The organism is Streptomyces macrosporus (assembly GCF_039533145.1).
Taxonomy (GTDB): Bacteria; Actinomycetota; Actinomycetes; order Streptomycetales; family Streptomycetaceae; genus Streptomyces; species Streptomyces macrosporus.
Genome location: NZ_BAAASZ010000018.1, coordinates 1 through 105,846, shown reverse-complemented (window position 1 = coordinate 105,846; position 105,846 = coordinate 1). Strand labels below are relative to the sequence as shown.

General features: G+C 70.0%; 81 protein-coding genes and 24 pseudogenes. 43 read left to right on the top strand and 62 right to left on the bottom strand.

Annotated features, from left to right (window positions below):
* Positions 1-433: 433 nt before the first annotated feature.
* Both ABD335_RS11965 and ABD335_RS11960 read right to left on the bottom strand, forming a co-directional pair.
* Positions 434-571: pseudogene (locus ABD335_RS11965) on the bottom strand (IS5 family transposase); the annotation flags it as partial.
* Positions 572-614: 43 nt separating this feature from the next.
* Positions 615-1,518: pseudogene (locus ABD335_RS11960) on the bottom strand (phosphotransferase).
* Between the two features lie 1,056 nt (positions 1,519-2,574).
* Between ABD335_RS11960 and ABD335_RS11955 the strand changes: the two are divergent.
* Both ABD335_RS11955 and ABD335_RS11950 read left to right on the top strand, forming a co-directional pair.
* Positions 2,575-2,991 carry a GNAT family N-acetyltransferase gene (locus tag ABD335_RS11955; protein WP_344322229.1) on the top strand — a complete coding sequence of 139 codons (417 nt, stop codon included), beginning with the start codon at positions 2,575-2,577 and terminating at the stop codon, positions 2,989-2,991.
* 94 nt (positions 2,992-3,085) lie between these two features.
* Positions 3,086-3,253: pseudogene (locus ABD335_RS11950) on the top strand (IS630 family transposase); the annotation flags it as partial.
* Positions 3,254-3,374: 121 nt separating this feature from the next.
* Here the strand turns inward: ABD335_RS11950 and ABD335_RS11945 are convergent.
* The 5 genes and pseudogenes from ABD335_RS11945 to ABD335_RS11925 all read right to left on the bottom strand — a co-directional run bounded on the left by ABD335_RS11945 (position 3,375) and on the right by ABD335_RS11925 (position 8,860).
* Positions 3,375-4,284: pseudogene (locus ABD335_RS11945) on the bottom strand (IS5 family transposase).
* Between the two features lie 376 nt (positions 4,285-4,660).
* Positions 4,661-4,993, bottom strand: coding sequence for a hypothetical protein (locus tag ABD335_RS11940; protein ID WP_344322228.1), 333 nt, complete (start codon positions 4,991-4,993; stop codon positions 4,661-4,663).
* Between the two features lie 191 nt (positions 4,994-5,184).
* A complete protein-coding gene (locus ABD335_RS11935) occupies positions 5,185-6,207 on the bottom strand; it encodes a PLL family lectin (RefSeq protein ID WP_344322226.1) in 1,023 nt (340 codons plus the stop codon).
* 230 nt (positions 6,208-6,437) lie between these two features.
* Positions 6,438-6,779, bottom strand: coding sequence for a peptidase inhibitor family I36 protein (locus ABD335_RS11930; RefSeq protein WP_344322225.1), 342 nt, complete (start codon positions 6,777-6,779; stop codon positions 6,438-6,440).
* Positions 6,780-7,216: 437 nt separating this feature from the next.
* On the bottom strand, positions 7,217-8,860 hold the full coding sequence (locus ABD335_RS11925) for a hypothetical protein (RefSeq protein ID WP_344322223.1): 1,644 nt from the start codon (positions 8,858-8,860) through the stop codon (positions 7,217-7,219).
* Positions 8,861-9,108: 248 nt separating this feature from the next.
* On the opposite strand from ABD335_RS11925, the gene ABD335_RS11920 reads away from it, so the two are divergent.
* Positions 9,109-9,699 carry a TetR/AcrR family transcriptional regulator gene (locus ABD335_RS11920; protein ID WP_344322222.1) on the top strand — a complete coding sequence of 197 codons (591 nt, stop codon included), beginning with the start codon at positions 9,109-9,111 and terminating at the stop codon, positions 9,697-9,699.
* A gap of 707 nt (positions 9,700-10,406) precedes the next feature.
* Here the strand turns inward: ABD335_RS11920 and ABD335_RS11915 are convergent.
* Genes ABD335_RS11915 through ABD335_RS11905 form a run of 3 tightly spaced genes read right to left on the bottom strand, consistent with a single transcriptional unit; the run spans position 10,407 to position 12,090 of the window.
* Positions 10,407-11,021: a methyltransferase family protein gene (locus ABD335_RS11915; protein ID WP_344322221.1), complete on the bottom strand. Its 615-nt coding sequence runs from the start codon at positions 11,019-11,021 to the stop codon at positions 10,407-10,409.
* The gene (locus ABD335_RS11910; protein ID WP_344322220.1) at positions 11,018-11,755 is read right to left on the bottom strand and encodes a cation diffusion facilitator family transporter; all 738 of its coding nucleotides are present in this window, start codon (positions 11,753-11,755) and stop codon (positions 11,018-11,020) included. The genes ABD335_RS11915 and ABD335_RS11910 overlap by 4 nt, the downstream gene beginning before the upstream one ends.
* Positions 11,752-12,090 carry an ArsR/SmtB family transcription factor gene (locus ABD335_RS11905; protein WP_344322219.1) on the bottom strand — a complete coding sequence of 113 codons (339 nt, stop codon included), beginning with the start codon at positions 12,088-12,090 and terminating at the stop codon, positions 11,752-11,754. Before ABD335_RS11905 ends, ABD335_RS11910 begins: the two co-directional genes overlap by 4 nt.
* A 93-nt stretch (positions 12,091-12,183) precedes the next feature.
* Between ABD335_RS11905 and ABD335_RS11900 the strand changes: the two genes are divergently transcribed.
* From ABD335_RS11900 to ABD335_RS11875, 8 genes and pseudogenes are all read left to right on the top strand, one after another.
* The gene (locus tag ABD335_RS11900; protein WP_344322218.1) at positions 12,184-12,309 is read left to right on the top strand and encodes a hypothetical protein; all 126 of its coding nucleotides are present in this window, start codon (positions 12,184-12,186) and stop codon (positions 12,307-12,309) included.
* The gene (locus ABD335_RS11895) at positions 12,309-12,515 is read left to right on the top strand and encodes a DUF3703 domain-containing protein (RefSeq protein WP_344322217.1); all 207 of its coding nucleotides are present in this window, start codon (positions 12,309-12,311) and stop codon (positions 12,513-12,515) included. The genes ABD335_RS11900 and ABD335_RS11895 overlap by 1 nt, the downstream gene beginning before the upstream one ends.
* Positions 12,516-12,657: 142 nt before the next feature.
* Positions 12,658-12,834 (top strand): annotated as a pseudogene (locus ABD335_RS11890) (IS5 family transposase); the annotation flags it as partial.
* 286 nt (positions 12,835-13,120) lie between these two features.
* Positions 13,121-13,438 carry a DUF6192 family protein gene (locus ABD335_RS30765; protein WP_425583607.1) on the top strand — a complete coding sequence of 106 codons (318 nt, stop codon included), beginning with the start codon at positions 13,121-13,123 and terminating at the stop codon, positions 13,436-13,438.
* 113 nt (positions 13,439-13,551) lie between these two features.
* Positions 13,552-16,182, top strand: coding sequence for a class III lanthionine synthetase LanKC (gene lanKC / locus ABD335_RS11885; RefSeq protein ID WP_344322216.1), 2,631 nt, complete (start codon positions 13,552-13,554; stop codon positions 16,180-16,182).
* Positions 16,179-16,313, top strand: a complete 135-nt coding sequence (locus ABD335_RS30760) for a SapB/AmfS family lanthipeptide (RefSeq protein ID WP_425583606.1) — start codon at positions 16,179-16,181, stop codon at positions 16,311-16,313. Before lanKC ends, ABD335_RS30760 begins: the two co-directional genes overlap by 4 nt.
* 119 nt (positions 16,314-16,432) lie before the next feature.
* Complete coding sequence (locus ABD335_RS11880; protein WP_425583611.1) at positions 16,433-18,148, top strand: ABC transporter ATP-binding protein; 1,716 nt, start codon at positions 16,433-16,435, stop codon at positions 18,146-18,148.
* Positions 18,138-20,168: an ATP-binding cassette domain-containing protein gene (locus ABD335_RS11875; protein WP_344322214.1), complete on the top strand. Its 2,031-nt coding sequence runs from the start codon at positions 18,138-18,140 to the stop codon at positions 20,166-20,168. The genes ABD335_RS11880 and ABD335_RS11875 overlap by 11 nt, the downstream gene beginning before the upstream one ends.
* Here the strand turns inward: ABD335_RS11875 and ABD335_RS11870 are convergent.
* The 3 genes and pseudogenes from ABD335_RS11870 to ABD335_RS30755 form a co-directional block, all read right to left on the bottom strand.
* Positions 20,094-20,510: pseudogene (locus tag ABD335_RS11870) on the bottom strand (response regulator transcription factor); the annotation flags it as partial. The gene ABD335_RS11875 and the pseudogene ABD335_RS11870 sit on opposite strands and share 75 nt — an antisense overlap.
* Positions 20,511-20,757: 247 nt before the next feature.
* Positions 20,758-21,150 carry a hypothetical protein gene (locus ABD335_RS11865; protein WP_344322213.1) on the bottom strand — a complete coding sequence of 131 codons (393 nt, stop codon included), beginning with the start codon at positions 21,148-21,150 and terminating at the stop codon, positions 20,758-20,760.
* A 17-nt stretch (positions 21,151-21,167) separates the two neighbouring features.
* Positions 21,168-21,683 carry a transposase gene (locus tag ABD335_RS30755; RefSeq protein WP_425583610.1) on the bottom strand — a complete coding sequence of 172 codons (516 nt, stop codon included), beginning with the start codon at positions 21,681-21,683 and terminating at the stop codon, positions 21,168-21,170.
* Positions 21,684-21,756: 73 nt separating this feature from the next.
* Here ABD335_RS30755 and ABD335_RS11860 point away from each other — a divergent pair, with 73 nt between their 5' ends.
* Both ABD335_RS11860 and ABD335_RS11855 read left to right on the top strand, forming a co-directional pair.
* On the top strand, positions 21,757-22,176 hold the full coding sequence (locus ABD335_RS11860; protein ID WP_344322212.1) for a DUF6193 family natural product biosynthesis protein: 420 nt from the start codon (positions 21,757-21,759) through the stop codon (positions 22,174-22,176).
* Positions 22,177-22,256: 80 nt separating this feature from the next.
* Positions 22,257-22,451: a hypothetical protein gene (locus ABD335_RS11855; protein WP_344322211.1), complete on the top strand. Its 195-nt coding sequence runs from the start codon at positions 22,257-22,259 to the stop codon at positions 22,449-22,451.
* A 196-nt stretch (positions 22,452-22,647) separates the two neighbouring features.
* Here ABD335_RS11855 and ABD335_RS11850 read toward each other — a convergent pair whose 3' ends face one another.
* Together ABD335_RS11850 and ABD335_RS11845 are read right to left on the bottom strand one after the other, a co-directional pair.
* The gene (locus ABD335_RS11850; RefSeq protein WP_344322210.1) at positions 22,648-24,039 is read right to left on the bottom strand and encodes an amidohydrolase family protein; all 1,392 of its coding nucleotides are present in this window, start codon (positions 24,037-24,039) and stop codon (positions 22,648-22,650) included.
* A gap of 135 nt (positions 24,040-24,174) precedes the next feature.
* Complete coding sequence (locus ABD335_RS11845) at positions 24,175-25,026, bottom strand: Atu4866 domain-containing protein (protein WP_344322209.1); 852 nt, start codon at positions 25,024-25,026, stop codon at positions 24,175-24,177.
* 468 nt (positions 25,027-25,494) lie between these two features.
* Here ABD335_RS11845 and ABD335_RS11840 point away from each other — a divergent pair, with 468 nt between their 5' ends.
* Positions 25,495-25,794 carry an Atu4866 domain-containing protein gene (locus ABD335_RS11840; protein ID WP_344322208.1) on the top strand — a complete coding sequence of 100 codons (300 nt, stop codon included), beginning with the start codon at positions 25,495-25,497 and terminating at the stop codon, positions 25,792-25,794.
* 657 nt (positions 25,795-26,451) lie between these two features.
* Here ABD335_RS11840 and ABD335_RS11835 read toward each other — a convergent pair.
* Positions 26,452-27,340 (bottom strand): annotated as a pseudogene (locus ABD335_RS11835) (helix-turn-helix transcriptional regulator).
* A gap of 61 nt (positions 27,341-27,401) precedes the next feature.
* Here ABD335_RS11835 and ABD335_RS11830 point away from each other — a divergent pair.
* On the top strand, positions 27,402-27,734 hold the full coding sequence (locus ABD335_RS11830) for a glyoxalase superfamily protein (RefSeq protein ID WP_344322206.1): 333 nt from the start codon (positions 27,402-27,404) through the stop codon (positions 27,732-27,734).
* A 36-nt stretch (positions 27,735-27,770) separates the two neighbouring features.
* Positions 27,771-28,905, top strand: a pseudogene (locus ABD335_RS11825) (IS630 family transposase).
* 99 nt (positions 28,906-29,004) lie between these two features.
* On the opposite strand, the gene ABD335_RS11820 reads toward ABD335_RS11825, so the two are convergent.
* The 3 genes and pseudogenes from ABD335_RS11820 to ABD335_RS11810 all read right to left on the bottom strand — a co-directional run.
* Positions 29,005-32,349 (bottom strand): tetratricopeptide repeat protein, encoded by a 3,345-nt coding sequence (locus tag ABD335_RS11820; RefSeq protein ID WP_344322235.1) that lies wholly within the window; start codon positions 32,347-32,349, stop codon positions 29,005-29,007.
* Entirely contained in the window at positions 32,349-32,813 is a 465-nt protein-coding gene (locus ABD335_RS11815; RefSeq protein ID WP_344322205.1) for a hypothetical protein, read from the bottom strand. The genes ABD335_RS11820 and ABD335_RS11815 overlap by 1 nt, the downstream gene beginning before the upstream one ends.
* 747 nt (positions 32,814-33,560) lie before the next feature.
* Positions 33,561-33,764: pseudogene (locus tag ABD335_RS11810) on the bottom strand (transposase); the annotation flags it as partial.
* A gap of 12 nt (positions 33,765-33,776) precedes the next feature.
* Between ABD335_RS11810 and ABD335_RS11805 the strand changes: the two are divergent.
* Positions 33,777-34,154, top strand: a pseudogene (locus ABD335_RS11805) (GNAT family N-acetyltransferase); the annotation flags it as partial.
* Between the two features lie 396 nt (positions 34,155-34,550).
* Here ABD335_RS11805 and ABD335_RS11800 read toward each other — a convergent pair.
* Positions 34,551-35,225, bottom strand: a complete 675-nt coding sequence (locus ABD335_RS11800; protein WP_486387924.1) for a lytic polysaccharide monooxygenase auxiliary activity family 9 protein — start codon at positions 35,223-35,225, stop codon at positions 34,551-34,553.
* Between the two features lie 1,266 nt (positions 35,226-36,491).
* On the opposite strand from ABD335_RS11800, the gene ABD335_RS11795 reads away from it, so the two are divergent.
* On the top strand, positions 36,492-37,262 hold the full coding sequence (locus tag ABD335_RS11795; RefSeq protein WP_344322203.1) for a calcium-binding protein: 771 nt from the start codon (positions 36,492-36,494) through the stop codon (positions 37,260-37,262).
* A 9-nt stretch (positions 37,263-37,271) separates the two neighbouring features.
* On the opposite strand, the pseudogene ABD335_RS11790 reads toward ABD335_RS11795, so the two are convergent.
* Positions 37,272-38,070 (bottom strand): annotated as a pseudogene (locus ABD335_RS11790) (IS5 family transposase).
* A 454-nt stretch (positions 38,071-38,524) separates the two neighbouring features.
* On the opposite strand from ABD335_RS11790, the gene ABD335_RS11785 reads away from it, so the two are divergent.
* Positions 38,525-39,745, top strand: coding sequence for a lipase family protein (locus ABD335_RS11785; RefSeq protein WP_344322202.1), 1,221 nt, complete (start codon positions 38,525-38,527; stop codon positions 39,743-39,745).
* A 90-nt stretch (positions 39,746-39,835) separates the two neighbouring features.
* On the opposite strand, the pseudogene ABD335_RS31020 reads toward ABD335_RS11785, so the two are convergent.
* The 5 genes and pseudogenes from ABD335_RS31020 to ABD335_RS11765 all read right to left on the bottom strand — a co-directional run.
* Positions 39,836-39,958, bottom strand: a pseudogene (locus ABD335_RS31020) (site-specific integrase); the annotation flags it as partial.
* A 16-nt stretch (positions 39,959-39,974) separates the two neighbouring features.
* Positions 39,975-40,804, bottom strand: a pseudogene (locus ABD335_RS11780) (IS5 family transposase).
* Between the two features lie 73 nt (positions 40,805-40,877).
* The gene (locus ABD335_RS11775) at positions 40,878-41,051 is read right to left on the bottom strand and encodes a hypothetical protein (RefSeq protein WP_344322201.1); all 174 of its coding nucleotides are present in this window, start codon (positions 41,049-41,051) and stop codon (positions 40,878-40,880) included.
* Between the two features lie 109 nt (positions 41,052-41,160).
* Positions 41,161-41,637 carry a DUF6924 domain-containing protein gene (locus tag ABD335_RS11770; RefSeq protein WP_344322199.1) on the bottom strand — a complete coding sequence of 159 codons (477 nt, stop codon included), beginning with the start codon at positions 41,635-41,637 and terminating at the stop codon, positions 41,161-41,163.
* Between the two features lie 749 nt (positions 41,638-42,386).
* Positions 42,387-42,755 carry a hypothetical protein gene (locus ABD335_RS11765; RefSeq protein WP_344322198.1) on the bottom strand — a complete coding sequence of 123 codons (369 nt, stop codon included), beginning with the start codon at positions 42,753-42,755 and terminating at the stop codon, positions 42,387-42,389.
* A gap of 267 nt (positions 42,756-43,022) precedes the next feature.
* Between ABD335_RS11765 and ABD335_RS11760 the strand changes: the two genes are divergently transcribed.
* Entirely contained in the window at positions 43,023-44,366 is a 1,344-nt protein-coding gene (locus ABD335_RS11760; protein WP_344322197.1) for a COG1361 family protein, read from the top strand.
* Positions 44,367-44,447: 81 nt separating this feature from the next.
* A pseudogene (locus ABD335_RS11755) lies at positions 44,448-44,600 on the top strand (IS6 family transposase); the annotation flags it as partial.
* 67 nt (positions 44,601-44,667) lie between these two features.
* Here the strand turns inward: ABD335_RS11755 and ABD335_RS11750 are convergent.
* The 10 genes and pseudogenes from ABD335_RS11750 to ABD335_RS11700 all read right to left on the bottom strand — a co-directional run bounded on the left by ABD335_RS11750 (position 44,668) and on the right by ABD335_RS11700 (position 50,305).
* Entirely contained in the window at positions 44,668-44,949 is a 282-nt protein-coding gene (locus ABD335_RS11750; protein ID WP_344322162.1) for an integrase core domain-containing protein, read from the bottom strand.
* Between the two features lie 227 nt (positions 44,950-45,176).
* The gene (locus ABD335_RS11740; RefSeq protein WP_344322196.1) at positions 45,177-45,656 is read right to left on the bottom strand and encodes a hypothetical protein; all 480 of its coding nucleotides are present in this window, start codon (positions 45,654-45,656) and stop codon (positions 45,177-45,179) included.
* Positions 45,644-45,811, bottom strand: coding sequence for a hypothetical protein (locus ABD335_RS11735; protein ID WP_344322195.1), 168 nt, complete (start codon positions 45,809-45,811; stop codon positions 45,644-45,646). Before ABD335_RS11735 ends, ABD335_RS11740 begins: the two co-directional genes overlap by 13 nt.
* Positions 45,812-46,011: 200 nt before the next feature.
* Positions 46,012-46,335, bottom strand: a complete 324-nt coding sequence (locus ABD335_RS11730; RefSeq protein WP_344322194.1) for a transposase — start codon at positions 46,333-46,335, stop codon at positions 46,012-46,014.
* A complete protein-coding gene (locus ABD335_RS11725) occupies positions 46,260-46,643 on the bottom strand; it encodes a helix-turn-helix domain-containing protein (RefSeq protein ID WP_344322234.1) in 384 nt (127 codons plus the stop codon). The genes ABD335_RS11730 and ABD335_RS11725 overlap by 76 nt, the downstream gene beginning before the upstream one ends.
* Positions 46,620-46,967, bottom strand: a pseudogene (locus ABD335_RS11720) (leucine zipper domain-containing protein); the annotation flags it as partial. The pseudogene ABD335_RS11720 and the gene ABD335_RS11725, both read right to left, overlap by 24 nt.
* Before the next feature lie 279 nt (positions 46,968-47,246).
* Positions 47,247-47,624: a nuclear transport factor 2 family protein gene (locus ABD335_RS11715; RefSeq protein WP_344322193.1), complete on the bottom strand. Its 378-nt coding sequence runs from the start codon at positions 47,622-47,624 to the stop codon at positions 47,247-47,249.
* Positions 47,625-47,679: 55 nt separating this feature from the next.
* Positions 47,680-48,570 carry a DUF1684 domain-containing protein gene (locus tag ABD335_RS11710; RefSeq protein WP_344322192.1) on the bottom strand — a complete coding sequence of 297 codons (891 nt, stop codon included), beginning with the start codon at positions 48,568-48,570 and terminating at the stop codon, positions 47,680-47,682.
* Between the two features lie 96 nt (positions 48,571-48,666).
* Positions 48,667-49,560, bottom strand: a complete 894-nt coding sequence (locus ABD335_RS11705) for a class I SAM-dependent methyltransferase (RefSeq protein ID WP_344322191.1) — start codon at positions 49,558-49,560, stop codon at positions 48,667-48,669.
* 121 nt (positions 49,561-49,681) lie between these two features.
* The gene (locus tag ABD335_RS11700) at positions 49,682-50,305 is read right to left on the bottom strand and encodes a helix-turn-helix domain-containing protein (protein ID WP_344322190.1); all 624 of its coding nucleotides are present in this window, start codon (positions 50,303-50,305) and stop codon (positions 49,682-49,684) included.
* Positions 50,306-50,397: 92 nt separating this feature from the next.
* Between ABD335_RS11700 and ABD335_RS11695 the strand changes: the two genes are divergently transcribed.
* The 4 genes and pseudogenes from ABD335_RS11695 to ABD335_RS11680 all read left to right on the top strand — a co-directional run.
* Positions 50,398-51,402 carry an NAD(P)/FAD-dependent oxidoreductase gene (locus ABD335_RS11695; protein ID WP_344322189.1) on the top strand — a complete coding sequence of 335 codons (1,005 nt, stop codon included), beginning with the start codon at positions 50,398-50,400 and terminating at the stop codon, positions 51,400-51,402.
* A gap of 134 nt (positions 51,403-51,536) precedes the next feature.
* Positions 51,537-53,150: an MFS transporter gene (locus ABD335_RS11690; protein ID WP_344322188.1), complete on the top strand. Its 1,614-nt coding sequence runs from the start codon at positions 51,537-51,539 to the stop codon at positions 53,148-53,150.
* 148 nt (positions 53,151-53,298) lie between these two features.
* A complete protein-coding gene (locus ABD335_RS11685) occupies positions 53,299-53,667 on the top strand; it encodes a thioredoxin family protein (RefSeq protein WP_344322187.1) in 369 nt (122 codons plus the stop codon).
* Positions 53,668-53,779: 112 nt separating this feature from the next.
* Positions 53,780-54,272: pseudogene (locus ABD335_RS11680) on the top strand (transposase); the annotation flags it as partial.
* Between the two features lie 90 nt (positions 54,273-54,362).
* Here ABD335_RS11680 and ABD335_RS11675 read toward each other — a convergent pair.
* Positions 54,363-54,935, bottom strand: coding sequence for a dihydrofolate reductase family protein (locus ABD335_RS11675; protein ID WP_344322186.1), 573 nt, complete (start codon positions 54,933-54,935; stop codon positions 54,363-54,365).
* A 332-nt stretch (positions 54,936-55,267) separates the two neighbouring features.
* Between ABD335_RS11675 and ABD335_RS11670 the strand changes: the two genes are divergently transcribed.
* From ABD335_RS11670 to ABD335_RS11660, 3 genes are all read left to right on the top strand, one after another.
* Positions 55,268-56,158: a hypothetical protein gene (locus ABD335_RS11670; RefSeq protein ID WP_344322185.1), complete on the top strand. Its 891-nt coding sequence runs from the start codon at positions 55,268-55,270 to the stop codon at positions 56,156-56,158.
* Between the two features lie 539 nt (positions 56,159-56,697).
* Positions 56,698-57,297 carry an Imm49 family immunity protein gene (locus ABD335_RS11665; RefSeq protein WP_344322184.1) on the top strand — a complete coding sequence of 200 codons (600 nt, stop codon included), beginning with the start codon at positions 56,698-56,700 and terminating at the stop codon, positions 57,295-57,297.
* A 177-nt stretch (positions 57,298-57,474) separates the two neighbouring features.
* Positions 57,475-57,951, top strand: a complete 477-nt coding sequence (locus ABD335_RS11660; RefSeq protein ID WP_344322183.1) for a DUF7919 family protein — start codon at positions 57,475-57,477, stop codon at positions 57,949-57,951.
* Positions 57,952-57,964: 13 nt separating this feature from the next.
* Here ABD335_RS11660 and ABD335_RS11655 read toward each other — a convergent pair.
* Positions 57,965-58,779: pseudogene (locus ABD335_RS11655) on the bottom strand (IS5 family transposase); the annotation flags it as partial.
* 829 nt (positions 58,780-59,608) lie between these two features.
* Positions 59,609-60,154, bottom strand: coding sequence for a CGNR zinc finger domain-containing protein (locus ABD335_RS11645; RefSeq protein WP_344322182.1), 546 nt, complete (start codon positions 60,152-60,154; stop codon positions 59,609-59,611).
* Positions 60,155-60,319: 165 nt separating this feature from the next.
* Here ABD335_RS11645 and ABD335_RS11640 point away from each other — a divergent pair, with 165 nt between their 5' ends.
* Positions 60,320-61,606 carry an MFS transporter gene (locus ABD335_RS11640; protein WP_344322180.1) on the top strand — a complete coding sequence of 429 codons (1,287 nt, stop codon included), beginning with the start codon at positions 60,320-60,322 and terminating at the stop codon, positions 61,604-61,606.
* 44 nt (positions 61,607-61,650) lie between these two features.
* Here the strand turns inward: ABD335_RS11640 and ABD335_RS11635 are convergent.
* Both ABD335_RS11635 and ABD335_RS11630 read right to left on the bottom strand, forming a co-directional pair.
* Positions 61,651-62,037 (bottom strand): annotated as a pseudogene (locus tag ABD335_RS11635) (transposase); the annotation flags it as partial.
* Between the two features lie 225 nt (positions 62,038-62,262).
* Positions 62,263-62,443 (bottom strand): annotated as a pseudogene (locus ABD335_RS11630) (IS982 family transposase); the annotation flags it as partial.
* On the opposite strand from ABD335_RS11630, the gene ABD335_RS11625 reads away from it, so the two are divergent.
* Positions 62,358-63,563: a phosphotransferase gene (locus ABD335_RS11625; protein ID WP_344322179.1), complete on the top strand. Its 1,206-nt coding sequence runs from the start codon at positions 62,358-62,360 to the stop codon at positions 63,561-63,563. The pseudogene ABD335_RS11630 and the gene ABD335_RS11625 sit on opposite strands and share 86 nt — an antisense overlap.
* 759 nt (positions 63,564-64,322) lie before the next feature.
* Positions 64,323-65,009, top strand: a pseudogene (locus ABD335_RS11620) (DUF4291 domain-containing protein).
* On the opposite strand, the gene ABD335_RS11615 reads toward ABD335_RS11620, so the two are convergent.
* Positions 64,942-65,904 carry a hypothetical protein gene (locus ABD335_RS11615; protein WP_344322178.1) on the bottom strand — a complete coding sequence of 321 codons (963 nt, stop codon included), beginning with the start codon at positions 65,902-65,904 and terminating at the stop codon, positions 64,942-64,944. The pseudogene ABD335_RS11620 and the gene ABD335_RS11615 sit on opposite strands and share 68 nt — an antisense overlap.
* 1 nt (position 65,905) lies before the next feature.
* Positions 65,906-66,286, bottom strand: coding sequence for a hypothetical protein (locus tag ABD335_RS11610; protein ID WP_344322177.1), 381 nt, complete (start codon positions 66,284-66,286; stop codon positions 65,906-65,908).
* 177 nt (positions 66,287-66,463) lie between these two features.
* Between ABD335_RS11610 and ABD335_RS11605 the strand changes: the two genes are divergently transcribed.
* Positions 66,464-70,114, top strand: a complete 3,651-nt coding sequence (locus tag ABD335_RS11605) for a CHAT domain-containing protein (protein ID WP_344322176.1) — start codon at positions 66,464-66,466, stop codon at positions 70,112-70,114.
* Positions 70,115-70,512: 398 nt separating this feature from the next.
* Here the strand turns inward: ABD335_RS11605 and ABD335_RS11595 are convergent, their stop codons facing one another.
* Complete coding sequence (locus ABD335_RS11595; protein ID WP_344322175.1) at positions 70,513-73,254, bottom strand: hypothetical protein; 2,742 nt, start codon at positions 73,252-73,254, stop codon at positions 70,513-70,515.
* A 762-nt stretch (positions 73,255-74,016) separates the two neighbouring features.
* Between ABD335_RS11595 and ABD335_RS11590 the strand changes: the two genes are divergently transcribed.
* A complete protein-coding gene (locus ABD335_RS11590; RefSeq protein WP_344322174.1) occupies positions 74,017-74,781 on the top strand; it encodes an ArgP/LysG family DNA-binding transcriptional regulator in 765 nt (254 codons plus the stop codon).
* A 50-nt stretch (positions 74,782-74,831) separates the two neighbouring features.
* Here ABD335_RS11590 and ABD335_RS11585 read toward each other — a convergent pair whose 3' ends face one another.
* The gene (locus ABD335_RS11585) at positions 74,832-75,398 is read right to left on the bottom strand and encodes a TetR/AcrR family transcriptional regulator (protein ID WP_344322172.1); all 567 of its coding nucleotides are present in this window, start codon (positions 75,396-75,398) and stop codon (positions 74,832-74,834) included.
* An 87-nt stretch (positions 75,399-75,485) separates the two neighbouring features.
* On the opposite strand from ABD335_RS11585, the gene ABD335_RS11580 reads away from it, so the two are divergent.
* From ABD335_RS11580 to ABD335_RS11560, 4 genes are all read left to right on the top strand, one after another.
* Positions 75,486-75,947, top strand: coding sequence for a nuclear transport factor 2 family protein (locus ABD335_RS11580; RefSeq protein ID WP_344322171.1), 462 nt, complete (start codon positions 75,486-75,488; stop codon positions 75,945-75,947).
* Positions 75,948-76,489: 542 nt separating this feature from the next.
* Positions 76,490-76,933: a hypothetical protein gene (locus ABD335_RS11570; RefSeq protein ID WP_344322170.1), complete on the top strand. Its 444-nt coding sequence runs from the start codon at positions 76,490-76,492 to the stop codon at positions 76,931-76,933.
* Complete coding sequence (locus ABD335_RS11565) at positions 76,933-77,511, top strand: helix-turn-helix domain-containing protein (protein WP_344322169.1); 579 nt, start codon at positions 76,933-76,935, stop codon at positions 77,509-77,511. Before ABD335_RS11570 ends, ABD335_RS11565 begins: the two co-directional genes overlap by 1 nt.
* A gap of 15 nt (positions 77,512-77,526) precedes the next feature.
* The gene (locus ABD335_RS11560) at positions 77,527-78,585 is read left to right on the top strand and encodes a threonine aldolase family protein (protein ID WP_344322167.1); all 1,059 of its coding nucleotides are present in this window, start codon (positions 77,527-77,529) and stop codon (positions 78,583-78,585) included.
* A 300-nt stretch (positions 78,586-78,885) separates the two neighbouring features.
* On the opposite strand, the pseudogene ABD335_RS11555 reads toward ABD335_RS11560, so the two are convergent.
* Together ABD335_RS11555 and ABD335_RS11550 are read right to left on the bottom strand one after the other, a co-directional pair.
* Positions 78,886-79,389, bottom strand: a pseudogene (locus ABD335_RS11555) (IS3 family transposase); the annotation flags it as partial.
* Positions 79,390-79,452: 63 nt separating this feature from the next.
* Positions 79,453-80,028 (bottom strand): DUF3291 domain-containing protein, encoded by a 576-nt coding sequence (locus ABD335_RS11550; RefSeq protein WP_344322166.1) that lies wholly within the window; start codon positions 80,026-80,028, stop codon positions 79,453-79,455.
* Between the two features lie 993 nt (positions 80,029-81,021).
* Between ABD335_RS11550 and ABD335_RS11545 the strand changes: the two genes are divergently transcribed.
* Positions 81,022-81,738 carry a nucleotidyltransferase domain-containing protein gene (locus ABD335_RS11545; protein ID WP_344322165.1) on the top strand — a complete coding sequence of 239 codons (717 nt, stop codon included), beginning with the start codon at positions 81,022-81,024 and terminating at the stop codon, positions 81,736-81,738.
* On the opposite strand, the gene ABD335_RS11540 is transcribed toward ABD335_RS11545, so the two are convergent.
* The 8 genes from ABD335_RS11540 to ABD335_RS11505 all read right to left on the bottom strand — a co-directional run bounded on the left by ABD335_RS11540 (position 81,726) and on the right by ABD335_RS11505 (position 88,460).
* Positions 81,726-82,172, bottom strand: coding sequence for a DUF6417 family protein (locus ABD335_RS11540; protein WP_344322164.1), 447 nt, complete (start codon positions 82,170-82,172; stop codon positions 81,726-81,728). The two genes, ABD335_RS11545 and ABD335_RS11540, sit on opposite strands and share 13 nt — an antisense overlap.
* Before the next feature lie 28 nt (positions 82,173-82,200).
* On the bottom strand, positions 82,201-82,506 hold the full coding sequence (locus ABD335_RS11535) for a hypothetical protein (protein ID WP_344322163.1): 306 nt from the start codon (positions 82,504-82,506) through the stop codon (positions 82,201-82,203).
* A gap of 51 nt (positions 82,507-82,557) precedes the next feature.
* Positions 82,558-82,839 carry an integrase core domain-containing protein gene (locus ABD335_RS11530; RefSeq protein WP_344322162.1) on the bottom strand — a complete coding sequence of 94 codons (282 nt, stop codon included), beginning with the start codon at positions 82,837-82,839 and terminating at the stop codon, positions 82,558-82,560.
* Entirely contained in the window at positions 82,836-83,324 is a 489-nt protein-coding gene (locus ABD335_RS11525) for an RHS repeat domain-containing protein (RefSeq protein WP_425583605.1), read from the bottom strand. The genes ABD335_RS11530 and ABD335_RS11525 overlap by 4 nt, the downstream gene beginning before the upstream one ends.
* A gap of 529 nt (positions 83,325-83,853) precedes the next feature.
* Entirely contained in the window at positions 83,854-85,209 is a 1,356-nt protein-coding gene (locus ABD335_RS11520) for a GH1 family beta-glucosidase (RefSeq protein ID WP_344322161.1), read from the bottom strand.
* Between the two features lie 59 nt (positions 85,210-85,268).
* The gene (locus ABD335_RS11515; protein ID WP_344322232.1) at positions 85,269-86,108 is read right to left on the bottom strand and encodes a carbohydrate ABC transporter permease; all 840 of its coding nucleotides are present in this window, start codon (positions 86,106-86,108) and stop codon (positions 85,269-85,271) included.
* Positions 86,109-86,136: 28 nt separating this feature from the next.
* Positions 86,137-87,129, bottom strand: a complete 993-nt coding sequence (locus tag ABD335_RS11510) for a carbohydrate ABC transporter permease (protein ID WP_344322160.1) — start codon at positions 87,127-87,129, stop codon at positions 86,137-86,139.
* Between the two features lie 14 nt (positions 87,130-87,143).
* The gene (locus tag ABD335_RS11505; RefSeq protein ID WP_344322159.1) at positions 87,144-88,460 is read right to left on the bottom strand and encodes an extracellular solute-binding protein; all 1,317 of its coding nucleotides are present in this window, start codon (positions 88,458-88,460) and stop codon (positions 87,144-87,146) included.
* A 200-nt stretch (positions 88,461-88,660) separates the two neighbouring features.
* On the opposite strand from ABD335_RS11505, the gene ABD335_RS11500 reads away from it, so the two are divergent.
* Positions 88,661-89,977: an ROK family protein gene (locus ABD335_RS11500; protein ID WP_425583609.1), complete on the top strand. Its 1,317-nt coding sequence runs from the start codon at positions 88,661-88,663 to the stop codon at positions 89,975-89,977.
* Here ABD335_RS11500 and ABD335_RS11495 read toward each other — a convergent pair.
* From ABD335_RS11495 to ABD335_RS11485, 3 genes and pseudogenes are all read right to left on the bottom strand, one after another.
* Positions 89,943-90,652 (bottom strand): annotated as a pseudogene (locus ABD335_RS11495) (glycoside hydrolase family 3 N-terminal domain-containing protein); the annotation flags it as partial. The gene ABD335_RS11500 and the pseudogene ABD335_RS11495 overlap by 35 nt on opposite strands.
* A 113-nt stretch (positions 90,653-90,765) precedes the next feature.
* Positions 90,766-91,845 carry a DUF1996 domain-containing protein gene (locus tag ABD335_RS11490; RefSeq protein ID WP_425583608.1) on the bottom strand — a complete coding sequence of 360 codons (1,080 nt, stop codon included), beginning with the start codon at positions 91,843-91,845 and terminating at the stop codon, positions 90,766-90,768.
* 272 nt (positions 91,846-92,117) lie between these two features.
* Positions 92,118-94,313 (bottom strand): discoidin domain-containing protein, encoded by a 2,196-nt coding sequence (locus ABD335_RS11485; protein ID WP_344322156.1) that lies wholly within the window; start codon positions 94,311-94,313, stop codon positions 92,118-92,120.
* A gap of 163 nt (positions 94,314-94,476) precedes the next feature.
* On the opposite strand from ABD335_RS11485, the gene ABD335_RS11480 reads away from it, so the two are divergent.
* Entirely contained in the window at positions 94,477-94,716 is a 240-nt protein-coding gene (locus ABD335_RS11480) for a hypothetical protein (RefSeq protein ID WP_344322155.1), read from the top strand.
* A gap of 92 nt (positions 94,717-94,808) precedes the next feature.
* Here ABD335_RS11480 and ABD335_RS11475 read toward each other — a convergent pair whose 3' ends face one another.
* Both ABD335_RS11475 and ABD335_RS11470 read right to left on the bottom strand, forming a co-directional pair.
* A complete protein-coding gene (locus ABD335_RS11475) occupies positions 94,809-96,560 on the bottom strand; it encodes a ThuA domain-containing protein (RefSeq protein ID WP_344322153.1) in 1,752 nt (583 codons plus the stop codon).
* A gap of 17 nt (positions 96,561-96,577) precedes the next feature.
* A complete protein-coding gene (locus tag ABD335_RS11470; RefSeq protein ID WP_344322152.1) occupies positions 96,578-99,427 on the bottom strand; it encodes a PQQ-dependent sugar dehydrogenase in 2,850 nt (949 codons plus the stop codon).
* 1,159 nt (positions 99,428-100,586) lie between these two features.
* Between ABD335_RS11470 and ABD335_RS11465 the strand changes: the two genes are divergently transcribed.
* Together ABD335_RS11465 and ABD335_RS11460 are read left to right on the top strand one after the other, a co-directional pair.
* Complete coding sequence (locus ABD335_RS11465) at positions 100,587-102,320, top strand: discoidin domain-containing protein (protein WP_425583604.1); 1,734 nt, start codon at positions 100,587-100,589, stop codon at positions 102,318-102,320.
* Positions 102,321-102,334: 14 nt separating this feature from the next.
* A pseudogene (locus ABD335_RS11460) lies at positions 102,335-102,953 on the top strand (IS5 family transposase); the annotation flags it as partial.
* Positions 102,954-103,323: 370 nt separating this feature from the next.
* Here ABD335_RS11460 and ABD335_RS11450 read toward each other — a convergent pair.
* A complete protein-coding gene (locus ABD335_RS11450; RefSeq protein WP_344322151.1) occupies positions 103,324-103,803 on the bottom strand; it encodes a carboxymuconolactone decarboxylase family protein in 480 nt (159 codons plus the stop codon).
* 193 nt (positions 103,804-103,996) lie between these two features.
* Here ABD335_RS11450 and ABD335_RS11445 point away from each other — a divergent pair, with 193 nt between their 5' ends.
* A complete protein-coding gene (locus ABD335_RS11445; RefSeq protein ID WP_344322230.1) occupies positions 103,997-104,914 on the top strand; it encodes an RNA polymerase sigma-70 factor in 918 nt (305 codons plus the stop codon).
* 15 nt (positions 104,915-104,929) lie between these two features.
* Here the strand turns inward: ABD335_RS11445 and ABD335_RS11440 are convergent.
* Positions 104,930-105,704, bottom strand: a pseudogene (locus tag ABD335_RS11440) (IS5 family transposase); the annotation flags it as partial.
* Positions 105,705-105,846: the final 142 nt, after the last annotated feature.

The following is a 105,846-nucleotide window of genomic DNA, read 5'->3' as shown; positions in this document are numbered from 1 at the left end:
ACCAGTCGCTCCACGATCGTCACGCCCGCAGACTACCGACCACCCCAAATGAGATGGCCTGTAAGAAGACCAGCCCCACGATCCCGGCGACCACCGTAAGGGCAGTGCCGGCGATTTCAAGCTTCCTGTGCTGCCTGGACCAGAAGCCTCGCTCATGCTGCTGCTCCTCATCCCGGTCCGCCGCCGGATCAGCCCCACCCGCCGATGGCGTAGAACGCTGGTCGCCACCGTCGACGGTCTGGGCACGTGACTGCGACGGCACAGGGCCGGCATTTGTCGCTTCTCCTGAGGGCGGGCACCGCTCCCCGTCACGTAAACCGTCCGTCTCGTCAGAGCTCATGGCTGTCACCTCCCCGTCCTCACCGTCGTCTACCCCCACGGAGACGACGGCCAAGTGAGCGTTTGATTCTCGGTCGTCCATTTGGTTTGTGGTTCAGGTGCCGCGCCGGTTCGGGGCGGCTTCGCCGGTGAGGCGGCGGCTCATGAGGTCGATCACCGCGAGGTGGATCATGGCTTCGGAGCGGTGCGGGAGGGTCTCGTCGTCGCGGGCCAGACGGCGGTGGTGCGTCAGCCGGCGGGGCCTGTGGGAGAACCTCGTGAGCGACGCTCGGTATCTACATCGGACCGCCTCTCACGAGGCGATCAAGCGCTGCCCGGCCTGCGGGACCCCATGTCGGCTCGCCACCGGGAAGGCCCCGATCCCCGTTCTGGCCCACGAGCATGAGGAACAGACTTTTTCAGAGCAGCCGGCCCGCGAGCGCGTCGGATCGTCGCCTCGTCCGCATGCGCATACACGTCGAAGAACCGTGAGGCGGCGCCCGCGGGAAGAACCACCCATGCGGCCGCGAGGTCCCAGGCTGGGTCACCGGCGAGCATGTCACCAAAGTCGATCACACCCGAGAACGTCCCGTCCGAGACGACGACGTTTGCGGGATGAAGGTCACCGTGCACCCAAACCGGCGGGCCCTCCCACTCGGGCGCCGCAACGGCGTCATCCCAGACGGCCCGGACCTCGTCGGCAATGTCGCCAGGTGCAACGGCTTGAAAGAAATGGTCGAAGCCCTCGGTGCGCTTCTTGGGGTGAGCGCCGCGGTCCGAACTGATCGACGCCTCGGCGGGCGCCTCCATATGCAGCGCCCTGAGGAAGCCCGCCGGCGTGTCAGCCGCGTGGTCGTCGCGGCTGATGGAGGTGGAGTCCAGTGGCTCGCCGGGGACCCACATCACGGCGGTCCAGGGTTTCGGGAAGCGCGCGGACGGTTCACCGGTCCGCACAGGGCTCGGGGCCGGGAGCGGCAAGCGCGGGGGCAGGACAGGGAGCCACCGGCACTCCTTGCGCTGGAGATCCGGAGCACGTTCTGTAGGTGGCATGCGCACGGCCGACTCGTCCTCAAGACGCCACTGCTGGTTGTCCCATCCGCCCGCTACTTCGCGGATGGCCGGCCCTGCAAGGTCCGGATACTGCTCCCTCAGCAGGTCACAGATCAAGTCTGCGGTGATCTCGATCTCGGCTTCGGTCATGCGAAGTCACAGTACCGGGGCAGGAGGAGCCGCCGAGGGCATCCGCTTCAACCCCGTCGCCGGACGGCGAGTTCGCGCTGGGCAACATGCCGGGCGACCGCATCGACACCGGGACGGGCGTACCGCTCCAGGGAGCGGACGGAGGCGTGCCGGGACCGTGCAAGCAGCGTCGGGGGAGGTGCCGTCCTCGGCGTCGTGGGTGGGAGCGCTGTGGCGGAGCCGGTGGAGTGTCCAGCCGTCCAGATTCTCGATGTCCTCGGGCGAGGCGAGCGGGTTGGCCGGCAACCGGGTGTTCTCCTCGAAGATCTCCTCCGCCCGCCGGCAGGAGAGCCGGGCCCGGCCGGTCTCCGGGCAGACGTCCAGCGCCGGCGTGCCGGCCGGAGCCCTGCGACCAGTAATTGATCATTTCAGAACAAGCTTGGTGAAGGGCTTGGTTGTGGGCTGAGCCGACGGCAGACTTCTGCGGGCGTCGAATGATCTTGTGCCTGGTGGCCTGTGGGACCGCGTGGCCCCATTGCTCCCTCCTCGCCCGCCATGGCGTCGCCGGTATCCGGGTCGGCTGCCGGTGGACGACCGGACCGCCCTGCGCAGGATCGTCTACGCGCTGTGCAAGGGATCGTCTACGCGCTGTGCAAGGGCGTGAGCCGGGCCGACGCGCCCACGGAGCGGATCGGCCGCAGCGAGGTGACAGTCCGGCGGCGGCCGCGGGAGGGGACCGAGGCCGGAGTCCGGCCACCTCCGCACGAGATCCTGCCGGCCGAACCGCGCAAGGCGGGACTGCCGGACATGGACGACGCGGCGCTCGACGGCTCACACGTGCGGGCCCTGCCGCCCCGTCTCGGCCGACCGGCACCGGAGGCGGGGCAGGCGAGAGCCGTGTCTAGTCCCACATCAGGCGACGTTCGCCCTGTCGACGCCTTGGAAGAGGGCGGGGATCGGCGGTGTGACGGTTTCCGGATTCGTGGAACCGAGCACGAAGCCCGGTTCTCGGGTCGGAAAGCTCAGACGCGGAAGAAAATCGGTGTCGGCCGTGCCGGGACCTGACAGGATCCCCGCATGGAGATCCGTCGCATCACTCGGGTCGAGGCTGTCCAGGACGCCGGGCATCTCTTCGACATGTCCCCTCTGCCGGAGGAGATCGGGAAGTTTTTGGCGGACGAGCGCCACCACCTCCTGATCGCCTATGTCGATGGCGTCCCGGCAGGGATGGTCACCGGCGTGGAGATGACACACCCGGACAAGGGCACCGAGATGTTCCTGTACGAACTGGGCGTGGACGAGTCGTTCCGCGGACACGGTATTGGCCGGGCCCTGGCGTCGGCGCTTGCCGACCTGGCGCGCGAACGGAACTGCTACGGCATGTGGGTGATCACGGACGAGGACAACGCGGCGGCACGGGCGACTTACCACCGTGCCGGAGGCGTCCCGGAAGAGAAGCACGTGGTGTTCGTCTGGACCTTCGACCAGGGATAGATCCACAGAGTGGAGCGGCCTGCTGCGCAAGACGGTTGCGATGCGCGCTTCCCCGGTCCCGCACCGAGCCCGTAGTCCCGCCAGGCTGTTGCGGGTGGCAGAACGAGTACGCGTCCGCGAGATCGAGGACGATGAGGGAAGACGGCGGCTGCGGATCATCCGCCGGGGCAGTGGGTCGGTGGCGACCTGGCGACGGGCCCAGCTGGTGCTGCTGTCCACGCAGGGCATGCCCGCGACGAAGATCGCCGAGGTGGCTATGTCCATGAGAGCGGACAGCAGATGTTCACCACTTCGGGAGGCACTGCGGTCTGGCACTGCTCGATTGCGGCAGCACGGTCACTGGACAGGTCGCAGGATGGGCGTCGGCGCCTTCTGTCGGCCGGCTAGGTCCTGTCCGACAAATGATCTTGACGGGGTTCGCGGAGCCGGAAGATGAGTGACGCGAGGTGGAGTCCGGCCCGATAGCGGGCGGCCGGTTTGTCGAAGCGGGTCGTGACCGCCCGGAACTGCTCGAGCCGGCTGAAGCAGCGTTCGACGATGTTGCGGGCCTTGTGGAACTCACGGTCGAAGGCCGGTGGTCTGCCGCCGGCCGGTCCGCGCCGCACTCGGTTGGCCCTCTGACCGGCCCGTTCCGGGATCACCGCCCGGATGCCACGCCGCCGCAGGAACCGGCGGATCGCCCGCGACGAGTACGCCTTGTCCGCGATGATCGTGTCGGGCCTGCTGCGCGGCCACCCGACGCCGGTTCGGGGCACCCGCAGCGCATCCAGGACCGCGTCGAAGGCGGTGGAGTCGTTGAGGATCCCCGGAGGGACGACGACGGCCGGGGGCAGGCCCCGGCCGTCGCACGCGAGATGGACCTTGGTGATCGATCCGCCGTGGGACCGGCCGAGCGCCTGGCCGGCCGCCGTGCGTGCCGGATCTTCCGGTTCGTCCCCCATCGCCGCCCCCTTTTGCGGGCGCCGGCGGCGTGCTGGTGAGCCCGGTTGGTGGTGGAGTCGACCGACACCGTCCACTCCACCGCTCCGACAAAGTCGTCCCGGACCTGCACGTGCTCCAACAGTCGGGCCCAGGTGCCGTCCGCTCCCACCGAGCGAGGCGCTCGTAGACGGTCTGCCGCGGCCCGTAGCGCTCGGGCAGGTCACGCCACGGTGCACCCGTCCGCAGCCGCCACAACACTCCGTCGATCACCTGCCGGTGATCCCGTCACGGACGACCCCGCCCGTCAACGCCCGGCAGCAGGGGCGCTATTCGGTCCCATGCCGCGTCCGTCAGCTCACCACGACCTGTCACAAGATCAATGATCAGAGTGCTCGGGCTCGGACTCCCGGCCGGGGTCCGCCACAAACCGGCTCAGCCGGTAGGTGGTCGGCAGCGCCAGGCGCCCGCACAGCGTGTCGATCCGGATCATCGACCCGTCGACTCCTGCCTCCCGAAGGCGGCGCAACCTCGTACGCATCTCCGCCTGATCCCGAGTCTCAACGATCACTTCCCACTGCCCCGCGCCCGGCGCAGTGCGAGCAGCAAGCCGCTGCCTCTCGGCCTCTTGTCGCCGCCTTCTTTTCCCCTGTCCTGGCACCAGCCCAGAATCGCTGGCCGGCGTCAGGACGGCAAGGCAATTGGACCGATCATGCACATCCCCGCTCGGTGATCATTTGTCAGACAGGACCTAGTGGTAGGAGGGGGGCTGGACGAAGACCACCTGCTGCCGGCCGGACCTGGTCTGCGGCGCCGCCTCCGGCCCGCCGGGAGGCGTGTGGGCGACGAAGGAGATGACAGGGGTGATACGGGCGTACTGGTCGCCGACGACGACGTAGTAGTCGCCGGGGGCTCCCGGCACCGGCACGACGGCGTCGGCCTGGACCTCACGCTTGCCCTGCAGCAGATCATCGGTGTGCGGGCCGTGAGGGTCCTGGCGCCAGCCGGTCCCTTCTCCCTCCCCCAGCATGACCAGTCCCGCCTCGTCCTGCCCGGACACGGGTTCCTTGTTCTCAGCGGCCATGGGCCTGTCCTTTCCTCGTCGGATGACCTGCGTGGTGGTGCCGGCCCTGCGCACCTTGTTTGCGGTTCGACCGTCGTGTGTCTTATGGCCCGGAGCCTTGTTCCCCGCACGGGGCGGTGGGCCCGTGCGGCGCAGGGACCGGGACCGGCGGCCCGCTCCCGCGGCCCGCCGGTTGGAAGATGGGCGGACGGTTACGCCCACACCTGGGCGGTGTCCCACAGGTGCTGGGCGCTGCCCGATCCCCGGAAGAAGGCGTGCAGCAGGTTCTCGTGGTCGGCGATGGGCGTGGCGACGCCCACTCCGCCGCCCAGGGACTGGAAGTTGGTGTAGCTGTCGGCGTTCTCCGCGGTCTGCACCGCGACCCACAGGGCGCCGTCGGTGCCGACGACGAAGACGTTGAGGCGGCCGTCCTGGGCGAGGGCGGCGGTGGGCCGGTGGGTGATGCCGCCATTCAGGGTGGCGGAGGCGGCGAAGGACTGGTAGTCGCTGTTCTGGCCGACCCGCCAGGCGGCGCCGTTGGAGCCGCGGTAGAAGATCTGCACCCGGCCGGCGGCGTCGGTGGCCACGGTCGGGTAGTCGGTCACGCCGGTGGTGCGCTGCTGGAAGGAGGCCCAGTCGGCGGAGTTCTCCGACTTCTGCTGGATGGTCCACAGCCCGTCGTCGCTGCCCCGGACGGCGACCACCAGGCGGCCCGAGCCGTCCAGAGCCGCCGCGGGCTTCTCCTTCAGCCCTCCGCCCAGGGAGGCCGGGGCGGTGTACTCCTCGTAGAACACTCCCTGGTTGCGGGTGTACCACAGGGCGTTGTCGCTGCCGCGGAAGAAGACGTGGATGCGGCCGTCGGCCCCCAGGGCGGCCACCGGGTCGCTGCCGATGTTCCGCGCCAGCTCCACCGGGGCGCCGAAAGCGCCGTTGACGCCGTTCTGGGTGATCACCTGCAGCAAGTCGTCCGGGGTGCGGTAGAAGACCCGGATCTTGCCGTCCCTGCCCAGGACGGGGGCCGGCATCCCGTCGGTGAGCGCTCCGTCGTGCTTGGCCCAGGCCCCCCAGGTGAAACCGCGGTTCTGCCACCTGCTCCACAGCGCGCCGTCGGTGCCCTTGACGAACACCTGCATCCGACGGTCGGCGTTGAGGACGGGTGCCGGTTCGGCGGCCAGCCCCCCGTCCAGCTTGACGTTGGTCTTCCAGTTCGTGCCCGGCGTGGTCGAGACAGCCATCAACTTCCCCCTCGCAAAAGGATGTTCGGGCAAATGCCCTCAGGTCACAACGAGCCTCGCCCACCCTCAGCAGGAAATAACCCAATCCAACCAATCGGGTGACATAAATCTTCTTATCGTGCCGGTATGCGCCGGAGGCATGGCCGGGGTGATGGAACCGCGGCTGTGGCTTTATTCAACTCCAGGGACAGCGGATGAGGTGTTCCAGCTCTGCCTTGCGGACGGCCAGGTCAGGAGCTCGTCGTCGAGTCCTCGAAGTAGAACCAGTCGTCTCCGTTGTCCGGACCGAAGTAGTTCGTGTAGGTGCTCTCCGAGTACTGCTGCCCCGGCTCGGTGATGACGAGCGAGGACGCCTGGTCGTGAAGGGCGCCTTCCAGCTTCGCGGTGTCCGCTTCCAGAGTGACCCGCCGGCCGTCGAAGTCCACGTGCTCGTAGAGCGTCACCTTCCACCCCGCAGGCACGCGAACGGAAGAGATGCAGTCGTTCATGGACGGGTCCAACTTGTGGCGCCCCGCACCAAGCGTGGCGCTCTTCCCCTTGAAGTCGACATCGGAGTACACGGTCACAGACATCAGGAATCCATTCACTCAGAGTTACCCTTAAGCGACCGATGCTAACTCGACAAAAGCATCAATTGACTCCCAAACTCGGCGACATCACCCATCTGGCGACCCCAGGCGCCTTCCAAACCCACCGACGAGTGACTTCACTACTGCTCGGCAAAGTCACGCGGCTGTGACGGTGCTGGACGCCCCCTCGTGACAGGCACCCTCAGCGGTGTCGCGCCGTACGGCGCGTCCACAGACCGAGGTGACGCCGTACCAGGCGGCCACTGGACTTGATTGAGTGATGTCGGGTCATCGGCCTGACAGTCGAGGGTCTGGTACGGAAGGTCTGTGCGGGTGAGGTACGCGCAGGGCGGTGGGTTGACCGACGCCGGGAGGGCCGCGCGGGAGCGCATTCGGCTTCAGAAGCGTCTTTCCGAGAGTGACGGGTTTATTTCCGCTGGTCAGGTGCAGGGGTGGCGTTTCGGCGGGAGGGACGGGGCGGCGTGTTGTCTCTTCGGTGGAGGTGCCCGGATGCCGTCGGTGATGGGGTTGCTGGAGGAGCGTGAACGCGCCGCTCGGCATCGGGTGGAGATCCTCCAGGCCGAGCTGCGGGAGGCCGAGGCGCTGTGGGAGCGGTTCGTGATCGCCCGTGAGACGGTGGGCGAGGTTCTGGTGGAGCCCCGCGGAGGCGAGGACGTGAGGCAGTCGGCGGTGCCCCGTTCCCGCTTCGCGCGGTCGATGAGTTTCTGCACCTCGACCTTGGCCAGGGCGCGGGCGTCGATCCAGGTGTTGGCGCGGAGTGGGTAGGTGAGGCGGACCCTGCAGCCACACGCCTGGGCCTGGGCCTCGGCCTGGGCCTTGATGCGGGCCGCGACCGAGGAGTAGAGCGGTCCGGCTCCCGGGTTGGAGCACTCCAGGGTGCCCGAGACGCGGTTGCCCCGGACCGGGAAGGTGCGCTGTGGGCTGGTGCACTGGCCGGCGGGCTTGCCCTCGATGGAGAAGGTCGCGCTCAGCACGGCGATGACCTCGCCCTGGGTGACGCGTTCCTTCCAGGCGATGGAGCTGACCTCGCCGGTGAACCTCTGGGCGGCGGTGCAGCCCGAGGAGCCGCAGTCCATCTCGCCCGCGCCGTCCAGGGTGAAGGTGATGCCTCTGTCGGTCGCGTCCTTGAGCTGTTCCGCGTACTCCACCAGGGTGTCGAACATCTTGTCGACGGCGGCGTCGGTGACGATCGGGGTTAGGTCCATTCCCTCGCCGTCGCCGGACGCCAGCGGCCCGGTGGTCACCCTGCGGGGAGCTGCCGGCACCTCCCCGTTCTCAAGCCGGTCCCTCACGTCGGAGAGGTCTTCGAGGACGTCGTAGGCCTCCAGCCTCAGCACCCGGTGCGGCTTGGCCTTCGTCACCAGCAGGCGACCGGCCGAGGTGTCGATGCCGAGCGCGGGCGTTCCGTTCACGCTCGGCGGCTGCTGCCCAGAGGTGCTCGACGCCTTCGACTCGTTCGCCGGCTGCGGGTTCTTCTCCAGGTCGTCCAGGGCCTTGACCAGCACGGCCGCCAGCTTCGACGGGGCGACGGTGCGGGCCAGTGCCTCGTCCATGAGCGTGGAGCCGTCGTCCAGCCCCACGATCCACTGGCTGGGTGGCGCCTTCTCGCCCGCCGCCACCTCCTTCCTGGGGGCGGGGTCGACCTGCCACCGCATGAACGTCCTGCCGCCGATGCGCAGCACGTCCTGGCCGCTGTCGTTCCGCCCGGAGGAGGTGGTGCCGAACTGGCTGCCGCCGGCGGTGACGGTGATCTCGTTCTCGGTGACACCGAAGGCCGAGGTGTCCTGATAGCGCAGGCCCTGTGCGCCGGCGAGGTCGTCGACGGCCTGGCGAAACGGCCGCAGATCCTGCTTACCCGTCGCGCCGGCCTGGTCGGGTCCCCGGTTGCCGGTCACCGCGAGTACCCCGGCGACCAGCGCCAGGACCAGCAGCCCGAAACCACCCAGCACCAGGATGCGTTGACGTCCGGTCAGGCTCCGGAGCCGGTCCAGCGTCGGCCGACGTACCGGCGTGGCCTGTGGTTCCTCTGGTAACCGGTTTCCGTCGGCGGTCTGTTCGGTCATGCCGTCCCCCTCGTCCGATCGGTGTTCTCCGGTCGCGCCGCTGCCCGGCCGTGCTCTGGTCCGGCGTGGGCGATCACCGTGGCCTGTGGCTGCGCTCGCCCTGCGCGGGCATGGAGTCCAGTCTGGAGCGCGGAGCGTAACTCTAGAAGAAATTCCAGAAAAAATTCCAGAACCGGAACCGGTGCCCTATGCTGTCCGCGGCGACGACCGAAGAGCCCGCCGCACCGAAACCGAGGACGTCCACATCGATGAGCCCGAAGCAGCAACGCGGGGAGGAGACCGTCGCTCGGGTGCTCGATGCCGCCCTGGAGCTCTACGCCCAGTCGGGCGAAGCCGGCCTCACCCTCGGTGCGATCACCCAGGCCGGCGGCGTCAGCGCGGGCAGCATCTACCACCACTTCGGCAGCCTCCACGGTGTGACCACCGCCCTGGCGATGCGCTGGCTCGGCCGGCTGCTGGGCGAACTCGCCGCCGCCCTGGAACGGGCGGACGACGCCCGCACCGGCATCCACGCGATCGTCCGCACCTACCTCGACTTCGTCCGGGCCCACCCCGCAGCAGCCCGGCTCCTGCACTCCGCCCGGGCGGATCACGAGGGCATGGCACATGCCAAGGCGATCCGCGACTCGCAGGAGGCACGCCTGTCCCCCATCGCCGCCTGGATCGACGCCCGCCGCGAGGCCGGCGAACTCGCCGCCCTCCCCACCCCCGTGATCGAGTCCCTGGTCCTGGGCCCCGTGGTCGGCGCCGCCCGCCGCTGGCTGTCCGTCGGGGACATCGACCTGGACGAGACGACACCGGCACTGCAAGAACACATCTGGCGCTCGGTCGCCCCCTGACCGGCGACGAAACGCGCCGCCCGGCTTCGTTCACTTCATATGGTTCCGACACGACCTCTGTCAGGTCGCCCATCACGGCGGCTCACCGGCGGCGGCCCGTCCGGAGCCTCGCAAGTCGGCCGCGTGGCCCGGAACCCAAACGGTGCCGCCCCCTCTTCACACCACAGAAGGTGAGCCAGGGCCCCGGACATGAAGGCACTGCGGCGTGAGCGGATGCAGTGGCCTGGCTCCGTTCACGTGTGGCGGTTCTGGCTCAACTTCCGTAACGTCGGCGGTGACGCCGGGGCCCGGGCGACGCCCCACCCCATGTCCCGCAGGTCGGACAGGCGAAGCAGGCATCAGGAGAAGGCATTCCTTCTCCGCGCCACAGAAGGCGAGCCAGAACCCGTGTAACGACAGCACTTGGTCATGGGTTTCCACGCCAGTCGGCGACCAGCCCAGCCAGGAATGTCCACGAGTTGTGGCTCTGGCTCAACTTCCGTGATCCCGAGCGTCACGGCGAGTTCCGGGTGACAGCGCGCCCACTGCCCCGCAGGTCGGGCAGGCGCTACAGGGACCAAGGAGGGGCGGCTCTTCTCGCCACAGAAATTGGGCCAGAACCCGAGTTGTGACACAGCACCGGGGCTGTCGGTAGGTGCAGCAGCCACGCCCGGGACGGCAGTTGCAGGCGTTGACCGACATCGTCCGGCTCGTTCCTCCGGTCCCGCTCAGGCCGCTCTCCTGCCGATGCCGGGTAGGAAGCGCCCGGCCCGGGCCGTGTAGGCGGTGTACGCGGAGCCGTGGACGGCCGCCAGATAGGGCTCCTCCACGACGCGGACCTGCAGCTGCACCGCGGCCACCAGCGCCGCCAAGGCCGGCAGCGCAACGGGGTTGGGCACCATCAGCACGAGCCCGACCGCGGCGACGACCATCCCGGTGAAGACCGGGTTGCGGACCTGGGCGAAGAGCCCGGCGGTGACCAGCGTGGTGCGCTCCCCGGCGTCCACGCCCACCCGCCAGGAAGCGCCCATGGTGCTCTGGGCGACCAGGGTGAGAGCCATCCCGGCCGCGGTGAGCACCAGCCCGGCCCAGCGCAGGGCCGCCTCGCCGGTGCCGGGAAGGGCGGGGAGTCCGGCGAGCGCGGCCGCCGGAGCGGCGGCGCCGCCGAGCAGGGCGGCGACGAACAACACCCCCGCCCACCAGGGGGCCGTGCCGGGGCGGCCGGAGATGCCGCGGAAGCCCGCGTCGCCGGTGCGGCGGTGCTGCAGGGCGGCGCGGACACCGAAGGCGGCCGCCGCCCAGCCGAGGTAGAGGGCGAGCGCCGCCCAGGCCCAGCCGGTCACCGGCCCGTCTCCGCGTCCGGGGTGCAGCAGGCGCAGCCGGGGCGGCAGCCGCAGGCGTCCGTCTCGGCCGCGGCAGTGGAGGGGACCGCCGCGGCGGCGGAGGGTGCGCAGCAGCCCTCGCCCCGCCAGGCCTCGCGGCCCTCCCTGACCGCGATACCGGCGATGACGAGGGCGGCGATCGGGTCGGCCCAGGACCAGCCGAGGGCGGCGTTGAGGACCAGACCCACCAGCAGGACGGCCGAGAGGTAGGTGCACAGCAAGGTCTGCTTGGAGTCCGCCACCGCCGAGGCGGAGCCGAGTTCGCGGCCGGCCCGGCGCTGGGCGTAGGAGAGGAACGGCATGATCGCCAGGGAGAGGGCGGCGAGCACGATGCCGGGGAGGGAGGGCTCGGCCTCGCCGGTGCCGGTCAGCGCCCGGAACGCGTCGACGGCGACGTAGGCGGCGAGCGCGAAGAACGAGACGGCGATGATCCGCAGCGTGGTCTGCTCGCGGGCTTCGCGGGCGGCGTGGTCGGTGGCGGAGAACTGCCAGGCGACCGCGGCGGCGGAGGAGACCTCGACGACGGAGTCCAGACCGAAGCCGATCAGCGCGGCGGAGGAGGCCAGCGTGCCGGCGGTGATCGCGACGATCGCCTCGACGACGTTGTAGGCGATGGTCGCGGCGACCAGCAACCGTATCCGGCGGGCGAGGACGTCGCGGCGGGCCGGGGACGGGCCGAGGGATATCGCGGTCACCGGCAGCACTCCTTGGTCTCGGCGTCGATGCAGGTGCGGTCGGTCTCCACGGCCACCACGGCGGTGCGCAGGTCGTCCAGCGCGTGACCGAGCCGCTCGTCGGCCAGTTCGTAGCGGACCCGGCGCCCGTCGGGCGCGGCGACCACCAGGCCGCAGTCGCGCAGGCACGCCAGGTGGTTCGACAGCCGGGTGCGGGAGATCCCGAGCGCGTCGGCCAGATCGGAGGGATGGGCCGGGGCCTGGCGCAGGGCGAGCAGGATGCGGCAGCGGATCGGATCGGCCAGCGCCCGGCCGAACCGGGTCAGGGCGTCGAGGTCGGTGGCGAGGCTCAGCATGAACAGAAAGATACACGGATAGCTGAATCCAGGGAATCCTGAACTGTTGAGGAGGTCCGGTGTCCCGCACGCTCTGCCCGAGCCCTGCGCAACGTGTTCGCCGCCGAGACGGCCACCGCCCGCCGCCCCGACCTGATAGCCGCCCGTTGGCGCGCCGCCGAGCGCGCCCACCTCCTGTCCCAGCCCTGGCCGTGGCCGCCCCCCGCCCCCATGCGGTGATGCCACGCCTGGCGCCGCGAGAGCGTAATGCGGCGGAGCTGTGCGGGCAGATCGTGCGCCCGGCGGTGGCCACGCCGGGTTCGGCGGCCGGGAAGTACCCCACCGGCAACACCGGCCGCACCCGGGCCGGACTCACCACGCCCATGCCCGTCCCCGCCGATCTCGCCGCGCTGCCGACGTCGGCCGGAGCGCCGCTGGAGACGTGAGCCGGAAATGGCGGCGAGCCCGCCGGCCGTGGTCTGTTCGCCGCGAGCCGGCAGCGGCGGGTCGCGATCGATGCCGGCGGCGAGGGCGTGGAGGCTGAGCAGGTCATCGCGCCGGACGGCATCGAGCCAGTCCGGCAGGCGCTCGCCCCGGCGCTGGGTCATCGAGCGCACCCTGGGCCGGCTCATGCACCATCGCCACCTGGCCCGCGACGACGAGACCCTTCCGCACCGCTTCGAAGCCATGATCCACCTCGCGATGATCGACCTCGCGAACAGACGACTCGCCCGTGAATCCACCCCCAACTGGCGCGACACCTGAACCTCGACCCAAACACCCCGGCAGGGACAAAACACTCTTTCAGCCTCGACAGTTGCCCGAGAATCCCGGCTGATCGCCGAAGCGGGCCGTCGACTGCAACCGGGACAAGTGCGCCCCCGCGTCATCGGCCCCGCCACCGTCTTCCGCCGCGCCTCGTGATCCGCCCCGCACCCGGCGGTGAGCCGACCCCACTGTTTCGAGGTCCTCCAGAAGCCACCGACCCCGCCGGGCGGCGGTCGGCCGCCCTGGACGCAGGACACCGCGAAGCGCCTGGCGGGCCTGGCGGGTGGAGAGCCCGCAGACTCCGCAGGAGAAGGTCGAGTCGATCCACGACTTGCCGGTCAACGACCACGTCGCCGCGCAGGTGGCCACCGACGTCCTGCGCCGGCCGCATGTCGCCTTTCACGTGGCCGGCGACCAGGACCGCCCGGCATCTGTTCGACACAGCCCTGTCGGACCGGCGGCGGCAGGCCGAGGAGGCCGAACCGAACAGCCTGACCACCCGCCCGCGCGCTCCCCACTACCGGCCGGACAGGCTCGACGTCCCGGCGCGGGCGCCCGTCTTCCTCCCGGAGGAGAGAGCCGCCTGCCGGTCGAACACTGAGGAACAAAGGTTGACTTGTGGGTTCTGCACACTGAAATTCATGATATCCGCACGGTCCATCCCTCCGGCGGCGTGGGACTCTCGATTCCACGCCTTTCGACGAGGAGGGGCAGATGAACAAACGGTACGAGGTGTACTGTCTCGCCGACCGTGTCTTTTACGAGACGCCGGACCGTCTGCCCAAGTCCAGCGGCGGCAAGGACATCACCGGCCCCTTCGAGGCGGCGCGGCGGCCGGTCCCCGAAGGGTGGAGATCGTCAGTCTCCGGGGACTGGCTCCACATAGCGCCGGTCGACGAGCAGGGCGGTCTGGGTCAGGGACGGCGCCCGGCCCAGGGCTGGAAGATTCATGTCTCGGCCTGTCTCGACAACGCCGGCAGGGTCGCCGCCGTGGTGTGGGACTACTGCATACCGCGCGGCATTCCTTTCAAGTTCGTGCCCAGCGCTCAGCTGCTGTACCTGCGTAACTCCAAGTACGCAGGCCGCGGCTCCAGCGGAAAATTCGCCACCCTCTATCCGGCCGACGAGGCCGAACTGCGCCGGATACTGGAGGAGTTGGGGAAACTGCTGGACGGGGAGCCGGGGCCGTACATCCTCAGCGATCTGCGCTGGAACAAGGGGCCCCTGTACGTGCGCTACGGCGCTTTTGCCACACGTAACTGCCTCGACGACAAGGGCGACATCGTCCCCGCCATCGAGAACCCGGACGGCCGGCTCGTCCCCGACCGCCGGGGCCCTGCCTTCCGGCCCCCCGAGTGGGTGGCGCTCCCGGAATTCCTGCGCCCGCACCTCGACGCGCGCAACGCCACCTCCACCAGCGCTCTGCCGTACCGCGTCGAACGGGCCCTGCACTTCTCCAACGGCGGCGGGGTCTACGAGGCCACCGATACACGCACCGGCGCGAAGGTTGTTCTGAAAGAGGCCCGGCCGTACGCGGGACTCGCCGGGGACGGGGCGGACGCCGTGGCCCGTCTGGAACGGGAGAAGGCCGCCCTTGAGCGGCTCGGGGGACTGGGCGTCGCGCCCGAGGTGCGGGACTGGTTCACGCTCGGCGACCACCGCTTCCTCGTCATGGACTTCCTCGACGGCCGCCCCTTGCACTCCTTCATCGCACGCCGTCACCCCCTGCTTTGGCCGGAGCCCGATCCGCACGCCCTCACCGAGTACACCCACTGGGTGCTCGATGTGCACCGTGCCACCGAAACCGCCGTCGCCGCCGTGCACGGCCGCGGGCTGGTCGTGGGCGATCTGCACCCCTTCAACATCATGCTTGCCCCGGACGAACGGACCGTACGGCTGCTGGACTTCGAGGCCGCCATGCCCGTCGAGGAGCACCGCGGCCAGACTCTGGCCCATCCCGGTTTCGCCGCACCGGTCGACTACAAGGGCTACGAGGTCGACCACTACGCTCTGGCCTGCCTGCGGATCGCGCTGCTGTTGCCGATGACGACCCTGTTCGCCGTCGACCGGGCCAAGGCCGTCCATCTCGCCGATATCGCGGCCGGGCAGTTCCCGGACCTGCCGCGATCGTTCCTCGACGAGGCGGTGCGGGTCATCTCGGGCGACCGGAAACCCCGTGCGGTGCACTATCTCCCCGTCGATCCCGCGGACCGGCGGCAAGGCCCCGCCTCCATGGTGCGAGCGATCCTCCGCTCCGCGACACCCGAGCGGGACGACCGGCTCTTCCCCGGCGACATCGCCCAGTTCACGGACGGCGGCGGCCTCGGCATGGCGTACGGCGCCGCCGGGATCCTCTACGCCCTCGACGAGACGGGCCATGGACGCTGGGAGAAGGGTGAGGAATGGCTCCTGGACCACACCGACCCGCCGCCCGACGGGACGTCGCTCGGCTTCTACGACGGGCTCACCGGAGTGGCGTACCTCCTCGACCGGCTCGGACACACCGACCGTGCCCTCGACCTCATGGGCCATGTCCTCGACGAGAAATGGCAGACGCTCGGCTCCGACCTGCACGGCGGACTCGCGGGCCTCGGACTCGCCCTCGACCACCTCGCCCGTACGACGGGCGAGGCGGGACTGTACGACCATGCCTTGACGGCAGCCCGCATCCTCATGGAGAGGAACCACGCGGCAGGCAAGCGCGCGGGCCTGCTGCGGGGCGCGACAGGATCCGCGCTGTTCTTCCTGCGGCTGTACGAGTCCACCGGCGACTCCGCGCTCCTCGACCACGCGGCGTCCGCCCTCCGCGCCGACCTGGCCCGCTGTGTACAAGACCGTACCGGCGCCCTCGCCGTGGACGAGGGTTTCCGCACCATGCCGTACCTGGCGACGGGCAGCGTCGGCATCGGCATGGTCCTCGACGACTACCTCGTCCACCGACCGGACGAGGAGGAGTTCACGCGGGCCAGGAGGAACATCCTGCCGGCGGCCCGGTCGCGGTACTACGCCGAGCCCGGCCTGTTCGAGGGGCGTGCCGGAATGATCCTGCACCTCGCCCGCGCGGGGGCGCCGCGCGCCGACGTGGACGCGCACATCGCCGCGCTCGGCTGGTACGCCGTGCCGTACGAGGGCGAACTCGCCTTCCCCGGCGACCAGATGATGAGGATCTCCATGGACCTCGCCACCGGCACCGCCGGCTGTCTGCTCGCCCTCGGCGCGGCACGCGCCGAGCACCCGGCCTCGCTCCCCTTCCTGCCGCCGCTGCCCGCCGGGGCACCAGGCGGCACACGGACCGGCCCGACCAGGGTCGTGACACAGCAATCCCCGTCCCTACGGAAAGGATGACGATCGGCATGACACTCCTCGATCTCCAGACACTCGAAGTCCCCTCTGAAGAGGAGGGCGCGGAGGGTTACCACAGCGCCGCCAGCAAGCAATGCGCCGGCAACAGCGCGTTGAGCCTTCTCCTGTGCTGAGCTGACCACTCCTCTCTTGAGGGCGAATCTCCGCCGGCCCCGGACAGCGCCCCGCGCCGACCGGGGCCGATGGGATGCCGGGCCAGCCGGCCGATGCCAGTCGAGCCCAGGAGGACCCGATGTCTCAATCGCCCCCCGTGGCAGGCCGGTTCCTGCGGGAGACCGTGCGGCACAGCGCGGCACCCGCGACTGCCGTGCTGGTGGTCAGCGTCCTGCTGGCCGCCACCGAGCTCGCGCTGCCCGCCGTGTTCGGGCGGACTCTTGATCTGCTGGTGACAGGACGGCACACACAGGCTGGTGTGTGGCTGGCTCTGTGTGCCGGCCTCACCGCGGCCACTGTGGCGCTGGGCGCGCTCGACGGTGTGGTGACCGCCGTGGGCGGCGCGCGGGCCACGGCCCGGATACGGAGAAGGGTCCTCGGACACCTTCTCGACTCCGGGCCGCGTGCGGGTGAACGGTTCGCGCACGGCGACCTCGTGGCGCGGCTCGTCGGGAACGCTGCCCAGGCCGGGACCGTGCCGGTAGCGCTCGCCGCCTTGCTGGCCGCCGCCGTCACTCCGCTCGGCGGGCTTGTGGCACTGGCGCTCATCGACGTCTGGACGGCCCTCGTCGTGCTCGCCGGAATGCCCGTACTGGCCCTGTTCCTCAAAGTGTTCGCCCATGCCTTCGGCGACAGCGGCACCCGCTATCTCCGGGCCCAGGGCGAGATCGCGGGGCGTTTGACCGAGGCCCTGCGCGGAATCCGTACCATCGCCGCCGCCGGCACGTATGAGCGGGATGCGGCCCGCGTCCTGGCGCCGCTGGCCGAGATGTCCCGACAGGGGCACCGGCTCTGGCGGATCCTCGGCCGTTCCAATGCCCAGAACGCCGTACTCCTGCCGCTGGTGCAGATCGCCGTACTGGCTGTCGCCGGACTGCGGGTCACGGCTGGGGAGTTGAGTGTCGGCGGCCTGCTGACCGCGTGGCGCTATGCCGTCCTGGCCACCGGCACCGGAGCACTCGTCGGCCACGTGAGCGCCCTGGTGCGCGGCCGAAGCGCGGCGACGCGGCTCGGCGAAGTGCTCGACGGGCCCGTCACGGCGTATGGACCGATCGCGCAGCTTCCGCCGGGGAACGGCGCACTGGAATTCCTCGGTGTCACTTCGCGCCGCGCGGACCGGGAGGTACTGAGCGGGATCGATCTGCGACTGCCGGGCGGTACCGCGGTCGCCGTCGTCGGGCGCTCCGGCAGCGGCAAGTCGACCCTGGCCGCACTCGCGGGGCGGCTCGTCGACCCCGACACGGGCACGGTGCTCCTCGACGGCGTCCCGCTCGCCTCGCTCAGCCGCGAGGCGCTGCGCCGGGAGACGGGGTACGCGTTCGAGCGACCCGCGCTGCTGGGCGGCACGATCGGCGGCACGATCGCGTTCGGCGCGTACGACCCTGGGGAGGCGGCCATCGTCGAGGCGGCCCGCGCCGCCTGTGCGGACGGATTCGTGCGCCGGCTGCCCAACGGCTACGACACCGCGTGCGCGGACGCGCCGCTGTCCGGCGGGGAGGCCCAACGCCTCGGCCTGGCACGGGCCTTCGCCCACGCCGGGCGACTGCTCGTACTCGACGACGCCACGTCCAGCCTCGACGCCGTGACCGAACTGAAGGTGTCCCGCGCGCTCCTGTACGGCACCGGCACCCGCACCTGCTTGATCGTCGCCCACCGTGCTTCCACTGCGGCACGCGCGGACCTGGTCGTGTGGCTGGAGGACGGTGCAGTCCGCGCGGTGGCACCGCACGCGCGACTGTGGCGTCTCGCGCCCTACCGGGCGGTCTTCGCGGGGGAGGCCGTGGATGCTGCCTGAGACAGGCCGGGCCGTTCTGCCCCATCTGCGCAGCACACCTCGAGCCGTCGTACGGCTGCTGGCCTGGTCGGTGCCGGAGATGGCGCAGACCTTCTTCCTCGGGTACGCGCTCGCCCGCGCGCTCGACGACGGGTTCCTGCGTGGCGAGCCCGGGGCCGGCATGGGGTGGCTGGCAGCGGCCGGACTCTCGGTGGTGCTCGCAGGGGTGGGGACGGACCGGGTGCATGTGGCGCTGGCCGCGATCGCCGAGCCGATGCGCGACGACCTCATACGCCGGGTGGTGCACCGCGCGCTGCGGGACGCGGACGGGGCGGCGGTGTCCCGGCTGACGCATCAGACGGAGATCGCCCGCGACACCTTCGCGAACCTGCTGCTGGTGTCCCGCACCTTCGTGCTCTCGGCGGGTGCGGCGCTGGCCGGCCTGCTGGCGCTGGCACCCGTCCTGCTGCTGATCGTCCTCCCCCCACTGGCCGCCGGTCTCATGCTGTTCGTGGCAACACTGCGGCCGTTGACCCGGCGCCAAGAGGCGTTCCTCGTCGCCGACGAGGCCATCGCGGCGGACCTGGACGCCGTGGTGGCGGGGCTACGGGACATCGCGGCGTCCGGTGCTCAGCCGTGGGTGGCGGCGGACGCCGGCGCCGGGATCGACGGGGAACTGCGAGCGGCCCGCGCGCTGGCCCGCTGGGGCACGCTGCGCGATCTGGCCGTCGGTGTCGCGGGTCACCTGCCCGTCGTTCTCCTGCTGGGTACCGCTCCCTGGCTGCTCGGCCGGGGCGTCACACCGGGCGCCCTCGTCGCGGCCCTCGCCTACCTCACCCAGGCCCTGCTTCCCGCCCTGGAGAACCTCATCCTGTCCCTCGGCACCACGTCAGCCCGTCTCGCGGTCGTCCTGCGCCGCCTGGCGCCCGAGGACACATGCGGGACCACCCCGCGGCCCACGTCCGCGCAGGAGGCACGGCACCCGGCCTTCCGACACACTCGCCGGGTCGACGACACGCGAATCACCGCCGGATCGGGGCCGGTCCGGCAAGCGCACACGCAGAAGGACGCCTTTACCGCCGTACCGGAAACCGGGCGGGCCGACTCTCAGCGCCCTGAGTCCAACGTTCCGCCCAAACGGCAGCCGCCCGGTGCCGCGGTGAGCCCGCCCGCGGTGTCTCTGCACAACCTCACGTTCGCCTACGGTCCCCACGCCGAACCCGTACTGCGCGGTGTGGACCTCGTCCTTCCCCCGGGCGGACATCTGGCCGTGGCCGGGCCCAGCGGGATCGGGAAGTCCACCCTGGCCGCGCTGATCGCAGGAGTGCTGGCACCGGACCGGGGCGAGGTGCGGCTGTGCGGCCGGGACGTGCGCGGGCTGGGGCCGGGGGACCTGGCGGCCCTGCGGGTGCTGGTGCCACAGGAGGCGTACGTGTTCTCGGGAACCGTGCGCGAGAACATCACGTACCTGTGTCCCGAGCCACCCCCCGACGCCGCCCTCCTGGCCTCGTGCGCCGCCGTGGGGGCGGATGGGCTCGTCGGCCGCCTGGGCGGGCCGGAAGGGCGGTTGGACCCACGGGCACTGTCCGCCGGGGAACGGCAGCTGCTCGCACTGGTCCGAGCGCATCTCGCGCCGGCGCCCCTCGTGCTGCTCGACGAGGCCACCTGCCATCTCGATCCCGCGGCCGAGGCCCGCGCAGAGCACGCTTTCATGGCCCGCCCCGGCGGTTGTCTGATCGTCGTCGCGCACCGCATCAGCTCGGCTCGCCGCGCCACCCGCATCCTGGTCATGGACGGCACGCACACCGACTGCGGTACCCATGAGGACCTGCTTGCGCGTTCCACGCTCTACCGCGACCTGGTGGGGAGCTGGGCCGACCGCTCACAGCCAGCCCTCCTCCAAAGAGATGCGTACAGCGTCGACCCGGTTACGGGCGCCGGTCTTACGGGTGATGGCCGCCATGTAGTTACGCACGGTCCCGGTGGACAGGTGGAGGCTGTCGGCGATCTCCGTGATCGAGGCACCTTCTACGGCCAGTGACAGCACATCCAGCTCGCGTTGAGTCAGCGGCATTCGCGCGGCCTTGAGGAAGGCGAAGCCGAGCGAGTCGTCGGCGAACCGCTCACCGCCGGCGACCAGCCGGATGGCGGTCAGCAGCTGCTCCACTGTGCCGTCCTTGTTGAAGTAGCCGAAGGCGTGCGCCTGGACCGCGTGCCGCAGCGGGCCCGGCTTGTTCGCGGTGGCGAGCACCAGCAATCGGCAAAGACCGGGACCGGACGGAGGCCGGTGGCCCTCTGTCGGGCCGGTCCCGTTCCCGCTTCCTTGCCCACTCCCGGGTCCTGGAGGCGGCCCTACTCGCTGAAGCTCTCCAAGAGGAGGCATGTTGTACGGACCAGAGCAGTTCAGATCCGCTACGCACACGTCTGGGCTCAAGGAGCGCGCTCGAGCCGACGCCGTGCGCCACCGTGTGTGGAAAACCTCCAGGTCGAATTCTCGGGCCAGCCGGTCCGCGAGAGCCGACCGCAGCAGACGTTCATCGTGCACCAGAAGTACCCGGATCACGCCCCGTCCTTCAGTGATTCCGCTGAGCCATTCCCTCGCCCCATGTGCTGCCCAGCCTGATGGGTGGTTACCCGTCGCTGCACAACGGCCAGGACGCGGTAAGGCCGAGGGTCACCCACTCGAATGAAGGGGCGTACGGATCGTTGACGAGGTGGTCGCTGGCCAGTGTGGTTTGAGCATGGCCTGCGGGTGATGTGAGGAACAAGGGACCGAGCAGTCCTGCCGAAGACGCCATTGGTTTCCGGCCATGGCGGGTCTGCGGCGCGAGCAGAACGTACGAGATTCTCGGGGTGCCACGCAGGTTGCGGGCCGTCACCCAGACCCGGGGCCGGAAAGAGCGGGCGCGTTCGCGGTCCAGGTCCTCGCGCCACATGTCGGCCACTGCGGTCCGGCCACAGACGCGGACGGCCGCGAAGTCGCAGACGAGTTCGCCCCACCAAGAGAACAAGGTGTTCAGCATCCACGCAGCCGCTACGGTCAGGGCGAAGGCGAGCAAGGGGTAGCAAGCCGGCGGACGGCCACCGTCGCGGCCCCGGTTGCGGCGGTGGCGCTTCTGGTCCCGCTTCTCCGGGATGGTGTGGGCGATGCCGCGCCTGCGCAGGTGGGCGCGGAAACCGCGGAAGCCGGAGGCCGTGTCCGCGATGACCTGGTCGGGTCGGCAGCGTGGCCGGCCGAGGCCGCCGCGGGGAACGCGGATTCGTTCGAGCAGGATGCGGGCGCAGGTGCTGTCGTGACGCCGGCCTGGGCCTGGACCTGCCGCAGGGCCCGGGTGAACACGCCGTCGAGCGCGTAGCGGCGGAAGCGGGTGTGGACCGTCTGCCACGGGCCGTGGCGTTCGGGCGGGTCACGCCGGGAGATCCCGGTCCGAAGCTTGTAGACCATCCCGTTGACGACCTGCCGGTCCTCCACCCGCGGCCGGCCCGTCGCGGCCCGCGGTATCAGCGGAGCGAGCAACTCCCACTCCTGATCGGTGAGTTCACGACGACGTACCACCCCACCCTGATCCACCAGCAGGTGATCTTTTATATTGAGGAATTCCCGCCTCTGTGCCGCACACAATCACGGTATGACCGACATCGTCGAAGCCGCCTGGCACAAGATACTCGCCACCGTCGGCATGCCCACCCGGCCAGAGGGCAGCCCCCTGCTTGAACCCTTCACCGCGGTGGTGCGGGCGGCGCATGCCGAGCCATTGCTGCGTCGGCTCCACCCATGGACGGGTATGTGGGAACTGCACTTCAGCAGGTGCACGGAACTCCGACCCACCTGGGACATCCCCTACACCGGCACCCTGAGAGACGGCCGTTACCACGTCGAGGGACCGCACCGCAGCAGTCCTCGAATCGCCGAAACCGACAGCGTGAAGACTGCCCTGGCGATGGTCATCGACAGACTGCCACCGGGCTGTGGCCCGGCCTTCGTCGGCACTGACGTAGAGCAGAAGCCGCAGTCCCATCGAAAACGAGTACAGGTTGATCTCTCATGATCGCATCATGCCGTGCCTACCGCAGGAGGGTCGCTCCGCCGACGAACACAGGCCACGAAGCGTCATCGAGCACGGAAGCCGTGCCAGAACCCGGTCTCGCGGACAGAGTCACCGAGGCCGTGGTCGGCCGGCTCGGCGGCGATGCCGCCGAGCGGCTCCTTTGGCAGGTCTCCTTCTTCGACGCACCGGCGGCGCGCTGGTGGGCCCGGCAGACGGTGAACGCGGTCGCCGTCCGGGCGGCCTCCCCGGGTGTGGCGCCGAGGCGGTGGCCGTGAGGTGCAGCAGCGCCGGAACGGTGTGTATCCGGTCAACCGTCAGGATGCCGAGCGCGGTCGGCAGGACGGTGGTCGGGGCGGCCGGAACCCGGCCCGGCGGTTGGTCGGGTGTGCTGCTCCTGGTTGTGTGCCCGGGGTGTGGTGGGGTGGGGTGGGACACGGCCGGGGGCGGGCCGGGGGTGACGAAGGGGGACGCTCAGGCAACCGGGGTGTTCAGCACGTACTCGCGCGAGGCGTGGACCTCGCGGCGCAGGGCGGGCAGGTCGACGTCAAGGACGTGGCCGTTCCACTTGCGTACCTCACCGTTGCCGAGGACAGCGCTGATATTGCGGGCGTCGGAGCCCAGCACGACGGTGCCGATGGGGTCGTTGAGCGGCATGTTGTTGAGGTCCTCGGCCTGGACGACCAGCAGGTCGGCCTTCTTGCCCGGGGTGAGCGAGCCGGTGACGGCGGCCAGGCCGTTGGTGCGGGCGCCCTGGAGGGTGGCGAAGTCCAGGACGTCGTGGGTGGTGATGCGGGCGGGCTGCCCGTCGGTGCCGTAGGCGGCGTTGACGGCCCGCATCCGCTGGATGGCGTGCAGGGTACGCATCTGCGTGAACATGTCGCTGACCAAGGCGACTTCGACGTCGATGCTCAGTCCGGGGCGGATGCCGGCGGACAGGGCCTCGTCGACGGCGGGGATCGCGGTCTCCAGACCGATCTGGGCGTCGGAGGTGGGGGCGAGCGCCACGGTGGTGCCGGTCTCCCCCATCGCCTTCCATGCCGCGGGGGTCAGCCCGGTGGCGTGGATGAGGGTGACGTCGGGGTTGAGGATGCCGTCCTCGGCCCAGCGCAGGATCGCCTCGGAGGAGGCCGTACCGAAGACCGCGTCCACGCTCACTCCGATGCCCAAATCCTTCGCGAAGCGGGCGAGTTCGGGACCGTAGGCGAGCGCCGGGCCGGCGATCTCGTCGGTGGCGAGCGTCGCCAGCCGCAGGGTCAGCAGCTGGTCGTCGCTGCTGAAGTACCGCTCCTTGAGGCGGGTCAGGTCACCGGGCCACTGCTTGTCCCAGTCGCCGAAGTGCGGGCCCATGGAGGCGTGCACGCCGCGGATGCCGGTGTCGAGGAGGGCCTCGACGGCGGCGTCGGAGTGTTCGGGGGTGCGGGAGTTGTGGGAGAAGTCGAGCATGGTCGTGATGCCGCTGTCGATCGCGGTGAGGGCGGCCAGCTTGGTGCCGACGTACATGTCCTCGGGCCGGTAGACCGTGGCGTATCCGGCCAGGGTGGTCATGACGTAGGCACCGAGGTCGTCGACGTCCGGCATGATCCGGCGCAGCTGGGCCTCCCAGGCGTGCCGGTGGGTGTCGACGAAGCCGGGGCCGAGGACGGTGCCGGTGGCATCGACGACCACGGCGTCGCCGGCGTCGAGGTCGGGACCGACGGCGGTGATGGTGTCGCCCTCGACAAGCAGGTCGGCGTTGTACAGGACACCGAGGTCGGGGTCCATGGTGACGATGGTCGCGCCGCTGAACAGGATGCTCCGTTCGTCTGCGGGGCGGCGTCGGATCCGTGCGAGGACGGCCGCGCTGGTGGTGTCGTCGGCGTTCATGAAGGATCTGCTCTCCGTACGTCGGGGAGGGAGCGGTGAGCTGCCGGGGGGCGCCGGCGCTGCTCGGTTCTCGGTCTTGGTCGGCCCGGCCACGGCGGCCAGGGCGCCGTCTCCCCGGGTGTCGCGCACCCGGGATCAGGACAGGTGCGGGCGCGGTCCCGGAGCCGGCCGTACGTGGGCCGCACGGGCCGGGTCGCCGGATCCGCCGCACGGCATCCGCGGGCCGACAGGTCGGCTCAGCTTCATGACGTAGCCCGCGTGGTGCAGCTCGTCGCCCTTGAACTCCCCGTAGGCCCAGAAGCCGAGGTCGTCCAGGTAGTCGATGCGGTCGCCGTCGATCCAGAACCGGCCCTGGTAGGCGTGGGGGCGACCGCCCCGTGTCTCGTCGTAACGGCCGTCGGCAGTGAGTTCCTGGTGCAGGAAGTCCTCCCGATCGATCCAGACGCCGACCCGTGGGCTGCCGGTCAGGTCCGGTGCGGCGGGGATGCCCGTCTCTGGAACGGTGGGCCGACCGGGGACGTCGGCACCCGCCCACCGGACGGGCCGACCGGCTGCGACCAGCGCGCGGACCTGCTCCGGGCGGGACATGAGGGTGGCCACCGCGCTCGGCACATCGACGGCCGGCTCGTCGGGCACCACCAGGAAGTCGGCGCTGTTGCCCGGGGCCAGTGTCGCGACGTACTCCGAGCGTCGGCCGCGTCCGCCGACCAGCGCGACGGTGTCCACGACGGCGGGAACGACGGTCATACCCGTGCAGTCGACGACAATGGCGTTGTCGTCCTGTGCCGCGGTGACGATGGCGGGACCGACGCCCACGATCAGGGAACCGACGAACAGGATGTCGGCACCGGTCATGGTCCCGATCAGCGGGTCCATCGTCACGATCCGGGCGTTGGTGAACAGGACCGGACGGCCACCGTCGTTCCAGACGATCTCGTCGAGGGCCTCCGGGTTCCGGTTCACGGCGCCGGTGTCAGTGGTGGTCATGGTGTTCCTCAAGGTGGGTTCGGCTCATCGGTCGGCCCGACGAACGAAGCGAGCGCCCATGCGGGCAGGGGGCAAATGCTCGGCGGTCACCGCGGCGGCATGACCACCAGGTTCGTCGCGCTGCGGAATCGGAACCAGGCCGCCGTGTTCCCGGGTGCGCGGCACCCATGGTCGGCCCCACTGCTCGTGCCGGGCCGCAGGACGGCCCCGGACGGGCTGTCGGTGCGGGGAACGACGGGGCGGAGCAGGCCGGCATCCGGCGGTGGTGTGTCACAGCCACCAGCGGGGGGACGTGGTCACGGCCCCGCGCGTTCCCGGTTCACCGCCTCCGGGAGGTTCGCCTGTCCCGGCACCCTCGCCTCGCCACGCCGTGTTCCGCTCGCCATCGTGGGTGCGCGACCCCCGGGAAGCCCGCTCCTGGGGGACGACGGCCTGGTCGCCTCTCGTCGCGGGCCCGAGAGTGAAGCCATGACCGGCAACGGCACGCCCCGCGACCCACACCCCTACATCGGCATGTGGGTGACCGCGGACGGCTTCATCCGCCAGGAACCACTGCCGAACGGCCGCTACGACGAGGCCCGCGGAAAGCGTCAGAGCGCCTACACCGGCCGATACACCGTCACCGGTGACCACATCGACCACGTCGACGACACCGGCTTCACCGCCACCGGCGACATCCGCGACGGTGTCCTCTTCCACGAGCATCTGGTGCTCTACCGCGAGGGCGACGAACGCATCCGGCAGGGAGGCATCCCGTCGCGCGGCTGACAGGTCACGCGGACTCCCCGCCGGGGCCGTTCGTGCCGGGTGCCGGCGCCCGGAGCGGGCGGCCGACGGCGCAGGGGCGGTATGCCTGCCGGGAACGCTCAAGCGGCGGGCGCGCGTTCGCGGCGCCGGCCGTGGGACGGCAACCGCTTCGGGCCGTGGGACACGGCTCGGTCGTGGCATGGCCAGGGCTCGATGCGACGTGCCCTGTGCCCGCGCCGCCGACCTGCCCACAAATGAGGAGTCCTGCTCCGAACGAACGGGAAGGGTCCGTCGGCCTGCCGGCGGACCCTTCCCCGGGATCGAGCCGCCGCAAGGGCGCCCGTGGGCAGAGGCGGGAGAACACGGAGGCGGAGCCGCGGCGCAGCGACGCCGACTGCCGTCAGGACCCCTCGGCCAGGCCGTCCCCGACCTCCGCGGTCCGCGCACCGCCGAGCCGCGCGGCAAGGGCACGACGCGGCCGCGACCGGCGCGGCGCCGATCACCTTGCCATCGCTCACCCCGCCGACACGGACGTCAGCGGAATCGTCGTGCGTTCGATCGCCGGTCAGGCCCGATCCGTTAGCCGTCCCCGCCACTCCGGGCGGGGGCGGTGTCATCGGTCCGCGCCGGCAGCGGGGCGATGCCCCTCTGTGCTCGCGGGCCCCTTCCGCGGGCGAGTCACGCGGGAAGTCGGGTATCGCTGAGAGCCAGGCGGGACTCTTCCCGCGCCACCTGCGCGGATTCCCCTCGGCCGGCACTGGACCGAAGTTCGGCGAAGGCAGCCGCGGTGGCACTCTCCGGCTCGGCCTGGTAGACGACCAACTGCTGATGCGGGGCACCGCCGACGGTGAAGGCCGAGAACTGGATGTCCAGAGCGCCCACCTGCGGGTGCACCAGGTGCTTCGCCTGCCGGGTCTTGCCCTTGACCTCGTGTCGTGCCCACAGTCCGGCGAATTCGGGACTCCTCGCGCAGAGCGTGTCGACGACCTCGGTGATCCGCGGGGAGGCGGGGTCGTGCCCATAGGCCGCGCGCAGTTCGGCCACGCACGAGTGCGCAGCCTTTGTCCCAGTCCTGGTAGAAGGTACGCCCGACCGGGTCCAGGAAGACCATGCGGGCCAGGTTGTCGAACCGCTGGAACCCGCTGTGCAGGGCCGCGGCGAGCGCGTTGTGCGCCAGGACGTCCAGGGCCGGCCCCAGGATGAAGGCGGGGGTGTCCGGCCAGCTGTCGATCAGCCGCAGGAGCTGGGGACCGATCCTGTCGTGGCCGGCCGGAACACCGCGGCGCTCGTGGGGCGCCCGGGTGAGTCTGCGCAGGTGGTCGTGTGCCTCGTCGTCGAGGTGGAGGGCGGCGGCGATCGCGTCGATCACCTGGGACGACGGACTGGTCTCCCGGCCCTGTTCCAGGCGCATGTAGTAGTCGGAGCTCACGCCCGCGAGCATGGCGACCTCCTCACGACGCAGCCCCGGCACCCCCCTGCGCCCGTGCTCCGGCAGGCCCACGTCCTGCGGTTTGAGGGCTTCGCGCCGTGCTCTGAGGAAATCCCCCAAAGGAGTGCTGTCGCTCATGACCCCAACCTAGTGCCGCACCAGGCAACGTTTGCCCCGGGCGGTCTGCGACGATGGCGCCGTGGACGAGGAGGTCATTCCCATTCTTCGCGTCGAGGACTCTGCGGCGGCGGTCGCCTGGTACGAGCGACTGGGCTTCGCCAAGCAGTGGGAACACCGCTTCGAACCGGGACTTCCCGCGTTCGTCGAGGTCGCCCGGGGCGGGGTGCGGTTGTTCTTGTCGGAGCACAAGGGAGACGCCCGTCCCGACACGCTGGTTTACCTCCGCGTTCGGGACGTCGAGGCCATCGCCTCCGAGTTCGGTGTACAGGCGAGGGACGCTCCGTGGGCGCGCGAGATCGAGCTGCGCGACCCTGACGGCAACCGGCTGCGGATCGGCACGCCGACGGAATGACCCTCGCCGGCAGCGCGTGGCGGGGAAACCGTGCTGGTGGCTGAGCGAGTACGCGTCCACGAGATCGATGATGCCGAGGGGCAGCGCCTGCTGCGGACCGTCCGCAGAGGCACTGGTTCGATGGTGTCCTGGCGGCGGGCCCAGATGGTGCTGCCGTCCGCGCAGGGCATGCCGGTGGCGAAGATCGCCGAGGTGACGTTCACCAGCAACGACCGGGGCCGGGATGTGCTCCACAACTTCAACGCCGACGGCTTCGCCTCGCTGTATCCCAAGTACCAGGGCGGCCGGCCAAAGACCTTCACCCTGCCCGAGCGCCGGAAGATCAAGAAGATCGCCAAGTCCAGGCCGGCCGAGCACGGCCTGCCGTTCTCGACCTGGAGCCTGGCCAAGCCGGCCGGCTTCCCGGTCGCCAAGGGGGTGGTCGACGACATCAGCCACGAGAACCTGCGCATCCTGCTCCGCGAGGAGGGCGTGTCGTTCCGACGCCTGAAGACCTGGAAGACCTCCCGCGCCCCGGACTATGCGGCCAAGAAGGCCCGCGTCGAGCGTCTCCACGCGATCGCCGACGGTGAGGTCATGCCCGAGGAAGGCGAGCCGAAGGTGGTCTTCTGCAGGAATGAGTTCGGGCCGCTCAACCTCCGGCCGCACCCTGGCCGGCAGTGGGCCGAGGTCGGTGGCCGCCTCAAGAATCCCGACCGCGAGCCGAGGCCCCGCCGCCGGGCGACCTACACGCGCCCGCACGGGATCCGCCACCTGTTTGCCGCCTACGACCTGGCCAAGGACCAGCTCTACGGGCACATCAAGAAGACCAAGAACCGCTCGAAACTCCTGGAGTTTTGCCGCTACCTGCGCTCACTGCACCCGACCGACGTGCGGATCGCGATCGTCTGCGACAACTACCCCCCTGCACCTGACCACGAAGCGCTGCCAGCGAGTCGGGAGGTGGGCGGAGGCGAACAACGCGGAGATCCCCCACACCCCGACCAACAGCTCCTGGCTCAACCGGATCGAGGCTCAGTTCACCGCCCTGCGCCACCTCGCTCTCGACGGCACCGACCACGCCGGCCACAAGGCCCGTGGCAGCATGATCCGCCACTACATCATCTGGCGGAACAAGCACGCCGCTGACGAACGCCTCCGGGACATCGTGAACAGGGCAAACATTGCCTGATGCGGCACTGGCCACCAAGGCGGTCGACCGCGGCTGACCGAGATGGACGACAGCCACGGGGCCGACTCAGAAAGGCACCTTGCTGCGCGAGCCCTGCGCTCAGGACGGGCCGCTCGGCGGCAGCAGTCGACGCAGGGCCGCCGCCTCCCGCAGAACCTCCTGGGCCCGGTCGGCACGCCCCATGTCATGGAGTACAAGGCCGATTCGCCCCAATGACGAGGCGAGGCGGGCCCAGTAGGTGTCAGGGTCGGTCTCGGCGAGCCTGCGGTGGATCTCCCCGGCTTCCTCGATGGGGATCAGGGCCGACTCGTAGCGATTCAGCGCGTATAGCACCGAACCCTGCGCGTTCAACGCTTGAGCGAGCGTGGGCAGGTAGAGGTCGTCGCTCCGGGTCAGCCGTCGGTACAGCTCGACGGCCTCCCCGATCCGTTCGACGGCCTCCTCGGGTCGGCCGTTGGAGAAATGGTGTTGAGCCAGGTTGAACAATGCGGCGGCGAGGACAGGGAGGTGGGTGGCGGGGTTCTGCTGCACCAGCCGACGGTGGACGGTGACGGCGGTCTCCAGGACCAGTGCGGCGTCGACGGGGCCTGGCTTCCGATTCGGTGAGAACCGTGCGGTCGCCGGTGGGGCTGTGGGTCGGGGCGGGCGGGGTGGGGACTGCCGGAGGACCTGGTGCCGGATCGCGGTGGCCTCCTGGGCGGCGGCTCGGGCCTCGTCCGACCGGCCGATGTCCCCGAGGACGCCTGCCAGGTCGTCCAAAGCCTCGGCGAGCGCGAGCTGCTCTCCCGCCGAGTTGTGCTCCGCTGCCGTGCGCTGGACGGCCACTGCCTGCCGTAGGTCGTTCTCCGCCTCCGCGAGCCGCCCCAGGCGCCGCATGAGGCTCCCGCGGCCGGCCAGGTTCCGGGCCAGAACCGGGGAGTGGGCCACCGGATCGTGTTTCGCCAGCGCCCAGCCGGCAGCGACCGCCTCCGTCGCGGCTTCGACCGCCTGCTCCCTGCGATCCGACTCGTATCGTCGCAGACTGAGCAGCCGCAATACGTCAGCGAGCCCGGCGAAATGGAGAATGGAGTTGCTCACCTCGCGCCGGTGAATGACGACCGCTTCCTCCGTGGCGCTCAGCGCGTCCTCCGAGCGGCCCTGGGCCGAGAGCTCACTGCCGAGCCTGGCCAGGACGTCCGCCAGGTCCAGTAGGTGAGCGGACGGGTTTCGCTCCACCAGACGGCGCAGCACGGTCGCCGCCTGTTCGAAGGCGCTTGCCGCCTCATCGCGTTTGTCCACGTGGGACAGCGTGATGCCGAAATCGCGCAGCGAACGGGCCAAGTCGGTCAGATGGGTGGCTGGGGCGGACTGGGCGAGCTCCCGGTAGATGGCCATCGCGTCCATGGTCGGTTGCGCTGCTTCCCAGTACCGTCCGAGCAGACGCAGCCGGGCGCCTCGGGCACTCAGCCCCTCTGCCAGCCGGGGCAACGCGGTGTCGGGGTCGGTCCACTGCAGGAGCCGGAGGGTGGCCACGGCTTCCTCGGTCAGATCCAGCGCCGGCTCCGGGCGGCCGAGCGCTTCGGCCAGGTCGCCGGCGATCAGGAAGGATGCGGCAGTGGTGGGCAGATGGGTTGCCGGGTCGGCCTGGATGAGTGCCTTGCCCACTTCGCAGGCTTCCGCGGCGAACCGGAACGCTTCCATGAGCAGGCCGGCGTCGGCCGCTGCTCGGCTGAGACGGTTCAGAGCGGTGGCCTGCTCCGGCATGATCGCGGCATCCGCTTCGGCCATCCGGCGCCGTCCGATGTCCACCGCCTCACCGAGGTTCTTGGCTGCCTCGGCATGCCGTCCGGCGTAGGTCAGGCGCAGGCCCAGTCTGTTCAGCAGCTCCATCCGTCGGAGAGGGTCGGTGACCGCGGCCAGGCGATGCCGGGTGACCCGCTCGCACGTCGCCGCGGCTCCGACGTCCAGATCGGCGTGCCGGTCCTCCCCCGTCCAGCTGCGCACTGTGTCGTCCACCGCCTCCAGCATCGCCAGATCGACGTCCTCGATGCCGGCCAGCTGCATCAGAGCGGAGCTGCCGGCGGCAACGCCCAGATCGGGGTCGCGACGCAACGCCGGGTAGAGGTGCCGGTGACCGACGTGCGGCCACCGGTCGGCAGCGGCGGCGAGAAACGTGACGGCACGTGCGGTCCACGGCGGCGCGGAGCCGTCCGGACGGCGGGCCAGCAGGGCGGTGCAGCCCGCGGCGGCCCAGTCGTCCGTGGAATAGCCCGTGACCGGGCTGCCGGGCAGGGTGAGTGCCAGGAAGTCCTCGGCGAGCCGGTCGGGCAGCAGTGGCTGGAGCACCGCGGCACGTGCCGGGTCGGTGGGCGGGTAGCACACGGCGTGATCGGCGAGGAGAACCTCCGGCGGGATTCCGGGGAGCAGCGCCGACAGCAGCGCCTCGGCAAGCGCACGACTGGTCAGTCCAGTGAGGGAGGCGGTGAACACCATACGTGCCATCACCTCGGCGGGTGTACGGTACGCGAGTCCCTCGTCGGAACCTTCGTATAACGACTGCCAGTTCTCGTGCTCGCGGTCCAGCAGATACGTTGTCAGACCGATCATGCCGGCAGGCGGCCGGCGGCCGTGGACCGCAGCGTCCACCGCGACCAGGGCAGCCATCAGCACAGCAAGGGGCAGTCCGAAGTCCGGATGATCCAGCGAACCCGGCGGCGCGATCGTCTCGGGACGGGTGGCCCTCGGGTAGTTGCGCGCGAAACCGTCCCGGGCGACGCGGAACAACTGCTCCCGGTCCGGGCCGGTGTCGGGCAGGGGCGACAGATACCGGTCAGACGTGTCGACGTTCTCACGGAGCCGGTTGAGCCGACCGCGGACGGCCGGCCAACCGCCCGCCGAGCGCGCCAACAGCAGCACCCGGGCGGGTACCCCCTGCCGCAGTAGCCGATTGTGGAACAGCCAGCTCAGATGGGAGACGGGCCACCGATCGGCGTAGTCGACCAGGAGCAATATCCCTGCACACCCGTCCAGGCGCAGATCCTGGCTGTCCGCTGCCGGCGGATGGGTTTCCGTACCATGAACGGCATCGACCACCTTCCACCCAGCCTTCTGGGAGGCTGCCGCAAGCTGCGCCGCAAGCCGCGTCTTTCCCTGCCCACCTTCCCCGTGAAGCCAGCGCACCGCGAGGCTTCTCCCCGCATCACGCCAGTCCACCAGCGACTGAAGTTCCGCCTCGCGGCCGACGAACTCGACGACCTCGGCTCGAGCGTCGAGCATCCGGCTGGGCTGCGCCCGCAGCCACCCGGCGTCCAGACCGATGACCCGTCGGTGCTCGAACAGCAGATACATCGGGGTGCCGTCACCGAAGACATGGATGTCGGCTCCCATCGCACCGTAGGCGTAGCCGGCCTCGGCCCGTACCTCCTGGAGCCGCTCCGGCACCTGCCCGCCACCGGTCCGGGGCATCACTGCTGTCGGCCGTCCTCACCGGCGGAACCGGGCGCGGCCGGAAGTCGGTGATGATAGTGGATGACGTTTCCACCCTGTACCCCGTACACCGTCCCCTGATCCCGCGCGATATTAGTCTGCACCCACTGCTTGCCGCCTTCGGGAAGCTCCCGCCGGATCGTCTCGACCAAGTTGCGCAGATCAGCCTCCGCGTCGGGGTACTCGCTCAGCAACTGGGCGAAAACCAACTGCCACTGTCCCGACAGAAGCTGCCTGGCCTGGTCGGGGTCGTCCGCCTGCCGGATCAGCAGTGCGTGATGGTCCAACTGTGCCTCCAGGGTGGCATTTTGGTCACCGTTCCAGCGCCGGTACAGCCGCACCGCGCCGTCACGAGCTCCCTGCCAGACATCGGTGGCCATGGCTGCCACCAAGGCCCCCGCACCACTGGCCGCCAACGTCGTCATCGCCTCCGGCAGCATCACTGTCCCCCTCTTGAAGCGCTGTGCCGTCGCAAGTTTCCGGCTATCACACCCAACGAGCAAGGGCACTCTGGGTTGAACACCGCCTCCACCACGGCTATCGACCGACAGAAATCCTGAAGTACCAGGATATCGGGCAACAATCAGGAAATACGCCGATGTCACTGGCGCTTTGCGCGCACGGCTGGGGTCCAGACAAGAGGCGGGCGGCAACAGGCCACCGATGTGACAACCGCCGTGCTTCGACACATCCCACCGCTCCCCTCCCCTGCCTGATGTCGCCTGCCCCCGCCGGTCCCTGCCGGCCCGCCAAATGCCCGTCGTGCTCGTTGCGGGCGCGGCGGGCACCCGGCGCGGGTGTGCGATGAGCAGCAACCTGGAGGCGGTGGGCAGTCATGCCTGGCGGCGGTCCGCGATGACGTCGGCCACGGACGCTGTGGGCAGCGTTCCGGCAAGGGCGACCTCGGTGAGCCGGTCACCGCTCGGGTCGGTGTCAAGTATCGCTTCGCACTACCACCGGCGCAGCACGCCCTCAGCTCTTCCGGGGCGGCGGTCAGCAGCTCGCGGTAGAACTCCAGCCTCTTCACACCACCCAGCGCGGCTGGGATGCCTTCGGCGTTACGCGGTACGCAATCCGGTTGGTGGGGATGGACCGGCTGTGCGCTCATGGGCGTGTCCCTTCTCGGAATCCACCCCGGTTGGCCGGTCGGTGACCAGTGATCCGGTTCGGCGCGAGGTTGACACGTCATCTCATTTGGTGAGTCTGCGGTAACAGATGAGGGTGCAGGCGATGCTCGTGAAAGCGAGGAAGTGCTCGGCTGTGCGTTCACAGCGACGGTGGAGTCGGCGGCAGCCGGCGAGCCAGGCCATGGTCCGTTCGATGGTCCAGCGGTGTCGGCTCAGCCGCTGTGAGGTCTCGACGCCCTTGCGGGCGATGCGGCGCCGGATGCCTCGCTGCGACAGCCACTGCCGCCCCTGCACCTTCTGGCGCTGGTGCAAGAGTTCGGTGAAACCTGTCTGGTCGCCAGAGCCGAGGACGGAATCCACGGGTATGTCATCGGGTTCGTCACCCCGACCGGCACCGGGTACGTACACCTGATCGCCACTCGGGACGACGCTCGCGGCACTGGTCTCGGGCGCTGTCTGTACGCGGCGTTCGCTGACGCCGCACATCGCCACGGCGCGCTGCGATTGAAGGCGATCACGGCACTCGATAACACCGGCTCGATCGCATTCCATCGCCGCCTCGGCTTCGATGCGAAGATCGTCGATGACTACAACGGCCCCGGCCAAGCCATGGTCGTCTTCCATCGCGTTTCACCACTCGATGCGGTGCAGCCCTGAGCGACCAGCCGTCCCATCACCGGCAATCGTTCCCCATGTCGTAAGTGAGGCGTGCTCCGGGAGGGAGCTTCGTCAGGACATGAGGTCTCCGGGAGTTGCCGGCGGCCGGGGAAGACCAGGGCGGCGCGGGTACGCCGGGCGGCGCGATACGCCCCGGTGGGCTGACGGTGCCGAGGATTCTCCATGGCCGTTGAGTGCCGGAGTCGTACGACGAGACGGTGGGGAGCCGGTACCGTGCGACTGCCGCGCGATCGGGTGTGCTCACACCAGGAGCGCAGGGAGCCCCGTCGGGGCAGGGTGACCAAATGGATCCCCTGCCCCGACGGGGCTCGGTCGGCCGGGCGGCGGGTTACCGGCGCCCGGCCGAGGCCGGTGTCGTGTGCGGCGCTCTCCGGCTCAGCCGAAGTTCACGTCGCTGCACCACATGTAGGCCTGGTCGAGGTGCGAGGCCTGCCAGATCACGAACAGGATGTGGTGTCCGGTGTAGCCGGAGGTGTTGACGTTGAACCTGATGTCCTGCGCCGGGGCGAAGCGGCCGGTCTGCGTGATGAAGTCGAGGTTGCCCCAGCCCAGGGTCTGGGTCTTGGGGTTGAAGCCCTGCTTGCTCACGTAGACCCTGAAGTAGTCGGCACCGTGGGACGCCTGGTCGTGCAACTGGACCGTGAAGTTGTTGCTGACGTTGGTCGTCTTCCACGGCCCGGGCTTGTCCAGGCTGGCGTTCCTCGAGAGGTTGTTGCTGCAGAGCGTCCCATCGGGGGTCCGCGCCTGGAACTGGCCACCGAGGCCGTCGCGGAGGGCGCTCATCCAGTTCCACATGGTATCGGGGTTGGCCTGGAACGCCTGATAACACATGGGGTCTTCGGTCTGCATGGCCGGGCTCGTGTGGTTGCTGCCCCACGTCTTCCAGCACTGGTACGCGCGGGAGGCGGGGTTGACGATGGTGCCGTGAGCCTGGGCGGGGGCCGACCAGGTCAGTGCGCCGACAACCACGGCGAACACCATGACGAGCGCCTGGAGAGGCCGGCGGAGGGACGACCGCGAACGCCCGTTTAACGGACTCTGTTTGCGCATGTGGGGGGAGATCCTTCCAATTGCAAGGCTGCTATGGGAGCGCTCCCAATAGTACGTCTTCTGAGTGAAATGTCAATGAAACAAACGGAGTTGATTACAGGGGTGGGCGGCGAGCAGGGAATCCGCCGTGAGCCGGCAGTCAGAACCGTTCCCGGGACCGGAAAGCGAGGATGCGGCCTGGACTGGTGTGCAGGGCGGTGCCAGGGAGGGACGTTCGCAGCATGGCAACGGGACCTGGCTCTGGCGTGAGGGCTGTCCAGTTCCACAACACCCGAGATCCCAGGTCCCGATGGCGCGCTTCCGTACACCCGAGTCGGCCTCGTCGGGCAAGTTGCCTGGTAGGAGCTGTGACTGTATGGCGCATCGAGCGGGGAACGCGGCCGATGGCGCGCGGCGGGAACGTGCGTACTCCTCGGATCCGAACCGACGGCGCTGGAGCATGGATGCCATAGCGAGGGAAGCCGCCGGCAACGCAGATCAGCCTCGGGCGCTCCACCTCACCTGGGCCGCCGCCGCGGCCCCAAAACGCTCGCGAACAGGTGCCGGAACACTTCCCGGCGGGCCATCAGCCAGGCCATGGAGAAGAGGCCTGGCTGATCCGCCCGGGTCCGTTCCACGTTTGCTGACACGGCTGTTCCTGACAGGGCTGCCCCGTGGTGAGCGGGCGGCATGGGCTGCGGCTCGGCCGTCGCCAGTTCCCCACTGATGGTGGTTCCCCCGTCGAGCCCTCCGCCCTCACCCATGTAACGGCCACCAGTTCGACGATCCCTCGGTGGTCCACTGCGAGCACCTCCACGGTCGCCGCCTCGTGCCGGTGCGACACGACAGCCTCCGCGCCAAGGGCCTCTTCGACCACCGCCGATACCGCCCCGCGCACCCGCAGCGGGCACTCCCGCCACGTCCGGAGCGGCCAGGGCCTCGACGAGCTCCTCCCGGTCGATCACCCGACACTCCAACACCGCTTCCGCCTCGGCGAATCCGGCCGCGATTCGTTCCGTCTGAGGGGGAAGCTCCTCCGCCCGCACCCGGGCAGCCGCCTTCCGCTCCCCCGACAACCCCAACCATCGACTGCGTCGGCCAACTTGCCTTCGCTGAGCCGGAATTCAGCTCCGGAGGGACAACGGCTTACCATGACGCCGCGTCAATTCGCGGTCTTACGGATCCGGACCAGCAGGGGAGACTGCCTTTACGACCGGGGCCGCCCGGTCCCCGGCAGCACCACGCCAAGCAGGTCGGTCCACCGTCACTCCACCGAGATGAGGTCTCATGAAGCGAAACCGATCCACCGTCAGCGCGGTCGCCGTGACCCTGTTCACCGCCGGCCTCGCCGTCGGCCCGGCGGCCGCCGCCACCGCCGCCGAGGCGAAGGCCCGCGTCGGAGCCGACTGGGCAACTCAGTCGATCGTCTTCACCGCCGCTGCAGGACAGACCAACGACCTCAACATATTCTCCATGTACACCAGCGACGGGATCCGGCGGATCGGCTTCAGCGACGTGGTCCCGCTCGAACCGGGCGACCACTGTGCGTACTCCAGACCCGAGGACACCACCTCCGTCGTCTGCGAACTGCCCGCCGACAGCCCCCGGCCCGACAGGATCGACGTCTTCCTCGGCGACGGCAACGACACGATCGCCGCCTTCACCCCCGGGATCGGCACCGTCAGCGGCGGCCCCGGCGACGACGAACTGCACGCCCACACCGCACGCACGGTGCTGGGCGACGCGGGGAACGACATGGTCATGGGACCCGCAGCCCTGCACGGCGGCGACGGCATGGACCATCTGATGGGTGACAGCAGCAACCAGCGGATGTGGGGCGGCCGGGGCGACGACATGATCGAGGGCTACGGCGGTGACGACACCGTGCACGCCGGCCCCGGCGACGATCACGCCATGGGCGGGGACGGCCGCGACATCGTCCTCGGCGGCCCCGGCAACGACACACTGGACGGCGAAGGCGGTGACGACCTCGTCTGCGGTGGCACCGGAAAGGACGCCCTCGAAGGCGGACCCGGCCGCAACATCGTCCTTCCGTAATAGGTCATCTCATGGGGCGAGTCGGCGGTGGCAGATGAGGGTGCAGGCGATGCCGGCGAAGGCGAGGAAGTGGCCGGCTGTGCGTTCGCAGCGGCGGTGGAGTCGGCGGCAGCCGGCGAGCCAGGCGAAGGGGCGCTCGTTCTCCAGCGGTGCAGGCCCAGCCGCTCGGAGGAGTCGACGCCCTTGCGGGCGATGCGCGGGGTGATGCCCCTGCTTCGGAGCCATCGTCGCAGGTGGTCGTAGCCGTAGCCCTGGTCGCCGTGCGGCTTGGCGGGCCTGCGGCGACGCCGTCCGCGGCGGGAGCGAATCGGCGGGATGCCCTTCACCAGCGGGACGAGGGCCTGGCCGTCGTGGATGTTGGCTCCGGAGGTTCCCACCGAGAGGGGCGGACCGGACCGGTCGGTGATCAGATGGATCTTCGAGCCGTACGTGCCTCGATCACTTCGATTCGGGCCGGTCAGCTCCCCTTTTTCAGCGCCCGCAGGTGCACCGAGTCGATCGCGCGGCGGGACCGGGCCGGCTCGCCGCGGGCGCCGAGTTCGTCGAGGGTCAGGCGGTGGAGCCTGGCCCACACCCGGGCCCGGGTCCACTCGGTGAACCGCCGGTGGGCCGTGGCCCCGGATGGGCCGAAGGACGCCGAGGGCAGTTGCTGCCAGGTGCAGCCGGAGGTGGCCACGAAGATGATCGCGGCCGGCACTTCCCAGTCGCCGTGCAGGCGACGGCCGCCGCCTTGCGGGCGGGTCGGCGCCTCCGGCACCACCCGCTGGGACAGCTCCCACAGCTCGTCCGGCACCAGTCGCTCCACGATCGTCACCCCCGCAGACCATCGACCACCCCACATGAGATGGCCTGTAAAGCGGGTGTCGCAGGTTCGAATCCTTCCGGGGGCACAGAGAGAAGGGCCAGCTCAGGAGGGGGTTTCTCCCGGGTCGGCCCTTCGGCGTTTCAGGGGCCGTGCCACACGCGTGCTCGTACGCGCTACCAGGTCTGGAGCACCATCCCTCAGGGCGTGTCCGATGGGTCGCGCGACACAGCACCGCCCATCGACGTCCCGGACGAAGCCCTGGTTGGTCCTCGCCCTCGGCCCGACCCATCCGCTGCCGAACGGTACGGTCCACTCCCCCGCACCATTCGGCATCCGACCCGTTACGCAGGAGATGAGACATCCTGTATCCCCTACGGGCCCCGAGGGGGTTTCCCCCTTTGCGACTCGGGGGGTAGCTCCATGTCCCAGCGGAGAGGCCGGCGGGCATGATCCATCCATGACCTCACGGCGAACAAGAATCCGGATTCTGGCCGGTGCGGCGGTTCTCGGCAGCGTGTCCGCCCTGGTGGCTCCGGCCTCGGCGGCGGCCGGCTCCCACGGTGAGCGGGCACAAGGCGGGGCCATCGTCTCCGTCGAACAAGCGGCCGACCTCACAGCAGAGGAAGTGGCCGGGGAGCTCCGGGGAAAAATCGACTCCTCCCAGGTCCGCTACGGCGTGACCGCCTATCGGGTCGTCTACCGCACCACTAACAGCGCGGGCGCCCCCACGACCGCGAGCCAGCTCGTCGTCCTGCCCAAGAACGGAACGCGCCACCTGTCCACCGTCTCCTGGCTGCACGGCACCACCGTCTACCGCAAGGACGTCGCCTCGGAGAATCCGAAGTCGAACGACCGGCTCGTCGCCCTGCTGTTCGCCTCGACCGGGCGGGCCGTTTCGGCGCCCGACTACGTGGGCCTCGGCTCAGGCGAAGGCTTCCACCCCTACGGTGACCCTCGGGCCACCGTCGCGGCCTCGGTGGACGGCCTGCGCGCAGCCCGGACCTTCGCCCACCGGAATGGTCGGGAGCTGAAGCGAAAGGTCCAGGTCAGCGGATTCTCCCAGGGCGGTCCCGCGACCATGCTGGTAGGCCGGGCGCTCCAGCGGAAAGGCGCCGACCGCTACTTCCGGCTGGGGGCTCTCGCCCCGGTCAGCGGTCCCTACCACCTCTCGGCCTTCGAGGCCGCCGCGGCCGACGACAAGATCGCCAAGTCCGGCATCTACCTCGCCTACTTCGTCACCGCCTGGAACAAAATGTACGGCCTTTACACGTCACCCGACGACGTCTTCCGCTCCCCCTACGACAGCAAGGTAGAGGATCTCTTCGACGGCCATCACACCACCGAGCAGATCGTCAGCGAACTACCGGCGGCCTCCAAGGACCTGTTCACCGAGGACTTCCTGAACAGAATCCGCAAGCCCGATGGTGTCCTGAAGGACAGGCTGCGCCCGATGGACAACACGTGCGACTGGCGGCCGAACGTACCGGTGGAGATATTCCACGGCCGGGGAGACAAAGACGTCGACTTCAGTCACGCGACTTACTGCGCCGACCAGTTGACGAGGAACGGTGCTGCACGCCGACTGACCGACGTCGGCGACTACGACCACAACGAATCGGTGCGGCAAGCCCTGCCCCGGATCGTCAGGTTCTTCGACGAGTCGGCGAAGACCGACTGAAGAGCGTCACCGGCAACGGCTGGACGAGCGAAGGGTGCACCTGACCGTGTCGTTCGTCGCCTGTCGGACATGCCCTGGTCCGGAGGCGCCTCATCCCCCACTCGTGCGGATCATGGCACCAAGACGATCAGCGATGGCACGGTCCCGGTCGCTGGTCATGTGCTGATGGATCAGCACGGCCCGAGAGCTGCTGTGCCTCATCCTCGTCAGTAGGAGTTGTCTTCAAATGTCACGCCCACATCAGGAGCGAGGCGAGGGTGACGGCTGCTTGGTAGGACTCGGCGGTCTTGTCGTACCGGGTGGCGATGCCGCGCCACTGCTTCAAGCGGTTGAAGCAGCGTTCGACCACGTTGCGCCGCTTGTAGACCTGCTGGTCGAAGGCCGGCGGGCGCCCGCCGCGGCTGCCCCGCCGGAGCCGGTTGCGGATCCGGTCGACCCGTTCCGGGACGGTGTGGCCGACACCTCTTCGCCTGAGCCAGGCCCGGACGGCCTTGGAGCTGTGGCCCTTGTCCCCGATGACGTGATCGGGCCGGACCCGGGGCCGTCCCGGTCCGAGGCGGGGCACCCGGATCGCGTCCATCACGGCGGTGAACTGGGTGCAGTCGTTGGTGTTCCCGCCGGTGACGGTGAAGGCGAGCGGTCGCCCCACAGAGGCACAGGCGAGGTGGATCTTGCTGGTCAGGCCACCTCGGGAGCGTCCGAGCGCGGGGCTGCGGAGCCCCCTTTTCGGGCCCCGGCGGCGTGCTGGTGGGCGCGGACGACGGTGGAGTCGACCGATACCAGCCGGTCGATGTCCCCGGCCGCGTCCGCCTGCGCCCGGGCGGCCCGGAGCATCCGCTCGAAGGTGCCGTCTTTGGCCCACCGGCGGAAGCGGGTGGGCCGCGTGGCCCACGGGCCGTACCGCTCGGGCACGTCCCGCCAGGCCACCCCGGTGCGGAACTTCCACACGATCCCGTTGAGGACCGTGCGGTCGTCCAGCCGCTTCCGCCCCCGCAGCGACTCGGGCAGCAGCGGCCGGACGAACTCCCACTCCGCGTCCGACAGTTCATGGCGACGTATCACCCGACCATGATCCACCACCCAAAATCATTTGAAGACACTGCCTAGGAGCTCGCCGTGCCTCCTCCACCGGTCAGGCCACCGGATCCCAGGCGCCCGCGAAGAGCGCCACCTCCAGCAGATCCGGGCTCGACCGGGGCCACCCGATCCCGGCCGCGGCCAGTTGCCCGGCCGCGGTCATCCACCGCAGGTACACCCCGTAGCGGTGGGGCGTCCGGCCGCCGTCCCACCGGATCCAGGCCGCCACGGCCACGGCAGATCAGCCACCCGGGACCATCCCCGCGGGTGCGGGGCCGACAAAGCCCGGCCACACCCGATCAAGACCGGGGCGGGAGCCCTCCCCACCGGTCGGCTGTTCACAAGGACCGGTAGATCCCCTCGGGGTCATCGTGGGCCCACGCCGCGAACTCCTCGAAGCCCAGATTGCCGATACTCAGATTCGCGTGGACCTCGTGGACCCCCGCGGGGAGGGTGCGGAACGCGCGGCCGAACTCGATCAGCCGCTCGTGGTCCTCATCGTCCACGCACTCCTCCCGCGTCAACGTGGTGACCGCCAGCAGCGCGCGGGGCTCGGCCCGCATGGTCGTCCGATCGGCCAGAAAGACCACGGCCAGGTCCTCGACGGCGCGGACCGCGGTCAGCACCTCGTCAACGGTCGCCCCCGCCCAGACCGGATCGTCGACAAGGTGGACGTGCGCCTCGTACCGCCGGTCTCCCCAGGGCTCCACCAGCGCCGCCGCCACCTCCCGCCACGCCCGCTCATCGTGGTAATCGGTCCTGACCACCAGGGCATCGAACTCATCACGACCGGCGACGGCGGGCAACACTCTCATGGCTCCTTCTCCCCTGTGACGATCGGTAAGCCGTGCCACGACCGTCTCATGGGCCACTGTCACACCCCGATGCACTCGCGAAATGCCCGCTGTTCGGCGGTCAGGACGCCGCCTTGCGGATACCTCATGGTTTCGGCCTACCACGGCGGCCGTCACCTGTCAGTCTCGCGACATCACGCCGACAAGCTCAGTAACTGCCGCCCAAACCAGCAGACAAACGCTGCTGCTGAAGGCGAACGAAGCCAGGAATCAGTAGCCAATCTCGATGTAGCCGATGTCGATGAACTCCACCACCAGTCCCGGGGTGCGGCGGCCGCCGTCGCGAAAGTAGACCTCTTGGTGCGATATCTCGGCCTCGGGGCAGTGCATCACCTGGGGACGTCCCGCGCCATGGCCGTGAGCCCCGAGGCCGGTCTCGCGCCTGTGCCGGCAGCAGACCGTCCCCGCCCCCACCATGACCAGCACAACGGCGACGGAACGCAGCCGCCGGCGACCACCGACCGCTGACACCGCCCTGACACATCGCAGCAGGAGAGGCTGATCAGGGGCGGGGAGGCGGGCAGGGCGCGACGCGTGGCCGGGGAAGTCGTCACGACCACACGGTCGTGGCCCAGCCCGGGTCGGGTGGAGCGCTCACCCGTTCCGGGAACGCCCCGACTCCCTGGGGCGTGTGATGGCAAGGGGGCCCGGCGCGCACCGTCGGGGCCGCGTGCCGGGGCGCTGTCGGCGGGCCCGGCCTGGCTAGCGGATCACTGGGGTGTGCTGTCCAGCCGGATGAAGGGCCGGGCCGGGATGCTCCAGCCCTGACCGGCCAGGCTCAGGGTGAGCCGGCCGCGCGACCAGGTGCCGCAGACCCCGACCTCTTCCTCCCGCAGGTGGCTGCGGGTGGTGAAGGCGATGGTGGGCCCGCGCTGGTCGTAGCGGGCGGTGTGGACCCCCGAAAGCGGATTGTCGCGGCGCAGCCACCCGGCGATGGCCGCGCCGTCCCTCGGCGAGGGGGCGGGACGCACCAGGGCGTCCAGCACCACCCCGTCCGGGTGGAACCGGAACACCTGCCTGCCGGCGGCGTAGATCCCCACCACCGGTGCGGGCCCGCGACTGGTGCGCCGCCTGTCCATGTGCCGCCCCTCCTGGCCTCTTGCCGGCACTGTCACGAAGGTGGCAGATCGCACCTGAAGGTACCCCCGGTGGCAACGCACGACGACCACGCCGCCCGTGCCCGCCGCACGCTCGGGAACGCCGCAGCGGCAGGGCACCGGCGCCGATGCGATGAGAACGCCGCGGCAGGCCCCTCCATACAGCCTTCGCCTCCCTCTTGATCACCCAACCGGTATACCGGAGACTTCGGTGCACCGTTCATCCGGTCACACCCCTGGGGGGAAATCATGAGACCTGTCTTCGTCGGGCGTTCAGTGCGCCTCGGAGCCTGTGTCACCGCGGCGGTCGGCCTACTCACGGCCGGTCTCGCCGTACCCGCGTTCGCGGACGAGCCGCAGACCGACCAGTTGTGGATCAACGCGCCGTACGAGCGGACGATGCCGCTCGGCACGGACGGCGGGGAATCGCCACCCCGCTCGCTCGACATCGGCCTCTACCACGACAACGACAACTTCACGGTGACCGACGGAAGGGTCACCGTGGACATCTCCGGGCTCGCGGGCGTCGCCGAGGTGGCCTGGCCGCAGAACTGCGCGCCGAGTGGGACGACCGCGGTGTGCGACGTGCCCGAGGTGCCCGTGATCGGGCCCGATTACAGCAGTCAGATCCGCCTCACGGTCCGCGCGGCCGACGGCGCGGCAGCCGGGGCGCAGGGCAGGATCACCTACGAGGCGACGGCCACCGGCGGCCCCGACGGCACGCTCACCGCGCCCCGGGAGAGCTTCGACACCACGCTCACGGTCGGCTCCGGACCCGACCTGGCGATCGCCGACATCCCCCCGGTCGAGCGCGCCGAGCCCGGCGACGACCGGGTGATCCCCTTCGAGCTGACCAACAACGGCAACGAGAGCGCGCACGGCTTCACGGTCACCCTGATGGCCTCCTACGGCCTGCACGAGCTGACCGAGTACGACGCGTGCACGTACACGCGGTCGAGCGGCGACGAGTACGCGCCGATGACGCGCGCCACCTGTTCCTTCGACCACGTGCTGGCGCCGGGCGACTCCTTCGAGCTGCCCAAGCCGCTGACGGTGGAGTTCGCCCGGCACGCGCTGCAGGAGCGGCTCGACATCAGCGTCGAGCCGGGCGGCGGCGCCGAGGACCTCGAACACCGCGACAACCACGTGGCACTGGAGATGGGTGCCGACAGCACTGCGGACTTCTCGGTGACCGGCGACGCGGTTTCCGGTGCGGCGGGCGAGACGGTCACGGCCCGGCTCACGTTCAGGAACAACGGCCCGGGCTGGGTCGGCAATCTCGGGTCCGGCGACCCGGTCGCCGAAGTCCGGCTGATCGTCCCTCAGGGCACCACGGTCACCGGTGTTCCATCCGGCTGTCTCCCGCGCACTCTCTCCGGCGGCTACTACCCGCAGCGGACGGGCGCCCCGCGCTACGACTGCAGGCTGCCGTACTGGGTGCTGGAGAACACCGAGCGCTCGTACGTCTTCTCGCTGCGGATCGACACCGTGGTGCCCGGCACGACCGGTGCCGTGAGCATCCACCCCGGGTTCGGCGAGTTCCCGTTCGACCCGGACACCACGGACAACACGGCGGTCTTGGCCGTCAACTGAACGGATTCCCTGGCGAATTACGGCCATCCCGGCGCGCGGTGCGAGACTGTTCCGCACCGCGCGCCCTGCGGGTAGCGGTCCTTCCGCTTCCCGCTCGGCTTCCGCGCGGTCGAGGAGCCGCTGCCGGCGCGCGGCGTGGTCGTCTCCCACGAGACCGTCCGCCGCTGGTGCGCGAGGTTCGGGCAGGCCCACGCCAACGACCTGCGCCGCCGGCATGCGAGGCCGGGGACACGTGGCTGTTGGGTGCCAAAAGTCCCGTACACGCGTTGAGCCGGGCGCTTGCCAGAGGTCCTGATCTTCGTCAGGGTGTGTCGCGGCACTCATGGACGAGTCCGCCGAGGACGGCGTGGCGCCGGATCCGCCGGGCCGGGAAGGGGACGGCGTCCGGGGCGTCGGCCGGTGCGCGACGCCGCGGGGCCCGGTGCGGCCTTCCGGAGTCGTCCTGCCCGGCGTACTCGGCGAGGACACGCCGTGCGTGGTGCTCGTTGCGGAGCGGCATCCGGTCGGTGCGCTCCGCCCGCACGCCGCGGACGAACCTCGCGGCGTGGGCGTTCGTCTTCGGCGCCCGCGGCGCGCTGTTCAAGATCGCGATGTTCTCGCCCGTGACGGCGGGTGCCGACCTCCAGGACGGCGACGGCAGGCGGCCTGGTCCAGGCCGCGGTGTCGACACGCCCGCCTGCGCAGCCCGTCGAGCGTGCCTTCGTCCGCCTGAAGGACTGGCGGATCTTCCGTCACGCCCGCTGCAGCCCCATCCGCCTCACCGCAGTCGCAGCCGCCGTCCTCACCCTGGAGCAGCACCGCTGAAAAACATCAGTAAGGCTGTTCCTCCAGCACGACGACAACCTGGACCGGGAGATCGGTGTCCTGCTGAACGACACCAGCAACCAACGTCCGTCCATTCAGGAGCCACTTCCGGAACGCAATGTACTCGTCGGTGTCCTCCGCCGTCCCCTCGACGTCGACCAGATGGACCGAGAGCGCGGAGGACTCGATCTCCGGGAGGAAGTCGGCCAGGACCCGCTCCCCCTCCGCGTAGACCGCCTCTAGATTCTCGAAATAGCCCGTGTCCTCGTCCACGTCCCGCATCCAGACGGTGAGCTCGACTCGAATTCCGCCTGAATAGAGGTGGATCCAGCCGAGGATGCCGTTCTTGCGCCACGACGTCTCGAAGCCGTTCTTCGGCTGCCCCTCGGCCTCCCAGCCTTGGGCCTCGAACTGCGCCGCCACGCCCTCACCGGTCAACGGAGAGAGGCTCCGGATTCCTTCCAGCAACTCGACTACTTCAGCCATTCACTCATTCCACTCATGCCATTGCCGGGTACGTGGTACGCCCTGATCCTTCCGCCGGTGAGCGCTTCGGGGAACGCATCGGCCAGAACCTTGTTCACATGCGCGGCGCTCCACTCATTGGACACCATGTAGCGCCCTCCCTTGCCGCCCAGCACCTCGTTCAGCGCGAGCGGCTTCTCCGCCTGATTGGTGATCCTCGATCTGCGGCGAACAGCCCTCCCACCGGGGAAACAAGCAGCTCAAACGAGCCTTCTTCCTGTCCGCGTTCGCCGCCCCAGCCGACCCGGTCTCCCGGGCCCTAAGGCTTGTCCCGTAAATGATTTCAGATGTGCCAGATGACCTGCTCGTTTCTTGGTCAGCCGGCCAGAGTGAGGTTGTGGAAGCGGGCGATACCGAGCACCGCGTGGTGAACGCCATCGCCCTTGAGACGGCAGTCGCGCAGGATCTTCCAGCCCTTCATCCGGGCGAAGACGTGCTCGACGCGGGCGCGGACCTTGCGGTGGGAGGCGTTGCGGCCCTCTTTCCATTCGGGGAGTTCGGCCTGGCCGCGTTCGCGGCGGTGCGGGACGACCAGGCCGGTGCCCCGGTAGCCGCCGTCGGCGATCACCATGGTCCGTCCGACGGCCGCTTTGGCCCTGGACAGTCCCCATACCTTGCAGTCGTTGCGGTTGCCGGGCACCGGTCGGCCGACGGTGACGACGATGGGGGTACCCCCGGACGGAGTCCGGGGAGGGTGTCGACGTCGACGACGACCTGATGGTCGGTGGAGTAGCGGTGGTTCTTCGACCGCTCCGCGATCGAGTGGTCGCGGATGGGCACCAGGGTGCCGTCCACGATCAGCACGATCTGTCTGCGGAACCGCCGCCGCGGCTGCAAGGCGAGCGCCGGCCCGAGGTGGTCGACGATGCGGCCGGCCGCGGACTTCGAGATCCCGAACAGCGGGGCGAGCTGCCGCAGGGTGAGGTTGGTGCGCCAGTACGCGGCCACCGGCAGCACCGGTCCTCCAACGGCAGGCTCCATGGTCGGCCCTTGCGGACCGATCCGGGCGGGGCCGAGTTTTCGCTCTCGCCGCAGCGCGCAGACCTGTTCCTCGACGTCGGCGGGGGTACGGTGCGGGGTGGTCCGTGGTCGGCTCGGGCGGTCGTACAGTCCCGCGTTGCCCTCGGCTCGCCAGCGACGGACCCACTTGTGGGCAGTGGTGCGGGAGATGCCCATCTCCTCGGCCACGTGGGCGACGGGGCGGCCGACCCGGACTCCGTCGATCAGGAGCCGTCTGCCGTGGACGGTCAGCCGGGCATGTGGATGAGACACGAAGACCTCCATTGTGGTGCGGGATCTGAGGGACTGTCTGGATTTGGTGCGCTGCTGTGGGGTTTTCGCTCCCTGGGTCTTCAGTTGCGGCGGAGAGGCGGGGAACACAACCACTGCCCGGGGCCGCCGATCCAGTGGTCGGCGGCCCCGGGCAGTAGGTGGGGCCCCTTCGAGATCATGGCGCCGTAACGCTTTCTCACGCTCGTCTGAACGGCAGCGCCCCTCAGCGCCGCGCACTGTGCGCCGTGGCGATGAGAGGGCGTGTGCTGGCTGTCGCCGTCAGCTGTCCTGGCCGCCGACGGGGATGAAGTTGGCGTACTCCTCAATGCGCTTGATCTGTCCGGCATCGTAGAAGCCGAAGGAGACGGCGGCGTGGACCTCGCCGCGCATGCCGCTTGTGATGGCGACGTGTACCACGTGCTGCTGGAGGACTTCGCCCGGCTGGGAGAGTTGACGCGGGATGTCGTAGCGCATCGATTCGATGAATTCGATCTGCCCTTCCATCCCGGCGATGTTCTCCTCAACGGACTGCTCGCCCTTGCCGTCGTTGTGCCGGACGGTGGCCGTCTCGGCGCACAGGGCCCGGGCAGTCTTCCAGTCGCGGTTTTCCAGTGCGCGGAGGTAGGTGGCGGCCTTGTTCTTCAGGTCCTGACTCATGCGGGTCTTCCTTCGATACGAGTGAGTTGATGGGGGCCGGCAGGGGTGGGGCGTATCAGCTCTGACCGGTGGCGGCGTGGATCAGAGCGCGCTCGCCGGCCTCGATGCGCATCGGCAGATGGTTGCCGGGTGGCGAGAGCGGACAGACGAACACATCCGGGTTCAGGTGGTGGTGCGAGAGCGTGGCCTTGTTGAAGTCGACCGTCACGGTGCTGCCGGACTCCAGCAGCGGCAGCACCAGCCAGCGGCCGATCGTCGGCGTCGAATCGCCGTTGGTCTCGTCGGTGAAGATCACCAGTCGCTGGCCGGGGAAGTCCTGGAGGACGGCCAGGACGTATTCGGCGCCGTCGATGGTCACGGCCAAGTCGACGGGAGCCAGGATGGCTTCGGTGCTGCGCGGGCTGGTCAGCCGCGGCACCTCGATCCGGCGCTCTTCGGGAGCTGCCCGGTACTGGCCTTCGAAGACCAAGGCGGGGTTGTAGGGGAAGGTGTCGATGCCGGTGAGTCCGGTGCGCTCGACGCGGTCTTGGTCCATGACGACCAGGCCGTAGGAGCCATCCGTGCCGCCGGCGAAGCCGACCCGGTTGTCAGGGAACTCCAGGGAGACGCCGGAGGGGACAGTGCTCGTTCCATCGACCAGGCTGCCGGCCACCTGTACTCCGTCGACGGCCTTGGCCGTCACGGTCAGGTCTCCTGCTTCGGTGGTGCGCCATTCGCCGGGGATATCGGGAAGCGTGTGAGGGCCCGGATCGGTGATCTTGGCGTTGGCGACGACCTTGGCCTTGCCGTTCGCTCCGGCGATCTCTTCCCACCGGCCCTGGCGCCAGGCTTCGTAGTCGGCGGGGATCTGCGGTGCAGTCGTGAAGGCTCCCTTTCCTCTCCGCCGCGCTGTGGGGTCGCGTCGATGGCGCGGCGATGGCGTGCGCGGGCATGGTTGCTCAGCCAACGAAGCGCATGGCGCTGCGCGGGCGGTGGTTGGCGTATGAGGCAGGCAATTGGGTGCTGAGGCTGCTCGGCAGGCAACCGTGGGTTGCGCCGGGTGTCAGGCGCGGCGGGCGGCCCAGACGGTGCGCTCGGTGCGTACGGCGAGATCCTCGCGGCGCAGAAGGCTGTTTGGGCTGTTGGTGTCCAGGAGCTCGTCGAGTGCGGCGAGGTCCTCGGGGCTGAGGGCGGGTGCGGCGACGCCGCGGATGCGCTGCAGGCTGCTGTAGGCGTAGCGGCCGATCGCTTCGCTGCGCTCACCTTCGATGTTGATGGTGATGGTGCGCTCGTCCTCGACGGTGAAGCCGGCGGCTGTCAGTATCGGGCCCCAGTCGGCGCCGCGGTGCGGAACGTGCTCAGCGTGGAAGCTGTCGGTCGCAGCATGTGCGCGCTCTTCGAGGCCAGGCCGGTTCTCCGGGGCGTGGGCGGGCAGGAAGCGGGGGAAGCCCGCGAGCTCGACGACGGCGAACAGGCCGCCGGAGGCGAGCAGTTCGCGCACGCTCCGCAGGGTGCGGTCGGGGTTGGCCATGTGGTGCATCGAGGCCGAGGCCCACACCAGATCCGGCGTGCCGAGGTCGGGCCAGTGGTTGGTGTCGAGGTCGGCCTGCACGGTCCGTACGCGCCTCTCGACACCGCGGGCGCATGCCCTCTCGCGCAGGAGTTGGAGGTGCCCGGTCGAGGTGTCGACGGCGGTGACGTGCGCGTCGGGGAAGCGTTCGAGGAGCGCGAAGGTTCCCGCGCCGGTGCCGCAGCCCAGGTCCACGATCTGACGCGGCTCGCTCTTCAGCGGCAGCCAGGCGGTGATGGACGCTAGGTGCTCGGCGAGCACCTCGGCGTCCAGATCGAGGATCTCCGCCTGACCGCCATCCCTGTGTTCTTGGTGGCCGCCATGGTCGTGGTCGGGGTGGTGGCCGTTTTCGCCGTGGTGGGGGGTGTGCTGATGCGTTTGGGGCATGGCATCACCGTAAGCCGGTCATGCGCCTGCCGCACGAGTGCTTGCGGAATACGCAAGAGGGTGGCTTGATGTGCTGCCCGCCACGCAATATCGCCCGCCGCGCCGTGGGCCTTCGGCGCGACTATGGCCCGCTATTCGCAGGGCCCCGGGTGCCTCCGCGGTCGGCTTCGGAGCCGTCGGCGCCGGCGTCCTTCCGGTGGCCGCGGCGGGCATCGCGGTCGAAGATGCCCATGATCTCGCATGGCCCGCCCTCGGCGCCGATGGCGTGCGGCATCATGGTGGGGAACTCTGCGGCCTGGTTGGTTTCGATGCGAAAGCGCCGGTGGCCAAGCATGAGGACGGCGGTGCCGGACAGCACCACCAGCCATTCGCGGCCGGGGTGGGCTCGCATGCGAGCCGGGTTGTCGGGCGGCGGGTCGGTCATCCGCTGACGCATCACGCTCATACCAGGGTCGCCCTTTATGGGCCAGCGCATCAGGCCGTGCGTGCCGTCGATCATCGGGCTGATGACGACGTCGTCGGCGGCGTTCTCCACGAGCTGGTCCAAGGTGGTGTCCAGTGCGCGGGCGAGGGTGACCAGCTGGTCCAGAGCGAGGCGGCGCTGACCGTTCTCGATACGGCTCAGTGAGGACTGGCTGAGGTTGGCGCGCGTGGCCAGCTCCTCCAGCGACCACCCCTGTGCGACGCGCAGTGCGCGGATCCGTTTGCGTACGAGGCTGTCCAGCTGCCCATCTTCTTGCGTCATAGGCAACATGGTATGCCTTCGATGCAACGTGGGTTTAGCGTCGAACACAGATGGTCCAGCACGGGGGGCCAGGTACGACGAAAGGGCGCGACATGTCTGCGCGGACTTCCCACTACGAGAGCGATGCACTGCCCACCGAGACCGTGGATGTAGTGGTGATCGGCGGCGGCGCCGCGGGTCTGAACGGCGCGCTGATGCTCGCCCGCTCGCGCCGCTCGGTCGTCGTGATCGACAGCGGCACCCCGCGCAACGCCCCCGCCGCCGCCATGCACGGCTTCATCGTCCTGGACGGTACCCCGCCGCCCGAGATCCTCAAGCGCGGACGTCGGCAGGTACGTGAGTACGGCGGCCGAATCGTCTTCGGGGAAGTGGCCACGGCCGAATCCGCCGCCCCCTCAGCGGAGGGTGATCTGCGGTTCACCGTCACCCTGACCGACGGCCGCACGCTGACGGCGCGCCGGGTACTGGTGGCCACCGGCCTGCGCGACGTGCTGCCCGAGGTGCCCGGCCTGGCCGAGCACTGGGGCCACAGCGTGGTGCACTGCCCCTACTGCCATGGCTATGAGGTGCGCGATGAGCCCATCGGCATCCTCGCCACCGGCCCCGCCTCCGTCCACCACGCCTGGCTGTTCCGCCAGCTGACGGATGACCTCGTCTACTTCACTCGCGGCACCGATCCGGACTCCGAGACCCGCGCCCGCTTCGCCGCCCGCAACATCCGCATCGTCGAGACCGACGTCAAGGAAGTCGTCACCGAACAGGGCGCCCTCGCAGGCGTCCGCCTGACCGACGGCGCTTTCGTGGGGCGGCGGATTCTGGCTGTGGCCACACAGATGCAGGCCCGTACCGAGGGCTTGGAGGGCCTGCAGCTGCCGATGGAAGACCTGCCCGACAACATGGGCCGTCGGATCGTCTCCGCCATGGCCGGCACTACCGAGATCCCCGGCGTGTGGGTGGCCGGCAACGCCACCGACCTCACCGCCCAGGTCGGCGCCTCTGCTGCGGCCGGCGCCCTGGCCGGCTCCCACATCAACGCCGTGCTGGCCGCCGCGGACACCGACGCCGCGCTCGCCGCCGCGCAGAAGACCACCGGCTGACATGTAAGCCCCCTGCTGAAAAACCGTGCGACCGCCATCCAGCGGTCCGCGCGGTGAGCAAGTCCCCATCTCACCAACCTGGCGACCGGTCCTGTCCCGGCGCTGATTCCGCATGCCCTTTGGGGAAGGAAACCATGAGTATCAATCGGCCTCCCCAGGCTGCGGCCGCGGCGGCCGGCGGCGCGGGAACACCGGATGCGCGTCAGTTGCGCGCGATCCTGATCACCGTCTCGACCGCGTTGACGGCTGTCATCGCATCGGTGTCCGGGCTGAACGTCGCCCAGACTCACATGGCCGTCGAGTTCGGCGCCTCGCAGACCACCGTTCTGTGGATCATCAATGTCTACACCCTCGCCCTGGCCGCGCTGCTGCTGCCGCTCGGCGCGATCGGTGACCGTCTGGGCCGCAAGCCCCTGCTGATCACCGGACTGATCATCTTCGGCGCCGCCGGCGTCGTCGCGGGACTCGCTCCGTCGGCCGGGGTAATGATCGCCGCGCGCGTGGCCGCCGGTATCAGCGCCGCGATGATCATGCCGATCACTCTCGCCGTCATCACCTCCACCTTCCCCGAAGAGGAGAGAGGCAAGGCGATCGGTGTGTGGACCGGTGTCGCCGGAGGTGGCGGCATCCTGGGCATGTTCCTCTCCGCCCTGCTGGTCGACGTCGCCGACTGGCGCTGGCTGTTCGTGCTGCCCGTGGTCCTGGTCGCCGTCGCGCTGGTGATGACTCTGAAGTCGGTGCCCAACTCCCGCGAACACTCCACCCATTCCTTCGACACCATCGGTGTGCTGGTCTCCACCATCGCCGTGATCGGTCTCATCTTCGTCCTGCAGGAAGGCCCCGAGCGCGGCTGGACCGCCCCTATCACTCTGATCAGCCTGGCCGTCGGCGTCGTCGCCGCCATCACCTTCGTGGCCTGGGAACTGCACCGCCAGGACGCATTTCTGCTGGACGTACGTCTCTTCCGTGAGCGCGGCCTGGCCTCCGGCTCGATCACCCTGTTGGTCGTCTTCGGCGTCCAGGCCGGCATCGCCGTCGTCCTCTTCCCGTTCTTCCAGGCAGTGCTCGGCTGGTCGGGGCTGCTGTCCACGGCGGCGATGATGCCGATGGCCGTCACGATGATGATGACCTCCGGCCTGGCCCCGAAGATGGCCGCCAAGATCGGCACCCGCTCCACCATGACCGTGGGCGTCGCCCTGGCCACCCTCGGCCTGGCGCTGATGGCGCTGTTCGTATCCGTCGACGGCGGCTACCTGTCCATCCTGGCCGGCATGCTCGCCATGGGTACCGGCATGGGCCTGTCGATGACACCCTCCACCGAGGCCATCACCGGCTCACTGCCCCGCGCCAAGCAGGGCGTTGCCTCCGCACTCAACGACGTCACCCGCGAGTTCGGCACCGCTCTCGGTGTCGCCATGCTCGGCGCGCTCCTGGCGAACGGCTACCGCAGTGCCATCGACGGCAAGCTCGAGGGCATCCCCCATGGGGCCGCGGACACCGCCCGCGAAGGCATCGCCAACGCCATCGAGGTCGCACCCACCATCGGCAGTCACTCCCAGGATCTGATCCACGCCGCACAGCAGTCCTTCGTCGACGGCTGGCAGCAGACCATGTGGATCGGCGCCGCCGTCATGGCCGCACTGCTCCCCTACGTCGCCCTGCGCGGCCCGAACAACACCGCACCTCTCCAGCCCGACGCCGAGGCAGCTCCGGAGACCGGGGTCGCGGAGAACGTCGCCGCCCGCTGACCTCGCGGGAACTCCGTGCGGACGGAACACGACGCCGCCCGCACACCAGACGGCCGTCGGGCATACCGCGACCTCTCAGTGTGCCCGACGGCCGCACAGCGCCCTGAGCGCAACCCGATACCCCCGATCACCCGCAGGAGTAGCACTCATGAGCACCATCGAGCTGACCGCGGACAAGTTCAACGAGATCATCTCCGGAAACGACTTCGTCATCATCGATTTCCGGGCCGAACGGTGCGGACCTTGCCGCACGTTCGGGCCGGCCTTCGAACAGGTCTCGGACAAACACGAGGGCGTCGTGTCCGCCAAGGTCGACACTGAGACACAGCGAGACCTGGCGCAGGCATTCGAGATCAGGTCGATACCCACCCTCATGATCGTGCGCGAGCGGATCGCCATCTTCCGTCAGACCGGCGCCCTGCCGAAGGCCGGACTCGACGACCTCATCAACCAGGCGCGCAGCCTCGACGTGGACGAAGTGCGCGCTTCCAGCACCGCAGCAGACGAGAACCGGTAGGCACGGTAGGCCCCCTACCGCGCCTCGTCCTACGCGCTCAAACACACGCATCGCACGCCGCGGAGTTTCTCACTTTGTGTCGGCAACGCTTGTGGTCAATACAGCCGGACATCAAAGGTGCTGGGTTCACAGAACACGGAATGTGATCAACGCGCTGCCGAAGTTCGCCCATACCGGAGCACGGAAGGCCCTGCAGGAGGTCACAGGCGCCGAGGACCGGACCCATGCCGAGCAGGCGGCGAAGCAGTTCGCGTAAGGACTACGGGAAGAAGTGGCCCAAGACGGCCCGGAAGATCACCGGCGATCTGGACGAGCTGCCGGCGTTCTACGACTTCCCGGCCGAGCACTGGATCCACCTGTGCACCACGAATCCCATCGAAATCGGCCTTCGCGACGGTACGGCTCAGGGCCGAGGTCACCCGCGGCGCCGGCAGTCGCGCGGCGGCCCTCCCATGGTCTTCAAACACATCGAATCCGCCCAGGCTCACTGGCGGGCCGTGAACGCGCCCCACCTGATCGCCCTGGTCCGCGCTGGCGCGAAGTTCGAGAACGGCAAACTCGTCGAACGCCCCGACGAATCGGGAGGTGATCAGCAAGTCGCGTGACCAGGGCGGTCATGAGACCGGTCGACATGTCGGTCGGCGGGAACCTCCGGGTCGGGTTCGGCTGCTTGACGGGGTGGGGCATGGACGGATTCAGACATGCAGGGTGGGCCGGTAGACGAGCTCTTGGATGTGGCCGTCGAGCGTCCGGCTCTCGATCAGCTCGAGGTCGAAGTCGGCCGCACCCTGGAAGATCGGGGCCAGCCCGGTCTGACCGGTGATCACAGGGAAGAGCGTCACCTGGACGCAGTCGACCAGACCGGCGGCCATCAGCGCCCGGTTCATCGACAGGCTGCCGTGCGAGCGCAACGGCACCTCGGACTCCTCCTTGAGCCGGGCGACGACGTCGACGGCGTCACCGCGCACGACGGTCGCGTCCGGCCAGTCGAGGGGTCCTTCCAGCGTGGTCGACACCACCGTTGCCGGCATGCTCCTCATCCGGATGACCCATGGGTCACCGGACTCCTCGGTGCTCGGGCCCAGCAGCCGCACGAATTGCCGATAGGTGTTGGCCCCGAAGACCATCCGCTGCTCCGCGCCGTACAAGGCGAGGCGGTGGTCGAGCAGCTCGGGGCCTTGCTTGCCCCAGTAGCCGCCCCAGTCGCCGCTGTGGGAGCCGTAGCCGTCGAGGGTGGAAAAGACGTCGAAGGTGTAGGTGGCGGCCATGATGCTCTCCTCGAGTGCGGTTGATCGGGCGTGTGAATACAGACCGGAAACCACGGCGGAACTCATCGCCGGCGGGATGCCGTCCCGGACGAGTGCGTCGCGGTAGGTTTTGGCGGCCGGGTGGCCGACGGGCTCCGGGAGGAGTTCGGCGCGGTCGGACCGCTTCGAACCTTCGGACATCGTGACCTGCCCCGGCATCAAGGGCAGGGCCCGGCGTGCCGCGCGGCGGCCGGGGAGCGCCGACCACACGTCTGCCCGCGGCCACGTACGGCCGCGGATTTGGCCGCTTCGACACCTTCAGCTTCCCCACGCGCGTCAGTAGCCTGTCGCGCGTGGGGACGAGTCGGTGGGACCGCGAACGCCAAGTGAACGAGAACGTCGCCAGGGCGGAGGAGTTGCGCGCGCAGGGGCGTCCGCGGGAGGCCCAGGAGTTCGCGGACCGCGCCATCGCCGCCGCGGAGGCCATCGTCGCGCAGGACCCGGCCGACGCACAGGCCCGCTGGGTGCTGGCCGGACAGTTGTACAACCGCGCCTCCCTGCGCAGCGAGCTCGACGACTACGCGGCGGGCGCCGCCGACGCGTGGCAGTCCCTGACCCTCTACGAGCCCCTGGCCGCGGAGTCACCGCAGCACCTGCCCACCTGCGCGGACGCCAGGGCCCGCCTGGCCTGGATGCTGGCCAACGCCGGCCTGGCCGACGCGGACATGGGCTCCCCCCGCGACCACGCGGCGCAGGCCGTGGCGACCTACGAGCGACTCGTGGCGGACGACCCGGCCCTCCGCCCGGACCTGGCCCGCGTGCACTACCTGCACGCCGAGGTGCTGCGCATTCTGGAGGGTGAGGGCACACCCGCGTCCGTGGCCGCCTACGCGGCCTGCGTGCGCGAGTACCAGTCCCTCGGCCCGCTCACCGGGAACAGCCTGCGGCTGTGCGCGGACGGCGCCCTGCGCCTGGCTTACGGCTACGCGGCCAACGACGCGCACACCGGCCAGCGGGACGCCGCCCGAGAGGCGATGGATCGGTTCGCGGAACTGCTCAACCAGGGTGTCGGCGCCCACGCCCACTACGCCCGCGCCATCCTCCTGCTCTCCGACGCCCAGGCGGCGCTGGGCGACCCGGAGTGGGAGCAGTCCTGGGTCGACTTCGAGTACGTCCTCTCCCAGCTGCCCGCCCCCCTGCCCGCCGACCTCGCCCCGTTCAAGGAGCAGCTCAAGCGCAGGTGACCTCCGCCTCCGCCCAGCCCTGTCTCCCGCAGGGCCTGATCCGCGTGCGCCACCAACCGCATGGCGGACCCCGCGCGGACAGGCGGGCGGCGACTCGCAGGCTTCGCGTACCTCCGCACCTCCGCCCGGCTGGGCGGCGTCGGCGCGTCACAGGCGGGAGCGGACCAAGGCCAGGGCGGCGGCCCTTGGGGCGTCTGGGATCGCACCGTCAGTGGGCACTGCCAAGATGGCAGCCATGACGATCAAGGAAGTGGCGCGTCACACGGTCGCGGAACAGCGGATCGGGCAGGCCTCCGAGGACATGTGGGGGCGGGCATACGACCGGTGGTACGAGATGCGCTACGGCGGCATGTAGTTGCGGCGCGGGCTCAGGGAACTCGGCGAGGAGCCGGCCGACCACATCGCCGCGCGGACCGTGCCGGACCCTGCGCGCGTACGTCCGATTCCCGTACCGCCCTGGTCACGGCGGCGGAGTGCGCCCTGGGTGTACTGAGCCTCGCCTGTTTCCCCGACGGCGACTTCGAGGTGCCCCTCCCCTGGTGTCGGAGACGCTCGGCAGCGAGGAGCTGCACTACGAGGAGAGGCGGGAGCCGACCTCTCCGGTGACCACGGCCCGGACGTGGACCGACGCGTTCGCATGGTCCGTGATCAGCGGCCTGGTATGGGAGCGGAACCGGGTGATCGGCCCTCTGCTCCGCAGGGACTGCGCACCCGCCATCCGTGACGGCGCGCCGTACTCGCGGCGGGAGTCGGTGTCCGACCCGGCCGACCTCGCCGAGCTGGACGCGCTGTGCGCCTGCCTGGCCGTCGTGCAGGGGCGCTTCCCCGGCGCGCTCCCTGGCCCGGTGCCGCTGGGCAAGCCGGATGCCGCCGAGCGGGCGCGGTCGGCCGCAGAGCTGGATGCGGCCGGGACGCTCTCGCCTGACCAGCGGCTGTTGCGCGTCCTGCTCGACGACGACCAGGCCGCGTTCGAGCAGGCCCTGCGCGAACGACTCGTGGTGCATCGCGAGAATGCCGGCGCAGACCCGGCTGCCCGGAGCCTGCTCCCGGTGGGGGCCGTCACGCCGCCGCTCTCGCTCGTCTCGCACACGGCCGGCAGCTGGGCATCCGGTCCGCCTACCTGCCCGAAGCACTGGTGAGTGCCCCGCGACAGTAGACGGCCGGCGGGCCGCGCCGACCCTGTCCTGGCCCGGCCCGCGGCTCGGACAACTGGATGAAGCGGCAAACCCCCTCTGCCGGATGGATCATGGTGGGGTGATACGCCGCCGTGAACTCAACGATGGGCGTCGAGTAAGCGATGCGGCGATGATGTGCGGGTGTTCTACGAGGATCTCAGCGAGTACGACTACCAGGACGAGGATGCGTTCACGGACAGGGAATCGGGCGTCTACGCGCTCTGGTACCGCCCGGCGTACACCCGCCTGAACATCGGGTGGCTGGAAGCCGGCAAGCCGTACTCGACTGGAACGGTCCCCACGGTGTTCGTGGAGAAGCTGAAGGCTGTTCAGGAGGTCCAGTGGATGAACGTCTGCCTTGGGGTGCACGAGTGCGACCTGTGTCCCGAGGAAGGGGCTCCGGAAGGGAACGGGGAGGTCCGGATCCCGGGCGTGCCCGGCATCGCCTATGCCGCTCCGCTCCTGATCACGCACTACATCACCACACACGGCTACCGACCGCCGCGGGTCTTCATCGATGCCGTTCTCGCCGTCGATCTCGACGCGTGGGCCGCCGCGCGATGGCCCAACGTCACCTTCCCCTGGGTCCCGGATGACGCCGAACGCATGCTGGAGTAGGGCCGAGCGAACCCTACGTACGCAGCCAGAGCCGGATCGACGCGACGGTGACCGTCCCGTGAAAGACGTAGGCCTTCTTGTCGTAACGAGTCGCGACCGCACGGAAGATCTTCAGCCGGTTGATCGTCCGCTCCACTTCGTTGCGGCGCCGGTGGATCTCTCTGTCGAACCCGGTCGGACGGCCGCCTTTACTGCCGCGCCGCCGGCGGTTGGCACGCTGGTCCTTGGGCTCCGGGATCGTGTGCTTGGTCTGGCACCGCCGCAGACAGCGACGGTTGCGGCGCGACGAATGGGCTCTGTCACCGCCGAGGTGATCGGGCCGAGTACGCGGGTGTCCGCCGGCGGGCCGCGGAACCCGAATCTGTTCCAGTACGGGGATCAACTGTGGGGCATCTCCCCACTGGCCGGGAGTGAGGACGAAGGCGGGGCGGCGACGCCCACCCTCGCCCGCCACATGAATCTTGCAGGTCAGACCGGCTCTGGAACGGCCCAGGGCCTCGTCGCTCCGATGCCGGACCGGCATGCTTCGTCTGCCGGGGACTCTCGGCGGGCGGGAGTGAGCCCCGCCGCGTGCTGATGAGCCCGGCAGGAGGTCGAGTCCACGCTGACCACGCCCCAGTCGGTCAGGCCCTCGGCATCGGCGTCGGCCTGAACGGCCCGGAGGGTCCTCTTCCACATGCCGCCTGCTGACCACCTGCGATGACGGCCGTGAACCGTTTTCCACGTCCCGAAACGGGGCGGCAGATCCCGCCACGGCAGGCCAGTCCGCTGCCGGAACAGAATCCCGTTGATCACCCGGCGACGGCACTGCCACCGCCCACCCCGCCCCACGACGACCGAAACGATCCACCAGGGGGCGGGTCACGTGACCCATCGGACACGACCTAACGGCGGCGACAGGAAAACCCGCGGTATCAAGCGTCACCCGCTCGCCGATACCCGCGGCGCCGTCCTGGTGGCCTGCGTGAGTGCGGCCAGTGTGGGTGACCGCGATGGCGCCGTGGCGGAAGCCGAGCTGCTTCAAGCAGGCCCTGCTCGTCCTGGCCCGCCTGCGCAAGAACGAGACTTCGCCCAGGTAGGGGCGGGTTTGGGGATGTCCGAAGCAACGGCGTGGCGGTACGTGGGCGAGGCGCTGGAGGTGCTGGCCGCCGGACCTGCACAGAGCCCTGGTGGGTCTGGGCGAAGAGGACTTCGTCATCGTTGACGGAGCCTTGGTTCCCACCACTCGGAGTGGCCGCGGACGAGCCGTACCACTCGATGCAACACCGCCGGCCCGGAATGACTGTGCAGGTCACCGCCTGCCCGGACGGCTCCTTGCCCTGGTTCCCGCGCGCGAACCGGGACGCCGCCATGGCCTGACCGCGGCCCGCGTCCACGGCATCGGCCAGGTGTGCCTCATCAGACGGATCCTCGTCCTGGCCGACCGCGCCGGCCAAGGCGCCGGCCGTTGGGTCACCACCGGTCTCGGGCGATCGCCCGGTGGGGAGTTCGCCCCGGTGCAGCGCACCGCCGACCATGCACTGGCCCGGGTCCTGTCGAAGGCGGCATGGCAGGTCCGAAGTCCCGGCGGATGTTCCGCACAGTCCGGGTCGGCCCCGGCCGCGTGGCCGTCGTCACCAAGGCCGTCCTCACCCTGGAGAGGCAGCGCTGAAGAGGTTCACTCGGCGAGGTCTCGTTGCCGGGCAGCGTACCGCCGGGACTTCGTTCGGTTGCCGCACACCCGCATGGAGCACCAGCGGCGACTGTGGTTCTTCGAGGAGTCCCAGAACACCCAGCCGCAGGTGTGCTCGGCGCATCGCTTGAGCCGGTGGACATGCCCGCTGAACACGATCTCCGCCCAGGCGGCGGCGAGACGGGCGAGGGCGGCTCGGGCAGGTGGTGCGTCCACGGCCGGGATCAGCGGCGCGTGCAGGTCGCTCAGGCGGACCAGGACGGGCACCTGGGACAGCACCGCGTCGGCGACGGCAAGGCGGTGCGGCTCCACCGGGTCGTCGGTGTCCAGGGCCTCGCGGATGCCGGCACGCAGGTCCAGGAAGGCGCGGTGCTCGTCGGCCGTCAACCGCAAAGACGGCTCCACCAGACCGCGGCCGGCCAGCCAGTGCACCAGCTCGCCGGGGGTCGCGACGTCGTCGTCGCCGCTCTCCAGGTCGACGGTGTTGGTGAAGGCCTCGACCAGTTCGGCGGCCGGAGAGGGGTGGAGCACGGGCGTGCCGCCTTTCTGTCCTCGGGGACCTGCCGGGGGTCCGATGGCAGTTCCGACGGGGTCGTCGGGCTGGGCGATGGACCGGTGGCCCAAGAGTGCTGCGCACTCACGATACCGCTGCCATACTAACCACCAAAAAGCTTTAGGGGGTTGGTTGTGGATGGTGTGACGGACGAGCGGGTACGGGTGACGGAGGCCGGGCCGACGTCCGGGAAGGCGGCGCCCGGCGACCGCAGCAATCGCAACACCGCGGTCCTGGTGGGCTTCACCGCGATCACGAACCTGGCCGACGGCGTGACCAAGGTCGTTCTACCGCTGATGGCGACCACCCTGACCGACTCCCCCGCCCAGGTGGCCGGCGTGGGCCTGACCCTCACGCTGCCCTGGTTGCTGGTCGCCCTGCACGTCGGCGTCCTGGTGGACCGCTTCGACCGCCGTCTGCTGCTGTGGCTCGCCGACGGAGCACGCATGCTCGTCGTTGGGGCGCTCCTCCTGCTGGCCCTGCGCGACCAGGTGACCATGCCCGCCCTGTACGCCGGCGGCCTCGTCCTCGGCGTCGCCGAGGTCGTGGCGCTGACCTCCGCGGCCACCCTCGTGCCCTCCGCAGTGGCTCCGGCCGGCCAGGAACGGGCGAACGCCTGGGTCGCCGGCGCCGAAACCGCCTGCAACGAGTTCTGCGGTCCGTTCGTCGGCGGACTGCTGGTGGCCGCCGGTGCCAGTGTGGCGCTCGGCTGGACCGGGGCGGGCTACCTGATCGGCACCCTGATCCTGCTCCTGCTCGTGGGCCGGTTCAAGCCGCAGGCGGACGACACCCGCCCGGCCGGCTCCGTCAACCAGCGCATCGCCGAGGGTGTCCGCTTCCTCTGGCAGCAGCGACTGCTGCGGCTGATGGCGCTCGCCCTGACCGTACTCTCCGCCTGCTGGGGGGCGTGGCTCGCCTTGATCCCCTTGGTCGCCACCTCGCTGATGCACCTCGACGCGCGCGAGTACGGCATCCTGCTCAGCGCCCTCGGTGCCGGCGGCCTGGTCGGCGCGCTCACCGTGACGAGCGTCAACCGCCTGCTCGGGCGCCGGTGGTCCATGTTCGCCGACCTCGTCGGCACCGCCGCCATGGTCGCCGCCCCGGTGATCTCCACGAACCTCTGGGCGGTGGGCGCCGGCGCCTTCCTCGGCGGCATGGGCGGCATCCTGTGGACGGTGAACTCGCGCACCCTCAGCCAGCGTCTCGTCCCGGACGCCATGTTCGGCCGCTACAACGCCGCGGCGCGGCTCTTCAGCTGGGGCGCGATGCCGCTGGGCGCGGGCCTCGTGGGCGTGCTGGCCGAGTGGTTCGGAATCCGCACCGCATTCGCCGTGTTCGCCGTGGCCACCCTACTGATCATCATCCCGTTCCTGCGGACGGTGACCCCGCGGGCGCTCGCCGAGGCCGAGGCCGCACCCCGGGCCGACTGAGTCCTTGCAGCGCGTTGACCGACCAGGTGACGGGCACGCTCATCGGCGACCTGGCGGGAGGCGCGTTTGCCCGTGGCCCCGCAGTACTGCGGAGCCACGGCGACCGACATCCGGCCGGCCTCGGGCACCGACACGTCGTCGATCACCCGGGCCGTCGGGGCGATCAGCGGCAGCAGCCGCGCACAGATCCGCCGCTGCACCGGCACCGGGTCCCCGGTGGACTGGTTCACGGACTGCCGCGGGTTCTGTTCGTTGCCGTTCGGCAGCCGCGCGGTCATGGTCTGGGTGGACGTGCGGCGGCCGTCCGGCATCAGGCCCCGCAGACAGCGGTCGCCCTTGGCCCGCTGGTCCTTGCCCGGCACCGAGGCGAACACATCAGCCGCGTACAGCGCCGACTTCGCCCGGGTCCGGTTCACTTCGTGTGCGTCCATCCATCCCACATGCCCGGGAACAGGCCGATCCCGAAGACCCACCGGAGTCCTGCTCAGTCGTCGGCCGCGACGAGGAGCGTGATCCGCCCGACCGAGCGGTCGATGAGCACGAATTCGTGGAAGCACTCGTGCGCGCGCCCTCGGTCGTGGACGCCTCGTCCCCGAGCCCACTCAGGTGGTGGACGCGGTCGTCGGACAGACCCTGGACGGGTGAGTCCGAGGTGATCAGTGGTCGAAGGCGATCGGCGACCTGGGCGGTGGGTGCACCGGTGTGGTGGCCGTGCCGGATCACATCGGCCGTTGCCAGGACTGGCCGGGCGATGCGGACGGGCACGCCTTCGCAGGTCAGGCCGCCGTGCCGCTCCAGCCCGAGCTGTCCCTTGAGGGTGTCGTCCACGGACTCGACGGCCCGCGGACCGACTTCGGCAGCGGCTCGCCCGGCCGGGACTCCTCCCGCTCGAACGAGGGTCGCAGCGAGGCGACCCCCTGCCTGGCCGCACTCCGCCGGGGCGGAGTCGGTAACCCACATGGCGTCGAACCGGAAGGTCGTGTCGGCGGCGCGTTCCCGGATGACGCGTTTGGCCAGGTGGGGAGGTCGTTCTACGCCGATCAGTAGGGTTCGTCCCATGGACCTCCCTCGTATCGACGCCGGCCTGCTCGACCAGTGGTGTTCGCACCACCTCGGATCGAGGATCACGGCCGAGCGCTTCCGAAGCGGCCGGCTCTCGGCCGTGATCGGTGCCGTGCTCGCCGATGGCCGAGAGGTCGTCATCAAGGTGCGGGAGCCGGCTGCTCGTCTCGAAGGCTGCTTCGCCGTGCAGAGTCTGCTGCACGCTTCCGGGTATCCGGCTCCCGAGCCGATCCTCGCGCCCACTCCGCTCGGGAGGTGGACCGCCAGTGTCGAAGCACTGGTCGAGGGAGGGGATGAACTCCCGTCCTCGGGACGGGATCCGCGACCGTTCGCGTCGGCTCTCGAAGCGCTCGTGCGCACCGCCCGTCCATTGGCCGCCGGTGTTGACCTCGAACCGAAGCCGTCGTGGAACCGCTGGGACCATGACGAGCCCGGGGTGTGGACGACCGCCGAGGACGTCGAGCGGCCCTTCCACTCGGTGGTGGGTCCGGACTGGCTCGAACGGACCGGCCGGGCTGCGCGCGAACGGATCGCTTGCCGGCAGGCGCCGAAGGTCATCGGCCACGGCGACTGGTTCCGGGAGAACTTCCGCTGGCGCGGCGAAGAGCTCCACGTCGCGTACGACTGGGACAGCGCGATCGTGGAGACGGAGGCGGTGATCGTGGGAATCGTCGCGACCTATGTGGCCCCGTCCGTGGAGGAGTCGGCGGCGTTCCTCGCGGCGTACCAGGAGGTGGCCGGCCGGCGGTTCGAACGCGATGAGCTGGAAGTGAGCTGGGCGGCCGTCCTTTGGCTGCGGGGGTGGAAGGCCAAGCGGCAGGTGGTGACCGGCGAGCCGATACGGTCGCTGTCCGAAGACGAGGCGATCCGGCTGTCCGCACTCGCCGGGCTCTGAGCGCCACCGCCCAGTGGCTTGCCGCACAACCTTGGTCGGGCAATCGGTCCAGGCTCGCGCTTGCGCTTGCGGTGGTGGAGCTTGCCGGCGCTCGGGTCGAGCGCGGCGAGCATGCGCGTCACGCCGTCGTGGCGGTTGTGGGTGGCCCTCAGCCGGCGCGGCGAACGGATGGAACGCCACGCTCTGCCCTCGCGAGGCTGGAGGTTGAGCGGGCCGAACTCGTCCACGCAGACCACTCGGCCATCGGCGGGCGATACGTCGTAAAGCTCCGGGGCCCGGTGCATCCTGGCGATGAACGCGGAGTCCGTGGAGGCTTTCCACGTCGTGGTCGTCCGTCAGGAGACCCTGAGCGCGATCAGGTGCTCGGCGAGCTTGAACGGGCTTCGAGTGGAAAATGCGACGATGCCCCAGTCGGTGGAGACATCCGGGCGATCAGGCAGATGCGCTTGCGTACCTGTTCACTGATCGCCTTCGGTCGTCCCCGCTCCATTCTGGGGTCGGCGCGTCGAACCCCCGCTCGTTCAACGCGTGGATGACATCGCGCACGTAGTCCTCGCCGATCCGCAGCGGTGAGGTGATGTCCCGCATCGACCGGCCCTGGGCGGACATCGGCACCACGATCGAGCAGAGCCACCGGGTGGCGGCCCGACCGCCGGGCGACAGCGATTCCGGGGGTGGTGACGGCTACCGGCGGCTCGGCGCCCCGCCGGCCCGGTCGTTCGATGGCACCGACCGCAGCGAGCGCCGACCCCGGGCACCGTGGCAGAACCCACACACCGGATCCGCGCCGCCCATACCGCTTCCACCGTGACCGTGTACCAGGCCTACGCACCGGAGATCGGCCTGCCGGCCGCCCGGGACGGCGCTTCCCCGCGGCCTGGAAGCGGGACCGGACGGCGTGGATCAAGCCGTCGTTCCTCTGGATGATGTACCGCTCCGGCTGGGGCACCGAAGACGGCCGGGAAACCGTCCTCGCCATCGAAATCACCCGGGAAGGCTTCGAGTGGGCCCTGAAGCACGCCCGCTCGGCCCACTACGCATACGGGCTGCACCCCGACCGCGCCACCTGGAAGCGCCGGCTGAAACGAGCCCCGGCCCGGGTCCGGTGGGACCCCGAACGCGACCTGCACCTGCGGCCGCTTCCCCATCGCTCGCCGCAACTCGGCCTCGCGGGTGAGGCGGCACACAGATACGCGGAGGAATGGACGGTCTCCATCACCGACGTCACCGCGCTCGCCCACACGATCCATACCCGGGTGAGGGACGGTGAGGGACGGAGCTCTGGAAGCCGCCCGGCGACTCCTGCCCGCGGAACGCCCCTGTCCCACGGCCGACAAACCTGACGGCCCATCTGCACGCCCGACTCGGGAACAAGCGGTCACGGCAGGGGGTGACGGTCGTCCGGAATCCGGGTGTCGGGGGGCAGCGGCGAGAGCTCCGCGGTGAGGGCCTCCCCAAGGGCCGGAGTCAGCCGGCCCACAACCTCGGTGATGCCGAGCTGGACGGTGAGTTCACCGGTGTGCAGGCGTACGAGCGCTTCGATGAGTTCCGCATAGGTGTCCGCCGCTGCCCGGGTGCGGCGGCGGGCGGTCAGCGCGATACCGAGGGCCAGCGGCGCCGCGGGCCACCACCACCAGGCGAGCGGCGCATAGAGCAGGGCCCATCCCCCGAGTACGGTCGCCTTGCTCAGTTCCTGCCGGGCAGCTGTGAGCTCTCCTCGGGCGTGTTCGGGCAGGACGAACCACAGGTGCGGCCACAGGACGGCGATTTCGAGGTGGTACTCGCGTTGCAGGCGGGTGGCGGCCGCGTGGATGCGGTCACCGGTCCAGGTCGGCCGGTCCGGCAGGTCGGGGGCAACCGCCAACAACGCCTGATATGCGGCGATACGGGGAGCCGGGTCGGGCGGATCCCCTGCAGCGAGTCGAGCCGCCGCGTCGTCACACGCGGTCTCGTAGCGTTGGGCGCGGCGGATCCACCGCTGACGTCGCCGGCTGGTCCTGCGGGCCGCCCAGTGCCGGGCGGCGAACGGCCACGCGCGCCAGTCGGCGGCCAGTACGGCGCCCTCCAGACCGGCCCCCAGGGCGCGCGCGGCCAGCCCCACGGTTGCGGCACCCGCCAGAACCGCGGCGAGGAGGAGTACCTGCCCGCCGGAGTGGGCCGCCGTGGGCGACCCGGCCCACTCGGTGATGCGCGTGGCGAGCCACGAGGGGTCCAGGGCATGTCGATGTCCCAGGACACGAGCAGTCGCTGCCACGGCGAGATAGAGCGCCCCCGGAAGGACGAGCAGACTCAGCCACTGCTCGGCAAGCTTCTGTCCGAGTTGGCGGAGAAACGTGTCCATGTCACAGCCGTGTCAGGCGCAGCGGCTCACCACTCAGGGTGCAGCGCGGAGGGTCGTCGTGTTCCGCGCGGCTGTGCCGGCTGCAGCGGTCGGTGGGGCACACATAGACCGCGAGCGCAGGCAGATGCGCGTTGGCGCCGGCAGGCCGCAGGCCACGGACCGTCGGCATGATCCCTCGGGCGTCGCCGGCGGCCAGCAGGGCCTCGTGCAAGGCCGTGAGGGCGGGTTCCGGGTCGGCCGCGGACCGTATCGCTTCGAGAGCGGCGTCCAACGCCCGTGCGTTCCCGGCCTCGATGAGCGTCTGCCGGATGTACGGCGTGTTGCCGCACACGTACCCGATTGCCGTCCGCAGCCGTTGTCCGGTGTGCCCGGCGTAGGTCATGGCGTGTTCTCCCCCCGCCTCCATGGCCGGGAACGGTAGCAGCCCCTGACCGACAGCGTGATGGGTTTGTCACATCTGTCCGTGACGCGCATGCTTGTTGCCGACTTCCAGGGGGGTGGGGACATGAGCACGCACGAGGAGTGTCCGCTGGCGGCGGTGCAGGCGAGACTGGCCCGTGTGGAGGCGACCGGCGAGAGGGGTCTCCTGCTGGAGCCCGGCGCGGCGGAGGAAGCCGCGGCGCTGGCCCGGTCGCTGCCGTTCGCGGGAAGCGCCGAGAGATTTCTGGAGAGGCTCGTCGTACTGGCCGTCCTGCACCTTCAACGTCACGGGGCCCGGGTGGCCGCCGGCGTGCCGGGCAACGAGGACCTGGATGTCGCCAAGCGGCTGCTGACCCCGTTGCTGCGGTGGGGCGGCCCGGACCATTCCGCGTCCTCCCCTTCCGTTTCGGCGGAGCGAGCGATTCCCATGGCAGCCGCTCTGAGCCGGCTGGTGGCCGGAGTGGCCGGTGCGGAGGCATTGTTTCCCGCCGTGGCCAACCTCTGGCGCCGCGTTCTCACGACCGCCTCCGCCGACCCGGTCCGGGCCGCGTGCCTCACCAACCTGGCCGGGCTGTACCTGTGGCACTTCCAGGTCAGCGGCCGCGCGGCGGACCTGGACCAAGCGGTGGGCCACGCCCGGCGCGCCATGGCCCTGTGCACCGAGGGCACGTCGGCCATGGCCGTCGCGCGGTACCAGTTGGCCGGCGCGCTGTCCCAACGTGCCCCCCTGGGAACGCATCAGGGCGATGTCGACGAGGCCCTGACGCAGTGGCGTCTGCACGCCGAACTCCTCCCCGAAGGGCACCCGGAGCGCAGCAAGGCGAGGGAGCAGGTCGTGTGGCTCCTTCTCCACCGGTACTGGACCCGCCCCGGCACCGACCCGACGGAACTCGTGAACGCCTGCCGGACGGCGCTGGAGGAAGGCGGCACCCCCGAAGGAATCCTCCTGCTTCGGAGCGTGCTGGCGGCGGCGCTGATCGGCCGGTACGAACGGCTGGGCGAGCGGGCCGACCTGGAGATGTCCATCTCGCATGCGCACAGGGCGTTACAGGAAAAGGGCCTCCCCCGTGAGTGGGCCGGCGAACTGAACGAGAACCTCTGCCTGGCCCTCACCTGGCGTTATGGACTCACCGGTGATGCCGGTGACCTTCAGACCGCAGTGGAAGTCGGCTGGAGGGCGGTGAAGAACATGTCGCCCCAGGACTCCGACGGCACGGGGCTGTCCAACCTGGGGGAAGCCCTGCGGATGCGCTTCGAGCGGTTCCGCCGCATCGAGGACCTGAACTCCGCGGTCGACGTACACCGCAGAGCCGTCGACTGCACCGACGACGTTCCCTCCAGAAGGGCGGCCAAACTGTCCAACCTCTCCGTGGCCCTGCGCATCCGCTGGGAGCAGACGGGCAGGTCCGCGGATCTGGACCAAGCGATCGAGGCGGCGCGGGAGGCGTATGCCACGACCCGCACCGGTGATCCCAAACTGCCGGTCATCCTGACCAATCTCGGCCTCGCGTACGCCTGCCGCTACCGACGTGACGCGATGCTCGCCGACCTCGACCGCGCGATCGACGCAGCCCGGAAGGCGATCAGTGCCGCGGGCCCCCTTCATCCCGACCGTCCCGGTTTCCTGTCCAATCTCGGCCTTCACCTCCTGCGACGCCACGAGCGAACGAAGAAGATCGGTGACGTGAAGGAGGCGCTGGCGATGGCGGACGCGGCGGCCGCTGCTGCGGCCGGCCGCTCCAAACGATGGATGTACCTGATGAACCTCGCCTCGGCCCATCTGACGGTTTTCGACGTGACCGGCGAACGGCGCGCGTTGGAGGCCGCCATCAACAAGCAGCGAGAAGGCATCGAGGACCTCCCGCCCGACCACCCCGGCCGGTGTGGTTCCCTGGGAAACCTCACCCAGATGCTGCGCATCCTTCACGAGACGACCAAGGAGCCGTCCTTCCTGGACGACGCCGTTGGCACCGGACGCGCCTCGCTGCGGGCCGCGCAGGGCAGCGACCGGAGCATCGCACTCGCCTCTCTGGCGCCGGTGTGGGATCTCCGTTTCCGGCTTTCCGGACGGGACCGAGACCGCAGGCGGGCGCTGGCCGCCTACGCCGAGGTCCTGGGCACCGCCACGGCCGGGCCCACCGAGCGGGTGGATGCCGCCCGGCTCGCGGCGCGGCTGACCGGCACGCGGGCTCCCGGGCAGGCGGCCGACCTGCTGGAAACCGCCGTCCTGCTGCTCCCCCGGATGACACCGCGCCAACTCGACCGGGACGACGCACAGCATGCCGTGTCCCAGGTCGGCGGACTGGCCACCGACGCCGCGGCCTTCGCTCTGGCCGACCCGGCCGGCACCGCGACCGCACGTGCGATGAGGGCCCTGCGCCTGCTCGAGGCGGGGCGTGCCGTCCTGTTGAGCAGGGCGCTGGACACGCGGAGCGAGCTGACCGATCTCGAAGCCCGCCACCCGGAGCTCGCGGACGAGTTCAGGGCCGTGCGCGACCTTCTCGACACGGCACCGGGTCAACCGCTCACGGCATCTCGCGCCGAGGGACGGGAGCACTACGACCGCGTGGAACTCGCCAAGCGCTTCGACGACGTACTGTCCCGTATCAGGGCCTGTCGCCACTTCGAGTCGTTCGCGCTGCCGCCCACCGCGGAGGAGCTGCCGGCCGAGGCCCACCATGGGCCGGTCGTCGTGTTCAACGTGGGTTCCCACCGCAGCGACGCACTGCTGCTCACGAAAAACGGAATCACCTCACTCGCGCTGCCCGAGCTCACACGCGGCGCTGTGAACGGCGCGGTACGCGCTTTTCAGCGGGAGCTGAGGCGGGCAATGGCGCCCACCGGTGACCGCATCGCCGCCCAGCAGGCTCTGCACGACATCTTGCAGTGGCTGTGGACAGCGGCGGCCAAGCCCGTACTGGACGCCCTCGCCCCCCTGCTCACATCGAGGAGGAACGATGGTTCGCCGCCCCGCGTGTGGTGGGTGACCGGAGGGCTGCTCGGTCTGCTGCCGCTGCACGCCGCCGGGCACCACACAGGATCCTGGGCAGGCCGCGGCCACACGGTCATGGACCGGGTCGTCTCGTCGTATGCGCCGACCGTACGGTCCTTGAGGCACGCACGACGCACGAGCACCGGCGGCCGCGTGACCGGCGGCTCTCTCATCGTGGCCATGCCCACCACACCCGGCCTGCCGGAGACCGAGCGGCTGTGGCACGCTCAGGAAGAGGCGGCGGCAGTAGCCGCACACCTGCCCGACGCTGTAACGCTCGTGGAGCCGGCCGACCCGGCCGCGCGGCCTGATGCTTTGCCGACTGCCGCCCGGGTCCTCGACCTTCTGCCGGGCTGCTCGATAGCGCACTTCGCCTGCCACGGGACCACCGACCCGGCGGACCCCTCACGCAGTGGTCTGCTGCTGCACGACCACCCGGAAAGACTGCTCACCGTGCGAAGCCTCACCCCCCTCAAACTGGGCCGAGCGCGCCTCGCGTACCTGTCCGCGTGCTCGACCGCCGTCAACGACCGGAGCGACCTCGTCGACGAGGCGATCCATCTGACGGGCGCCTTTCACCTCGCGGGCTTCCCACACGTGGTGGGCACGCGGTGGGCGATCGATGACGCACTCGCCGCCAGGGTCGCCGAAACCTTCTACGCGGGGTTGCGTAGCCCCGACGACGTCCTCGATCCGGACCGCGCCGCCGATGCCCTGCACAGAGCCGTCTGCGACCTGCGCGACCGTTTCCCGCGCACCCCCTCCCTCTGGGCCGCGCACCTGCACGTCGGACCGTAGGGGCGGCATCCGTCCGGAACGCCGGCCGAGCCTGCGTCCGACAGTCGATGTGGCATGCAGTCGTTCGCCACACGGTCGGTCGGCCCATGCACCACCATCGCCCGGCCTGCGACCACGAGACCCACCCGCCCGCTCCGAAGCCATGATCCACCCGGCCACGACCGACGTGATGGCCCGCCGCCTCACCGGCGAGAACACCATCTCCCGGCGCGACCCCGCAAAGCCACACCAACCGCAGATCCCGGAATGGAACATCGGGAGAGAACGCCCCCACGAGAGCGGCTTGTTCAGGTTCCCAACGATCACCGGCCGGCTGCTCTCGAAACCCGGACAGCACTGCCAAGACAGTGTCGGTTGCCAGAGGAACAATTGATTTCACGCAGTGCTCGTTCGGCGGCTCAGCGGCGGCCGCCGCCTCCGCTCGTGCTCGAGCCGCGGTGTGTTGAATCGACGCAGCCGTGGCACGAGCCGGTGCCCTGCCGCAGGTACCGGTGCTGGTTCGCCAGATCGACTGCTGGGATCAACGAGGAATCCTCGGTGGGGAGGCTGCCGCCGAACCTGCGGTAGAAGGCGAGCAGGTCGGCGTCGACACGTTGGACCGCCGCCAGGGTCCGGCTGTAGGCCACGGTGGTCAGGTGGCGGATGTCGATGCGCACGAGGTCGTCGCCGTCCGGTGGGGGTTGACCGATTCTCTGGCCCCACCGGTAGAAGATCTTCTTCACCGGGCCGCCCTCCACCAGTCCGACGAGGTACTCCTTGACGAGCCGTACGACCTGGTTCTCGCCCAGGTCGATGAGCTCGAAAGTGCTGGTGATCGCGATGGCGGCGAGTTCGGCGAACCGGTCGGCCTGTCGCTCCCGCTCCGCTGCGAGCTGCCGGCGCTCATCGAGCTCATCGACCTGACCCGCGAGGTCGGCAGCCTCCGGCCCCCGAGTGGGTTGTTGCGGGTCGGCCGGATCGTCCGGAGCGAGTGTGGCGGCCTGGAAGCGTCCGACCTGCCGGGCGATATCCAGAGCCGTCCGGTTCACGGACTCTCCGGAAGACGAAGGAGCTGCCCGCTGCACAGCAATGATCACGGCCCTCACACCGGCAGTGGACCGGGGGTGCGTCGAGACCTGCCGGTGGATCTCCTTGTACGCGGCTGCGGCCCCCTCGGCGTACTGTTGGCGCTGCACCTCGAGCGCGTATCTCTTGGCCACCGGCTGCTTCCAGGTCCCCTCGGACACCGGAACCAGAACGACGAGGAACAGCAGGCCGACCATGATGCCGATGTTGATCCCCGTCAGGGACCGTCGTACGAAGTCGGCGCCGAGACCCAGCGGTAGGCGGGCTTCGCTGAAGCGGGCCGGGCGAAACCGCCGTCTGATCCGCGCGACACGATCCGGCCGGCGCAGTGCGGCGTAGCTGCCGGCTGCCAGCCCCACGTATGCCACCAGCCAGTACAGCCAGTGCACCTCCGTCAGTCCTTGCACCGCCTCCACCATGCCGCGCAGGGCAGCGACTTCGGGTGGGCTGAACGACAGCACGTTGGTCAGCCACACCAGGAACAGGGTCAGCACGAGGCCGAGTTCCACGGACAGGACGATGTCGGCCGCCGCCCGCACCATGAGCCTCGGCGACTCCTGCATCTTTCGCCAGCCGCGCCAGGAGAGCCAGACGGCGAGCGGGAAGAAGGCACCGGCAGCCGGCGCGAGAGTCAGCACGTCGCCGGAGACGATCTGCTCGGCAGCGATGGCGACGAGGAACACACCCGGAAGATCCGGCAGGTGGCGCAAGAGCCGGCGCTCCGACGCACCGCACCACTTCATCGCGAGCAGCAGGATCCAGCAGCCGAAGAACAGCAGCACCACCAGAGGGACCAGGCGGGAGGGGAACGCAAGGAACAAAACAATCAGCAGCGCCATCGGTGGGGCAACGGAACAGAGAGCGAGGGTGGACGCGGCAAGATAGCGGCGATGCCGGAACCAGCGGACCATGTGCTCGACGACGAACGCGCCCACCGTTCTCGGTATGACCGCGAGACCTGCCGCGAGGCCCAGTCCGAAGACCGCCCCGAAGAATCCACCGAAGACCGCCGCCAAGACTGTGAGGAGCGCGGACCCCTGCCCGTCGATCTCTTGTCGAGCACCCAGGGTCCAGGCCGCCCATGCGCTGATACCGAAGGTGACGTACAGGCCCAGGAGCCGTGATTCGTTACTGGTTCGCTCCTCGTCTCGGGGGGCGCTCGAGGTGGTGGGGGTGTCCGGCGCGGGGTTGGTCCGCGTCGGCTCGCTCGTTCTCGGTGGGACCGAAGCCTGGACGGGTGCGGCGCGCCTCCTGCGTGCGTGCAGTCGGCGAGAAACGTCGAGGAAGATCTCCAGATTGGGTATCCGATACTGCGGCCGCGTGAAAGGGCTCGGGAAGTCGCTGCTGCGCGACGTGATCCATAGGAAGCCACCGGCCAGGGAGATCGACTGGACGTCCTCCCAGGTCGTGAAGTCGTCCTGGCCGCGCTTGCGTCGTACGGTCAGTCCGTCCTGGTTCAACACGAGGTCACCGAAGGTGACTCCACCGCCGTTCAAAGCCGCTGCGGCTGCTGGGGCCAACTGTTCGTCCCGGACGCCCTGCCGAATTGCCTGTCCCCACTCGCCTTCCCGCGGTACCTGGGCGCCCCTGATCACTGTGCGGGTGCGCAGGCCCTTGATCTTCTCGCTGCCGAGCACGGGCCCACGGTCCGCCGGCCCGAGGGAGATGACCGTCCCCTCGGCGTTGCACAGCTTGAAGTGATTCGAGTCGTTCACGAAGACGGTGGTCGAGGTCCAGGGGTAGACGGCTTCCCTGCCGTCGGCCGTGATCGCGACGAGGCCACGCTCGTAGAGGCGGAACTCCACCCTGGAATGCCGCCGGTACCACACGGCCCGGACGGCGAATGGCCCCAGCAGCAACAGCCCGCCGACTGTGTAGGCCGGATCCGAGCCGTCCCAGTCGAGGAATGCCCCAAGGACGACCGTCAGGAGGAAGGCAAGGACCGCGAAGGGGAGCATGTACAGGAGGAGCAGTGCGTACGCGGAAGGCTTTCTGTGCAGTGGCCTGTAGGTACGGCGATGGCACCCCAGCTCGGGGCGCTCCACGTCGCCCACCGCGTCCGTGAGCTCGTCCATGTCAGGGAGTGTCCTGCACAACGACACTCCTTGTATGTCGGTCGGTTGATGTCGTTCCGCGAAGCGTCACTCTCGTGCAGGTCTCAGCTTGGCGTTAACCGATCGTTTCGGAATGACGTCCGGGGCCAGCGGGGCATTACGGTGGGACGACGAGGGCCTCCTGGACACCGATTGCAGATCTCGCAATCCGCACCGAAACCAGAAGGCCCCCAACCAGAAGGCCCTCGCTTCGTTCAAGGACCGCGTCAGGCGTGTCGCCTGTCGCCAACGTTCCCGGACAGCACAACCAGGTCCTGCTCACCACCGAACAGCAGGAACGGCTCACGAGGCTGGGCCTGAAACCCGCCCAGCAGCCCGCCGGCGCCCCGACCGCCAAGAGCGCCGTGAATGTGGGGATTCGAAGACGTCGGCGGCCTTCCAACGCGGCATCGCAGCCCTCGCCCGATACATCGCCCGCGGAGGACACCACCGCGCCCCCGGAGGCCATGCCGAGGAGATCACGCCGGAGAGCGAAACCACACCGGTCCGGCTGGGAGTGTTCATGAGCAACACCAAGCAGAGACGGGACAGGCCAAGTGATCCGCAGCGCGCCGCGCTCCGGGAACCGGGCGTGGAATGGGCCTGACAGTGAACCTTTCCCGGTAACCGGTCATCGCCCGTTGTGTTCGCTGGGCTGTGCTGCGCCCTGCCGGCCCCAAGCCCGTGCAGCCGTAAGGCCCCTCCTCGGCGGTCAGTCAGCGCATCAAGGCCCTGGGGACCTCCGTGGGACAGGTGGTGGTGCGCCGTGGCGTGCCGTGCGCCCCCACCGAGGCCGGGGCGGTGCTGCTGCGCATGGCCCGCCAGGCGCAGGTCCTCGATGCGGAGACCCGGCGCGCGCTGGGCGACGGCGCCTCGGCCCGGACCATGACCCCGGTGGCCGTCAACGCCGATTCCCCGGCCATCTGGTCCGTGCCCGTCCTCCGCGAGGCCGCCGGCTGGGCGGACACCACGCTGGACCTGCACGTGGAGGACGAGAACCACAGCAGTCGGCTCCTGCGCCAAGGGGACGTCCTCGGAGCCGTCACGTCCGATCCCACGCCGGTCGGCGGGTGCCGGGTCGAGCGGCCGGGCTTCCTCCGTCACCTCCGCCACGTGCCCGTGGCCGCCCCCGCACCGCGCCGGCGCTTCACCACCGAAGCCGGCGTCGACCGGGCCGCCATGCCCGTGCCGGAGTTCAACGCCAAGGACGATCTGCAGCGCCGGGCGCTTCGCTCCGAGGCGTCGACCAGTCACCGCCCACGCGTACCGTCCCGTCCTCCGAAGGGTTCCTCGCGACCGTGCGGGCCGGCCTGGGGTGGGGCACGGCCCTGGGGACCCAGCCGGGCACGGACCTCGTCGACGGGTCGCCGGTCCTGCTCGGGGACCACGCCCATCACGACGTGGCTCTCCACTGGCAGACCCGGGCGCTGGACTCGGAGCGGCTGCACCGCATCACCGCGGCCGTCCGCACGGCCGGCCGGGCAGACCACCGCGCCGAGCCGGCCGTGACCCACACCAGCCGTCGCGGGCCGACCGGTGGTCGGCGGTGCGGCCCGGGGTCAGGGTGTCCCGAGCAGCGTCGCGACGGCGGCCCGTGCATGCCGGGCCGGGGCCGGATCGCCGCTGATGCCGGCCGCCACGATGGCTCCTTCGGCGAGCAGGGAGACCGGTTCGGCCACCGGCAGCCCGGTGGCGTGGACCCACCTCGCGATCTGGTCGTGGAACGCCCGCTTGTGCGACCGGACTTCGGCCAGCACCGCCTCGGACGACGGGCCGAGTTCGCCGAAGGCATTGATCCAGGCGCATCCGCGGAAGCCGGGTTCTGCGAACCACTCGGCAAGCCAGTCGAAGATCGCGAGTACGCGCTCGCGGGGGTCCGGGACCTGCTCCACGTGGGCGGCCAGGCTTCCTCGCCAGCGCTGGTCGCGCCGTTTGAGCACCGCCACCACGAGGTCCTCCTTCGCCGCGAAGAACCGGTAGATCCGCTTCAGCGGCAGACCGGACGCCGCACGGACCTCATCCATTCCGACCGCCTGGATGCCCCGTTCGTAGAAGAGCCGCTCCGCCGCGTCGAGCAGTGCTTCACGGTCCAGGCGGTTCTGTTCCTCGGTGATCGGGGCCGGCATCCGGGACTCCTTGACGTTGAGAACGGTCGTTGTCTACTTTAGGCCCCACCGGTAGAGAACGAGCGTTCTCAACGCGAGGAGGCCGCCATGCCCGAAGACCGCCCGCCCTACCCGCCCTTCACCCAGGACACGGCCCTGCGGAAGGTCCAGGCGGCCGAGGACGCCTGGAACACCCGCGACCCCCACCGAGTGGCCCTGGCCTACACCCCGGACTCGACGTGGCGGAACCGGGACACGTTCGTCAGCGGCCGCGAGGAGATCGTCGCCTTCCTGACGCGGAAGTGGGAGCGCGAACGGGACTACGCGCTGCGCAAGAGCCTCTGGGGGTTCCACGAGAACCGGATCGCCGTTCGCTTCCAGTACGAGTGGCACGACGCGGACGGCCAGTGGTGGCGCAGCTACGGCAACGAACTGTGGGAGTTCGACGAGCGCGGTCTCATGCGGCGCCGCGAGGCGAGCATCAACGACGTCGCCATCACCGAAGCCGATCGGCGTATCCGCGGCCCCCGGCCCAGGGACGAGCACGGAGTCGACATCCCGCTGCGGTAGGGGCAGGCCACCACACCGCCCCCAGCCGGTGGGCTCGGGCAACGAACCGTCCGAGCCCGCCGCGCTCATGTGGCCGACGGGAAACGCCGTGCTCCACGCCGGCGCGCCTCTGGCCACCGAGCGGCGACGTCGTCGTGCCGAACGCCGCCGAACCGGCCGTTCGTCCGTGCCGCGGCGGAGAGGGGAATCTCCCGAACCTGCGCATCGAAGGCCACGAGGTCCGGGACGAGGACATCGCCGGCCTTTCCCCGCTCAAGCACCGCAGCCTCAACATGCCGGGCCGCTACGGTTTTCACCACCTCCGCCCGGTCGGCGGCAGCCTGCGTTCCCCGCGCGCCCCGGACGCACCCGAACTCGACGAGGACGACGGCGGGCAGGACCGACCGTCAGAGCCGACCAGGGCGCCGAGCCGCTTGGCGGCGGCCATAGTCCCTTTCCGGGAGCGCGCGGCTCGATGCCGGTGCCCTCGACGGCTTCGGTGATGCGGCGTCCAACCGGCCCTCGCCGCCCCTCACCGCGAGGCCGCGCTGCCGGTCTTCTCGGTGAGACAACCGGTCGAGGTCCGCATCGACCTTCCGGCGCGCATCGCGCATGCCGCGCTGCACACGGCCGGCCACCTGATCGAGGCGGCCGGACGAGCACAGGGCTGGGTGCCGGCCGCGAACAACCACTTCCCCGGCCAGGCCCGGATCGAGTTCACCGCGCCGCGGCCCGACGCCCGCCTGGACACCCCCGAGGGCAGGGAGGAGGTCACCGAGGCGCTGCGGACGGAAGTCGCCGAGGCCATCGCACAAAACCTGCCCGTGACCCGGGAGAACGACGCCGAGGGGCGCCGCATCGTGTACCTGGCCCATCTGCACTCCGCACCCTGTGGGGGAACCCATGTACGCCGGCTCGGCGACCTCGCCGACGTCGTACTGCCGACGCTGAAGGTCAAGAGGGGCCGGGTCCGTGTCTCCTACAGCGCCACCCACCGGGAGCGGTGATGACGCCCCCTTCGTCCGGCGACCGCCGGCCCGCCAGCAGCACCGCGATCGCGGTCGGGGCGCAGATCCGCCGGCGCCGTGAGCAGCGCGGCATGAGCAGTGCCGAGCTGGCCCGCCGGGCGGGCTTGAGCAAGGCGACGCTGTCGCAGTTGGAGGCCGGGCGGGGCAATCCGACCATCGAGACCCTCGACGCGCTCGCGATCGCCCTGCGCATCCCGCTGACCGACCTCCTGGCCCGCGACACCGACCCGGGGCCGGTGCTCGTGCCCGGCACCGATTTGGCCGACGGCGAAGTGGGACGCGAGCTGCTGCGCCGTATCAGCAGCGGCAACAGCCTGGAGATCTGGCGGCTGCGCATGCCCCCCGGCACGCACCTGGACGGCGTGCCGCACGCCACCGGCACCATCGAGCACCTGCTCGTCTCCTCCGGCCACCTCACCGCCGGGCCCGTCGACGCCCCCACCGACCTGCGCCCCGGCGACCTGCTCGCCTTCGCCGGAGATGTCCCGCACGTCTACCGCACCGGCCCCGAGGCGGCCGACGTCACCGTCGTCATCGCCTCCCCCATCGTCAGCTGAAGGACATCCCTGAACATGAGCGTCACCGCCCCCGCCGCACCTCAGCGGATATTCACCAGCGACAACACCGCCGGCGCCTGCCCGGAGATCGTCCAGGCCGTCACCGCCGCGGCCGCCGGCCAGGACCTGCCCTACGGCGCCGACCGGTTCACCGCCGGCGCCCGAGCCCGCTTCGCCGAGATCTTCGAACGCGACGTCGACGTCCTGCCCGTCTCCACCGGGTCCGCGGCCAACGCCCTGAGCCTGGCCGCCCTCACCCCGCCCTGGGGCGGCGTGCTGTGCCACCGCGACAGCCACATCAACACCGACGAATGCGGCGCCCCGGAGTTCTTCACCAACGGAGCCAAGCTCGTTCCCCTACCCGGCGACGACGCCCGGATCGACCCCGGCCGGCTGCGCGCGGCCGCGACGCGGAAGATCGGCGACGTGCACAGCGTGCAGCCCTCCGCGCTCAGCATCACCCAGGCCACCGAGACCGGCGCCCTCTACACCCCCGACGAGATCCGTGCCCTGGCCCACATCGCCAAGGACGCGGGCCTGCGCGTCCACATGGACGGGGCCCGCTTCGCCAACGCGGTCGCCGCCCTGGGCTGCACGCCCGCCGAGCTGACCTGGCAGGCCGGCATCGACGTCCTGTCCTTCGGGGCGACCAAGAACGGCGCCATGACCGCCGACGCCATCGTCGTCTTCGACCGCGCCCTCACCCCGGAACTGTCCTTTAGGGCCAAGCGCGCCGGCCAGCTCACCTCCAAGATGCGCTTCCAGTCCGCCCAGCTCGACGCCTACCTCACCGACGGCCTGTGGCTGCGCAACGCCGTCCACGCCAACACGATGGCCGCCCGCCTGGGCAACGGGCTCAAGGCCCTCCCCGGCGCCGAGCTGCTGCACGCCGTCGAGGCCAACATCCTCTTCTGTCGTCTCCCCCGGCCGGTCATCGACCAGCTCCTGGCGGAAGGATTCACCTTCTACCACGACCGCTGGGAGCCGGGCGTCTGCCGCTTCGTCACCTCCTTCTCCACCACCGAGCACGACGTCGACACCCTCCTTGAGGCCGTCCGCCGCCTCGCCGCCTGACCCCACCCGGCGCGGTGGGGTGACAACCGCTCACCTCATCGCCCCGACCGCAGCCCAAGTCCCGGGCCGGGGCCGGGGCTCTCACAAACGGTCATCCGTGAGAGTTTTGCGAGAGACCCAGAGGACGAGCCTGGCCCGCTTGCCGGTGGCGGCCGACCGGCCCACGATCGCCCGGGAGAACACGTCCACGACGAAGGCGACGTAGACGATGCCGGACCAGGTCGCGACACGGGCGAAGTCGGCGACCCACCGCTCGTTCGGACGGCATGCGGTGAAGTCGCGTCCGAGCAGGTCACCGGCCCGCTCCTGGCCATCGTCGCGGATGGTGGTGCGGATCTTCTTCCCGCGTCGGGCGCCCTGAAGACCGAGGTCGCGCATCAGTCGGGCGACCGTGCGGCGGGCCACGGGGATGCCCTCGCGGTGCAGCTGCCGCCAGACCTTCCGCACCCCGTAGACGCCGAAGTTGTCCGCGTGGACGCGGCTGATCCGGGTCTACAGCTCCGCGTCGCGGTCCGCCCGCGCACTGACGTTACGAGCGCTTCGACGGCCGGTCGAGCTCGGCCGCGAAGAAAGCCGAGGCCGCCTTGAGGATCTCGTTGGCCCGGCGCGGCTCGGCGTTCCCGGCCCGCGGCCGCTTGATCTCCGCGGCCTCCTCCGAAGTCGCCCCGGGACGCCGGCCGGCGTCGACCTGGGCCGTGCGGACCCACGTCCGCACCGTCTCGGCGGAACCAATGCCCGGCTTCGCGACGATCGCCTTCATCGCGGCCCACTCGGTCGGATGGTTGGGGCGGATCTCGCGACCATGCGCACCGCACGCTCACGAAGCTCGGCAGGGTGAGGGGACGGACGGGCCACGACTCGATCCTCTCAGGGAATCGAGCCTCCACCGGCCCCGGAGCGGTTCACCGGCCCGATGCCTTTGATCCTGGTCGGAGTTCCGTCCGAGGCGAACGAGTCGTGGAAGGTGAAGGCGTGCGGCGTAGAGCCCTGGCCGTGGAGGTGCTCCAGCCTGGAAACCCCGTCCCGCCAGGTGGGTATCACGCCGTCGGAGACCCACCAGAACACGTAATTTGGATGCCCTGTCCTCTCGAACCAGTCGTAACGCCTGTTCAGCGCCTCACGGTGCAGACCGGTGTAGACGGCGTCGAAGACGGGACGCAGGTCGGTCCAGAGTGAGAGGGTCGCGGCCAGGGCGGTGGTTTCCACCGTATGGCCCTTGCCGTACCAAGTCGGTACGGCGAACTCTCCCCACGCACCCCAGTCCGCCTCGAAGAGCGCGCCCCGGTCACCGTCTGCCGCTTCAGCACGCGCGAGGTATCCGGGGTGCTGACCGATCTTCCGGTAGACGGCCTCGCCAATGTCGTAGAACTCGCGCGTGAGAGGTGCGGGATCGACGAGAGGTGACTTCAGGACGCCGAATGTGTACAGAGCAAGATGGGGCATGCGTCTCTCCCTGGTTGGGGCTGCCTGGCGTGGACCCGGTTCGGTGGCTTGCGCATGGGAGCGAGGGCTCGTGGTACGTGACCGACTCGTCCCGTCGCGGCCGGCCCAGCCTGAAGGAGCCCCTGTGCGACCGTGGCAAGCACCGAAGACCGGCTGAAGGTAGCTGCCTCTGCGAGCCATGTCGAAGTTGCAATTTCCCTGTCCAAGTGGCCTCGTGCACAGGTCCTTGCGGGAACTGGGGCGGTGGCGCTGCCTGCCTCCGTGGAAGTCCGCATCGGCCCCTCGAATGCCGAGAAGCAGCATCGACAACCCCGCTCAAACCGGTGTGCCGGGGCGACTCCGGCGGTGTTGTCGGTGTCGACTGGGTTGGCTGACGGAACGACTGGGTTCACTGTCAAAGGACACGCGGCGATCCAGGCGTTCCATCCGTTGGCGGGGAGTCAACGTGGAGGGCTCGGACGTCGCCCGTGGTAGGGCCTCACGGTGCCGGCAAGCTTGCGCTGGATTGACCGCAGCGTCCTGATCGTGGCCTCGTCGGTGCGCCTCGTGGTCGTCGACCATCCGACGCCCGAGCCAGCAAGATCGCCGGCAAAGACCATGAGCTCTTTCCAACCTGACCGGCGCGAGCTGCTGGGCGTCGCCTGGAGGGGCCGGCACCCGGTCTCGCGAGCAGGGGCCGCTGCTCAGGAGCCCGGCCCGACTACGGGTGCGGTGTGGCCCCAGGCTTCTGGCCAGCCCAGACGGCAGGTTGAAAAGATCTCGCTGTCTCGAAACCGAGATCGCAGTCGGGCGGGGTTCGGCGGCCGATCGTCGATCATGCTCGCGCAAAGGATCGTTTGTGAGAAATTCGGGTTGCGATTCCCGCCCGGCTGAGTGTTACGTTGCTCTGCTTTGCTCCGATCGGAAGGAAAGCAGATGGACGTCCCCTCCTTGCACAGCCGGTTCCTTGGCGACACGCTTCCTCGGATCCGGCAGGACGCGCGTGTGGCCGGCGTGGCGATCACCGGATCCCTCGTGGGAGGCCACCCCGATGTCCACTCGGACGTGGACCTGATCCTGGTCATCAATGACGAAGCGTACGACGCGGTCATGCGGGAGCGGCTCGTCCTGATCGGCTCCTGGACCTCCCTGGTGGCCGGATTCACCGGGGAGCATGTCGGCGAGCCGCGCGTGATCATCACGCTCGTCGGACCGCCTCTCCTGCACGTCGATTTCAAGTTCGTCCGGGCCTCCGACTTCGCCGAGCGGACCGAGAACCCGGAGATCCTGTGGGACCGGGACGGCCTCCTGGCCGACGCCCTCGCCCAACAGCCGCCGGCCACTCCGGCGTTCGACCTCCAGTGGATCGAGGACCGGTTCTGGATCTGGGTGCACTACGGTGCGACGAAGCTCGGCCGCGGGGAGCTGTTCGAGACCATCGGCTTCCTCACCTACCTGCGCGAGACCGTGCTCGGCCCCCTGGCCGCCCGCCGGGTGGGCGCGATCCCCCGCGGTGTCCGCCACCTGGAGACCATCGCGCCCGAAGAGGCGCGCAGCCTTCGGGCAACCCTGTGCGGCTACGACCGCCACGAAGCGGGACGGGCGCTCCTCGCCACCGTCGATCTCTACCGCCGATGGTCCGATGCCGGTGGAGCCATCGTTGAACGGCGCCACCACGCCGAAAAACTCGCCATGCAGTACCTCCACGACGTCATCGATCAAGGCTGCTGACCGAAGCAGGCCGAAGTACCTCGCCGGCCTTGTCGGCTCGGCCCGCATCCCCCCGGCCAACGGTCCAGCCGCCCGGGAGCGACGCCGGGGTACGGGTCTTTCAGAATGCCGACCCGGCCGCGCCGTCCACCGCCGATCGGTCGGTTCTCGCCCCGGGCGCGGTTCGGGGGCCGGGCACCGGGGCCGCCCCGGCGGCGGCGAAGGGAACGCCGGAGATGGGGGTGGGGGTGGGTGAGGTCGTAGGCGCGGTGCAGGCGGTTGCGGACCGCCACCGATCCGGTGAGGGCCTCCAAGTGGGCGGCATGGGCCAGACCCGTGAGGCCGGCGTCGTCGAGCTGGAGGCGCCACCGGTTGGTGTCGGGGTGGTAGTGGGCTTCGATCAGGGCCTCCCACAGCGTGCCGGCCGCCGCCGGCGCGGCCTGGAGGTCGGACACGGCAGGGGCGCTTCGGTGCCCCTTGGCGTCAGGTCAGGGCATCCAGGCCCTCGGGGGTGATGCGGGCGGCTCGCGCCCCGGTCGGACGGGAGGCGCCGGCGCGCAGCATTTCCTCGGCGGGGATGGTGCGGCACAGCCCGGCCCACTCCAGCACCCGCACCGCCTCCACCGCGCCGCCCACCGGCACCCGGATCCGGCGCACCGTCTCCGCGGCCCGATCCGCCTCCGCCGGCATCTCCAGCAACGCCCACTGCCCACCGGTGATCTTGCCGATCAGCTCGCCGTGCCCCCTTCCCCTGCCGAACTCTCGCGGCCGGCGCCTGTTGGGTGTCAAAAGTCCCGTACACGCGTTGAGCCGGGCGCTTGCCAGAGGTCCTGATCTTCGTCAGGGTGTGTCGCGGCACTCATGGACGAGTCCGCCGAGGACGGCGTGGCGCCGGATCCGCCGGGCCGGGAAGGGGACGGCGTCCGGGGCGTCGGCCGGTGCGCGACGCCGCGGGGCCCGGTGCGGCCTTCCGGAGTCGTCCTGCCCGGCGTACTCGGCGAGGACACGCCGTGCGTGGTGCTCGTTGCGGAGCGGCATCCGGTCGGTGCGCTCGGCTCGCACGCCGCGGACGAACCTCGCGGCGTGGGCGTTCGTCTTCGGCGCCCGCGGCGCGCTGTTCAAGATCGCGATGTTCTCGCCCGTGACGGCGGCGTCGCGCGCCTGGGGTACCGGCTGTCGCGGTCGCACAGGATGCGGCGGATGGTGGTGACGCCGACGCGGTGGCCCCCGTAGCGGCTCGCTCCGGCTCGGGTGAGGCGGGTGCCGGTGTAGGCGCGCTCGCCGGCGGCCTCGGCGGCGGCATGGCTGGTGGGCCAGTGCGCGGTGGTCTGGTTGCCGGCCGCGTCGTAGGCGTGGGTCGTCGTCACGCCGGTAGGGGTGATGCGGCGGGTGCGCCGTCCCAGCGCGTCGTAGGAGATGGACGGCGCGCGGCCGTTGACCAACTCGGTCTTGACCCGGCCCAGTCGGTCGCGGTGGTAGATCAGGTCCGCGTCGGGGCCGGCGATGCGGACCGGGCGGCCGGCGAGGTCGCGTTCGTACGCGGTGACGGTGCCGGCGGCGTCCTTGCGGATCGGGCGTCCCTCGACGCCCACCTGGCGGGCGAGCACCTCACCACCATGTTCAGAAGACGATGCCTCTCCTCGCAGGCGAAGGACGCGGAACCCGCGTGGCCCGTATCGCGTGACCTCGCCGCCGCTGTGCCCGCGAGGAGCGGGCGCTGCGGTCGAACGCACCACACTTCGCGAAATGCCGGGCCGCTGAGAGCGGCCGACCCGCGAAACGCGAGGGCATGCGTACGTGCCAAAGCCCCGAGGCCACGACGCATGAAGGCCCTCGGGGTGTGCGGCGGATTCAGCGAACCCGATACGTACCGCTCTGCCCCGGCTGTAGGCCGAAGGAACCGACTTGCGTGGTCAGCGGGCCGTGGCGCTGAGTGCCCGCGCGAGACCGCCGACCTCGCAACCCTTGGCGATCACCAGTCCTGTGCCAGGGCCTCAAGCCGCCCGTACACGTCCGTCTCCACGGCGGGCAGGCTCGCGCGGCGGAACCGCTGGACACCGGGTCGGATCAGGAGACGTTGTCGGTGGCCGGTCCGCCGGCGGTGACCGGCGGCGGACCGCCGGTCACCGCCGCGGGTCAGGCCTGGACCTGCCGGTGGGCGCGGATGATGTCCGCGTAGCGGCGGCCGCTCGACTTGATGGTGCGTGCCTGCGTCGCGTAGTCGACGTGGACGAGCCCGAAGCGCTTGTCGTAGCCGTAGGCCCACTCGAAGTTGTCGAGCAGGGACCAGGCGTAGTAGCCGGCGAGCGGGGCGCCCTTGCGCACGGCGCGGGCGCAGGCGCTCACGTGCTGTTCCAGGTAGCGGGCCCGCTCGGGGTCGTCGACGGTGCCGTCGGGGCCGACGGTGTCGGGGAAGGCGGAGCCGTTCTCGGTGACGTACAGCCGGCGGACACCGTAGTCGTCGGTCAGCCGCATCAGGAACGATTCCAGACCATCGGCGTCGATCTGCCAGTCCATGCCGGTGCGGGGCACGTCGGGCAGGCGAACTTCGCGGGCGTACGGGACGGGGCCGGCCGGGTCGTCGGCGACCGTGACCGGGAAGTAGTAGTTGAGGCCGTGCCAGTCGAGCGGGACGGCCATCGTCTCCAGATCGCCCGGGCGCTCCGGCAGTTCGACGCCGTAGAGCTCGCGCATGTCGGCGGGGAAGCCGCGGCCGTAGACCGGGTCGAGCCACCAGCGGTTGGTGTGGCCGTCCATGCGGGTGGCCGCCGCGACGTCCTCCGGCCGTGTGGAGGCGGCCTCCACGGTCGAGTGGTTGGTCACGAGCCCGACCTGGGCGCCCGGCGCCGCCGCGCGGATCGCCCGGGCTGCCAGTCCGTGGCCGAGGAGCAGGTGGTACGAGGCGTGTACGGCGGCGGTCAGGTCGGTGAGGCCGGGAGCCATCCTGCCCTCGAGGTGGCCGATCCACCCGGAGCACAGCGGTTCGTTCAAGGTGGCCCAGTGGGTGACCCGGTCACCCAGCCGCCCTGCGACGGCGGAGGCGTAGGCGGCGAGGTGTTCGGCCGTTTCGCGGTTGGTCCAGCCGCCGCGGTCCTGGAGGGCCTGCGGGAGGTCCCAGTGGTAGAGGGTGATGTTGGGCGTGATGCCCGCGTCGAGGAGGCCGTCGACGAGGCGGTCGTAGAAGTCGAGGCCGGCCGCGTTCACGGGCCCGTCGCCGCCGGGCACGACGCGGGGCCAGGCGACGGACATCCGGTAGGCGTCGGTGCCCAGCTCCTTCATGAGGGCGATGTCCTCGGGCCACCGGTGGTAGTGGTCGCAAGCCTCGTCGCCGTGGTCGTCGTTGTCGATCTTTCCCGGGGTGTGGGAGAAGGTGTCCCAGATCGACGGGGCCCGGCCGTCCTCGGCGACGGCACCCTCGATCTGGTAGGCGGATGTGGCCGTGCCCCACACGAAGTCGGGGGGAAAGGCGGCGAGGTCTATCGAATCGGACACGGAGGGTGCCTCTCTGGGGTGCTCGGAGGGGTGAGGTGAGGGAAGGGGGACGCGGGCCGCTACTTGACGGCGCCGGCGGTCAGTCCGGTGACGAGGTAGCGCTGGAGGAGCAGGAAGCCGGCGACGACGGGCAGGCTCACGACCAGGGAGGCGGCCATGATCTGGTTCCAGTACACGTCGTTCTGGGTGGAGTAGCCCTGGAGGCCGACGGCGAGGGTGCGGGTGGTGTCATTGGTCATGACGGAGGCGAACAGGACCTCGCCCCACGCGGTCATGAAGGCGTAGACCGCGACCGCCACGATGCCCGGGATCGCGGCGGGCACGATGACCCGGAAGAGGGCGCCGAGCGGCCCGCAACCGTCCACCTTGGCCGCCTCGTCCAGGTCGCGGGGCACCGAGTCGAAGTACCCGATCAGCATCCAGATGGAGAACGGCAGGGAGAAGGTGAGGTAGGTGAGGATCAGGCCGCCGCGGGAACCGAAGAGGGCGATGCCGGTGGCGTTGCCGATGTTGACGTAGATGAGGAACAGCGGCAGCAGGAAGAGGATGCCGGGGAACATCTGCGTCGAGAGCACCGTGACGGTGAAGACCCGCTTGCCGCGGAAGGAGTAGCGGCTGACCGCGTAGGCCGCGAACACGGCGATGGTGACGGAACAGACGGTCGCCGCCCCGGCCACGATCAGGGAGTTCATGAAGTAGTCGGCCAGCGGAACGGTTTCCCAGATGTCGAAGTACGGGCGGACGGTGAGGCCGGAGGGGATCCACTGGAACGTGCCGGACACGTCCTCCAGCGGCTTGAGCGAGCTGGAGACCATGACGTACACCGGCAGCAGTACGAAGCCCGCGAGGAGCGTCAGGAAGATCCGCCGGCTCCACAGGAAGGATTGCGGGGCGGCCATCGGGGAGCGGACCCGCCGCCGGGACTGACTAGGCATCGGTGGCCTTCCTTCCTCGGGAGGTGAGCAGGAGGTAGGCGCCTGTCACCACGAGCAGGAACAGCAGCAGGAGGACCGACATGGCGGAGCCGGTGCCGAAGTTCCAGGTCTGGAACGAGGACTGGTAGATGTGCAGGGAGACGAGGTCCGCGGCCTCCGGTGCCGCTTCGCCGAAGAGGACGAAGGGGGTGTTGAAGTCGTTGAAGGTCCACAGGAACAGCACCAGGACGAGCACCTGGTTGACCGGGCGCAGCGACGGCAGCGTGATGCGGCGGATCTGCTGCCAGATCCCGGCTCCGTCGAGGGCGGCGGCTTCGTGGATCTCCCGGGGGATGTTCTGCAGTCCGGCCATGATGATCAGGAAGGCGAAGGGCCAGCCCTTCCATACGGAGACGACGATCAGTGCGACGAAGCTGTTGTCGCCGATCAGCCAGAACGGCGGGGTGTCGGTGAGGCCCAGCTGGTCGTGCAGGACGTGGTTGATCAGTCCGTTGTCGCGCTGGAACATGAACGCCCAGGTGATGACGGCGGCGTAGACGGGCAGCGCGTACGGGACGAGGAAGAGCGTGCGCAGGAAGCCACGGCCGCGGAAGCTCTCCTGCATGAAGATGGCGGCGGCCGCCCCGAGCAGCCAGCACAGCCCGACCGAGACCACGGTGAACAGGCAGGTGGTGAGGAAGGACCGCAGCAGTGCCTCGCCGACGGGGGCGTTGAAGTCGACCGCGAGGGAGTAGTTGTCGAGCCCGGCCCAGGGAGCGGTGTTCCAGTCGCGGATGTAGAACTGGGTGAGCTCCTTGAAGCTGACGACGAGGCCGATCACCATCGGCACCAGGTGGACCAGGAGTTCGAGCAGGAGCGCGGGGAGCAGCAGGAGGTACGGCAGGCCGATGCGACGCAGCCGCCCGGAGCGGCGCGTGCGCGGCGCTCCGGGGGTGTCCCCACGTGCCTTCCGCTCGCCTGTGCCAGGGGCAGCGGTGAGTGTCATGGAGGTGTCCGTACTCACTTCTTGGGCATCTGCTGCTGGGCCTTCTCGAGCTTGGCCCGCACCGACTCGGTGGTCACCGGCCGCCCCGCGGCGGCGTCGGCGAAGAGCTCCTTGACCGCGGTGCCGACGACGGTCTCGAACTGGGACTCCTCGGGGACCTGCGGAAGTGCGGTGGCGCTGTTCGCCAGGGTCTCGCGCAGGACGGCGAGTGACGGGGTGTTGAAGGCCGGGTCCTGCTGGGCGGTCTTGACCGGCGGGATGGAGCCGTAGGCCTTGTTGAGGATGACCTGCTCTTCGTCGCTGGTCATGAACTCGACGAACTTCTTGGCGCCGTCGATGTTCTTGGTGTTCCTGAAGACGGCCATGTTGATGCCGCCGACCATGGAGTTGGTGGCGGTGCCCGGACCGGGCTTGCCGGACTGCACCGGGGCGGGCGCCACTCCCCATTCGTCCTCGTTCATGCCCTGGGCCTTGAAGGTGGCGGACGCGGTCTGCCACAGCACCATGCCCGTCTTGTCCTTGGCGAAGTCGCTCAGGGACTGGTTCTGGGCGTACTCGGCGTTGCCCGGTGCGACGATCTTGTGCTTGGCCATCAGGTCGACGTACTGCTTGACTGCGGCGACCGCGCCGTCGGAGGTGAAGTCCGGCTTGCCGTCGGGGGTGAAGAAGTCGGCGCCGTGCTGTTTGCCGAGGACGAAGACCTGGTGGATGTTGTTGGAGAGGTTGGAGCCCTCGGCGCCGAGGCCGTTCTTGCCCTTGGCGGTGAGCTTCTTGCCCGCGGCGACCAGCTCGTCCCAGGTGGCCGGCGGCTTGGCTATCCCGGCCTCGGCGAACAGCTTCTTGTTGTAGTAGAGCGCGTAGGCCATGGAGTACAGCGGTACGGCGGCGGGGTCCTGGCCCTGGACGCCCGTGGAGTCGAGGGCGGACTCGACGAAGCGGTCCCTGCCGCCGATCGCCTCGAGGTTCTTCGCGTCCCAGGGCAGCAGGGCGCCGGTGGCCTGGAGCGAGGCGCTCCAGGTGTTGCCGATGTTGAGGACGTCGGGGCCCTGGCCGGAGGTGGTGGCGGTGAGGATCCGGTTCAGCAGGTCGGACCAGGGCACGACCTCCAGCTTCACCCTGATGCCGGTCTGCTTCTCGAACCTGTCGAGCTCCGGCTGGAGGACCTTCTTGTCGACCTCGAGGTTGGCGCCCTGGTTCGAAGCCCAGTAGGTGAGCGTCTTCGGTCGCTCGTTGGAGCCCTCCGAGCCGGATGAGCCCCCGCCGCAGGCGGCCGCGGTGAGAACGAGCGAGAGGGTGACGGCGCCGACGGCTGCGGCTCTGATTCTGCGCATGACTCCAGGGGCCTTCCGGGGAGGTGGACGGACTTCGCCTGCGGGGAGGGTGCGACACGAGTGACGTCCCGCGTTCGAGCCCTGAAGCGCCCCGCCGCTTAATTTACGGTGTGAGTTAAACCTCAAGCGAAGGTCGCGTCAAGGCCTCGGTCCCATGTAAGTTGCATGCAGGACATCGGAGACGAGGGGGCAGGGTGAAGATGCGCAGCGGCCGTACGGTGCGTGACCTGCGGCGGGAGAACCGCACGGCGGTGTTGCAACGGTTGTATTTCGACGGGCCTCTGAGCCGCTTCTCGCTCGGTCCGGTCACCGGGCTGAGCTCGGGCTCGGTGAGCAACGTGGTGTCCGAGTTGGTCGCCGAGGGCTTGGTCGAGGAGGCCGGCAGCGTGGACTCGGCCGGCGGCCGCCCCCGTACGCTCCTGCGCATCAGCGCGCACAGCGGCTACATGATCGGCGTGGACGTCGGTGAGACGCGTGTGCGGATCGAGCTCTTCGACCTGGCACTTACCGAACTCGCCCGGGTGGAGCGGCCGTTGGCGACCGAGAGTCCGCGGCGTGTCGACCGCTACGACGTCGGTGTCGTGGTCGGTCACCTCCGCGAAGGCATCCCCGAGGTCCTGAGCCAGGCCGGCATCCCGGCGGAGCGGCTGCTGGGCGTCGGTATCGGCGTGCCGGGCATCGTCGCCGGGAGCGCGGAGGACGGCGCCGTGGTGCACGGCCAGACCATCGGCTGGGACGCCGTCCCGCTGGAGCGGCTGCTGCGCGAGTCCCGGCTGCTGCCCGAGACCGTGCCGTACTACATCGACAACGGCGCCAAGACTCTCGGCCAGGCGGAGATGTGGTTCGGCGCCGGGCGAGGCGCGCAGAACGCGGTGGTGGTCCTCTTCGGCTCCGGTGTCGGCGCCTGCGTCGTCACCGACGACATGCGGTCCGGCATGGCCCTGGAGTGGGGACATCTGACCGTACGGGTACGGGGCCGGCAGTGCCGCTGCGGCGCGAAGGGCTGCCTGGAGGCGTACGCCGGCGCCGAAGCGCTCCTGGAACGGTGGGCGGAGGCGGGCGGGCGGCCACCGACCGGTGTGGACGAGGAGACCGCGCTGACCGCGATGCTCGCTGCCGCGTACCCCGTCCCCGACGCCGAGGGAACGACTCCGCCGGCCGACGCGACCGCTCTGGCCGTCCTGGAGGAGACCGCCGAGTACCTCGGCGCCGGCTTGTCCGACCTGATCAACCTGTTCCAGCCCGAACGTATCCTCGTGGGGGGCTGGGCCGGCCTCCAGCTCGGCCGGCGCTTCCTCGACACGGTGCGGACGCACGCCGCGTCGTACTCGCTGAAGTACCCGGCGGCGCGCGTCGAGATCGACCTGGGCACCCTCGGACCGGACGCCGTGACCGTCGGAGCCGCGATCCTGCCGCTCGCCGACTTCTTCGCCCGTGGTGGCCGCCGCGCCGAGGCGGCCCCGGAGCAGCAGAGCCCCGTGTGGCAGACCAGTCTGCGGGAGCGGGCGGCGCAGTGAGGGGCCTCAGCCGATGGGCGTCCCAGTCGGACACGACGACTCCGTCGAGCCCCCACTCCCGTTTGAGGGGCTCGTCGAGGAGCGAGTGGGACGTCATCGTCACGCCGTTGACGCAGGTGCAGCCCGCCATGACGAGCCACACGCCCGCCTCGAAGGGCACGAGACACACCTCGCGCAAGGCCCGCTTGGACACGCGCACGTCCACGGTCGGCCGGTCGGTCTCGGAGTCGTTGGCGACATAGTGCTTGGCCGTGGCCGCCACACCATGGGCCTGGATGCCCCGGACCAGTGCGGCGCCGGTGCGGCTCGTCAGTTCCGGATCCTCCGAAAGCACTCGAAGTGCCGGCCCCCGAGCGGGCTCCGGTGGAGGTTGAGTGTCGGGGCCGGCACCACGTCGACGCCCTTGCGGGCGGCCTCCGCGACCGGCAGCCCACCGAGCTCCTCCACCAGTCCCTCGTCCCAGAGGGCTCCCAGGGCCGAGGCGGAGGGGAGCTGCGCGGAGGGGCGTCGCTCGTCCCACGCCTCACCGCGGACGCCGGCCGGCCCGTCCGACAGCACCATCTCCCGCAGTCCGATGTCGGCCTCCCCCGCCGTGCGCCACGTCGTCGCGCCGGTGAGCAAACGTACCTTCTGCTCAAGGGTCGGCTTGCCGATGTGCCGCGTCCTGTCGTTCACGTCCCGCCCCTCTCCCACGGCTGCTCCGTCATGGCCCTGCCGGTGGCCGCCGGGCAGGGCAGAGGGCCCGGCCGCCCTCGCGCGAGCGGCCGGGCCCCGGGGAATCCGGTCGGTCAGGGCAGCCGGTAGTCCGCGTTCAGGGCCGCACCCCGCTGCGGGTTGGTCTCGTCGTAGCCGTGCGCGTCGCACTGGAGGCCGCCCACGATGCAGTGGTCGACCATCGCCTTGAGGGTGCGCTCCTCCCACGCGTTGAAGAAGTCGTAGTGGAACGAGTAGCCGCGGCCGCCGGCCAGGCGGACCTGGCTCATGTCGCCGTTGACCGGGAAGGCCATCTTGAACTCGATCATCGGCAGGGCGACCGGGTGGGAGGCCGGGCACATGTTGTCGTTGGTGCCGGGCTTGACGACCGGGTAGGCCATGTGGCTCCTGTGGTCGGGGGTGTCGAGGTACTTCCCGTCCCAGCAACTGGGGGCCCGCATGCGGATGTCGAGTTGGACGTCGGGCCGGCTCGGGCAGCTCGCCGGGATGTCGATGTTGAAGTAGCCGTCACCGCATTCCCAGCCCTCGACGAAGCCGCGGTGGCGGCGGAACTCGTCGGCGCTCTGCATCGGATCGCCCACGACGAACCGCAGTCCCTTGGGGAACGGCCGCACGCTGGTGTAGTCGGTGACACCGGCCTTGTAGTAGATGACCTGCGGGCCCACCGGGAAGATCTTCTTGTCCCCGTTGTACAGGGACGGCATCCAGTACGCGGACGCGTCGGCGGGTGCCTTGCAGGTCGTCCTGCCTCCGTAGAGGCTTGCGATCGTGCTGGCGGCGTTCGTCGTCGTGGAGTGGACCGTGCGCCAGGTGCTTCCGTCGTCGGACACCTGGACCTCGTAGGACTTCGCGTAGGCCGGGTCCCACACCAGCTGGAGCTTGCGGATCGCGGTGGGGGCGCCGAGGTCGACGCGGATCCACTGCGGGTCGGAGTGGGCACTGGAGCAGCGGGTGCCGGTGAGATTGCCGTCGACGGCCGCCGACGCGGCGTACGCGTCGCCCTCCTGCGACGAGGCGGTGACGGGCCTGCCCTGCGACAGCAGGGTGTCGGCCGCCTGGGGGGGGCGGCGAAGGTGAGCGATGACGCCACCAGCGCGCCGAGAGCCGGCATGGAGAGGCCGGCGCGGCGGGTCGGGGCGGGTGGTGAGGGGGATCGGGACACATCTGCTCCTGGCAGGTCGGAGTGCCGGGTGGGGAGCGCTCTCCAGGGGTCCCCGGTCCCCGTTCGGCGCGTGGCCGCGGCGTGCCGCCCGGTTCGGAACGGCACGGTCGCATGGGGGTGTCGCGGGGGTGCGGCCGCGGGCGCCCGGTTCGGGCGCCGGGCCGCGGGGCCCCTCCGGACCGGGGCGCGGGAATGTCACCCGGACCGGAGGGGAGTCGGTGCCGGCCCACGTGCCGGGTCGTCCGGCGGCCGGCGGACGGTGTGTCAGGGGAAGGACACGAGGGTGGACGGCACGGTCGAGGTTCCCGCGGGGACCGTGGACGCTCCGGTGTCGTTGATGACGTGGTTGTAGTGGCCCATGCCGCCGAGGGACACCACCAACAGGCTGTGGAACTTCACGCCCGGCTTGACCGGGGTCTTGAAACCGTGGTGCTGGCGGATGGACGGGTCCACGTTGTAGTTGCAGTAGCTGCCCAGGCCCCATGCCTCGTGGGTGTCGACCGAGTCGTCGACGCGGTAGGCGGCGTAGCCCTGGGTGGAGCCGTTCTGGATGGCCGCCTGGTTGGGCGCGTCGTACGCCTTCTCGTTCTGGTAGAAGATCGTGCGGCCGCGCTCGCCGTACCACTCGACGTCGTACTTGTTGAAGTGCTCCACGAACAGGCCGGTGGCCAGGACGTCGTCGCCGTTGACGCGGACGCCGTAGTCGGCGCGGTTGGTCTCCCAGCCGACGCCCTCGCCGTGGTCGGCGCGCCACACCCAGGTGTGGTCGATGATCGTGTCGTCGCTGTTGACGACCATGCTGGTGGTCGCCTTGCCCGCGCCCGCGCCGCCGATCCGGATGTAGACGTCCTGGACGGTGGTGGGGTTGGCGGCGTGGTCGGCGGAGGCTCCCTGCGGGCCGACTTCCAGTAGTGTCGGGGAGTTGACGGGGCCGGCGTCGATGAGGAATCCGGCCAGGCGCACGCCGTCGACGTCGGCGACCTTCATCGCGGTCACCCCGTTGTCGGGGATGATCGTGGCCAGGCCGAGGCCCAGGACGATGGTGTTCGCCCGGTCGACGTTGATGGTCCGGTCGACGTGGTAGACGCCCGGGGTGAACAGCAGGTGCAGGCCCTGGGCGAGGGCGGCGTTGATGGTGGCGGCGGTGGCGCCGGGCTTGACGACGTAGAACTTGCTCAGCGGGATCGACTCGCCCTGCGGGGTGCCGCTCGCCCAGGTGGTGCCGCGGGCGTTGGTGCGCTTGGCCGGCGCGAAGACCTTGTACTCGTTGCCGTCCAGGTAGAGGAACGGCTTCTCGCGCGAGATCGGGGTGTTCGCGAGGGTGGTGTAGCGGGGCTCGGGGAAGCTGTTCGCCGGGGCCCCCTCGACGCCCGAGAAGACCTGGTTCCACACGGAGTTGGACCAGCCGCCGATGGCGCTGTCCCGCGTGTACCACTGCTGCTGCGAGTAGTTGCCGACCTGGCCGTCGATCTTCGAGTCGGCGATGTAGCCGCCGCTGGCCCAGCCGTAGCCGTTCGGCGCGAGGTTCAGCCCGCCCTTGACGTGCATACGACGGAACGACGCCGCCTGGGAGACCGCCCACCGGTTGGTCCCGTTCACCGGGTTCAGCGCCAGGTTCTCGGCTGCCCGCCAGAAGTTCTGCGTGGCGTTGCCGTTGAACCAGCCCGCGTCGACCGTCACGTCACCGTTGATGGTCGTGTCGTCGGGCTTCAGGCCGAGGCCCGCGATCTGGGTGTAGAAGCCGATCTGCGCGTTGAGGTTGTGGTACGTGCCCGGCTTGAAGAGGAACGCGTGCCGGCCGCTGCCGAACTGCGCGGACTCCTGCCGGCGGAACACCTCGTCCAGCTTGGCCTGGATACCCGGCGTCGACGGGTCGAAGACATGCACGTTCGGTCCGAGATCACCACCGCCCGGCAGCTGCGGACCCCCGGTGCCGCTCTCGCCGTACACCTTGAACTCCCAGAGCGAGTAGCCGTACTGGGTGGCGCGGGCCGTGCCGTACATCCGTATGTAACGGGCCTCGCCCGCCACGGCGATGGTGTCCGTGCCGCCGTCGCCGGTGGCGGTCTGGTAGGCCGTCGACCAGTCGGAGCCGTTGGTGGAGAGCTCGATGCGGTAGCCCTTGCCGTACGCCGCCTCCCAGTCCAGGACGATCTGGCTCACCCTGGCGGTCGCGCCGAGGTCGACGCGGATCCACTGCGGGTCGGAGTGGGCACTGGACCAGCGGGTGCCGGCGTTGCCGTCGACGGCGTGGGCGGCCGGGGTGCCGCCGTGCTCCTGGCTGGAGGCGGTGACCGGCTTGCCCTGGGAGAGCAGTACGGGCGCGGCCTCGGCTTCCTGGGCGGGTGCGAAGGTGAGAAGGGTGGCGGCGAGAGCGGTGACCACCGCGCCGACGACACCCCGGCGAACGGATCTGCGGGGTGGCGGAGGCGCGACTGACGGTACGCCAACTACGGGCATGGGGGGCTCCTTGAAACGAGAACGACGCGGGAGAGCGTTCTCCGAACCTTGCCCGCACGAGACGGGGCGGTCAAGGTATCCGTCATCACTTATCTTTCGTCTTTCATTAAGTGGCAGTTGGCTGCCGCCCGGCGACCGGCCGCATCTCCCGGTCGGCGACTCGGTGGCGCGGAGCGCCCGGGATGGTGCCACCACGGACCGGGTCAACGCCCTGGTGCAGGCGTCGATCCCGACCGTTCACAACTACAAGGACGCCATCGCGCTCCGCGAGAACAGCCCCGCCCTGCGCCCGGACACCTGGGACGCGGTTAAGGCCCAGATGTCCACCACCACCGACGGGTCCGTCGACTCCACCAGCACCACCGCCGAAGGCCTCACCGTCACCGTCTTCAGGAAGTCCTGACCGACACCTGCTGTGTGCCGCCGCCCCAGAGCGGCGGCACACAGCCCTGCTCCCCTTCACGACGGGGCAGCCGGTTCACCGGCCGGCGTCCGTCAGGGCAGGGTCCACTTCTGGTTGGGTCCGGTGTGGCAGGTCCACAGATGGACCGGGGTTCCGTCGTTCCAGGTGCCGCCCGACGCGTCCAGACACTTGCCGGACTGCGGATTGCGGACCGTGCCGTCCGACTGCGGCGCCCACGTCTGCGCGCCCGTGCCGTTGCACGTCCACAACTGGATCTTCGTACCGTCCGCGCTGCCTCCCCCGGAGACGTCCAGGCACTTGCCCAGCGCCTTCAGCGTGTCGTCACCGGAGACCGTCCACGTCTGCGCGCTGCTCCCGTTGCACGTCCAGATCTGCACCTTCGTGCCGTCGGCGGCGTTGGCACCGTCCACGTCCAGGCACTTGCCGTCGACCCCCTTCACCGCACCCGAACGGGGGCCGGGCTCTTGGCCTCCGCCCTGCTTGATGCGGATGTTGCGGAAGGACACCTCGTCACCGTCGCCGTGGTTCTGGATGCCGATGTGGCCTTGGCGCAGGCTCCGCGCCGGGTCGGTGTTGGTGAAGTCGTTGATCTTCACGCCGTTGAGGAAGATCTCCAGCCGTTCGCCGGTGACGCGGAGTTCGTACGTGTTCCACTCCCCCGGCGCATTGAGCGCGGCGTCGCGGGCGGCGATGTCGGCGGATTGGAAGCCGTAGACGGCGCCGGTGGTGCGGTCTGCCGAGTCGGTGGCGTCGATCTGGATCTCGTAGCCGTTGTTCACCGCCGACCAGGGGTCGTCGGAGGCCGGGAAGCCGATGAAGACCCCGGAGTTGTCGTCTCCGGCCGCCTTCCAGTCGAGTTTGAGGGAGTAGTCGCCGGTGAACTCCTTGGCGGAGTACCAGAGCATGCCCATCCCGCCGACGGAGGTCAGGGTGCCGTCCGCCAGGGTGAAGCTCCCCGGACCGGCCTGCTTCCAGCCGGTGGTGGACGAGCCGTCGAACAGGGACGTGTAGCCGGTCTCGGGGCGGCAGTCGGCGTCGGTCATGCCGGCGGCCCAGCGGATGCCGCCGAGGAGGTGCCGGCGGAAGGCGGGCTCGGTGTAGGACTCGTCGGTGTGGCCGCCGCCGGTGTAGAAGGCCCGGCCGCCCCGGTAGTCCTTGCACCAGGCGATCGGGTGGTCACCGGACATGTTCCCGCCCGAGTAGCTTGCCTCGTCGAGTGAGGCCAGGACGTGGGCGGTGGTGCGCGGGTTGGTGCGGTAGTTGTACCACTCGTCGGTGCGCTGCCAGGTGCTGCCCAGGTGGGCGGTGGCGTCGTGCGCCCGGTCCTCCACCTTGACGGTGGCGGCCTGGATGGCGGGGTGCGAGTGGAAGAGGGCCCCGGCGATCCCTCCGTAGAACGGCCAGTCGTATTCGGTGTCGGCGGCGGCGTGGATGCCGACGTATCCGCCGCCGCCCTGGATGTACTGCTCGAAGGCGGTCTGCTGGGCGGCGTTCAGCACGTCGCCCGTCGTCGACAGGAAGACGACCGCCTTGTACTGGGTGAGGTTGTCGGTCGTGAAGGCCCGGGCGTCCTCGGTGGCGTCGACGGTGAAATTGTTCGCCGTGCCCAGGCCGCGCAGGGCGGCGATGCCGTCGTCGATCGAGGAGTGCCGGAAGCCGGCCGTCTTGGAGAAGACGAGGATCTTGTACGCCGGGTCGGCCGCCGCCCTCGCTTCCGCGGGGGCGGACTGGCTCACCGGCGCGGGCAGGGCCGCGGCCTGCGGGGCCAGGCAGAGCGCGGCGCCGGCGAACAGGCCGAGGGCCGCTTTCGGATACGTGCGCATGAACGGTCGCCTCCTTTCTACGGCAGGGTCCACTTCTGGTTGGGTCCGGTGTGGCAGGTCCACAGATGGACCGGGGTTCCGTCGTTCCAGGTGCCGCCCGACGCGTCCAGACACTTGCCGGACTGCGGATTGCGGACCGTGCCGTCCGACTGCGGCGCCCACGTCTGCGCGCCCGTGCCGTTGCACGTCCACAACTGGATCTTCGTACCGTCCGCGCTGCCTCCCCCGGAGACGTCCAGGCACTTGCCCAGCGCCTTCAGCGTGCCGTCACCGGAGACCGTCCACGTCTGCGCGCTGCTCCCGTTGCACGTCCAGATCTGCACCTTCGTGCCGTCGGCGGCGTTGGCACCGTCCACGTCCAGGCACTTGCCGTCGACCCCCTTCACCGCACCCGAACGGGGGCCGCCCCCGGAGGTGGTGAAGGAGAACTCGTCGACGTCGAACAGCGAGCCGCTGCCGCCCTTGAAAACGAGGTACAGCGACGTCGTTCCGGCCGGCTGGTTGCCGAGTGCGGCGGTCACGTCCTGGAAGGTCTCCCAGCCGCCGGTCACCGGCACGGTCGCCGTGCCGAGCAGGGTTCCGGTCGGCGATCCGGCGCGTACCTCGATGCTGCCGCCGGCGCCCGCGGAGGAGATCCGGGCGGTGAATCTGGTGGCGTTGTCGAGGGCGTACGGCGTGAAGGAGATCCAGTCGCCGTTGTCGATGTGGCCGACGGTCCTGCCGCCGTGCGCGGGGCCGTGGGTGACGACCTGGACGCCGGCGGAGGTGCCGTAGTGCTCGGCCTGCCGGTGGGTGGGCTGGGTGATGTGCTGGTCGTGCGCGGTCAGCGCGAGCCGGCCGTTCGCACCCTTGTCGGTGTACTCGGCGTCGATGACCCCGAAGATGTTGGCGTTGGGGTCGTGCTCGCCGTCCGCCAGGGTCTGCAGGGTGCCGGTGCAGCCGGTGGTCGAGGTCTGCGGGTGACCGTGGCTGTCGTGCCCGACGATGAAGGTGACCTTCACCTTGGAGCAGTCGATCGTGCCGTCCTCGGGATCGGTGACCGTCACCTTGAACGGAATCGCGGCGCCGAAGTCGTAGATCCGGCCGTCCACGGGCAGGTCCAGCTTCACCGTGGGAGCGGTGTTTCCGACCGTGATCTGCACCGAGGCCGTCGCGGATCTGCCGGCCGTGTCCGTGACCTTCAGGGTGGCCGTGTACTGGCCGTTGGCGGTGTAGGTGTGGGAGGGGTTGGCGGCGGTGGAGGTGGTGCCGTCTCCGAAGGTCCAGGCGTGGCTGATGGCGTCACCGTCCGGATCGGAGCTGCCGGCCGAGGAGAAGGAGACGGTCAGGGGTGCTTTGCCGGAGGTGACGTTCGCCTTGGCCTGCGCGGTCGGGGCGCGTCCGCCGGTGACGTGCTCGATGCGGTACAGGGCGGAGTTCTCGTCGCCGCTGAAGTAGCCGGTGCCGTAGTCGAGGACGTACAGGGCGCCGTCCGGGCCGAAGGCCATGTCCATCACCTGGGTGCCGTTCCAGGGGAAGGAGTTGATGGACTGCACGGTGCCATCGCCGCCCGCCTCGATGCGCTTGATCCAGCGCCGGCCGAACTCCCCGGCGAAGAAGTCGCCGTCGTACTCCTGCGGGAACTTCACCTCGGAGGTGGAGGCGGCGTCGTAGCGGTAGACCGGGCCGCCCATCGGGGACTCCGAGCCGTTGCCGAACTCGGGCACCGATCCGCCGTCGTAGGGGATCCAGGCCGGTTGGGCGGGAGGCAGATCGGTCAGGCCGGTGTTGTTCGGCGAGGTGTTCTTCGGGGCCGCGCAGTCGAACGTGGCTCCCGAGGCACCGGTGGCGAAGTCGTGGTCGACGTAGGCGTCGTTGTCGCCGGTGCAGTACGGCCAGCCGTAGTTGCCCGCCTTGGTGATCCGGTTGAACTCCACCTGCCCAGCGGGCCCGCGCGAAGGGCCGGCGGTGCCGGCGTCGGGGCCGTAGTCGCCGAGGTAGACGATTCCCGTGGCCTTGTCGACGCTCATCCGGAAGGGGTTGCGGAAACCCATCGCGTAGATCTCGGGGCGGGTCTTCGCGGTGCCGGGCGGGAAGAGGTTGCCGCTCGGGATGGTGTACGACCCGTCGGCGTTGACCTTGATGCGCAGCACCTTGCCGCGCAGGTCGTTGGTGTTGCCGGAGGTCCGCTGGGCGTCGTAGGCGGGATTGCGGGAGGCGCGCTCGTCGATCGGGGTGAAGCCGTCCGAGGCGAACGGGTTGGTGTCGTCGCCGGTGGACAGGTACAGGTTCCCGGCCGCGTCGAAGTCGATGTCGCCGCCGACGTGGCAGCACAGGCCGCGGGAGGCGGGCACGTCGAGGATCTTCTTCTCGCCGGCCAGGTCCAGGGTGCCGTCGGTCCTCAGGACGAACCGGGACAGCCGGTTGACCCCGTCGAAGGGAGCGAAGTCGGCGGCGGTGCCGTCGGCCGGGGCGTCACCGGCCGGCGTGCTCAGCTTGGGCGCGTAGTAAAGGTAGACGTACCGGTTGGACGAGAAGTTGGGATCCACGGCGACGCCTTGCAGGCCCTCCTCGTCGTGGCTGTAGACGTCCAGTTTCCCCGCGACGGTGGTGGTCCCCGCCGCGTTCGTCAGCCGGACGGTGCCGTCCCGCGAGGTGTGCAGGACCGACCGGTCCGGCAGCACCGCCAGCGTCATGGGTTCGCCCGTCTCGGCCACGCCCTTGGCGAGCGTGACCTGCTGGAACTCTTCGGCCGCGGCCGGTTCCGCAGCCTCGTGGTCCGGGCCCTGGGGGTGGGCGGAGGCCGGGGAGATTGGCAGCAGACAGCCGACGGCACAGGCCGCGGCGGTCAGTAGGTTACGGACACGACTGTGTCTGAGCGGTTTCATGCGCACAGAGGTCTCCCATGAGTGGGGGTGGGATGACGACAGGCCTCTTCGGACTGCCACGAAGTGCACAGGCGCGCGCCGTCGCGCCGTCGACCGGTCGCGCTCCAAGACCCGGTCTTCTCAAGGAAGTTAGCGGGCTTTGTCGAACTGTGTAACCCGTTCCGCACAAGACCGCGGCACTTTTCCAGCCGCGGGACAAAGTGGCGGCCGAGCCCGTCCCACCACCTCAGGAAGAACGTGGCTCCATCACCCCGGACACGAAGTCACCCCCGCGGCCCACACAAGACGCGCACCGAAAGGCCGTTTCCGTGGGCAGCCGTCGACACTGCATGACCGAGCCAACGGACCGGTCGGCACCTCGGTGATCAGCCCCCACGCCGCCGCGCCCCCTGGCCACGACTCCGTCGTCGCGAGTCGTTCGCGGGCGTCGCTGAAATCCAACGGCCCGGTGACGGCGGTGATGCGCCGGCGCCCTCGGCCCGGAAGAAGGCGCACGGCGAGGTGCGCGCCGCCGACGTAGTCCATCCATACAGGACACGTCCGGGGCCGTGGGGCGGCCGACGGAGACCACCGGCGGCGATGCCCTGGGCCGGCACGGCGGACAGCGGGTCGCCGGTCCCCCTGCGATGGGGCGGAGAGACCCGTCGCGACCGCGTCCGTCCTGCGCGTCACCAGGTCGCGGGCGGCCGCGTTGCGACGGCGTGCTCTCCGCTGGCGAGCTGCGACACATTCGGCTTGGACACCCCGGCGCGCGCCGCGACCTCGGCCGGCGTGGGGCGTTTCAGCACGACACGTCTCGCTGCCCCGGGGTTGCACAGAGGCCCGTAGAACCGCAATCCCCCGGCCGGGGAGAGGGCCGGCACGCGTGCGGCACTCAGGGAACGCTCCGACACGTGCACGTGGGTTCGAGGTGGACAGATGCGTGTCAAGGCACGCGAGCCGGGCGGATCCGCGCGGTAGTGGCCATCAACCGGTCGGCTTGACGAGATCAGCGGACTGAAAGGTGCTTGCGTGCGCGTTGCTGACCCGTCAGGTACGGATTACACGTTTTCTCAAGGTGAACGTAAACCCTTGACACCTCTTCTCGACGGCAGCAGGCTCCCCCTCCAGAGAGCGCTCCCTGACCCTCTGGCCCACCCCAACACTTCGAGGAGTCGCCGTGAGTCCGCTGCGTCGCCGCCTGGGCCTGCTCATAGCCCTCGCGGTCATCCTGCTGTCGTTCGTCGGCATACCGGGCCCACCGCCCGCCCACGCCGCCGACCCCCTGCTCTCCCAGGGCAGACCAGTGACGGTCTCGTCCACGGAGAACCCGTTCGCCGGCGCCAACGCCGTGGACGGCGATCCCGGCACTCGCTGGTCCAGCGCCTTCGCCGACCCCCAGTGGATCCAGGTCGACCTGGGCACTTCCGCCAAGATCAGCGAGGTCGTCCTGAACTGGGAGGCCGCCTACGCCAAGGCGTTCCAGATCCAGGTGTCCGCCGACGCCCGTACCTGGTCCACGGTCTACGAGACCGCCGCAGGCGCCGGTGGCAATCAGCGGCTGACCGTCTCGGGAACCGGCCGGTACGTCCGCGTGTACGGCACGCAGCGGGCCACCCAGTACGGCTACTCCCTGTGGGAGTTCCAGGTGTACGGCACCAAGGACACCGGCGGCGACCCGGATCCCGCCCCCGGCGAGAAGCTCCTGTCCTACGGCAGGACCGGCGCGGCGTCCAGCTCGCAGAACGACGGTCACTGCCGGGAGTGCACCCCGGCCCGCGCCTTCGACCGCGACCCCGCCACCCGCTGGGCGACCAGCCCCACGACCGGCTGGACCGACCCCGGCTGGATCTCCGTCGACCTGGGCGCGACGGCGCAGATCAGCAAGGTGGTGCTCCAGTGGGACCCGGCCTACGCCAAGGCGTTCCAGATCCAGGTCTCACCCGACAACACGAACTGGACCCCGATCTACTCGACCACGGCCGGCACCGGGTTCAAGCAGACCCTGACCGTGTCCGGCACCGGCCGGTACGTCCGCGTGTACGGCACGCAGCGGGCCACCCAGTACGGCTACTCCCTGTGGGAGTTCCAGGTGTACGGCACCGGCGGAGACCCGATCACCCCGCCTCCGCTGCCGCCCGACCCCGCCAACCCGCCCCGGATCGTCTGGCAGGACGAGTTCAACTCCCCGGCAGGTACCAAGCCCGACCCGGCCAAATGGTCCGCCGACCCCGGCACCGGCCCCAACAACGAGCTGGAGTACTACACCAACCACGACAACGTGAGCATGGACGGCGCGGGCCACCTCGTCATAGAGGCACGCAAGCAGGCCACCCCCGGCACCTCGTGCCCGACCGACCCGCTCACCGGGAGTGGCACCTGCCAGTACACATCCGCCCGGATCAACACCGGTAACAAGTTCGAGTTCACGTACGGCCGGGTCGAGGCCCGGATCAAGGTGCCCAAGGGCAACGGTCTGTGGCCCGCCTTCTGGATGATGGGCGCCGACTTCCTCGACGGCCGTCCATGGCCGTACAACGGTGAGATCGACATCATGGAGGTCCTCGGCAAGGACGTGAAGACCTCGTACTCGACCGTCCACGCGCCGGCGTACAACGGCGGCGGCGGGATCGGAGCTCCCTACAAGCTTCCGGGGGACGCCGACTACTCGGACGACTTCCACGTGTGGGCCGCCCACTGGGACAGCAAGGGCATCGTCTACAGCCTTGACGGCCGAACCGTCCTCACGCTCGACAAGGCCCAGATCGAGCAGACCCGCGGTCCGTGGGTCTTCGACCACCCCTTCTACCTGATCCTCAACCTCGCCGTCGGCGGCGACTGGCCCGGACCGCCCGACGCCTCAACCCCCTTCCCGGCGAAGATGCTGGTGGACTACGTGCGGGTCTACCAGTGACACGTCATGCGTGACCGTCACCGGACGAGCCTCGTCCGCTGTCTCACCGGCCGACCGTCGTGGCCACCTCCGGCTGCACCCGACGACAACCGCCACCGGTGTTCGGCCCGGGCCTGGCCCACCGCCTACCGGCGGTTCGCCCGATGGAGCCAGGACCGGGTGTGGGCGAAGCTCCACCACGTGATCCTCGACGAGCTCGGCGCCCGCGGCCAGCCGGCCTGGTCGCGATGCGCGATCGGCTCCGTCAGCGTGCGCGCGGCAAAAAAGGGGTCACCGACCGGACCGAATCCGACCGACCGCGGCAAGAGCGGATCGAAGATCCACTTGATCTGCGACCGCACCGGGCTGCCCCTGTCCCTGAGCATCTCCGGCGCCAACCTCCACGACAGCCAGGCCCTGGAGCCGCTGGTGCGGGGTATCCCGCCGATCCGTTCTCCCCGCGGCCCGCGGCGCCGCAGGCCGGCCAGGCTCCACGGCCACCAGGGCTACGACCATGCCCACCTGCGGAAATGGCTCCGCTCGCGGGGCATCGTGTCGCGCATCGCCCGCGGGGACGTCGAGTCCTCACACCGGCTGGGCCGCCACCGCCGAGTGGTGGAGCGGACGGTGTCCTGGCTCGCCGGCTGCCACCGCCGACTCACCAACTGAAACAGCGTCATGACATGCCGGACAATGTGCGGGCCCGGTGCTGGGGCGTCTACGACGCCGAGGTGCACGGCACCCATCGAGTGCTCCGTGGCGGTGATGGGCCGACGAGCACCGGAGCCGCCGGACGTCGGTGCGACGGCGCAGCGACCCGACCCTCCGGATCGACGACGTGGGGTTCCGCATCACGCGCTCATCGCTGCCTCGGCGGTGACAGCCCATTCCGAAACGGTCGGTTCGCAGGCCGTCTGACGATTCCCTTCGCAGGAAGGGACAGTGCGAATCCTTGTCGTCTGCGGCATGCGCGGCCCCGCCCAGCTCCCAACGACTCCGGGACGAGCCGCGTTTCACCTGCCGGTCAGCTCGACGTACTGGCGAACATGCCGGGCTCGTACGAGCCCCCCGGATTGCGCACGATCACGTTCATCCGGGTGGCCGCGTTGATCAGGGAGACCAGGCAGACCAGCGCACCCACCTGGTCGTCGTCGTAGTGCTTGCGCACCTCGGCCCAGGTCTCGTCGGACACGCCGTGGTCGCCGAGCCGGGTGCCTTCCTCGGCGAGCGCCAGCGCGGCCCGCTCGGCCTCGGTGAACACGGTGCTGTGCCGCCAGGCGGCGACCAGGTTGAGCCGGAGCGCTGTTTCACCGGCGGCCGCGGCCTCCTTGGTGTGGACGTCGACGCAGAAACCGCAACCGTTGATCTGGCCGACCCGCAGCTCCACCAGTTCCCGCAGGGCCTTCGGCAGCGTCGCCCCTTCCAGGACCAACGAAGTGTTGCAGAACCGCTTGGCGACCTTCGCGGCGGTCGGACTGTCGAGCAGGTTGAAACGAGGTTCCATGGCGTCCTCCTCACTCGGTGCTGCGTGCTGCTGCACTGGACGGACACAAGATGCCGACGGTCCGATCCTTGTGACGACGCGTCGATGTGGCGTGCGTCACCGATCACGGGTGTCACAAAGTGGTGGGGGCCGGCGTCTGGTGTACGGCGCAGTCGAAAGGAACGGGCAGGAGCCGGCGATGAACGACCCAACCATGAGCGACCGGGCAAGGGACACATCCGAGCCGGTCGCTCGTGGCGACCGCGTGAACAGCATCACTCGGGCGTTTGTCGCCCACCGCAACCTGTTGTTCACGGTCGCCTACGAGATGCTCGGCTCGGCCGCCGACGCCGAGGACGTCCTGCAGGAGACCTGGCTGCGGTGGGCGGGCGTCGATCTCGACACCGTGCGGGACCGGCGTGCGTACCTGGTCCGGATCACCACGCGTCAGGCGTTGAGCCATCTGCGGACGCTCGGCCGGCGCAAGGAGTCCTACGTCGGCCCCTGGCTGCCCGAGCCGCTGCTGACCGCGCCCGACGTGGCCGAGGACGTCGAGTTGGCCGACAGCGTCTCGATGGCGATGCTGCTGGTGCTGGAGACCCTCACCCCGACCGAGCGGGCGGTGTTCGTGCTGCGCGAGGTGTTCGCCCTCGGGTACGACGAGATCGCCGAGGCCGTCGACAAGAGCCCGGCCGCGGTCCGCCAGATCGCCCACCGGGCACGAACACACGTCGCCGCGCGCCGACCGCGCGGGGTCGCCTCCGCTGCCGAGACGCGCCGCACCGTCGAGGCGTTCCAGCGGGCGGTCGAAACGGGCGACCTGCAACGCCTGCTCGACATCCTCGCACCGGACGTCGTCCTGCTGACCGACGGCGGCGGAGTCGTGCGGGCCGCACCGGTGCCCGTCGTGGGGGCCGACCAGGTGGCCCACGTGCTGGGCAGGATCGCCGCCGCGATGTCGCTGCAGCCGACACAGGTCAACGCGGACCCGGCGCTGATCGTCCGGCTGGGCGGCGAGATCGACACCGTCCTGACAATGCGCATCGACGACGGCCTCATCACCGGGCTCTACGCCGTGCGCAATCCCGAGAAGCTGTCGCGTCTGGAGCGGGAGACCGCCTTGCACCGCTAAGAGTTCCCAACGCAATGCGGTGCGGAGGCGGCGCCGGCAGATCAACGCGCAGCCGAGCCGCAGGAACGCCTCATGGATGTCGTCGCGGATCTCCCAGCGGGTCCGCGGCCGACGGAAGCCGTGCAGCAGGGCGATGGCTGCTCGACCACCCACCGCCGGGTGCCCAGCCCGGAGCCGTGTTCGGTGCCGCGGCGGGCAATCACGGGCCTGATGCCCTTCGCCCAGGCCTGGCGGCGGTGGCAGGCGTGGTCGTAGCCGCGGTCGGCGTAGACCTCCCGTGGCCGGCCGCGCTTGCCCCGGATCGGCGGGATCGCCTCGAGCAGGGGTATCAACCAGGTGACGTCGTTGCGGTCGCCGCCGGTCAACGCCACCGCGAGCGGGACGCCGCCGGCGTCGCAGATCACGTGGTGTTTGGAGCCCGCTCGCCCCCGGTCGACCGGGCTCCTGCCGGTTGTGGGCCGCCCTTGCGCGCCCTGACGTGGGAGCTGTCGATCACCGCACGCGACAGGTCCAGGCGGTCGGCGGCCCGCGGCTCGGCCGGCAGCACCTCGTGCAGCCGCTGCCGCACCCCGGCGTTGTTCCAGTCCCGCAGCCTGCGCCGGCAGGTCATCCCCGAGCCGAAGCCCAGCTCCTTGGGGAGCCACTCCCACCGGGTGCCGGTGTACAAGACGAACAGGATCCCGCACAGCACGGTGCGGTCGTCCAGCGCCTTCCGGCCCGGATGCCGATGCCGCTGCTGCCGGACCGGCAGCAGCGGCTCGATCCGCGTCCATAACTCATCGTCAAGCACCCACGGTTGGGGGGCACGCTTCCTCACACCCGGACACCGAGCCACCCGTCCGAAAGACACGGCTCGACCTCATTGCGTCAGGAGCTCTAACAAGTCATCTCATTTGGCGAGTCGGCGGTAGCAGATGAGAGTGCAGGCGATG

Bases quoted from the DNA above. Each gene is read 5' to 3' on its own strand.
- ABD335_RS11955 (WP_344322229.1), top strand. From the start codon at position 2,575: ATGGAGATCCGTCGCATCACTCGGGTCGAGGCTGTCCAGGACGCCGGG.
- ABD335_RS11940 (WP_344322228.1), bottom strand. From the start codon at position 4,993: ATGGCCGCTGAGAACAAGGAACCCGTGTCCGGGCAGGACGAGGCGGGA.
- ABD335_RS11935 (WP_344322226.1), bottom strand. From the start codon at position 6,207: ATGGCTGTCTCGACCACGCCGGGCACGAACTGGAAGACCAACGTCAAG.
- ABD335_RS11930 (WP_344322225.1), bottom strand. From the start codon at position 6,779: ATGTCTGTGACCGTGTACTCCGATGTCGACTTCAAGGGGAAGAGCGCC.
- ABD335_RS11925 (WP_344322223.1), bottom strand. From the start codon at position 8,860: ATGACCGAACAGACCGCCGACGGAAACCGGTTACCAGAGGAACCACAG.
- ABD335_RS11920 (WP_344322222.1), top strand. From the start codon at position 9,109: ATGAGCCCGAAGCAGCAACGCGGGGAGGAGACCGTCGCTCGGGTGCTC.
- ABD335_RS11905 (WP_344322219.1), bottom strand. From the start codon at position 12,090: ATGCTGAGCCTCGCCACCGACCTCGACGCCCTGACCCGGTTCGGCCGG.
- ABD335_RS11895 (WP_344322217.1), top strand. From the start codon at position 12,309: ATGCCACGCCTGGCGCCGCGAGAGCGTAATGCGGCGGAGCTGTGCGGG.
- lanKC (WP_344322216.1), top strand. From the start codon at position 13,552: ATGAACAAACGGTACGAGGTGTACTGTCTCGCCGACCGTGTCTTTTAC.
- ABD335_RS30760 (WP_425583606.1), top strand. From the start codon at position 16,179: ATGACGATCGGCATGACACTCCTCGATCTCCAGACACTCGAAGTCCCC.
- ABD335_RS11880 (WP_425583611.1), top strand. From the start codon at position 16,433: ATGTCTCAATCGCCCCCCGTGGCAGGCCGGTTCCTGCGGGAGACCGTG.
- ABD335_RS11875 (WP_344322214.1), top strand. From the start codon at position 18,138: ATGCTGCCTGAGACAGGCCGGGCCGTTCTGCCCCATCTGCGCAGCACA.
- ABD335_RS11865 (WP_344322213.1), bottom strand. From the start codon at position 21,150: ATGCTGAACACCTTGTTCTCTTGGTGGGGCGAACTCGTCTGCGACTTC.
- ABD335_RS11860 (WP_344322212.1), top strand. From the start codon at position 21,757: ATGACCGACATCGTCGAAGCCGCCTGGCACAAGATACTCGCCACCGTC.
- ABD335_RS11850 (WP_344322210.1), bottom strand. From the start codon at position 24,039: ATGAACGCCGACGACACCACCAGCGCGGCCGTCCTCGCACGGATCCGA.
- ABD335_RS11845 (WP_344322209.1), bottom strand. From the start codon at position 25,026: ATGACCACCACTGACACCGGCGCCGTGAACCGGAACCCGGAGGCCCTC.
- ABD335_RS11840 (WP_344322208.1), top strand. From the start codon at position 25,495: ATGACCGGCAACGGCACGCCCCGCGACCCACACCCCTACATCGGCATG.
- ABD335_RS11820 (WP_344322235.1), bottom strand. From the start codon at position 32,349: ATGCCCCGGACCGGTGGCGGGCAGGTGCCGGAGCGGCTCCAGGAGGTA.
- ABD335_RS11800 (WP_486387924.1), bottom strand. From the start codon at position 35,225: ATGCGCAAACAGAGTCCGTTAAACGGGCGTTCGCGGTCGTCCCTCCGC.
- ABD335_RS11795 (WP_344322203.1), top strand. From the start codon at position 36,492: ATGAAGCGAAACCGATCCACCGTCAGCGCGGTCGCCGTGACCCTGTTC.
- ABD335_RS11785 (WP_344322202.1), top strand. From the start codon at position 38,525: ATGACCTCACGGCGAACAAGAATCCGGATTCTGGCCGGTGCGGCGGTT.
- ABD335_RS11770 (WP_344322199.1), bottom strand. From the start codon at position 41,637: ATGAGAGTGTTGCCCGCCGTCGCCGGTCGTGATGAGTTCGATGCCCTG.
- ABD335_RS11765 (WP_344322198.1), bottom strand. From the start codon at position 42,755: ATGGACAGGCGGCGCACCAGTCGCGGGCCCGCACCGGTGGTGGGGATC.
- ABD335_RS11760 (WP_344322197.1), top strand. From the start codon at position 43,023: ATGAGACCTGTCTTCGTCGGGCGTTCAGTGCGCCTCGGAGCCTGTGTC.
- ABD335_RS11740 (WP_344322196.1), bottom strand. From the start codon at position 45,656: ATGGCTGAAGTAGTCGAGTTGCTGGAAGGAATCCGGAGCCTCTCTCCG.
- ABD335_RS11715 (WP_344322193.1), bottom strand. From the start codon at position 47,624: ATGAGTCAGGACCTGAAGAACAAGGCCGCCACCTACCTCCGCGCACTG.
- ABD335_RS11705 (WP_344322191.1), bottom strand. From the start codon at position 49,560: ATGCCCCAAACGCATCAGCACACCCCCCACCACGGCGAAAACGGCCAC.
- ABD335_RS11700 (WP_344322190.1), bottom strand. From the start codon at position 50,305: ATGACGCAAGAAGATGGGCAGCTGGACAGCCTCGTACGCAAACGGATC.
- ABD335_RS11695 (WP_344322189.1), top strand. From the start codon at position 50,398: ATGTCTGCGCGGACTTCCCACTACGAGAGCGATGCACTGCCCACCGAG.
- ABD335_RS11690 (WP_344322188.1), top strand. From the start codon at position 51,537: ATGAGTATCAATCGGCCTCCCCAGGCTGCGGCCGCGGCGGCCGGCGGC.
- ABD335_RS11685 (WP_344322187.1), top strand. From the start codon at position 53,299: ATGAGCACCATCGAGCTGACCGCGGACAAGTTCAACGAGATCATCTCC.
- ABD335_RS11675 (WP_344322186.1), bottom strand. From the start codon at position 54,935: ATGGCCGCCACCTACACCTTCGACGTCTTTTCCACCCTCGACGGCTAC.
- ABD335_RS11625 (WP_344322179.1), top strand. From the start codon at position 62,358: ATGCGGACGGGCACGCCTTCGCAGGTCAGGCCGCCGTGCCGCTCCAGC.
- ABD335_RS11615 (WP_344322178.1), bottom strand. From the start codon at position 65,904: ATGGACACGTTTCTCCGCCAACTCGGACAGAAGCTTGCCGAGCAGTGG.
- ABD335_RS11610 (WP_344322177.1), bottom strand. From the start codon at position 66,286: ATGACCTACGCCGGGCACACCGGACAACGGCTGCGGACGGCAATCGGG.
- ABD335_RS11595 (WP_344322175.1), bottom strand. From the start codon at position 73,254: ATGGACGAGCTCACGGACGCGGTGGGCGACGTGGAGCGCCCCGAGCTG.
- ABD335_RS11585 (WP_344322172.1), bottom strand. From the start codon at position 75,398: ATGCCGGCCCCGATCACCGAGGAACAGAACCGCCTGGACCGTGAAGCA.
- ABD335_RS11580 (WP_344322171.1), top strand. From the start codon at position 75,486: ATGCCCGAAGACCGCCCGCCCTACCCGCCCTTCACCCAGGACACGGCC.
- ABD335_RS11565 (WP_344322169.1), top strand. From the start codon at position 76,933: ATGACGCCCCCTTCGTCCGGCGACCGCCGGCCCGCCAGCAGCACCGCG.
- ABD335_RS11560 (WP_344322167.1), top strand. From the start codon at position 77,527: ATGAGCGTCACCGCCCCCGCCGCACCTCAGCGGATATTCACCAGCGAC.
- ABD335_RS11550 (WP_344322166.1), bottom strand. From the start codon at position 80,028: ATGCCCCATCTTGCTCTGTACACATTCGGCGTCCTGAAGTCACCTCTC.
- ABD335_RS11515 (WP_344322232.1), bottom strand. From the start codon at position 86,108: ATGGCCGCCCCGCAATCCTTCCTGTGGAGCCGGCGGATCTTCCTGACG.
- ABD335_RS11510 (WP_344322160.1), bottom strand. From the start codon at position 87,129: ATGACACTCACCGCTGCCCCTGGCACAGGCGAGCGGAAGGCACGTGGG.
- ABD335_RS11505 (WP_344322159.1), bottom strand. From the start codon at position 88,460: ATGCGCAGAATCAGAGCCGCAGCCGTCGGCGCCGTCACCCTCTCGCTC.
- ABD335_RS11500 (WP_425583609.1), top strand. From the start codon at position 88,661: ATGCGCAGCGGCCGTACGGTGCGTGACCTGCGGCGGGAGAACCGCACG.
- ABD335_RS11485 (WP_344322156.1), bottom strand. From the start codon at position 94,313: ATGCCCGTAGTTGGCGTACCGTCAGTCGCGCCTCCGCCACCCCGCAGA.
- ABD335_RS11475 (WP_344322153.1), bottom strand. From the start codon at position 96,560: ATGCGCACGTATCCGAAAGCGGCCCTCGGCCTGTTCGCCGGCGCCGCG.
- ABD335_RS11470 (WP_344322152.1), bottom strand. From the start codon at position 99,427: ATGAAACCGCTCAGACACAGTCGTGTCCGTAACCTACTGACCGCCGCG.
- ABD335_RS11450 (WP_344322151.1), bottom strand. From the start codon at position 103,803: ATGGAACCTCGTTTCAACCTGCTCGACAGTCCGACCGCCGCGAAGGTC.
- ABD335_RS11445 (WP_344322230.1), top strand. From the start codon at position 103,997: ATGAGCGACCGGGCAAGGGACACATCCGAGCCGGTCGCTCGTGGCGAC.